This is a genomic window from Paenibacillus sp. TSA_86.1 (assembly GCF_052691815.1).
Genome location: NZ_JBQZGE010000013.1, coordinates 1 through 115,343, shown reverse-complemented (window position 1 = coordinate 115,343; position 115,343 = coordinate 1). Strand labels below are relative to the sequence as shown.

At 46.9% G+C, this 115,343-nt stretch carries 90 protein-coding genes and 1 other RNA gene (1 of these 91 running past the window's edge); 64 read left to right on the top strand and 27 right to left on the bottom strand.

The genetic code is table 11. The features are described 5' to 3' along the window. From eno to ACUTVW_RS20975, 17 genes are all read left to right on the top strand, one after another. A protein-coding gene (eno, locus tag ACUTVW_RS21055; RefSeq protein ID WP_434748508.1) for a phosphopyruvate hydratase crosses the window boundary here: on the top strand, window positions 1-61 show its end. 1,226 nt of this gene lie to the left of the window's left edge; only the last 61 of its 1,287 coding nucleotides appear in the window; its start codon lies beyond the left edge, outside the window; it ends in the stop codon at window positions 59-61. A 231-nt stretch (window positions 62-292) separates the two neighbouring features. Next, on the top strand, window positions 293-526 hold the full coding sequence (gene secG / locus ACUTVW_RS21050; protein ID WP_434748505.1) for a preprotein translocase subunit SecG: 234 nt from the start codon (window positions 293-295) through the stop codon (window positions 524-526). A 578-nt stretch (window positions 527-1,104) separates the two neighbouring features. Beyond that, on the top strand, window positions 1,105-3,903 hold the full coding sequence (gene rnr, locus ACUTVW_RS21045; RefSeq protein ID WP_445647574.1) for a ribonuclease R: 2,799 nt from the start codon (window positions 1,105-1,107) through the stop codon (window positions 3,901-3,903). A gap of 155 nt (window positions 3,904-4,058) precedes the next feature. Continuing rightward, window positions 4,059-4,541, top strand: a complete 483-nt coding sequence (gene smpB, locus ACUTVW_RS21040; RefSeq protein WP_434748503.1) for an SsrA-binding protein SmpB — start codon at window positions 4,059-4,061, stop codon at window positions 4,539-4,541. A gap of 656 nt (window positions 4,542-5,197) precedes the next feature. Then, window positions 5,198-5,562: a transfer-messenger RNA gene (ssrA, locus tag ACUTVW_RS21035) on the top strand. Between the two features lie 91 nt (window positions 5,563-5,653). Further along, window positions 5,654-5,851, top strand: a complete 198-nt coding sequence (locus ACUTVW_RS21030) for a hypothetical protein (protein WP_445647573.1) — start codon at window positions 5,654-5,656, stop codon at window positions 5,849-5,851. After that, complete coding sequence (locus tag ACUTVW_RS21025) at window positions 5,844-6,416, top strand: zeta toxin family protein (RefSeq protein WP_445647572.1); 573 nt, start codon at window positions 5,844-5,846, stop codon at window positions 6,414-6,416. Before ACUTVW_RS21030 ends, ACUTVW_RS21025 begins: the two co-directional genes overlap by 8 nt. A gap of 680 nt (window positions 6,417-7,096) precedes the next feature. Next, window positions 7,097-7,459, top strand: a complete 363-nt coding sequence (locus ACUTVW_RS21020; protein ID WP_445647571.1) for a hypothetical protein — start codon at window positions 7,097-7,099, stop codon at window positions 7,457-7,459. A 273-nt stretch (window positions 7,460-7,732) separates the two neighbouring features. Then, window positions 7,733-9,883 carry a cache domain-containing sensor histidine kinase gene (locus tag ACUTVW_RS21015; RefSeq protein WP_445647570.1) on the top strand — a complete coding sequence of 717 codons (2,151 nt, stop codon included), beginning with the start codon at window positions 7,733-7,735 and terminating at the stop codon, window positions 9,881-9,883. Beyond that, window positions 9,871-11,490 (top strand): response regulator, encoded by a 1,620-nt coding sequence (locus tag ACUTVW_RS21010; RefSeq protein ID WP_445647569.1) that lies wholly within the window; start codon window positions 9,871-9,873, stop codon window positions 11,488-11,490. Before ACUTVW_RS21015 ends, ACUTVW_RS21010 begins: the two co-directional genes overlap by 13 nt. A gap of 138 nt (window positions 11,491-11,628) precedes the next feature. Then, window positions 11,629-12,948: an extracellular solute-binding protein gene (locus ACUTVW_RS21005; RefSeq protein ID WP_445647568.1), complete on the top strand. Its 1,320-nt coding sequence runs from the start codon at window positions 11,629-11,631 to the stop codon at window positions 12,946-12,948. 277 nt (window positions 12,949-13,225) lie between these two features. Continuing rightward, window positions 13,226-14,095, top strand: coding sequence for a carbohydrate ABC transporter permease (locus tag ACUTVW_RS21000; protein WP_445647567.1), 870 nt, complete (start codon window positions 13,226-13,228; stop codon window positions 14,093-14,095). A 15-nt stretch (window positions 14,096-14,110) separates the two neighbouring features. After that, window positions 14,111-14,992: a carbohydrate ABC transporter permease gene (locus ACUTVW_RS20995; RefSeq protein WP_445647566.1), complete on the top strand. Its 882-nt coding sequence runs from the start codon at window positions 14,111-14,113 to the stop codon at window positions 14,990-14,992. Window positions 14,993-15,152: 160 nt separating this feature from the next. Further along, window positions 15,153-15,773, top strand: coding sequence for a polysaccharide deacetylase family protein (locus ACUTVW_RS20990; RefSeq protein ID WP_445647565.1), 621 nt, complete (start codon window positions 15,153-15,155; stop codon window positions 15,771-15,773). Between the two features lie 170 nt (window positions 15,774-15,943). Further along, a complete protein-coding gene (locus tag ACUTVW_RS20985; RefSeq protein ID WP_445647564.1) occupies window positions 15,944-17,197 on the top strand; it encodes a mechanosensitive ion channel family protein in 1,254 nt (417 codons plus the stop codon). Between the two features lie 329 nt (window positions 17,198-17,526). Beyond that, window positions 17,527-19,476 (top strand): AraC family transcriptional regulator, encoded by a 1,950-nt coding sequence (locus ACUTVW_RS20980; RefSeq protein WP_445647563.1) that lies wholly within the window; start codon window positions 17,527-17,529, stop codon window positions 19,474-19,476. Window positions 19,477-19,598: 122 nt separating this feature from the next. Beyond that, window positions 19,599-20,450, top strand: a complete 852-nt coding sequence (locus ACUTVW_RS20975; protein WP_445647562.1) for an aldo/keto reductase — start codon at window positions 19,599-19,601, stop codon at window positions 20,448-20,450. A gap of 191 nt (window positions 20,451-20,641) precedes the next feature. Here the strand turns inward: ACUTVW_RS20975 and ACUTVW_RS20970 are convergent, their stop codons facing one another. Next, window positions 20,642-23,815 (bottom strand): alpha-mannosidase, encoded by a 3,174-nt coding sequence (locus ACUTVW_RS20970; protein ID WP_445647561.1) that lies wholly within the window; start codon window positions 23,813-23,815, stop codon window positions 20,642-20,644. A gap of 211 nt (window positions 23,816-24,026) precedes the next feature. Here ACUTVW_RS20970 and ACUTVW_RS20965 point away from each other — a divergent pair, with 211 nt between their 5' ends. Beyond that, a complete protein-coding gene (locus ACUTVW_RS20965) occupies window positions 24,027-24,959 on the top strand; it encodes a helix-turn-helix domain-containing protein (RefSeq protein WP_445647560.1) in 933 nt (310 codons plus the stop codon). A gap of 260 nt (window positions 24,960-25,219) precedes the next feature. After that, window positions 25,220-26,257 carry a hypothetical protein gene (locus ACUTVW_RS20960; RefSeq protein ID WP_445647559.1) on the top strand — a complete coding sequence of 346 codons (1,038 nt, stop codon included), beginning with the start codon at window positions 25,220-25,222 and terminating at the stop codon, window positions 26,255-26,257. A gap of 122 nt (window positions 26,258-26,379) precedes the next feature. Here the strand turns inward: ACUTVW_RS20960 and ACUTVW_RS20955 are convergent, their stop codons facing one another. The 4 genes from ACUTVW_RS20955 to ACUTVW_RS20940 form a co-directional block, all read right to left on the bottom strand. Then, window positions 26,380-27,066 (bottom strand): ABC transporter ATP-binding protein, encoded by a 687-nt coding sequence (locus ACUTVW_RS20955; RefSeq protein ID WP_445647558.1) that lies wholly within the window; start codon window positions 27,064-27,066, stop codon window positions 26,380-26,382. Then, a complete protein-coding gene (locus tag ACUTVW_RS20950; RefSeq protein ID WP_445647557.1) occupies window positions 27,066-28,187 on the bottom strand; it encodes an ABC transporter permease in 1,122 nt (373 codons plus the stop codon). The genes ACUTVW_RS20955 and ACUTVW_RS20950 overlap by 1 nt, the downstream gene beginning before the upstream one ends. 113 nt (window positions 28,188-28,300) lie before the next feature. After that, window positions 28,301-28,867: a TetR/AcrR family transcriptional regulator gene (locus ACUTVW_RS20945; RefSeq protein ID WP_445647556.1), complete on the bottom strand. Its 567-nt coding sequence runs from the start codon at window positions 28,865-28,867 to the stop codon at window positions 28,301-28,303. A gap of 187 nt (window positions 28,868-29,054) precedes the next feature. Beyond that, entirely contained in the window at window positions 29,055-29,390 is a 336-nt protein-coding gene (locus ACUTVW_RS20940; RefSeq protein WP_445647555.1) for a winged helix-turn-helix transcriptional regulator, read from the bottom strand. Between the two features lie 105 nt (window positions 29,391-29,495). Between ACUTVW_RS20940 and ACUTVW_RS20935 the strand changes: the two genes are divergently transcribed. The 3 genes from ACUTVW_RS20935 (at window position 29,496) to ACUTVW_RS20925 (ending at window position 30,666) form a co-directional block, all read left to right on the top strand. Next, entirely contained in the window at window positions 29,496-29,882 is a 387-nt protein-coding gene (locus ACUTVW_RS20935) for a RidA family protein (RefSeq protein WP_445647554.1), read from the top strand. A gap of 220 nt (window positions 29,883-30,102) precedes the next feature. Further along, window positions 30,103-30,342, top strand: coding sequence for an AbrB/MazE/SpoVT family DNA-binding domain-containing protein (locus ACUTVW_RS20930; protein ID WP_240037094.1), 240 nt, complete (start codon window positions 30,103-30,105; stop codon window positions 30,340-30,342). Next, window positions 30,343-30,666, top strand: a complete 324-nt coding sequence (locus tag ACUTVW_RS20925) for a type II toxin-antitoxin system PemK/MazF family toxin (RefSeq protein WP_445647553.1) — start codon at window positions 30,343-30,345, stop codon at window positions 30,664-30,666. A 112-nt stretch (window positions 30,667-30,778) separates the two neighbouring features. On the opposite strand, the gene pdxA is transcribed toward ACUTVW_RS20925, so the two are convergent. The 4 genes from pdxA to ACUTVW_RS20905 form a co-directional block, all read right to left on the bottom strand. Continuing rightward, a complete protein-coding gene (gene pdxA, locus ACUTVW_RS20920; protein WP_445647552.1) occupies window positions 30,779-31,780 on the bottom strand; it encodes a 4-hydroxythreonine-4-phosphate dehydrogenase PdxA in 1,002 nt (333 codons plus the stop codon). Beyond that, window positions 31,777-33,072, bottom strand: coding sequence for a four-carbon acid sugar kinase family protein (locus ACUTVW_RS20915; protein ID WP_445647551.1), 1,296 nt, complete (start codon window positions 33,070-33,072; stop codon window positions 31,777-31,779). Before ACUTVW_RS20915 ends, pdxA begins: the two co-directional genes overlap by 4 nt. A 95-nt stretch (window positions 33,073-33,167) precedes the next feature. Further along, window positions 33,168-34,154 carry a 2-keto-3-deoxygluconate permease gene (locus tag ACUTVW_RS20910; protein ID WP_445647550.1) on the bottom strand — a complete coding sequence of 329 codons (987 nt, stop codon included), beginning with the start codon at window positions 34,152-34,154 and terminating at the stop codon, window positions 33,168-33,170. A gap of 312 nt (window positions 34,155-34,466) precedes the next feature. Beyond that, window positions 34,467-36,155, bottom strand: coding sequence for a PrpR N-terminal domain-containing protein (locus tag ACUTVW_RS20905; protein WP_445647549.1), 1,689 nt, complete (start codon window positions 36,153-36,155; stop codon window positions 34,467-34,469). Between the two features lie 208 nt (window positions 36,156-36,363). Here ACUTVW_RS20905 and ACUTVW_RS20900 point away from each other — a divergent pair, with 208 nt between their 5' ends. Continuing rightward, window positions 36,364-36,615, top strand: a complete 252-nt coding sequence (locus ACUTVW_RS20900; RefSeq protein WP_445647548.1) for a hypothetical protein — start codon at window positions 36,364-36,366, stop codon at window positions 36,613-36,615. Window positions 36,616-36,746: 131 nt separating this feature from the next. On the opposite strand, the gene ACUTVW_RS20895 is transcribed toward ACUTVW_RS20900, so the two are convergent. The 3 genes from ACUTVW_RS20895 to ACUTVW_RS20885 form a co-directional block, all read right to left on the bottom strand. Next, on the bottom strand, window positions 36,747-37,604 hold the full coding sequence (locus ACUTVW_RS20895; RefSeq protein WP_445647547.1) for a M12 family metallopeptidase: 858 nt from the start codon (window positions 37,602-37,604) through the stop codon (window positions 36,747-36,749). A gap of 36 nt (window positions 37,605-37,640) precedes the next feature. After that, window positions 37,641-38,285: a hypothetical protein gene (locus ACUTVW_RS20890; RefSeq protein ID WP_445647546.1), complete on the bottom strand. Its 645-nt coding sequence runs from the start codon at window positions 38,283-38,285 to the stop codon at window positions 37,641-37,643. A gap of 61 nt (window positions 38,286-38,346) precedes the next feature. Continuing rightward, window positions 38,347-38,970: a hypothetical protein gene (locus tag ACUTVW_RS20885; RefSeq protein ID WP_445647545.1), complete on the bottom strand. Its 624-nt coding sequence runs from the start codon at window positions 38,968-38,970 to the stop codon at window positions 38,347-38,349. A 259-nt stretch (window positions 38,971-39,229) separates the two neighbouring features. Here ACUTVW_RS20885 and ACUTVW_RS20880 point away from each other — a divergent pair, with 259 nt between their 5' ends. The 10 genes from ACUTVW_RS20880 to ACUTVW_RS20835 all read left to right on the top strand — a co-directional run bounded on the left by ACUTVW_RS20880 (window position 39,230) and on the right by ACUTVW_RS20835 (window position 50,632). After that, window positions 39,230-39,886: a hypothetical protein gene (locus tag ACUTVW_RS20880; RefSeq protein WP_445647544.1), complete on the top strand. Its 657-nt coding sequence runs from the start codon at window positions 39,230-39,232 to the stop codon at window positions 39,884-39,886. Between the two features lie 43 nt (window positions 39,887-39,929). Next, the gene (locus tag ACUTVW_RS20875) at window positions 39,930-43,088 is read left to right on the top strand and encodes an ATP-binding protein (protein ID WP_445647543.1); all 3,159 of its coding nucleotides are present in this window, start codon (window positions 39,930-39,932) and stop codon (window positions 43,086-43,088) included. A 1-nt stretch (window position 43,089) separates the two neighbouring features. Beyond that, window positions 43,090-43,767 carry a response regulator gene (locus ACUTVW_RS20870; RefSeq protein ID WP_445647542.1) on the top strand — a complete coding sequence of 226 codons (678 nt, stop codon included), beginning with the start codon at window positions 43,090-43,092 and terminating at the stop codon, window positions 43,765-43,767. Window positions 43,768-44,018: 251 nt separating this feature from the next. After that, window positions 44,019-44,726 (top strand): PspA/IM30 family protein, encoded by a 708-nt coding sequence (locus ACUTVW_RS20865; protein ID WP_445647607.1) that lies wholly within the window; start codon window positions 44,019-44,021, stop codon window positions 44,724-44,726. Window positions 44,727-44,756: 30 nt separating this feature from the next. Next, window positions 44,757-45,788: a TFIIB-type zinc ribbon-containing protein gene (locus ACUTVW_RS20860; RefSeq protein ID WP_445647541.1), complete on the top strand. Its 1,032-nt coding sequence runs from the start codon at window positions 44,757-44,759 to the stop codon at window positions 45,786-45,788. Between the two features lie 23 nt (window positions 45,789-45,811). Beyond that, window positions 45,812-46,585, top strand: a complete 774-nt coding sequence (locus tag ACUTVW_RS20855; protein WP_445647606.1) for a TPM domain-containing protein — start codon at window positions 45,812-45,814, stop codon at window positions 46,583-46,585. 93 nt (window positions 46,586-46,678) lie between these two features. After that, entirely contained in the window at window positions 46,679-47,689 is a 1,011-nt protein-coding gene (locus ACUTVW_RS20850; protein ID WP_445647540.1) for an SPFH domain-containing protein, read from the top strand. Window positions 47,690-48,047: 358 nt separating this feature from the next. Beyond that, window positions 48,048-48,275, top strand: coding sequence for a DUF896 domain-containing protein (locus ACUTVW_RS20845; RefSeq protein ID WP_090924289.1), 228 nt, complete (start codon window positions 48,048-48,050; stop codon window positions 48,273-48,275). A gap of 185 nt (window positions 48,276-48,460) precedes the next feature. Next, window positions 48,461-49,414, top strand: coding sequence for a ring-cleaving dioxygenase (locus ACUTVW_RS20840; RefSeq protein ID WP_445647605.1), 954 nt, complete (start codon window positions 48,461-48,463; stop codon window positions 49,412-49,414). A 129-nt stretch (window positions 49,415-49,543) separates the two neighbouring features. After that, complete coding sequence (locus tag ACUTVW_RS20835; RefSeq protein WP_445647539.1) at window positions 49,544-50,632, top strand: low temperature requirement protein A; 1,089 nt, start codon at window positions 49,544-49,546, stop codon at window positions 50,630-50,632. A gap of 101 nt (window positions 50,633-50,733) precedes the next feature. On the opposite strand, the gene ACUTVW_RS20830 is transcribed toward ACUTVW_RS20835, so the two are convergent. Continuing rightward, a complete protein-coding gene (locus ACUTVW_RS20830; protein ID WP_445647538.1) occupies window positions 50,734-52,434 on the bottom strand; it encodes a DUF262 domain-containing protein in 1,701 nt (566 codons plus the stop codon). A 397-nt stretch (window positions 52,435-52,831) separates the two neighbouring features. Between ACUTVW_RS20830 and ACUTVW_RS20825 the strand changes: the two genes are divergently transcribed. Both ACUTVW_RS20825 and ACUTVW_RS20820 read left to right on the top strand, forming a co-directional pair. Further along, window positions 52,832-55,615, top strand: a complete 2,784-nt coding sequence (locus ACUTVW_RS20825) for a glycoside hydrolase family 3 C-terminal domain-containing protein (protein WP_445647537.1) — start codon at window positions 52,832-52,834, stop codon at window positions 55,613-55,615. Window positions 55,616-55,859: 244 nt separating this feature from the next. Beyond that, window positions 55,860-56,051, top strand: a complete 192-nt coding sequence (locus tag ACUTVW_RS20820; RefSeq protein WP_090924244.1) for a hypothetical protein — start codon at window positions 55,860-55,862, stop codon at window positions 56,049-56,051. Between the two features lie 327 nt (window positions 56,052-56,378). Here the strand turns inward: ACUTVW_RS20820 and ACUTVW_RS20815 are convergent, their stop codons facing one another. After that, a complete protein-coding gene (locus tag ACUTVW_RS20815; RefSeq protein ID WP_445647536.1) occupies window positions 56,379-56,579 on the bottom strand; it encodes a hypothetical protein in 201 nt (66 codons plus the stop codon). A 421-nt stretch (window positions 56,580-57,000) separates the two neighbouring features. Here ACUTVW_RS20815 and ACUTVW_RS20810 point away from each other — a divergent pair, with 421 nt between their 5' ends. The 17 genes from ACUTVW_RS20810 to ACUTVW_RS20730 all read left to right on the top strand — a co-directional run bounded on the left by ACUTVW_RS20810 (window position 57,001) and on the right by ACUTVW_RS20730 (window position 81,730). Beyond that, window positions 57,001-58,020 carry a sialidase family protein gene (locus ACUTVW_RS20810; RefSeq protein WP_445647535.1) on the top strand — a complete coding sequence of 340 codons (1,020 nt, stop codon included), beginning with the start codon at window positions 57,001-57,003 and terminating at the stop codon, window positions 58,018-58,020. A 76-nt stretch (window positions 58,021-58,096) separates the two neighbouring features. Beyond that, window positions 58,097-59,002 carry a copper homeostasis protein CutC gene (locus ACUTVW_RS20805; protein WP_445647534.1) on the top strand — a complete coding sequence of 302 codons (906 nt, stop codon included), beginning with the start codon at window positions 58,097-58,099 and terminating at the stop codon, window positions 59,000-59,002. A 159-nt stretch (window positions 59,003-59,161) separates the two neighbouring features. Further along, window positions 59,162-60,640 carry an alpha-L-fucosidase gene (locus ACUTVW_RS20800; RefSeq protein ID WP_445647533.1) on the top strand — a complete coding sequence of 493 codons (1,479 nt, stop codon included), beginning with the start codon at window positions 59,162-59,164 and terminating at the stop codon, window positions 60,638-60,640. A gap of 1 nt (window position 60,641) precedes the next feature. Then, entirely contained in the window at window positions 60,642-62,450 is a 1,809-nt protein-coding gene (locus ACUTVW_RS20795) for a glycoside hydrolase family 35 protein (protein WP_445647532.1), read from the top strand. A 109-nt stretch (window positions 62,451-62,559) separates the two neighbouring features. Further along, on the top strand, window positions 62,560-63,426 hold the full coding sequence (locus tag ACUTVW_RS20790) for a sugar phosphate isomerase/epimerase family protein (RefSeq protein WP_445647604.1): 867 nt from the start codon (window positions 62,560-62,562) through the stop codon (window positions 63,424-63,426). A gap of 290 nt (window positions 63,427-63,716) precedes the next feature. After that, a complete protein-coding gene (locus ACUTVW_RS20785) occupies window positions 63,717-64,775 on the top strand; it encodes a Gfo/Idh/MocA family protein (RefSeq protein WP_445647531.1) in 1,059 nt (352 codons plus the stop codon). Window positions 64,776-65,133: 358 nt separating this feature from the next. Next, window positions 65,134-66,546, top strand: a complete 1,413-nt coding sequence (locus tag ACUTVW_RS20780) for an alpha-L-fucosidase (protein WP_445647530.1) — start codon at window positions 65,134-65,136, stop codon at window positions 66,544-66,546. A gap of 314 nt (window positions 66,547-66,860) precedes the next feature. After that, window positions 66,861-67,838: an ABC transporter permease gene (locus ACUTVW_RS20775; protein WP_445647529.1), complete on the top strand. Its 978-nt coding sequence runs from the start codon at window positions 66,861-66,863 to the stop codon at window positions 67,836-67,838. A 15-nt stretch (window positions 67,839-67,853) separates the two neighbouring features. Further along, complete coding sequence (locus ACUTVW_RS20770; RefSeq protein ID WP_445647528.1) at window positions 67,854-68,762, top strand: carbohydrate ABC transporter permease; 909 nt, start codon at window positions 67,854-67,856, stop codon at window positions 68,760-68,762. Window positions 68,763-68,915: 153 nt separating this feature from the next. Continuing rightward, window positions 68,916-70,550 (top strand): ABC transporter substrate-binding protein, encoded by a 1,635-nt coding sequence (locus tag ACUTVW_RS20765; protein WP_445647527.1) that lies wholly within the window; start codon window positions 68,916-68,918, stop codon window positions 70,548-70,550. Window positions 70,551-70,720: 170 nt separating this feature from the next. After that, window positions 70,721-72,943: a helix-turn-helix domain-containing protein gene (locus ACUTVW_RS20760; RefSeq protein ID WP_445647526.1), complete on the top strand. Its 2,223-nt coding sequence runs from the start codon at window positions 70,721-70,723 to the stop codon at window positions 72,941-72,943. Window positions 72,944-72,998: 55 nt separating this feature from the next. After that, a complete protein-coding gene (locus ACUTVW_RS20755) occupies window positions 72,999-75,314 on the top strand; it encodes a glycoside hydrolase family 3 N-terminal domain-containing protein (protein ID WP_445647603.1) in 2,316 nt (771 codons plus the stop codon). Further along, entirely contained in the window at window positions 75,311-78,760 is a 3,450-nt protein-coding gene (locus tag ACUTVW_RS20750; RefSeq protein WP_445647525.1) for an alpha-mannosidase, read from the top strand. The genes ACUTVW_RS20755 and ACUTVW_RS20750 overlap by 4 nt, the downstream gene beginning before the upstream one ends. Next, a complete protein-coding gene (locus ACUTVW_RS20745) occupies window positions 78,757-79,632 on the top strand; it encodes a sugar phosphate isomerase/epimerase family protein (protein ID WP_445647524.1) in 876 nt (291 codons plus the stop codon). Before ACUTVW_RS20750 ends, ACUTVW_RS20745 begins: the two co-directional genes overlap by 4 nt. 11 nt (window positions 79,633-79,643) lie before the next feature. After that, a complete protein-coding gene (locus ACUTVW_RS20740) occupies window positions 79,644-80,516 on the top strand; it encodes a sugar phosphate isomerase/epimerase family protein (RefSeq protein ID WP_445647523.1) in 873 nt (290 codons plus the stop codon). A 276-nt stretch (window positions 80,517-80,792) separates the two neighbouring features. Next, a complete protein-coding gene (locus ACUTVW_RS20735) occupies window positions 80,793-81,020 on the top strand; it encodes a DNA-binding protein (protein ID WP_434748459.1) in 228 nt (75 codons plus the stop codon). Between the two features lie 281 nt (window positions 81,021-81,301). After that, a complete protein-coding gene (locus ACUTVW_RS20730; RefSeq protein ID WP_445647522.1) occupies window positions 81,302-81,730 on the top strand; it encodes a VOC family protein in 429 nt (142 codons plus the stop codon). Window positions 81,731-81,883: 153 nt separating this feature from the next. Here the strand turns inward: ACUTVW_RS20730 and ACUTVW_RS20725 are convergent, their stop codons facing one another. Continuing rightward, on the bottom strand, window positions 81,884-82,792 hold the full coding sequence (locus ACUTVW_RS20725; protein ID WP_445647521.1) for a hypothetical protein: 909 nt from the start codon (window positions 82,790-82,792) through the stop codon (window positions 81,884-81,886). Window positions 82,793-83,016: 224 nt separating this feature from the next. On the opposite strand from ACUTVW_RS20725, the gene ytxJ reads away from it, so the two are divergent. Next, window positions 83,017-83,556, top strand: a complete 540-nt coding sequence (gene ytxJ / locus ACUTVW_RS20720) for a bacillithiol system redox-active protein YtxJ (protein WP_445647520.1) — start codon at window positions 83,017-83,019, stop codon at window positions 83,554-83,556. A gap of 161 nt (window positions 83,557-83,717) precedes the next feature. Here the strand turns inward: ytxJ and ACUTVW_RS20715 are convergent, their stop codons facing one another. Next, window positions 83,718-85,016 carry an alpha-glucosidase/alpha-galactosidase gene (locus ACUTVW_RS20715; protein ID WP_445647519.1) on the bottom strand — a complete coding sequence of 433 codons (1,299 nt, stop codon included), beginning with the start codon at window positions 85,014-85,016 and terminating at the stop codon, window positions 83,718-83,720. 228 nt (window positions 85,017-85,244) lie between these two features. Here ACUTVW_RS20715 and ACUTVW_RS20710 point away from each other — a divergent pair, with 228 nt between their 5' ends. Beyond that, window positions 85,245-86,075, top strand: coding sequence for an AraC family transcriptional regulator (locus ACUTVW_RS20710; protein WP_445647518.1), 831 nt, complete (start codon window positions 85,245-85,247; stop codon window positions 86,073-86,075). A 281-nt stretch (window positions 86,076-86,356) separates the two neighbouring features. On the opposite strand, the gene ACUTVW_RS20705 is transcribed toward ACUTVW_RS20710, so the two are convergent. From ACUTVW_RS20705 to ACUTVW_RS20670, 8 genes are all read right to left on the bottom strand, one after another. Beyond that, window positions 86,357-89,227: a DUF5704 domain-containing protein gene (locus tag ACUTVW_RS20705; protein ID WP_445647517.1), complete on the bottom strand. Its 2,871-nt coding sequence runs from the start codon at window positions 89,225-89,227 to the stop codon at window positions 86,357-86,359. A 534-nt stretch (window positions 89,228-89,761) separates the two neighbouring features. Next, on the bottom strand, window positions 89,762-91,042 hold the full coding sequence (locus ACUTVW_RS20700; RefSeq protein WP_445647516.1) for an S-layer homology domain-containing protein: 1,281 nt from the start codon (window positions 91,040-91,042) through the stop codon (window positions 89,762-89,764). A gap of 344 nt (window positions 91,043-91,386) precedes the next feature. Further along, a complete protein-coding gene (gene csaA, locus ACUTVW_RS20695; protein ID WP_445647515.1) occupies window positions 91,387-91,716 on the bottom strand; it encodes a chaperone CsaA in 330 nt (109 codons plus the stop codon). Between the two features lie 218 nt (window positions 91,717-91,934). Then, window positions 91,935-92,567 carry a uridine kinase gene (gene udk / locus ACUTVW_RS20690; RefSeq protein WP_154959850.1) on the bottom strand — a complete coding sequence of 211 codons (633 nt, stop codon included), beginning with the start codon at window positions 92,565-92,567 and terminating at the stop codon, window positions 91,935-91,937. A gap of 202 nt (window positions 92,568-92,769) precedes the next feature. Beyond that, complete coding sequence (locus ACUTVW_RS20685) at window positions 92,770-93,348, bottom strand: VanZ family protein (RefSeq protein WP_445647514.1); 579 nt, start codon at window positions 93,346-93,348, stop codon at window positions 92,770-92,772. 33 nt (window positions 93,349-93,381) lie between these two features. Beyond that, on the bottom strand, window positions 93,382-94,509 hold the full coding sequence (locus ACUTVW_RS20680) for a DUF4179 domain-containing protein (protein ID WP_445647513.1): 1,128 nt from the start codon (window positions 94,507-94,509) through the stop codon (window positions 93,382-93,384). After that, the gene (locus tag ACUTVW_RS20675; RefSeq protein WP_445647512.1) at window positions 94,493-95,029 is read right to left on the bottom strand and encodes an RNA polymerase sigma factor; all 537 of its coding nucleotides are present in this window, start codon (window positions 95,027-95,029) and stop codon (window positions 94,493-94,495) included. The genes ACUTVW_RS20680 and ACUTVW_RS20675 overlap by 17 nt, the downstream gene beginning before the upstream one ends. Before the next feature lie 434 nt (window positions 95,030-95,463). Further along, a complete protein-coding gene (locus ACUTVW_RS20670) occupies window positions 95,464-96,147 on the bottom strand; it encodes a type 1 glutamine amidotransferase domain-containing protein (protein ID WP_445647511.1) in 684 nt (227 codons plus the stop codon). A 205-nt stretch (window positions 96,148-96,352) separates the two neighbouring features. Between ACUTVW_RS20670 and ACUTVW_RS20665 the strand changes: the two genes are divergently transcribed. After that, window positions 96,353-96,622: a hypothetical protein gene (locus ACUTVW_RS20665; RefSeq protein ID WP_445647510.1), complete on the top strand. Its 270-nt coding sequence runs from the start codon at window positions 96,353-96,355 to the stop codon at window positions 96,620-96,622. Window positions 96,623-96,798: 176 nt separating this feature from the next. Beyond that, window positions 96,799-97,266, top strand: a complete 468-nt coding sequence (locus ACUTVW_RS20660) for a hypothetical protein (RefSeq protein ID WP_445647509.1) — start codon at window positions 96,799-96,801, stop codon at window positions 97,264-97,266. Window positions 97,267-97,392: 126 nt separating this feature from the next. On the opposite strand, the gene ACUTVW_RS20655 is transcribed toward ACUTVW_RS20660, so the two are convergent. Further along, on the bottom strand, window positions 97,393-100,431 hold the full coding sequence (locus ACUTVW_RS20655; RefSeq protein ID WP_445647508.1) for a DEAD/DEAH box helicase: 3,039 nt from the start codon (window positions 100,429-100,431) through the stop codon (window positions 97,393-97,395). Further along, the gene (locus ACUTVW_RS20650; protein ID WP_445647507.1) at window positions 100,428-102,293 is read right to left on the bottom strand and encodes an SWIM zinc finger family protein; all 1,866 of its coding nucleotides are present in this window, start codon (window positions 102,291-102,293) and stop codon (window positions 100,428-100,430) included. The genes ACUTVW_RS20655 and ACUTVW_RS20650 overlap by 4 nt, the downstream gene beginning before the upstream one ends. Window positions 102,294-102,585: 292 nt before the next feature. On the opposite strand from ACUTVW_RS20650, the gene ACUTVW_RS20645 reads away from it, so the two are divergent. Next, window positions 102,586-103,410 carry an endonuclease/exonuclease/phosphatase family protein gene (locus tag ACUTVW_RS20645; RefSeq protein ID WP_445647506.1) on the top strand — a complete coding sequence of 275 codons (825 nt, stop codon included), beginning with the start codon at window positions 102,586-102,588 and terminating at the stop codon, window positions 103,408-103,410. Between the two features lie 152 nt (window positions 103,411-103,562). Here the strand turns inward: ACUTVW_RS20645 and ACUTVW_RS20640 are convergent, their stop codons facing one another. Further along, a complete protein-coding gene (locus tag ACUTVW_RS20640; RefSeq protein WP_445647505.1) occupies window positions 103,563-104,390 on the bottom strand; it encodes a methyl-accepting chemotaxis protein in 828 nt (275 codons plus the stop codon). Window positions 104,391-104,772: 382 nt separating this feature from the next. Between ACUTVW_RS20640 and ACUTVW_RS20635 the strand changes: the two genes are divergently transcribed. From ACUTVW_RS20635 to ACUTVW_RS20605, 7 genes are all read left to right on the top strand, one after another. Continuing rightward, window positions 104,773-107,070 (top strand): glycoside hydrolase family 88/105 protein, encoded by a 2,298-nt coding sequence (locus ACUTVW_RS20635; RefSeq protein ID WP_445647504.1) that lies wholly within the window; start codon window positions 104,773-104,775, stop codon window positions 107,068-107,070. Between the two features lie 224 nt (window positions 107,071-107,294). Then, window positions 107,295-108,626 (top strand): ABC transporter substrate-binding protein, encoded by a 1,332-nt coding sequence (locus tag ACUTVW_RS20630; protein WP_445647503.1) that lies wholly within the window; start codon window positions 107,295-107,297, stop codon window positions 108,624-108,626. Between the two features lie 135 nt (window positions 108,627-108,761). After that, window positions 108,762-109,712: a carbohydrate ABC transporter permease gene (locus ACUTVW_RS20625; RefSeq protein WP_445647502.1), complete on the top strand. Its 951-nt coding sequence runs from the start codon at window positions 108,762-108,764 to the stop codon at window positions 109,710-109,712. Continuing rightward, on the top strand, window positions 109,709-110,557 hold the full coding sequence (locus tag ACUTVW_RS20620; RefSeq protein ID WP_445647501.1) for a carbohydrate ABC transporter permease: 849 nt from the start codon (window positions 109,709-109,711) through the stop codon (window positions 110,555-110,557). The genes ACUTVW_RS20625 and ACUTVW_RS20620 overlap by 4 nt, the downstream gene beginning before the upstream one ends. Window positions 110,558-110,584: 27 nt before the next feature. Further along, on the top strand, window positions 110,585-112,477 hold the full coding sequence (locus ACUTVW_RS20615; protein ID WP_445647500.1) for a cache domain-containing sensor histidine kinase: 1,893 nt from the start codon (window positions 110,585-110,587) through the stop codon (window positions 112,475-112,477). Beyond that, window positions 112,474-114,081: a response regulator gene (locus ACUTVW_RS20610; RefSeq protein WP_445647499.1), complete on the top strand. Its 1,608-nt coding sequence runs from the start codon at window positions 112,474-112,476 to the stop codon at window positions 114,079-114,081. The genes ACUTVW_RS20615 and ACUTVW_RS20610 overlap by 4 nt, the downstream gene beginning before the upstream one ends. Before the next feature lie 184 nt (window positions 114,082-114,265). Further along, on the top strand, window positions 114,266-114,832 hold the full coding sequence (locus tag ACUTVW_RS20605) for a GNAT family N-acetyltransferase (RefSeq protein WP_445647498.1): 567 nt from the start codon (window positions 114,266-114,268) through the stop codon (window positions 114,830-114,832). Window positions 114,833-115,343 lie beyond the last annotated feature (511 nt).

The window sequence follows — 115,343 nt, the reverse complement described above, 5'->3', positions numbered from 1 at the left end:
TCAATTGGATGAGCTTGCTCAATACAATGGTCTTAAAGGATTCTACAACCTCAAAAAATAAGCTGTGTACGCAGCTTTTCAGGCAAGCCGGCTAACCGGCTTGTCTTTTTTATGATTATGATGGCTGTGAAATTGAGATGTAGTAGAAGTATGAATACTTGGCGATGAATTTTGAAATTTAAGGGAAATAGTCTACTGTGTACTACTTGTATCACACCTGTAGCTATGCTACAATTAAAGTAACTGTTTTTATGGTCAGATGTTATGCCCACATGGGTAGGAGGTGGAAAGAATGGATATTGCTTTGAAATTGCTGCTCGTTGTTTTCTCGATCGGTCTAATCACTGTAGTATTGCTGCAGCACGGGAAAAGCGCTGGTTTGGCGGGTGCCATCTCCGGTGGTGCGGAACATCTTTTCGGTAAAACGAAAGCGCGCGGATTGGATCTTTTCTTGCAACGTGCAACGGTGGTTCTGGGTGCAGGATTTATGATTTTGTCTGTTATAGTTACGATTGTTTCGAAGTAACTTGCAGTCAGGTCACAAGAAAGAAACCGAATAGCTGAAGCCAATGGCTTAACGGATAAACCTTCGTTTCGTGCAGAAACGGAGGTTTTTTAATAGAATTTTATTCATCCAAAGTTTACCAGCGTTTATTAAGCCACTCAGTTGTCTAGATTTTTCGTTTAATATATAAACCTTTGATTTGCTTTCTACTTCTGTTCGATTCCCCCTTTCTTTGATCCATATATCCCAAATAAAGCAGGTATTCCTGGTTGGTCCAGTATATTACTAATGTTATATACTGGTGTTGTGCGTTTTTTTTATAAAGGTGATTCGTGTCAGATCGGGCATATCACTCACTGCATAAACTGTCTGAAGGAGTAAATTCGAGTGTCAGGCTGGCAGCAGCACAGACTAAGGTGCTTTTTTGGCGAGCTACGGATGGGCTGGATTGAATTCGTGTATACTAGGGTATGAAGATAGTAAGGCCGCGGTATTCAACAGTATTTACCGCACGGTACCTGTATGAATACAGCACGGATTCCGATACATAAAGAGAAGAGATCAGACTATACTCTTACGTTTCCCGAGGTGAAAAACTAATGATAACCGAACAACAATTGCTTGACTTCATGCGGGAGACCGCTTATAAACCGATGACCTATCAGGAGTTGGAACAGCACTTTAAGATTGAGGATGCTGCTGATTTCAGAGCCTTTCTGATTATGCTGAACACGCTGGAGGAATCCGGCAAAATTCTACTGACGAGTAACAATCGTTATGGTATGCCAGAACGCATGAATCTGGTGCGAGGCCGCCTGCAGGCGCATGCAAAAGGTTTTGCCTTTTTGATTCCTGAGGATCGCGAGCACCCGGATGTGTATATCCATGCGAATGATATGAAGAGTGCAATGAATGGTGATATCGTACTCGTTAAAGTAACGTCCCAAGGGCCTTCTGGAGGCCGCCTGGAGGGTGAAATTGTACGGATTGTGACGCGTGCGATCACACAGATTGTAGGTGTTTTTCAGAGTCATGAAGTGTATGGATTTGTTATGCCGGATGATAAACGGATTAATCGTGATATTTTCATTCCGCGTACGAATTTTGCAGGTGCAGTGGATGGACAGAAGGTGGTTGCCAAGATCGTCAGTTACCCTGAGGGCCGTGCAGCAGCTGAGGGTGAAATTATTGAGATTCTGGGTCACAAGGATGAGCCTGGTATTGATATTTTATCGGTCATTCGCAAGCATCAGTTGCCTGAAGCCTTCCCGGATGAAGTGATGCAAGAAGCAGAAAAAGCACCGGATTCCATCACAGATGAAGAGATTATTCAACAGGGACGCCGCGATCTGCGTGGCCTGAACATCGTTACGATTGATGGTGAGGATGCGAAAGATCTGGATGATGCGGTTAACGTGGAAAAACTGCCGAACGGCAACTACCGTCTGGGTGTTCATATTGCCGATGTGGGCTACTACGTGCGTGAGAACTCTAAACTGGATCAAGAGGCGTATAACCGTGGATGCAGTGTATATCTTGTTGACCGGGTTATTCCGATGCTGCCGCAGCGTCTATCGAACGGAATCTGTAGTTTGCACCCACAGGTGGATCGTCTGACGTTGTCTTGTGAGATGGAGTTTAACGACCAGATGAAGGTTGTGAAACACGACATTTTCACAAGTGTGATTAAAACGAAGGAACGTATGACTTATACGAACGTACGCAAAATCCTTGAAGGCGAAGAGCCGGAGCTACTGGAGCGTTACAAAGATTTGGTGGATGACTTCCACCTGATGCAGGAAATTGCTCTCAAACTGCGTGCGATGCGGATGCGCCGCGGGGCGGTAGACTTTGATTTTGAAGAATCCAAAATCATTGTCGATGAGAACTGCAAACCGGTTGATATTGTAAAACGGGAGCGCTCCATCGCAGAGCAAATCATTGAGGAGTTCATGCTTGCTGCCAATGAGACGGTGGCGGAGCATTTCCACTGGCTCAAAGTGCCGTTCATCTATCGTGTGCATGAAGACCCGGATCAGGAAAAACTGCAAAATTTCCTCGCCTTTGCGGCGAATTTCGGACACCAAGTCAAAGGACGTGGCAACGCGATCCATCCAAGAGCGCTCCAATCGCTGCTGGAGGATATCAATGGTACGAAGGAACAAACGGTCATCAGCACGATGATGCTGCGTTCCATGAAACAGGCAAAATATGATTCGGAAATGTCTGGTCACTTTGGTCTGGCTGCTGAATTCTACAGTCACTTTACATCCCCGATTCGTCGTTATCCCGATCTGGTCATTCACCGGGTCATTCGTGAAGTGATTGAGAACAAAGGAGCATTACCGGAGAATCGTCAGGAGTACTTGGCAAGCCGGATGTCGGATATTGCACAGCAGTCCTCGGAACGTGAGCGTGTAGCGGTGGAAGCTGAACGGGATACGGAGAAAATGAAAAAAGCCGAGTACATGCTCGACAAGGTCGGCGAAGAGTTCGAAGGCATGATCAGCAGTGTAACCAGCTTTGGTATGTTCATTGAGCTGGAAAACACAGTGGAAGGATTGATTCGTCTCAGTGCGTTGACAGACGACTATTACCATTTTGATGACCAGCACATGGCATTGATTGGGGAGCGTACATCCAAAGTATTCCGCATCGGTGACGAAGTGAAGATCCGCGTAGCACGTGTGAGCATGGAAGAGTATACGATTGATTTTGAAATGGTCGATATGAAACCTCGCAAAGAACGTGATGGCGGATTCGACCGTGGTAGTCGCGGCGGTAAAGGTGGTCGTCCTGCAAGCGGCAGCGGACGAGGCGGAGCCAAAGGTGGCTTCGGTGGAGGCCGTGGCGGCAAAGGCGGCAGCGCTGGTGCAGGCGGTAAACGTGATCGCGGTGGCCGATCTGCTACGCAAGAGAGCAACAAGGGTGCTCAAGCTGGTCGCGGCGGAGCAGGAAACGCCGGAGCAGGCTCATCGACAGGAGGATTTGCCGGTAGAGGCAGCGGTAAGCCGAAAGGTGAACGTCGTGCGGTTGAAGCCGGTGGTTCAAGCAACCGTGGCAAAGGCGCGGTAAGCTTTGGTTTTGGCTCAGGTAAAGGCGGTTATAGTTCAGGATCGTCCGGGCAAGACACGACTTCTTCTGCAGGCGGTCAGGGCGGCAGCTTAAACGGCAGCGGCCGTGGAGAAGGAAGCTTCAAGTCCGGTAAGGGCGGTAGCTTTAAAGGTGGCAAAGGCGGAGGTAAGCGTAATAATACATCGCCTAGTGGTATTTTCATCGGAGAAAATGCTACACCAGGCGGCGTGCAAGAAGGCGGAGCGCCACGTCGCAAGCGCAAGAAAAACAAAGGCGGAGCAGGAAGTGAAACGGCAGCTTTTGTACGCAAGAAAAAGAAGTGAGTAAGAAGTAAGAAGGGGCAGCGGAGGCTGCCTCTTTCTTGATTTTAACAGCCGTCCTTGCTACAATTAAGGTCTGGCACGGGTATTTTGGTGTAACATGGAACCATGCTGATACAGCAGGGTACGGGTTTATTTTACGAAGAAGGAGTGAGGACATGGGTAAGAATGATGGGCAGAGTAAAGTGCTTGCACAGAATAAAAAGGCTTCCCATGACTACTTCATTGAAGATACGTATGAAGCGGGCATGGTGTTGACGGGTACGGAAATCAAGTCGATTCGTAACGGTCGTGCGAACATTGGAGACTCATTTGCAACGATACGTAACGGTGAGATTCATATTCACAATATGCATATTAGTCCTTTTGAACAAGGCAATCGGCATAATCCACTTGATCCTACACGCACACGTAAATTGTTAATGCATAAAGTGCAAATTCATAAGCTGCTCGGGCTGTCCAAGCAGGATGGATACAGCATTGTGCCGTTGAAGATCTATATCCGTAATGGCTATGCGAAGCTGTTACTGGGCCTTGGTAAAGGTAAGAAGCAGTATGATAAACGTGACACCGCCGCGAAGCGGGATGCTCAACGTGATATCCAACGTGCACTGCGCGAGAAGCAGAAGGTTGCTCGTTAAAAGAGAACGACGTTTCACCAATGTTCATTCGCGTCGATTCGCAGTGTGGTTTAGGGATGTTAGCATGCGGGCGTAGATTGTCTTGGGTTATTGAATTCAAGAATTGATGATTTGAAGGAGTCCTCACGGCTGCCCTTGTCACGGGTGAGTGTGGGGCTTTTTTTATGAGGGATGCTGCGTAAGTTTTCTTAAGGATGGGTAAGTTAATAAAACCAACGGTTGTAGACTGGATTCAATGCAGGCATGTGTGTTTGTGAGTGTATACCATGGGTTATAGGCTTATGTACATCATTAACATCTCCATTTTGCTCTGTGCACCTCTTTATGATAACAATGTTCCAGTCAATGAAGTCCCATTTATAAGATGTGATGGGCAGCCTGAGTAAACTTTACTTCCGATGAGTGAAGTTGTATAATATGTAGACGATTGAGCCTGATGGCATGGTTAGTTTGGATAACCTTTCATCAGTGCTCAGTATACTGGATTGCCTTCCAGCAATCTGCACTATATCGGTGCCTTGGGCTGTGATATGATTACTCATGTAGCAGACAGGAGTGCCGAGTATGTAAGAAGCATCTTTTCACCTTGGAGGGATTAGATGTGTAGCACCTTTGCTCCGTATTCACGGATTAATCCTGGAGCCCTTCTTCATTGAGGGGGCGTTTATGGATTCGACGGGGATAGTTCGAGCATGGGTAGCGGGTAGTGGGGACGCGTCCGCTTTATCAACGCTAAAGCCTATTAAACGGCAAACAACAAACAAACTACGCTTTCGCAGCCTAAGAAACTGTGTGCGTGCTTCTACCCTGCATCGCCCATGTGACAGGACTAGGGGCTAACAAGTAGTGGGATACGCTGTCACATCTCCGCCTGGGGTGTGCTGAAGAAGACAATCAGGCTGACCCAACGTATAGCCGGTTACGGGGCGATACTCGGGTGACATCAAAACTGTGACTACACCCGTAGAAGCTTATGTGTCGTTATCTTCGGACAGGGGTTCGACTCCCCTCGCCTCCATTAGAGTCAAGTCAAAAGCCATCAACCAGTGTTCTGGTTGGTGGTTTTTCTGTTTATGATATAATAAGCATAAATTTAGATTGGGGGACTCCAGATGTTTACAAATCGAAAACAACTCCATGAAATTTTAAAAAAAGCAAATCAACATGCACGGAAACAAGCTAAAGAATCAGGTGCCTCTATTTATTATATAAAAAACAACAAACGCGTTCGTGAGGATGCTGCGGGTAATAAATTTGAAATTATATTTGATGCTACTGGGAAACGCCAGGAGTTTGAATATCATGAGTGAAACCAGACCAGTCATGACTGTGTTTGCTGGAACCAATGGAGCAGGGAAAAGTACACTTAGCATGCAAATGAGAGAGTGGCTTGGTGAACTGGTTGATCCGGATCAAATTGCAAGAGAGTTGAAGCCAGAGAATCCGCGCAGTGCTGACCTATCTGCTGGTAGGGAAGCTGTAAAAAGGATTAGATCTCTCATTAAAAATGGTGTAAACTTCGCTATTGAAACGACATTGTCCGGATCATTTGTTTTAAAACATATGGAAATTGCAAAAGAAAACAGTTACGAAATTGTTGTTTACTATATCGGCCTTGAGGATGTTCAAATGCATATAGATCGAGTTGCATCTCGTGTTGAACAAGGTGGACATTGGATTGCAGAAGAAGACATTCGTTATCGATATGGTCAGTCATTGAAGAACCTTACACCGGCTCTGGCCATTGCAAATCAGGTAATCATTATTGATAATACATACGAGCCTTTAATTGTTGCGGAAATCAGACGGGGTAATTTGATCTATTGTGTGGAGTCCATACCTGGATGGGCTAATCCTGTTCTTAAGGATTACTGATACTTGGGTGACACCAAAATTGTGACTACACCCGTAGAATTTTATGTGTCGTTGTCTTCACGCAGGAGTTTGATTCCCCTGGCTCTATGCCTCCATTAGAGTCAAAAAACCATCAATCAGTGTCTGATTGGTGGTTTTTCTGTAAATTAACCAAGTACATTAAAATACAAAGAAAGGAGCCCTAATTGATGCTTATACGATATTTTAAAGGTGCAGGCGGTTCATTATTCATAAGTATTCTGATTTATTTATTAACCGTCCCTATCTACAAAGAGTATCTCACATTTCAACTGGGAATGATCGCTTTATATGTTTATGTTAGTTGCATATTGGGGGTCATCTTATACTCAATCCTTGTTATGTATAGAAAAGAGGCAAATTATATATTTTGTTTCTTGTTATATATCCTATTAGGAGGTTTGGCATCTATAGCTTACTGGCCGCTATTTTTCATTTTTATAGCAGGTTCCGTGGTGTTTTATTTAGTTCAAGTAGTACAAAAAAATAAGTTCCCTATAGTGTTGTCCACATCGGGGCCCATATTCTTAATTATAATCCTTATCCTGAACTAATGAAAAAGGTGTGAAATAGCCTTTTACAGTCCAAGAGGCCAATCCATTCTATCCCGAATTCAATAAAACTGGTGAACAAGCAATACTATATAAAGGAGTTAACCCCAAATGACTGAAAAACACTGGCTTGTCGTGCAATATCCGCTAAAGAGTGCTAACGGTAGCAAACGTGATCAGTGGTTGAGGGACAAGGTCATGGAGTATCTTGAAACTGCTCTAACCCAGCATGAACTGGGGGAAGTGGATGGATGCGACATAGGAAGTAGCGTGGCTGATCCGAAGAAACATGTGATGAACATCTTCTGTGTGGTGACGGATGAAGAGCGGGGCATTGCATTGGTCAAAAAAGTGCTTCGAGAGAGTCGGCTGGATTACACCCGCATCTTCATTGCAACCATGCCTTACGGCACAGAAGGCAGCTACACGCTGAAATTTGCCTCCAAAAAGGGTGTCACTGAGTTCTCACTATAATCTCAACTACGTATTCAATATGAGCGATCTTCACATCTTACGGTGGAGGTCTTTTTTTATGCCGAATAAGGCACATCCATATCGAGTTCAGCTTTTTTCCACCTAACGCCCAACCTCTCTACCAATACAAACCGGCACAAAGCGATAAAAGGTGTTGAGCCTCTTCCAGATCCAGGCATATAATATACAATTGTATGCAGTCCGAGGGAGCGTAAATCTCTCGGGAATCTGAGAAGAATGGAGGGTCCTGTATTGAGCAGGAAGTTAAATCTGATGTTACGTATAAGAGAGTTTATGCAGCGTAAACCCAAAACACTTGCCTTTAAAATTCCCTTTGCGTACTTTGTTATTATTCTGCTAACGGTGGCGTTTAGTGCGCTGGTGTTGAACCGTATTTCAGAAAATGACGCGCAGCAAAAGATCAACGAATCGTCTCTGCAGACGATTACGTCGATCCAGACGAATGTGAATCTCATGATTGAGAACGTGAACAATTATTCGAAAATGATTTTCTCCGATCCGAACTTGCAGAACTTGCTTCGGCAGGGCAACGTGTATTCTAATTTGCAGATACAATCCAAGGTTAGTTCGTATTTAACCAATCTTATGCAAGCGGTTCCAATTATTGATTCAGTCTACATTTATGATAACTCGGGACACCGTTTTTCGGTGGGCACACAGCAGTGGCCGGCTTTTCTCGAAGCGAATGTGAAGGATGCACCGTGGTATGAGCAAGCTCTGAAGTATAAAGGGCGATATTTACTCAGACTAAATGGCGGTAACAGCAACGAAAAGGAAGCCGGAGTCGGAGTATTGGCAGAAAACATAAACAACACAGTATACACACGGACAGATGTAAAAGAAAATAAACTTCGAAATTCTCCTCATCATGAAAGCAACGGCAACATGGATAGCAAAAATTCGGAGAAGGGACAAGAAAAAGTGGTCTCTTTTATTCGTTTGATGCGCGACCTGGATGATACATCTCCGCTGGGCTTTCTGGTCATGAACATCAAGGAGAAATCGATTGCGCAGGCTTACGCTAATCTGCCGGCTTCCGAATCATTTCAAGTGGCTATTCTGGACGAGCATCAGCAAATTATTGCAACTAACTCCACTACACATACAACAACTCTAGTATCTACAGAAACCGAAGAGGGTACTGCACCTGATGCACCCTCCTCTACAGCTCAGAAGCAGGTGGGTATGCAAGAGATTTTGGAGTCCAATCAAGCGGAGTTAACACAGGCATTCCAGAAACAGCCGTCAGGCGTCCTGACTCTACATTCAGGTGGGCAGGATTACGCGGTGACCTACCGCTCAGCTGGTGAGGATCAGTGGAAGTACATCAGCATGAGTCCATATCGTGCAACAGACATCCGCAGTACATCTCTGGTTCTGCTTGCTTTTATACTGTTGGCGGTGAATGGGACTGTCTTTTTTGTCAGTTCTTTTATTATCTCTCGCAGTGTCATCAAGCCGATTCATAAGTTACTCCGATCCATGCAAAAAGCACCCAGTGGCAACTTCCGTAAAATCAAAGTGGAGCTAAACAGTTACGAATTTGAACAGCTGTATAGCGGATACAACCAGATGATCGAGCAGATTGAACAGATGCTCACGCGCATTATCCAGGAACAGCAGACGATCCGCCGAGCCGAGTTGAACACGCTCCAAGCACAGATCAAACCGCATTTTCTGTATAACACGCTCGACTCAATCACCTCTCTGGCAATGTCCGGTATGAATGATAAGGTGTGCGAAATGTTGGAGGCACTCGGAAGTTATTATCGGCTGAGTGTGAGCAAAGGCAATGAGGTCATCACACTACGCGAAGAGGTTGAGATTGTACGTCATTATTTGACCATCCAGCAGGTGCGTTATCCGGATGTATTTGAGGTGCAATACGATATCGATCCGGACTGTGAGCAGGTGGTGATTCCAAAACTCGTACTCCAGCCTCTGGTCGAAAATTCACTGTATCATGGGATTCGCGCCAAAGGTAGTCCAGGTATTATACGTATTCAAGCCCTGCAAACGTCAGATGCCGTTACAATACTACTCACTGACGATGGAGTAGGCATGTCTGAGGAACAAGTGCAGCAAATCCAGCGTACAGAAAAGCAAAAATTCATTCGAGCTGCGTCTAATCAGTCAATGTCCGGGTCCTTCAGCGCCCGTGATCTAACTAATATAACTAATCAAGCCAATCCCTCGGACTCCTTCAAAATCGATTCCACTTCAAGGCTTGACTCAGACTCGACTTCCAATGTGAATACAAGCTTTGGCCTGTGGGGAACGATGGAGCGGCTGCGTATATTTTATGATCGTGCAGATGTGTTGAAGCTTGAGAGTGTGCCTGGAAAAGGAACCACCATAACCATTACGATCCCGAAGGGAGACGTTGGATCATGGAACCATTAAAAGTATTGCTTGTGGATGACGAATATCTCATCCGAAATCTTCTGCGTATGCGTATTGATTGGCAACAACAAGGCATGCAAATTGTTGGCGAAGCCTCCAATGCTGCGGAAGCTTTGGAGCAGATGGAGTTGCTACATCCGGACATCGTATTCACAGATATTTATATGCCCAAAATGGATGGCATTGAGCTGAGCGGTCTCATCTTGAAGCGTTATCCGAACATCAAAATTGTAGTGGTGACCGGACATGATGAATTTGAATATGCACGTCAGAGTGTGAAGCTGGGCATATCCGATTTTATTTTGAAACCGATTCGAGCTACTGAATTATTACAGGTTACCACGAAGCTGCGAGCAGATATCGAGCAGGAGAGAGGAAGGGAATTTGAGCTGATCAAGTTGCGAGAGGAGATGAAGCGCAGTCTGCCGTATCTGAAGGAACGTTTTGTGAATCAGTGGCTGCAAGGGGTGTTGCATGAGGAAGAGGTGCGGGAACAGTTGCATTTCTACCGCATTCCGATCTCTGAGGACAACCCGAAGTCTCGAGTAGCCATCATCGAGGTACAGGCCGCGTTACCTTCACAAGCGGAAACTTCTACAGAGGAAGTTCAGATCCTGATGCGTATGAATGGTTTGAAGCACGTACAGGCCTATTACCAGCAGGATATATACAAAATCATTGTTATGGACACACACAATCGTATTGTCATCCTTGCGACCCACCCTGATGCCAAGCTAACCGAGCAGGCCGAGCGACTTCTGGAAGAACTGCGATGTCTACTTAAAGTTGAAGGTTCCGAGGCAGACGTAGCAATCGGGATTGGACAGCTATACTCTGGGTGGGAGGGCGTCTGTATGGCTTACCGTGAAGCTTGTCGCGCTCTGGAGTATCAGGCGTTTGCAGGGAAAAATCAGGTGATCTACTTCGAGGATCTTGTGATTGACGGTCAGCACACTAGCCAGCTTTATCGCTCGGGTGCAGGCCTGCTTCAGCAGCTACAATTCTGCGTTAGTGTTGGGGCGGAAGAAGAGGCGGTGTCCAAACTTGAGCATATCCTGTCTGCGCCTTTCTCCAACGTATCACAGTTCCGCATGGCGGCTATGGATGTGATCACCGAATGCCAGCGTGCCGCAATGGAACAGCAGCTTGAGGGCGAGCAGGCGTTTAACAAGGAAGCTGTCGCTATGATGCTGATGGCAGAGCATTTACCAGAGTTGAAAATAATGTTGGAGCAGCATGTCCGCACAATTACTGGTGTGATTCAGGCGAAGCGACAGGCCAAAGAGGGCAATCTGATTGACCAGATCAAGGCGTACATTGAGGAGCAGATGGGGAATGCGGAGGTGGGACTGTCGAGTACGGCCGCGGCTTTTTACGTAAGTCCGGGTCACTTGGGGCGTTTGATGAAAAAAGAAACCGGGCAGACGTTTGTCGAATATTTAACGCAGCTTCGTATGAAAAAGGCCGAATCCTTGCTGAAGCAGACGGATTTGAAAGGGTATGAGATCGGGGAGCAGGTAGGTATCCCGGACCCGCACTATTTTAGTGTGTTATTCAAAAAACAGTTCGGCCGTTCCATGAACGAATATCGGAATGTCAAAAGTTAGCCCTGCACATTTCAATATTTGGTCGCGCTTTCATATATGTTCGAATATTACAAGTCGATGCCTGTTTTCTAAATGGAGAACGCCAAGCGTAATTACTAAAATATGTATATAACCAAAAAAACAGATCAGGGAGGTCATATGATGAAAGCGCTACTAAAGAAATCTTTAAGTCTATTTCTGGCTTTGGGACTTGCGGGTAGTCTGGCGGCATGCTCGTCTGGATCAAACGGAGGGGCACAGGGAGAAAGCAATGGAAAAATCAAGCTGACGCTATGGGATCAATCGGTTGGTACGACAGATCCATCGGCCAAATTGCTGCCCGAGATTGTGGAGAAATGGAACAGCGAGCATCCCGACATCCAGGTTGAACGCACAGGCACAACAGGAGAGCAGTACAAAACCAAAGTAAAAACATCCATCGCGGCTGGCGAATCACCAGACCTGTTCTACGGCATGGGCGGAGGCAGCTTCATGCAGCCATACATCAAATCCGGTAACGTGCTGGAGATCACAAGTTACCTGACGGACGATATCAAGGAACGCATGGGCCCAGGGATGGCTGAGGCCATCAATATGGACGGTAAAATATTCACACTGCCTGTGTACACACACATTGCCAACCTTTATGTGAATACGGAACTGTTTGAACAGGCGGGTGCCAAAATCCCGACTACATATAACGAGCTGCTGGATGCTGTCACCAAATTAAAAGCGGCTGGAATTACCCCGGCTGTCATTGGGGAGAAAGACCGCTGGCCGGGCATGTACTGGTATGACATGATTGCGATGCGTCAAGCCGGGAATGCGGCGGTAATTGAAGCGTTTAAAGATCCGTCCAAGTGGGATTCACCGGACTTTGTGGCGGCGGCAACCAAGATGCAGCAGCTGGCACAAGCCGGAGCGTTCAACAGCAGTATGTTCAGTATGAGTTATGACGAGATGCTTGGGGCATTTAATGCAGGCAAAGGGGCAATGATGTTCCAAGCCAACTGGGTGAATGCAGGTATTGAAGACCCGTCTGCCTCGGCAGTTAAAGGCAAAGTAAAGGTGATTCCGTTCCCGGTATTTGAGGACGGTAAAGGCACCAGCACTGAAATCTTCGGCGGAGCCGTCGACGGTTTTTACATCAGCCAGACGACCAAGCATCCGAAGGAAGCTACGGAATTTCTCATGTATCTGAGCGAGCAACTCGGCACACAAGGTTTCCTGGCGGGAGCGGGACTGCCAAGCTGGAAAACCGATTCTCTCGACACCTCCAGCCTGTCTTCTCTCGATCTGTCTGCGGCAGATATTATGAAAACGGCGACCTCGTTCATCGCTTGGTGGGATAACATCCTGCCTGCCGAGTCTGCGGAAGCACACAAAAATCTGATCGCCCAGCTACTGGCTGGTGACGTGACGCCAGAGGAGTTCTGCAAACAGATGGCGCAGCTGAAACCAACGGAGCTAAGTCTATAGGTTAAACAGGCAAGCAAGTATAGGCTTATGCTACGTGCGCGTTCATATACACTTGTAAACTAGCCCTCTCTGCCACCTTCTATATAAATTGAACTATTCATTTACACTTGAACGGAGAGGACAGAAAAAATCTGGGGATAACAGCGATTGTAAGGTTATTCTGTCATCGGAGTGGATTGTGTAAAATCATTGGTTCAACTTATATAACCATCAAAATAATGCCCAAACGAGGCGTGATCCGGGATCTTCCGGTCACGCCTTTGAGAGGAGAAGAGCAATGAACTCTGTATTTTCCAATAAAGGTACGATTGCCGTCTTTGTGCTGCCTACATTGATTTTGTTCTGCGGCATCGTGCTGATTCCGATTTTTGTCTCCAGTTATTACAGTCTGCTCGATTGGAATGGCGTAGGGAAGGGCGCGTTTATCGGTCTGGACAACTATGTGGAGATGTTCAAGGATACCCGAGTCATCAACTCAATTAAAAACTCCCTGCTGTTTGCAGGCGCTTCCGTATTCATTCAATTGCCGATCTCCTTGGTGCTTGCGCTGATTTTAGCGTCCAACGTCAAGGGAGAGGGCTTCTACCGAACCGTATATTTCATACCCGTTCTAATCTCTACGGTAGTGATTGCCCAGTTATGGTCGAAAATTTACAACGCCGATTATGGTCTGTTAAACGTGCTGCTGCAAAACATCGGTCTATCCAGCTGGGCGCAGGACTGGTTGGGTCAGAAACAGACTGCCCTGACGGCTTCCTTTATTCCAACGCTGTGGCAGTACATGGGATACCACATGCTGCTGATGTATGCGGGCGCGAAATCGGTCTCCCAAGATGTATTGGAGGCAGCTCGAATTGATGGTGCTTCCCGTATGCGTGTGGCTTGGTCCATTATGATCCCGTTAATGAAGCCGATTCTGAAGGTGTGTCTTGTGTTTTCCGTAATCGGGGCGTTCAAGGTGTTTGACCTAATCTATGTACTGACGGGCGGTGGGCCTTTTTACAGCACAGAGGTGCCAAGCACGCTGATGTACGCCACGATTTTTGACACATTCCGGTACGGATACGGCAGTGCGATTTCGGTTTTTATCATTGTGGAATGTCTGGTGTGTACCGTTCTTATTAATTCGTTGTTCAAGACAGAGTAGAGGGAGGGAAAACGTATGAGTACGGTTAACAATATCATGTTGCAAAAAAAGGCCCAGCCTCAGCGCTCCCTCACCGGAGCCATCGGCAAAGTGCTATTGCAAGCGTTTTTGATTCTTATCGCTGTCATTCAGATCTATCCGCTGATCTGGCTGGCGCTGTTCTCCCTGAAGGATAACAGTGAAATCTTCAGCGGGGACGTGGCAGGGCTGCCCAAAGCCTTTCTGTGGAGCAACTATACCAAGGCGCTGTCTGACGGGCATGTACTGAACTATTTTATGAATAGTGTGCTGGTCACGGTGGTCTCGATCGTACTGGTGTTAATCCTGTCCTCCATGACGGGATACGCGATCACAAGAATGAACTGGAAACTTAGCGGGCTAACGATGACGATGATACTCATGGGCATGATGGTGCCGATTCATGCAGCGCTATTGCCATTGTTTATTATTTTGAAAAACCTGGGTCTGCTCAACAGCTACTGGGCACTGATCATCCCGTATGTAGCCTTTGGTATTCCGATGGCGGTTTTCATTCTGGGTAGTTTTTTCAAAGGTATTCCAAGAGAGATGGAGGAGTCGGCAGTCATTGACGGCTGCGGCATATACCGGACGTTTTTCTCCATTATTCTACCTCTCGTAACCCCGGCGATATCTACGGTGGCGATCTTTACGTTTTTGTCGTGCTGGAATGAGCTGATGTTTGCAGTCACGTTTATTAACAATACGGCGTACCAAACGCTGACGGTGGGCATGATGTCGATGGTTGGGACGTACATCACGCAGTGGGGCATCATTGGTGCGGGTCTGATGATTACAACCGTACCAACGGTTGTGATCTACCTGTTGTTGAACAAACAGGTGCAGAAGAGTATGATTGCGGGTGCAATCAAAGGTTGATTCGTAGGATGAAGTTTGCTTCGTGGGAAAGAGATAGCGGATTCAATGAATTTTAGATAACGATTCCATAGGTTGTGACGACTACACTAGACCCGGGCTTGCAGCCGTGGAATAATAAGGGGGAGTTGATCCGAGCAGTCAGAGAGGGGAATGTGGTTATATGGTGGAACAGTCGTTAGTTGAGCAGGTATCTGTACAGGAAAAGATTTTGGCTTTTACGTTTGATGATGGCCCACATCCGGTATACACCCATCAAGTGCTGGAAATCTTCCGCCGCGCAGGCGGGCATGCGACATTTTTCATGATTGGCAAAGAGATGGAGGCATACCCGGACATTGCGGCAGAGGTGCACCGTGAGGGGCATGAGATCGCCAATCATACATACACCCATCCGAACCTAACCGAGCTTACGCTGGAAGAGGCCGGAGAGGAACTGCGGCAAGCGGAACGTCTTGTTCAAGAAGTCACGGGCAACGCTGCCCGCAGCTTCCGGCCGCCTTATTTTGGCGTAAATGATGACATTCTGGCTCTGGCTGCGGAGCGTGGTTACCGAACGATCGGTGCGGTGAACGGCGGTGCACAGGATTGGGACAATCCTGGGGTTGAGCACATTTTGGAGCACACTCGTTCCGTGGTAAAACCCGGCAGTGTGTTGATCTTCCATGACGGGTACGGGGATCGTTCCCAGACGGTAGAGGCGGTGCGTGTGCTGGTGGAAGAATTAACGGCGGAAGGGTATCGCATGGTTACAGTAAGTGAATTGTTGAGAATGGCCGAGTAGCATGCATTAAGCTGTAAAATGTAGTGTCATAAAATAGAGAGGGCCCGTCATTCTATAGAATGAGAGGGTCTTTTTGTTGCAACGAAGCCGAATTTCTCTCATGAATTTTACTTCATGCTCCAATCTACTTTATAATAGTAGGCTAAACTAGACTGCGTCAGGAGGAAACTATGGATTTTATCAAAAACCAGCTAGCGGAACTGGGTATGACTGAGCCCTCCCTTGGATACTTTTCCAGTGTAATCATGATTATTTTTATTGCACTGATCTCGATGATTGCCAATTATATTGCCAAACGGCTTGTACTTAAGACCGTGCATCGGATTGTGAGCCATAACCGGTTCAAATGGGGGCACATCGTCGTTCAGAAAATGCTGTTTCAGCGGCTGTCACACCTCGTACCGGCTATTATTATCTACTACACGGCGTATATTTTCCCGGGTTATCAGGCTTTGATTGAAAAAGCGGCCATGACCTACATGATTGTCATCATGATTACGGTGCTGAATGCATTGCTCAATGTATTTGATGATATCTATCGCACCTATGAAGTGTCCAAAATTCGCCCGATCAAGAGTTATATTCAGGTGGCTAAAATTGTCCTGTTTATCATCGGCGGTATTATCGTCATCTCCAGTCTGGTCGGACAGAATCCGTTAATCATCCTCAGTGGACTCGGGGCTTTATCGGCAGTATTGATGCTCATCTTCAAAGATTCGATCTTGGGTCTGGTCGCCGGTGTGCAGCTGTCGTCCAATGATATGGTGCGTGTAGGGGACTGGATTGAGATGCCGAAATACAATGCAGACGGTGATGTGATCGACATTACCTTGAATACGGTGAAAGTCATGAACTTTGATAAGACGATTACGATGATCCCGAGTTATGCGTTGATTTCGGACTCCTTCCGCAACTGGAGGGGCATGCAAGTGTCCGGAGGTAGAAGAATTAAGCGAAGTATTTTTATCGATATTAGCAGTATTCGTTTTTGTGATGAAGAGATGGTGGCCGAGTTCGAGAAAATCCACTATTTGACCGAGTATGTGACGTCGAAATTAAAGGAAATTGAAGCATATAACGTAGAGCATCAAGTGAATCGGGAAAGTAATGTTAATGGCAGACAACTCACTAATATTGGTGTGTTCCGTGAGTATGTTCATCAGTATTTGCGACATCATCCGAAGATCAATAAGGATATGACGATGATTGTGAGACAGCTTGCTCCGGAGGATCGTGGACTGCCTCTCGAAATTTATGCTTTCAGCAATGACACCAACTGGGCTGTATATGAGAATGTGCAGGCAGATATTTTTGACCATATCTTTGCGGTGGCCTCAACGTTTGGACTGCGTGCCTTCCAGAATCCAACGGGTCATGACATTGTGCAGCTTAAGGAAAATAAAGAATATGTGCGTGAATATTGATAGGCTGGATAGCTTAACTTATCAAGTTACCTTTTGAGTGATGTTCAAGTATTCCATACAACTTTTTTCAATAAAAAGCTCTAATATAACACCAGTATGTAGTTTCCATTCTCCTCATAATACGAAAGGGCCATTAACCTCTCCGGTTGATGGCTTTTTGTCTGTGATATAATAGGGCATATTTTAAGGACAGAGAATGAGGCGAGCGAAGAAGGTAATGCGGTGAGACGGTGTTTCCGCTGAAAATAGCGATTGTTTCACTATAAAGATAGGGTATCGCTCACTTAGTAGAGTTCGGGATACAGTAGAGGTCAGGCAGGGGGATGTTGATGGAGAGCATAACGGATTGGAATGCTTATATTGAGCAGTGGAGCCGAACCGCTGTACGTTTGCAGTCTATTCGGTCCTATCGCGGAGAGGATGAGAAGATTCCAAATTTGTCCGAGAGCAGGCTTAAAACACATACCGGTTTTTTCTTCATTCTTACGCGCGGAGAGATCCGGATCAGGATGTCGGATAAAATGTATCATTGTCACTCACCTTACATTTTCCATGGAGGAGCGGACAAGATCACGAGTTTTGAAGTATCCGATCACCACAAGGAATGGACAGGTTATCTGATCGAATATACAGCGTCGTCTGCGTCATTGGAGGATCGGGGGAGTCTAGCTCTGTCTCATGGGTTTACACCAAACGTTATGCTGCCGATTCAGGAGAAATGTGAAGTGATGGGACGTCTATGGAAGGGTAATGAACCGCTGGATCAACTACAAGCCCAATCCATTTTTTTGCCTTTGGTATACGAGGTTTTGAGCCAAGAGCTCCAGACGCTTGCGCATACAGAGAGTGCTAAACCCAACATCGTTACCGAGGCGATCAAATATATTAAAGCGAACTATAGGGAGTCCATTACAGCGGAGAAACTGGCAGGTAGATATAATTGCAGCACAAGTTATTTATCGCGTTTATTCCGCAATCAGATTGGATTGGGGCCAATCGAATATCTGATTCATGAGCGTGTTCACCATGCCAAACAGCTGCTTCTGAAGTCGGATGCACGCATTCAGGACGTTGCCTGCAAGGTGGGTTATGCAGATGTATATTATTTCAGTCGATTATTCAAAAAGCACACGGGTCATTCCCCCCTTCAGTTTCGCGCAGAGCAGCAGAAAGCTGCTCAGGTTCAGAATAATCCATTACACAGGTTGGAATCGTCTATTGTCTCCCCTCCTTTCCATTCCCATAATGAGAATGAGTCTTATTATCAACGAGATAAGGAAGGGGACACATCCATGTTTCAATTTTCAAGACCTGCCTTTGGAGCCATGATGGTATTATGTACATCGTTGATTCTTAGTGCATGTCAGGCAAGTAATACAACAGGAGGAGTTGCGGCTCAAGAGCCTGCGAGCCAAACCACTTCAACGAACGCATCAGACAGCACGGCTACAGAAACACGGATCTACAAACACCTGAAAGGTGAGACCAACATCCCTGTGCATCCCCAGCGTGTCGTCAGTTTCTTTCATCTGGGCGAGCTGATCGCACTTGGCGTGAAACCGGTGGGCACAACGACATATGTTCTGGACAACCCTCATATTAGCGACAAGACAGGGATTACCGATATCGGCATTCCGCCAGATGCGGAAAAGATTCTGTCCCTGCAACCAGATTTGATTGTAACAACACCTGCATTAGCCGAGATTGTGGAGGGTGGGTATGATGCATTGAGCAAGATTGCTCCAACCATTGTGATCGAGCAGAATAATGAACCCATCAAAGATATAGAGATGTTTGGGGATATTCTCGGTAAACAGGAAGAAGCAAAGCAGTGGAATGAGAAGTTTACAGCCAAAATTGCAGCGTACAAAGCGAAAATCAGCCCTTATGTTCGTGCGGACGAAACGTTCTCCATATTAAACGTACGTCCAGATGCCCTTTTTGTATACGGAGATACCAATATGGGGGGCAATATTATTTATAAGTATCTTGGGCTGAAGCCGGCAGCCAAGGTAGAGTCGGATGTCATTCATGGCGAAACATGGGAGGTATCCACCGAGGTGATTCCCGAATTTATCGGTAACCGTCTGTTCCTGGCGGTGAATAAGGGTGCGGAGGACAAGCTCAAGGATGTACAGAAGCTGATCAATGCTTCACCAGCGGGGAAATCGGGCCATGTGTACTCTATTGATTTTGATCAGTTCCTTCCAAGTGATCCTATTGCGGTAGAGAAACAGCTGGACATCATCACAGATTTAATTATAGGAGATGCTAAATAGAACGGGAGCTGCCTGAATTGATTCAAGCCGGCGTGAAGGGGTAGAATAACGAGAGAACGATGCATATTTTCCAGTCTTGCTCAGGAAAGATCATACTACCTTTTACAAAGGAGAGTTCTCGAATGAATCATATCCCGGAATACACGTTGAATGATGGCTTGAAGGTGCCTGCGATTGGATTTGGTACGTACAGTTTGAAAGGGGAAGCAGGGGTTCAGTCCATTGCGTCTGCGTTCGATGCAGGGTATCGTTTGATTGATACAGCGTACAACTATGAAAATGAAGCTACCGTGGGTAGAGCGATCAAACAAAGCTCCATCGCGCGCGAGGAACTGCTCATTACCTCCAAGCTGCCGGGCAGATATCATGCCTATGACAAAGCGTTGGTCGCGATTCAGGAATCGCTGTACAGAGCCGATCTGGACTATTATGACCTATATTTGATCCACTGGCCTAATCCCAAGAGGGATATGTACGTGGAGGCATGGCAAGCCCTGATTGAAGCGAAAAAACGCGGATACATCCGCTCCATCGGTGTCAGCAACTTCCTGCCGGAGCACAATGCACGGCTGATTCAGGAGACGGGCGTTGCACCCAGCCTGAACCAGATTGAGCTGCATCCGTTCTTCGACCAAGCGAAGCAGCGGGAGCAAGATGCGAAGCATGGCATTGTGAACGAGTCCTGGAGTCCTATCGGACGTGGGAATGATGCTTTGCAGGATATTTTGAAGGACGAAAACATTCTTCGTATTGCAGAAACGCATGGTAAAACGCCAACACAGATCATCTTGCGCTGGCATATCCAGCTTGGCTCGATTCCGATTCCGAAGGCAGGTTCTATGCAGCATCAGCAGGAGAACATTCATATTTTTGATTTCGAGCTGAACGCAGAGGAGATGCAGGTTATTGCCTCGTTTAATCGTGCAGATGGACGATTGTGGAATCAAGACCCGAGTGAGTACGAGGAATTTTAAGAGATTACTGAGCATTTAAAATAGAACGCATAGAAAAAGAGTGCCCTCGTCCGTAAGGACAAGCGGCACTCTTTTTACAAATGGAACGATGTATTGGCTAGCATCTAACCAGATTCCCGATCTCGTCTATACTATGCTTGGACAGCTTCTGGGCTGTGCCGCTTTATGACAAGCCTGCTCAGCCAGATGCCTTATACGCGCGGAATACGGAACGTCAGAATCTCATATGGCTTGATATCAAAAGCAATACGCGCGTTTTCCACAAGGCAATCTGCTTCGATGTTCTCCAGCAAATCACATGCGTACGCTGTGACGCCTGTTCCCTCAGGCAATTGCAGGGAGGCGCGGCTACGGCGGCCATAGGCTTCATAGACACGTATGATCATGTCATCATTGTCCTCGGCCTTTTTAATAACCTCTAGCACGACATTCTCCTGATCCACAGAAGCGAGTGACCATGTACCCGGCAATGTTCCAGTTTGTGAACCTACTTCCAGACCAACCAATGGACGGTTGAGATCATAAGCTGCCTGAATGACACGTCCCTCACGGAAATCACCCTGATGCGGATACAGGGAGTAGGTGAACACATGCTGCTCTTTGTCGGCATTTTCGTTCGGGTAGGTCGCGCTCTTGATCAGGGACAGGCGCATTACCGAATTGTGAATGTCATATCCGTATTTGCAGTCATTCAGCAAGGCAGCGCCGTAGCCGCTCTCGGCAAGATCGGCCCACTTCTGTCCACATACCTCAAACCTCGCCTGATCCCAGCTCGTATTACGGTGTGTTGCGCGTTCCACGTTACCATATTGGATCTCATAGACGGCTTTCTCACTCCAAATATCGAGTGGGAAGGCTGCTTTCAGCAGCAAATGTTCTTGTTTCCAGTCTACGAAGGTACGGAAGTCGATCCGCCGTGTATGTGCATAGAAAATGATGGTCTGTTCAACGACAGAGTCAAGGAACTGCCTTTTCACTTGAAGAACGGAACGTACGGGGCCGCTCTCTACCCATTCCATCGACTGAAGGTCGTTAATCTCCCACATATGTTGTTCATAATAATCGTCAATATTCCATGCCTCGTACTCTGCAGGGCGATCCTCGAATACTTGCAACACATTGCCGCGTTCGCCAGATTGCAGCAGTTCACGGCCCTCCAGCTTGTCCCACACGGATACAAATTCAGCACTTTCATTCAGGCGAATATCATACCAAGGAGTCTCAATAGATTGCTGTTCGGACTGCCACTGGGCAACCGATACACTTGCACTGCCAAGATCAGCGGCGGCATCCGGCGTGATGCGGAACGTTTTGTATCCTGATGCAGGCACGTTTTCGGCAAGGAACACAAGGCTGCCTTCTGGTGTGTACTGGCTTGGTATAGGACGATCTCCATCATGTACGGTTACTTTTTTCGCAAAAGCAGGCAGTTCCACCACGTCTGTCCGTGCAAAGCCGGTGCTGTTAAAGACAACGATGGCTTCGCCGTCCGACGTAATCTGGCTTACAGTGCCGTTCAAGGCGCTGCTCTTCAGTTCGTCCGTGACACGCAGCACCTCTTCATATTGCTCCTGCGAATCGATGTATACCTGCTCAATCGAGCTGCCTGGCAGAATATCATGGAACTGGTTCAGCATCGTCAGCTTCCATGCATGCTCCAATGCGTCTGTCGGATATACGGCTTGGGCATCCGCCTGACGTTGAATCATAGAGAACAGCTCGGCATCTGCCAGCGCAAATTCGCTGTGACGGTTATACTTTTTATTACGAGCCATGGACGTGTACGTACCGCGATGATATTCCAGATACAACTCGCCTGACCAGCGCGGAACGGAGCGTACACCGTCCAGGTTCTGTTCCAGCTTTTCAAAAAATTCACGTACAAATGTACGCTTCACTGTTGGTACGCCGGGGAGTCCTTTTTCAAGTCGTCTGCCATGTTCCAGCATTTCTTCCGTTGGTCCACCACCGCCGTCTCCGAATCCGAAACATTGCAGTACATCGGTGTTGATGTCTTTGTTCTGATATCGCTGCCATGTACCTTTCACTTGTGAAGCATTAAAACGTCCGTTGTACGTGGTTTCGAAACGATGCTTTCCGAATTCCGGGTGTGGAATATAGTCTTTGGCCGTAATGAAATGCGTCAGAACCTCAGAACCGTCAATGCCTCTCCAATACATGGTATCGTTTGGAATCTGGTTGGTATCATTCCAGGCAATTTTGGTCGTCATAAAATAGTCGATTCCGCTCTTGCGCATAATCTGCGGCATCGCTGCACTATAACCGAATACATCGGGCAGCCAGAGCACCCGGTTCTCTACGCCGAATTCTTCCTTGAAGAAACGTTTGCCGTAGATAATCTGACGGATCATGGATTCACCCGAGATCAGGTTACAATCCGCTTCCAGCCACATCGAACCTTCGGCTTCCCAGCGGCCTTCGGCAACCTTTTCTTTAATTTTCTCATATAAAGACGGGAAGTCTGCCTTAAGGTATGCATATAGTTGAGGCTGAGAAGACATGAACGTGTACTCCGGGAACTTATCCATCAGATAGAGCACGCTGGCGAAGCTACGGATAACCTTCTCCCGTGTCTGATCCAGTGTCCACAGCCATGCCACGTCAATATGAGTGTGACCAATACAGTGAACGGTCGGGATATGATCATTTTCGGGACGAGTTTCTCCGTAGATATGGTTTTGCAGATACTGGCGTGCTTCCAGCACCGATGTATGAAAAGCCTCGCTATTTTCTTGGCGTAAATCAAGCAGATTGACAGCTTCGTTCAGTTGTTCAATCAGCTTCAGACGCTCCAGATCGTCCTCGCGCAGCAGATCTGCCGCATCCAGTGCAGCCTTCAGGTCATAATACAAATTCGAAACGGGCTCATGATGCTCAGCAATATATACGTTCAGGAAAACGTCAGCGGCAGATGTACTGCAATAGGCGTACAGTGCCAGCTCAAACTCTTCTCCTTTGACAGCAGCGGGAGTCAGGTCGATCTCGGTATGATTCACATCTAGCCCGCAGATCAGCTCTCCATTCAGGAAGGCTAAAAATTGCGGGTTATCATAATTCCATATATCTGTGGCACCGGTCACGATGGAGCAGACGACCTTCTTTCCCTCCAGGTGGTCGGGAATGCGAATGCGGGTTTTGAAGCAGCTGTGTACATCTTTGCCGCCCCAGCCGTCACCTTTGCGGAACACATTCCATGAAGAAGGGTCTTCATGCACGAGATCCCAGGTATGGTATCCGCTTTCCTTATGATAAAGCTCGGGTATATATGTCTTAGACGTTAATCGCGCACTTTCCAAGTGTTTCACAATCGTTTGGATTCGAGTAGACAAGGAATTCAATTTCATATGTGTTTCCCACCTTGGTATTTAGTAAGTACAGGCTGTATAGGTTACTTCAACAACAATAGAAGCTTCAACATTGAAAACGCTGACATTTTAACTTTATCATATCAAACGAAAAATGCTAGAAACTACGTAATGTATGCTGAAAACACCGTATTATTATTGCATTTCATGCTAAAATGTAGGTATGAATGATCAGGGAAGGAGCATGTCCATGACATCATCGGTTTTGGCATATGAAAAGGGATATGCGATCCATGTGAACCAGCCGGGGGATTCGCTTTATTATTACCTGGATTATGACGAGCGTTCGCATGATCTCAATATGGAATTTCAGCATTTTCACGATTTTTATGAAATTTGCATTCTGCTGGATCGGACCGCTGCACATATTATTGAAGGCAGTTTATACGAGATGCAGCCCTATGATATTGTGTTGCTTCGGCCTGCTTTGCTTCATAAAACCCAATATCCAAAGGGTGTGCCACCCAAAAGGTTAATGATTAATTTTGCTATGCCTCGCAGTTTACCTGGACTTGAGAACGGTTACAGCGAGCTGTTTACGATATTTAATGCGCAGGTTCCCATTTTCCGCTTCTCGGAAGAACGGCGTAAGGAAGTTCTTGCGCCCCTTAACGACATTTTTGCGATATCACAGCAGTTATCTCCTATTCAATCGGTAGCTATTCATCATAAGTTTGTCGAGTTTCTATGTGGTCTTCATCGTTATGCGGCGGAGAATAGTTATGTCCGTGAGGAAAAAGGATCATCCATGACCCAGCGAATGTATGCTATTGCATCCTATATTCATAGTCACTATCAGCAGGAGATGTCGCTGGATGAGGTGTCCAGACGCTTTTATGTCAGCGCACATCATTTATCGCGCCAGTTCAACAAAGTCACAGGCTTCACGTTTACGGAATATGTGCAGATGACCCGAATTCGAAATGCCCAACAAATGCTACTACATTCGAGTGAGAAAATTACGGATATTGCCGCCCAATGCGGCTTCACCAGCTTTTCGCAGTTCAATCGCATTTTTAATAAGCAGAATGGAATGTCGCCAAGTGCGTATCGGCGTAGCAGACCCGCACAGGACGAGCGTGAGATGGTACTTGTAGGAGGAGGGAAAAACGTAATAACCTAAGCGAGATGAAGAGAGGAATTGAATACAGAGTATCGTCTGAATTATGTGGAAGAGTCGAATGAGGGGAAATTGATTAGCGTAAAAAAGGAAGAGTCAGCAAAGAGGTTATGATGCTGGCTCTTTGTTATGGAATGAAAAAGTTATACATAATCTTAATTTTATTTCACACATCAAAATTTACAATATATTCCATCTTATGTTTGGACAAAGGAGAACATGAAGGATAGTATGATGTTTATAAAAAAATTGGAGGTTTCGTAATGTTAAAGAAATTAAAAGGTCTCATTGGTCTAACTGCGTTCATCCTGTTAGTCTCATCTTTTTTTGGATCGAGTGTAATGGCTGCAACAGTGGGTGAACCGTTATTAGCTGCTGAGCAAGGGTGGCACAGAATAGATGATAAGGATAGTAGAATTGTCTATAGTGGTAACCAGTGGACAACAACGACAGGACCTCAATTCTATGGGAATTCGTTGCATTATCTGCCGAGTAATCCAACGAACTCTTCTCAAACTGTAAAATTCTCTTTTTATGGTACACAGTTAAGAATAATTAGTACCCTTTATCAAGACTACACATCAAATCTAGTAATCACCATCGACGGTGTTGATTATGCTCCCGTTTCTGTAACTGGACCATCAGTTCAAATCAATCAAGCTCTTGTGTTTGAAGTAGCTGACCTCGTTTCAAAAGAACATACTGTACAAATAAAATCTACGGATACTAAAAGATGGGTTCTAGACGCCATTGATATTGATGACACCGGTTATTTAATCAATCCTAATCTTGCTTCTCCGATCTTAAAAGCAGAACCGGTTGTTTCTAAGATTGATCTCAGCTGGAATACTGTTAATGGGGCAACTTCATATAATGTTAAAAGATCCCTTTCGGCTGATGGGCCCTACGAAAAAATTGCTACAGTAAATTCAACTAACTATTCAGATTCTAACGTTACAGAGGGAACTACATATTATTATAAAATCACGGCCGTAAATAGTGTTGGAGAAGGGGCATCTTCCAATGAGGTTTCTGCCTCCCTTTTAATCATTCGAGAAAGAGCACTATTAACAATCACGTTGAACACGGGATTAGAGAAGGAATTTGATCTATCTATGCCCCAAGTAAATGCTTTTATTAATTGGTATGAAACAAAAGCTTCGGGTAATGGCCCCGTAATGTTTGCAGTCGATAAAGGCAAAAATAATATCGGGCCGTTTAAGAGTAGAAAAGACTATATCATTTTCGATAGAATCCTTACGTTTGAGGTTAATGAATATGTACCGACTACCACAGAATAAATAACAATAATAAAGAGCAGCAGAACTGAAAATAGTTTCTGCTGCTTTTTATCTTGAAAATGCTAGATAGCTAAATGAAGCAGTTATCCTACTAAAATAGTAGTCATCGATTAAAGTTCGTTCTAAGACGTTGCAGCGAGCGTTAAAATTCCGTCATTCATTCGGTATACCTTATCGCAGTAGGCAAGCATACGCTCATCATGCGTGACCATAATGGCCGCTTTTTGGCGTGATTTGACCTCTTGTGCCATGAGACTGACGACTTCATGGGCTCGCTTGGTATCCAAACTTGCGGTGGGCTCGTCTGCCAGAATCAGGTTAGGATCATTCATTAAAGCACGAGCAATGGCTGTCCGCTGTTTTTCGCCGCCTGACAATTCCTCTGGGAATTTCCGCAACTTCTGTCCGAGTCCTAGTTCTTCCAATAGCTTCATGGCAAATTGTTGATCCTCCTTACTGACGGTTCCGGACATTCGTTTTACGACAAGGAGCTGATCAAGAACATGCAGATAAGGAACTAGATTAGATGATTGCATGATAAAACCGATTTCCTTGAGCCGTATCGTGGACAACTGTTTCTCCGTAAGCGTCGAGATCAGATTTCCATTTAGTCTGACTTCTCCCTCAGATGCTTTAAGCATCGCCCCAGCGATCGACAAAAATGTACTTTTACCAGAACCGGATGGTCCAACGACAGCAGCAAATTCTCCTGGCTCTACGGATAAGGACACATGGTCAAGAGCCTTCATCTGATTACTTCCTTCCCCGTAAATCATCGTGACTTCATTCATCTGCAGACCTTTAGTCATTATTCAACCCTCCCGAGCGCTTTGAGCGGATCAATCTTGGTAATTTTGCGAACAGATACCAACGAGCTTAACATTGAAATTACGAGCAGGATGATGGAATAGGTCACGACAAGACTAGTCTCCAGCTTGAATGGCATACCTTTAGGCATAATGGCAGCAGTTCCATAAGTCAGCAAAATACCGACCAGAATACTTGTTACCGACAGCACAAATACTTGCGATACGATCGTTTTACTCAGAAATTTATTGCTGGCACCTATGGCTTTCATAATGCCGAATTGATTGGTCTTTTGCATCGTGATGACATAAAAGAATACACCCAGTACAAAGGCAGATATAGCGAGCAAAAAGGCCAGCATCATCAGAATTGTACCATTCTCTTCTTTGTATCCGGGCATGCCTTGTACCGCTTCGCCCCGAGTAACGGTATCCGTACCAGACAATTTGTTATTCATTTCAGCTGAATCTATATTTTCGCCTTGAAGCATGATGGCATTAACAGGGTCAGCCAACCCTTTATCGGAACCCGGAGCAGCGAAGGCGATCTGCCGCCATTGATTAATGGGTGTAAATACGGATGCAACGTGGTTATACGTCTCATTCTCCACAAAACCGATAATGGTTAGGGATTCGGTCGTACCATCTAATTGAAACGTATCCCCGATTTTGAAGCCCTCATCTTTAAGGGAAGTATTCACCACTACACTAGTAGGGTTATCCGAAGATAGAGGTTTACCTTCGACTACCTTCGGTTCTAGAAAACTTCCTGGAAGAATGCCTATAATCGCAATATCGACCTTATCTTCGTTCTTTGAATTTTCACCCTTCATTGCTGTCGCCATCGTGCTACCCATGGGTGCGGCAGCTTCAACATTAGGCAGCTTTTCAGCCTCCGGCACCCGTTGACCAGACAATAAAGACTTGCTCATGGAAGACTGGGAGCCTTCTTCAAAAATGACATAGTCCGCTTTCATATTCTTAAAGGTAGATGCAGCTAGCGTGGATAACCCATTGCCTAGACCAGATAAAATAAATACCAGCCAAGCGATCAATACAAAAATGATGATAATCATTAGAAATTTCAATTTACTGTGCATTAATTCTTTTACAGCTAAAAACACTCTCTCAACCCCTTTTATGACACTTGTGTCAAATTTGAAGTGTCGCGACACACGTTCTCATTTATTAAACAATATAATTGACACTTGTGTCAAATTAGTCCCAAGAAGAAAACTCATCTCTTGGCTCCTCCAATCCACGTTTGAAAAAGTAGTCTACCCCAATCAGCTGTAGGCAAATTCATCATGTTAGGTGTATTAAACAAGTTAAAAAAGACACCAATAAGTACAGGTAGAGGGATATCTTGGCGGAGAGATTTATCCTGTTGAGCGCGTTCAAACAAACTTGATAATTGAAGTTTGAGTGTCTGATGCGCTTCTTCAATAAATTCAAGATCTCTTGCTGCTGCAGGAGAGTTGGAGGTGTTAATTTTATTCGCATCCCCTAGAAGCTGATGGAGCGCAGCTTCTTCAACGTAAATAAGTAGCAGTTCTTCAAGCGCTTCTAATGGGTCGGACTCATCAACGGCTGATGCATGTTCCAATACATTAGCGATGACTCTTTTCATGCAAGCAGCCACAATCTCCTCTTTATTGGCGTAATACTGATAGATGGTACTCCGAGCTCCGGAGAGATGCTGCGAAAGCAGCTTGAGGTGGAAACCGTCGTACCCATGCTCAAGCACCAACTTTTTGGTCATATCCAGCAGCTCTGTTTCCGTAAACGATTGCTTTCTTCCCATGAACAATCTCTTCTTTCGTCTGATTTAAAACTAAAACGTGTCTTGTGATCGTAAAATTGGTGCAGCGACTGCAACACAATCTACTGATTATATTCAGTTTAGCATAAGATACCCGAATGCCGAATATAGACTATTGAAAAGGACAGGGGATCCATCTTTATTAGTTGTCTCTAAAAGTATTACTGCGTTAACGATTCTTTTCGCCCCACTCGCACAGCTGTTCCAGCACAGGTAAGAGGGTCTGCGCTTTGGGTGTCAACGAATATTCCACTTTGGGCGGGATTTGCGGGAATTCCTTACGCGTAACTAATCCATCGGTCTCAAGCTCCTTGAGCTGTGCACTTAAAACTTTGTACGTAATCGCTCCAATCTGCCGCTGCATTTCATTGAAACGAACCGGTTGCTTGGCAGCGAGTAGATATAAAATAATCATCTTCCACTTTCCACCGATGACTGACATGGTGTAGCCAAAAGGTGTATCTTGAATAGCCATGTTCTCGCCGTCAAAGTCGGATATGCCCATGTTTACACTATCCTTTCAGATAGTACCTATCTTTATTGTGCGTACTATCCTAATCTTTTTGCCCAGTCTATACTAGCCTTAATTTAAAGTAAAGGGGCTAATTATATGACGACAATTCAAACGTACAATCATAATCTCTGGGATCATGGCATCTCTCAAGGCTACTGCGTCAACAATACGCTGTACATCTCTGGACAATTTTCTCACAACGCAGAAGGCAGCTTTGTTGGTGAGGGGGATATTCAGGCACAAGTATTACAGACATTAGAGAACTTGGATACCGTATTAGCACAGTTTGATGTAACCAGGTCTAATCTTGCATATGTTGAAATTTACTTGACTCAGGCGCAGAAGCACGGGGAGACTGCTATTGAAATGTTTAAAGAATATATTGGTGAGCATCGACCGGCAGGCAGTCTGATTGGGGTAAATGATCTGGCATTCCCTGAACAATGGGTGGAGATTCGAGGCGTTGCCCATGTTGGTTCATAAAAATGGGAAACTAAGGAATCGTAGCTGTTCTTTTCATTAGAGGTGTATGGATATAAAAAATAACAAGGCAAACCTTCGAATGAAGTAGGTTTGCCTTATTTTATCTATATGATGTTTCATCTGTATCATTGCCGCTTCAGGTGTATATACTATGTGTATACGGAAGGGCGGGGGGCGTGATATAATGAATCCAAAATCTCTGAATCAAGGAGGGTTTTCGATGTCGACTACTGTGCAGAAATGGGGAAATAGTTTAGGGATTCGAATTCCAAGCCATATTGCCGAAAAAATCGAGGTTTACCAAGGAACGGAAGTTGATTTAATTGTAAGTGATGATAACACACTTATCGTGGTACCTCAGAAGAAAAAGCCGACCTTGGAAGAATTGCTGGCACAGTGCAAACCAGAAAATCGCCATGATGAAATTGATTTTGGCAGAGAAGGGAAAGAATTAATCTAAATGAGTGCTGAACGAGGAGATCTGGTCTGGATCAATTTTAATCCACAAACCGGGCATGAACAGGCAGGCAGAAGGCCTGCTATTGTGCTGTCACCAGCAGCATTTAATGAAGCAACAGGATTTGTCTCGGTTTGTCCTATAACGCATACGGTAAGAGGCTGGGGGTTTGAAGTATTGCTGCCAGAAGGGTCATACTTTGATGGGGTTATTTTAACAGATCAAATTAAGAATCTGGACTGGAAAGCTCGTCAAATCGATATCGTTGCTAAGGCCTCCGATGAAGTCGTCAGAGAATGTCTGGATAAAATTCGCACGTTTTTGTAGTCATTTGAGTTATACATAGATTATATTCAGAAAAAGCAAACCCGCTAATCAACGGGTTTGTTTTTTCTAACTTACTTTGACTGTATAGGTGTACATGAAAATAGTACTCTCTTTACACCAAGTCTTTCGGTGCAAGCTCAATGGCGGAACGGATGGCAGCCAGCATGCTTTTATCATCAGCGATGTTTTTGCCAGCGATATCAAAGGCTGTGCCGTGGTCAACGGATGTACGGATGATGCCGCCTTTCAGTCCAACCGTGATATTCACGCCTTCCTCAATGCCCATCACCTTGATTGGGGCATGACCCTGGTCGTGATAGCAGGCTACAACGATGTCGAAGTCGCCGCGGCCTGCGCGGAAGAAGAGTGTGTCCGCTGGCAGTGGACCAACGACGTTAATGCCTTCCTGCTGCGCACGCTCAATGCCGGGCTGCAACTTCTCTTCTTCTTCCCCGTTGCCGAATAGGCCGTTCTCTCCGGCATGAGGGTTAATCCCGCATACCGCGACGCGTGGATTGTCAAAGCCTGCTTTTTTCAACGTATCATGAGCCAGCTTCACAACCGTGTAGGTTCTTTCCGGGTTAATGCTCGCAATAGCATCAATCAGACCCATATGAGTGGTCAAGTGAATGACGCGCAAGTTCGGCGTAGTGAGCATCATGGAGAAGTCCTCGGTGTCCGTCAGGTCTGCCAAAATCTCCGTATGGCCTGGATACAGATGGCCTCCCAGATGCAGTGCTTCTTTGTTAAGCGGTGCTGTGCAGATCGAGTGAATCTGTTTGTTTTTCGCCAAATCAATGGCTTTCGCAAGAAACTGGAATGCTGCATCTCCTGCTATAGCGGATACTTTTCCGTACTCCAGATCAGCAGGCACCAGATTCAGGTCGATAACGTCGACGGTGCCGAATTCGTATTTTGCTTCCGCTGGCTCTTGAATCGCATTTACTTTCAACGTGGAACCGATCACGGGCAGTACACGCTCCAAAATCTTTGCATCACCGATCACAAGCGGGTTGCACTGATCATACACCTCTTGATGTCCCAGTGCTTTCATAATAATCTCGGGTCCAATGCCTGCAGCATCGCCCATCGTAATACCTACTGTGGGTTTCATACGAGAATGCCCCCTTTTAATTTTTGAATCGCTCGGATAAAGACGTCCGGTTTGCCGAATCCGCCTGCTTTGGTAATCACATATAAATCTTCAATACCCATAAATCTGGAGATCGGCACGCCGATTTCAAGCTCGTCCAGCAGTTCGAAGCCGCTGATATTCCATTTCAGACAAATCTGTTTGGCGGTATCGCCGCCAGTCATGGATACCCCTTTGAAGAGGCCCTCTTCGAGAAGTCTGGCACAAATTTCGCCTATTGCACGTACGATTTCATTGCTGACTTGGGTGTGATTCAATCCCCGATTCTCACCTGTTGCCCGCGCCAGCTCAATATCGATGGATTCTGCGGTAGAGTAGAGAACAACGTCTTCTCCCTCCAGCGCTTTAGTTCTGACTTCATTGTAGACACGTTCCATCTCCGCTGCCCGATCAGCCTCTGCCGACACCGCTTTGAACGAATGAAAGGACACGGATGCAATCCGAGACTGACGAAGTAAACGATACAATTGCTCACGAGAGTTTTTGTTCACGCTGCCGACGACGGTCAGAATTGGACCATTACTCTCCGGGATCGTAAGTGCTGCGGATTTAGATTTTAGTTCATAGTGAGCCGGGAGATAGTTTGCAATTCCTGCTGAACCCGCCCATGCAAAGGTATACGGTATGTTCTGCGTCATCTGCAAAATCTGCTCCAAATGTGCCTCCTCAGTAGAGTCGACCAGCACATAGGGGATGTTGTTTTGTTTGAACTGCTCCAGTTTGGCATGTACTTGCTGTTGTCCGGCTTCCAGATCACCCACGGTAATCTCGCCCACGTTATATTTCGTCTGCTGCTTGAGCAGATCCGGCAGGTAGGAGATCGTCACGGGTGTCTTCGGATCAAGGGCAATTTCCGTTTCTGCAAGTGGCACACCGCTCAGGTAATGAATGCCCTCCCGAATGGTGCGGTTATTTTTCGGATAACCCGGGGCGATCATCATAAAATCAGGTTGTACAACGTCATATACTGCATCAATTTCGATGGCGATATTGCCTCGCATGGTGGAATCCATCTTTTTAAAAAGGGTATCGAACCCGTTCTCGGTCAACAGCTTGGCTGCACGATACACACGATCGTAAGCTTCCTCCGCTTCAACAGAGCGGCTGTCTGTATCAAAAACAACGGTATCATAAGAGGCCAGAGAAGCCTCATCCATATTAAATAGAACGCTCGTCTTCAAGCCATGCCGTGCTAGCTGCACCCCGCTGTCATTGGCTCCGGTCAGATCATCTGCAATAATGGCCAGTTTCATGCAGTCATCCCTCCTTTAGTTTTCGTTTGTTACATTAACCATATAAATTGAACCAAAGGTGTTTACACGGATCACTCCGTCTTAATTATCTGGGTTTATGTGGTCGGTCGTTCATTATATTTGGCGATGCCGCCTGATTTCTCTAGCCGTTTGGAGAGGAAACCGATAAAGATCGGCAACAAAATTGCCGTGGTCACAACACTTGCTGCAATCTGCACCGTAGCAATCTCCGCAATAGGGCCAAATGAAGCATTGGCAGCTACGATAGCAGCAGGTGTACCTACCGCATTACCCGCTGTGGAACCTTCGGATGCTCCAACAATGGGATTCCAGCCGATGGCTTTGAAGAGCAAGTATCCAACCCCGCCTGTAAGAAGCACGGTCAGCACGCCAAGCAGGATTCCACCAAGTCCACCTTGGATAATAGAGGAGAAGTTGATGCCCATACCGAGCGCAAAGGCAAAAAACGGAACGAGCTTGTCACTGCCCTTGTGCAGCCATTCAGCCATATTACGATCCAGATTACCAATAATGACACCGACAATCAGTGGAAGCAATACCGCAACAAAGGACATTGGGGAAAACATGCCGTTTGCAAATCCCATCGCACCAAAGATCGAGAGCGCCACCATCGTTAGAAACGGTCCGTCGCTAAGTGCGAGGAACGGGTAGGCTGCTTTGTCGTCTTCTTTGCCGTATTGACCCGCAAGTGCGATGTAGAGGCCGCCGTTGGAGTTGGTCATGGCTGCGATAATGGCAAGCGGAGCAAGTCCTAGAAATAAGCCATTTGAGTCAGCGAGCAGAATAGCGATAAAACCAAGACCAGCACCGATTACCCACTTGAACGTAAGCAGGGTCAAACCTTTGCCCACAGAGGAACCAGCTGTTTTAAACGTAATCTGTGTACCTGCAATTAACAGGAATAACGCAATGAGTGTACTGGCACTGTTCACAAAGAGTGCTTCTGTAAATCCGCCGATGCGTAGAGCATTCGGGAAAAATGTATTGATCGTTGCACCTAGCAACAGGGGAACAACCATCATACCGCCAGGGATGCGATCGAGCGTAGCTTTAATGTTCATAGTCGTAGCTCCTTATGAAGTAATCGTTTTCTTGAAGCGCTTGCAGGGACTATGTTATCCCATTATGTTTAAATTAGCAACAATAAATTATTGATAATTTAAAATAATTGTATGTGTGTTTAAATATGCAACACATTTCTGTGTACAATCACTCATTCTTGGAGAACAAGTAAAAGGATTCCTGATTTACTTCTAAATGGATTAAATGAGCTGGAAATAAGCAGGTGAAATCAAGTTAAGAACAGCGGAAAACGAATAAGAAGCAAATAAAAAACTCCCCAAAAAAACCATAAAAAAAGCGTAAACTTAAAGTTAATCTTTAAGTTTACGCCATAATGTGGCTCGGTTAATCCCGAGGCGCTCAGCGGCTTTGGATTGATTGTTATTTTCTTCCTGCAGCACTAATTGGATAACTTCTTTCTCTATCTCCTTCAATGTGCCGTTTAGCTTCATCGCACTTGCACTCGCTGCAGACGGTTGATGTAGCAGACGGGATAAAGTTTCGCTTGTAATGACATAATCCGGTTCATTTAGCGCGGCTTGTTTGATCAGATGTTTCAGTTGATTGACGTTCATATGTGTGGCTTGCTCCCGGATCACCTGGAGCGCATCCTCTTTAATTCGTACAGCCGTCGTGCCGTATTTGTGATAATAACCCGTCAGGAAATGTTGCATCAACGGTTCAAGATCCTCGGTACGATCAGCAAGGCTTGGCATGATCAGTGTGTTCAACTTCAGCTTGAGTGTCCAATTCGGATCGGGCATATGCTCGCTCAGAATAAACAGGCCGATGTTGCTTTGGAGACAGGCCTCGATAAAGATGAGCAATTCGGGATCATGCAGGCGTGATTCAATTTGATTTAACTCCACTGTCTTAACCTTAGTCAGCGGAATTTTGTGCAAATGACCTGAAGGAACCTGAGAGAGATCAATCTGTAACAGAAGTCCGCCGCCAGCGTGCATCTGATGCATATGTTTCACCAGAAAAGATTTCCCTGAGTCGGCTTCACCCAACAAGTATATGGGTTCATGATGCGCATAAAGTGCGCGGATGTTCTTTAATACAGCCTGCATGGCAGGTGATTCGGCAACGATGGGTTCCATCGAGGAATCGGTGAACGTAGTGATGCCGAATTGTGCAAAGGCATAAGGTTCTCCCTTTTCCAGCAGATACACCTTGTAGGTCTTGTTATCCAGCTTGGTTTCATAAGCCTGAACTGTCAATTGATAATCCTCTACCATGAACACGTTCTGAATTTTGGATTGATGGAACTCCAGACTTGTATTCATCAGATATAGATGATTTTCAGTGAGTGGATTATGGCCGAAATCGGCCCAGTTTTCAAACACCACTTCATCCTGTTCGCCCAAAATCAGCAGATTCGGATGCTCTTGGGTCACCAGATCATTGAGTATGACGGACACGGTCTGATTTTTGCTCAAATACCGGTAGACCAGCTGTGCATCTTCCATGGCTCTAAGAATGGATTCAATGCCAGACTGAATCAATAAACCTTCCAGACCGTAGGCCTTTGCGGTATTAACGGTAATCACGTCACCTACAATCTGCTGGTAGCCAGACGCTTTCAACTCCAGCAGCAGCCTCGCGACATCTTCTGAACTATGTATCGTATACACTTTGAGCGGCAGATCCATCAGGTCGATAATGGACTGTGCACCTGAGGTGATGTTGGAGAAACCAACGATGGCCGTATGTCCGTTGAACTGGCTTGCCAGTGTGAGGGAACGAATCATATCGTAGCCGGATAGCTGCACATCGATGACCGGTACGGTCACCGCCTGTTTAATGAGTTGCGCGGTTCCCCCGCGGCTAATAATAATTTCTGCACCGTTTTTTTCGGCCTGAATCGCCTGCTCGACACCTTTTGCCAAGTCACCCACATCGGTCTGGATGGATAGCTCAGGGTAGCGAGGGATGCATTCTTCTATAATAGGAATCATCGATTCATAAGGAGCGATGAAATGAACTCGTGTACGCATAGTTTTCCTGCCTTTTATATAATCATTGATCCTTTTATTATAGCTAACTTGCACAGGAAAGACATCTTTGGAGCGATGTGACGTACTGCACTGAATCGAATGATCATCTATTTCAAAATTAAAGCATCAGGAAGGGATTTACCTGAGTATACAGTTAGAGCGCGTTTGCCGACCATCAAAGCTAATTCATAAAAAGGAGCTGAGACATATGCCCAATATACATAAAGCTGCCGATCCGGATCACATTATCCAGTGTGTAGTGGAGCGATTCCCTTGCAGAGTACTGTGGAGCGAAGGCCGTCCGTGCCTAGAGTATCAGCGGGAAGAGGATATAGCAGTAATTACCGAATATGTACGAACTGCGTATGGAGTGGAGCTGCTGGATGTCTTTTTTACAGCGGTGGAGAGCCTGCCCGAGGAGTTGTATCCAGAGCGCAGTCCTAAAGACTTGAAGGCATAGAACATCTGTAACTGAGGCATGAATAAATGGGTAAATGTAACGTGGTGTTGAGCAACAAAATCAAACCCGGGTAACCGAAGTAAAGACTTCAGTTGTCCGGGTTTTCTGAACTATTGAACTGAATCTGTAGCTCATGGAGATTTCTGCATCAGACTTTTGCTTGTGTAGAGCGAATTGATGCCGGCGATATCCAGAGAGGACAGGGCTTTACGCTGTCCGATCGTGACTCCGGGTTGCGTAGGGGTTAGCGTATCCTTTTTAGGGTCCAGGGCGAATGCCGACTTGCTGTAGTGCATGATAGACCCATAGTCATAATCCATGGATTTGAACAGATCAGGGTGTTTCACGATATCAAAATTGTGCTGTGAACCTGGGATCAGATTATCTGAATGTAAGGTAACATAATCATCACGGTTCGGCTTGGTGTGCTCATGCAGCAGACCGAGGGCATGGCCGATCTCGTGGATAATATTACCGATATGGTACCACCCCTTTGCCAGCATAATCCGTTGCTTGCCACCTTGCATTCCCACGTAGGAACTACACCCGTTGCCCATAACAAAGGAAATATAGTTTGGATGGTGAGTCTGTGCAGTCCGTTCAGTAAAGGATATGCCGTGGCAGTGATCACTGATGTGTTTCATAGCCTGAAGAATGTCGGTTTGATTTTGCTTCGTCACCGTGGAGTCAAACGCATAATATACCTGTCCTTGAGGCCACAGTCTTCGAATGTCGATAATGACATCGGGATGAGGAGTCACTTCTTTTCCGGCCGCCAGTAACCCTTCCACATGAGCCGTTAATGCCTTCATCTTAGGGGCTTCTGTTACGATGATATCTCCATCAAAGATCGCCAAATGATCATACTCTATATAATTCACTTTCACCGGGGTCTCGCTGTCTGCCAGAAATACATAACCTTCCTCCAAATTTCCCTTCTTCAGCAAGTCGGGAGCATATAATTCCATCGATTGATCCTGATTTAACATATACATACCTCCATTCGATCGGGTGAATCGCCAGAATCAACTCTTGGACACCGCGTTACTGGATACGTAGAACTGATTCTTCTCCGACAGTGTCACATGCAGCTGTGGATGAATCTGAAAGTCCAGCAACACGCTATACTCCATATGCTGCTGGGGGTCAATCAGCTCACCAGTGTTCATAAATCCATACGTCATGTAGATTCGGGCTTGTTTTTGAAAAGAAACCCGTGTATTCGGGTGTGCCTCAACCGAGGTCACTGGATATCCGTTCTGCGCCAGTCCAACCAGGACCGGATTTTCGCCTTCCGTCCTGATGGAACTATCCATCAGGATAGTGTAGCTTTCGGGTACCTTCCCCGGATAAGGATTCGAAAACAGATAACCTCCGCTGGTCTCTCTGGACAGAATAATTTCGCTCCGTTGTGGCAGCATGGCCTCACTCATCTGGATATTGCGGATCGACATGCGTTTATCGGCGAAATCAATCGGATGGCTTGACCGCCAAAATGCCAAATGAGTGTCCCAGCTGAATTCTACGGTCCCTGCCAATGGCACGGAAGGCACGGATAACCAAATATAAGTAAGCTGACGGGGGTTCCTGAGTTGATCGTATACCTGGTACAAACAGATGTTGGCACTGTAGGAAGCCTGGTTTGTCACAGACACAGTCAAAGTTGGCACGATTACAAGTCTCCTTGCATGGAAGAGGAAGGTAACCCCGTCACCTCCCCCGGATTGTAGTTTATGATTTCAGATGAAATTGATTCTGCTCACTCAGCGTTACGGCATGGGAAGTAACCCCGTCGAATGTCAGTTTCAAGGCCACATCAGCGTACTCACTGATATCAATGATTTCGCCCGGCTGAATCCGACCATAGACCAGATAGTAGGTTGGATGCGGTGTGAATTCCGTTTTGGTATTGGGTTGAGCTTTCACAGCAACCACCGGTTTGTTGTCCATTTGAATGCCGATATAGGCATTGTCTTGGGCGATAATGGAGCTGTCCTGGTGAATGTAGAGAATGTTGGATCTAGGCCCGGATGTAGCTTCTGAGAATTGGTATGTGCCACCATCCGCATGGCTGAATTCGACCGAATTGTTGGAAGAAAGATCAGCTTCTCTGATTGCCGTGGAAGTGATAGTTGTTCCCGGTTTCGGAACATCGACCTCTGTCCAGTAGAAATCATAATCGACTTCCCAAGTGAATCCGGTCGTTGAACCGGAAGTAGATGGTTTCACCAGCCAAGCTAGTGTAAGTACACTTGGATCATTCAGATCCGGGTCCACCTGGTAGATGGCGAGACTGGCATTGTACGTGGCATGGTTCTCGATGCTTACGGAATACGTGGTTGCTAATGTAGGCATTGTATTTCCTCCTCAAAAGTTTTTGTTTGCTACACCTCTAATGTAACCGGCTTTCGCTAACGTTTTTAGTATCCAAAGTCATCACATGGAGTGCCTCCTGAAGAAAAGGAAAATGACTTGGCAATGACCAAAGTCATCGGAAATGATTATAAAATGTGACCAATCTCATAAATTCTCTTTACGGCATATACTCGCAATTCATATAATGAATTCAGACATTTAGTTCCATTAAATGTCATAAAAAGGAGGTTTTTTGATCATGGGAAAAACGGTGAAATACGCTGAAATTGAGCCTCGATTGAAGACTGGCGATATGCTTCTCTGTCACAGCGTTATACACGAAAGCATCATGATTGAATTTATTGAAGGCTCCGCATGGTCTCACATCGGTATGGTTGTGAGGCTGCCTCAATATGACTACCCCTTGTTGTGGGAATCCACAGCGTTTGAAAACTTGAATGACGTACTGCTTGGAGAAAAAAAGACGGGCCCGATGCTTGTGCCGCTCCACGAGCGGATTCAAACCGATGTGGATCAACTGTGGGACCCCATGTTTGCGTTCAGACTGTTGAATGGGCCCTGTACGCCAGAGATGGAAGAGGAACTGAATAACCTGATCCAGGAGGTTCATGAGGGCCAATTTCCTAAGGAACGCGAAATGCTGGAGAGCGTGGCCGAAGGCAAACTGGGCATAAGTTCTCACAGTCCCAATCTGTTTTGCAGCCAGCTGTTTGCAGAGACATATATGCGTATGGGACTCCTGTCTACCGAACGGGTGCCCAACAGTTACTGGCCCGTGGATTTCTCCAGCCAGGGACATGTAAACTTGCTCGGACAGGCTACCTTATCTGAGGAGTTCTACCTGTTAGCTGATGGAATACAGACACAGTCGGCGGAAGAGAATGAGGCTCGCTAGAGCTGCGCTGCGGATAGGGTTCCTTTGTTTAGGTATGATCTGTATGTGGGGTGAAACTCTTCATGCGACAGCTGTTAGTCAAGCCGAACAGGGTTATATGGATCTGACGCATTGGGATACGGAACAAGAGGGAATCATCCGTCTGGATGGAGAGTGGGCATTTCGATGGGGATCGTTCGAAAAGCCGAATTCGGATGGAACCAACCCTAATGGAGGCTCGGAGAATCAGACCACGACCGAATGTGTAGGTTGTAACGCTGGCTTTATATCTGTTCCTGGTCTATGGAATGCGCATTCAGGCCAGTTACAAGACTTCTCTTCTGAAGGTTACGCTACGTATCGCTTGTCCATTCAAACGGCTGACTTGGATGGGATTTACGGCCTTTATATCAAAAGTATTCACTCATCGTATCGTTTATATATTAACGGTGAACTCCTATCTACGGTGGGCACTCCCGGCGTTTCAGCGGATACAACCGTTGCGCGGTACGGGAATCCGCTCCTGCTATTTCACTATGAGGGGACCACGCTTGAGGTTGTGATTCAAGTGGCTAACTATGCCTTCCAGACAGGAGGTATAGATAAGAGTATCTTATTTGGGACGGAGAAGCAGATGGTTGCACTCTGGCAGCAGGGTCTGGCAAGAAATCTGTTCCTGTTTGGTTCCATATTCACCATTGCGATCTATCATCTGGTTCTGTACGCTCTGCGTCGTGATAACAAGTCTCCACTGTATTTCTCGTTGTTCTGTTTTATGATGGCCATCCGGACACTGTTCGTGAATGAGCGCTTTATCCTGATCCTGTATCCTGAGATGAGTTATGAATGGTTTGCCAAGGTATCCTATCTTACGGCCTATCTGAGTCTTCCCTTCTTGGTACAATATTTCTACAGCCTGTATCCCGCCTACTTTGCAGGCCGAATCATCCGTTTAGTCAATCGAACATGCCTTTTACTGTCATCCCTCATCTTCCTTACACCTGTAAAAATATACCATCATACATTACTCTTCTTTCAGACGTTTATCCTGTTGGTTCTGATCTATGTTCTGATAAGTCTGGTTGTAGCAACCATTAGACGTGAACAGGGCACCGTATTGTTGTTAATCGCGTTTGTGAATCTCTTTGTCTTCGCGGCGAATGATATCTTATACAACCAGAATCTGAGTGAACTGGGGACCCTTTTACCGTACGGCATGTTTGTCTTTATTCTGTTGCAGTCATTCCTGTTATCCATTAATTTCTCCAATGCCTTTACCCGAATCAGACAGTTATCTGATCGACTGATGGTACTGGACCGCTCTAAGGATGAATTTCTGCACAATACCTCTCATGAGTTAAAAACACCACTACAGGGCATCATCGGGCTGACGGAGTCATTGGCCGAAGGTTCGGCGGGTCCACTTCCTCCAGCTGCCATACAACAGCTGAGACTCATTCAAACCAGCGGACAGCGACTGTCCCATCTGGTTCACGATCTGCTTGATTTTACAAGCCTGAAAAACAAAGATATTGTGCTTCAACCAAAAGCATTGAATATTCGTGAGGCGGGGGCTCTTGTCATCAAACTGCTTAATCCCCTTGCTGAAGGTAAGACTATCCGTTTCATCAATGAGATATCTCCCCACTATTACGTTCATGCTGATGAGAACCGTGTCATACAGATGTTAAGCAATCTGATCGGCAATGCATTGAAATTTACGGAGTCAGGTTCCATCAAGCTGGACGCCGGCATGAAGGGTAATCGATTATGTGTTAGCGTCAGCGATACCGGAATCGGAATTCAGGCGGGGTGGAAAGAATCCATATTTGAGGCCTTCGAACAGGGAGATGGGTCCATTACCCGGAAGTATGGCGGGACAGGCATTGGCCTCAGTATTACGAAACATCTGGTGGAACTCCATGGGGGCCAAATTTGGGTGGAATCAACAGAAGGGGAAGGGTCAACATTCTGCTTTACCCTCCCGATTCATAGGCAAGCTTACATTCCAAAGACACAGTCATCCAGAGAAGTATTCGCATCCAAAGAGCCTTCCATGGCACATCGTGAACCGTTCTCTGTCCTTGCCGAACACAAGGAAATAGCAGGAAGTCATTCTGTTATGCCAAGGTTGGACACTTCACAGAACGTCCATTCCACTGGAACACGGATTCTGGTGGTGGATGATGAACCCGTGATCTTGCAGATCTTGCATCATCATCTCTCAGCAGCGGGGCATGAGGTCATTCAGGCTGAGAATGGTCAGCAAGCTTTGGATCTGCTGGTTGATGGTTGTGAACCTGATCTGATCATCACCGACCTGATGATGCCATATATGTCAGGGTACGAACTATGCAGAATGATTCGTCGGCATGTGGACGAGCATCTCCCCCTTCTGATCCTGACTGCCCGGAATCAACCGTCCGACATTGAACGGGGGTTCGATGCCGGAGCAACGGATTATCTGATCAAACCGGTGACCCGTACCGAATTGTTATCCCGTGTTACCTTTCATCTGAAGTTGGCCTCGTGGAATGAAAATATTGAGCAGGAGGTTATTCGGCGTACCACACATATCCGGCAGACGATGAGGGAGACCGCCGTTTCCATGGCGGAGATCAGTGCAGAGGAAGAGCGAAATCGGATCACGAAGGAAATACATGATGCGATGGGTTATTCACTAACGACTACACTGATGCAGCTGGAGGCCGGGAAAAGTCTGATTTCGGACAAGCCTGACGAAGCTCTGAGATATATGAACCATTCACAGGAACTGGTTCGAAGAGGACTTCAGGATATCCGCAGGTCCCTCAAGCAATTAAAGGAGGAAGGCCAGAAGCTGTCGATGGGAGACAGAATCAGACAGTTGATCCGGGAGACGCAAATTAATACAGAGATCAGTATAGAGGAGGAGGTTTTGCAGGATTGGTCTACCCTGCGAGTAGAAGAGCAAGAAATTCTGTTTTTTGCCATTCAGGAAGGGTTGACCAACGGTATCCGGCACGGTGACAGCAGGCAATTTCAATTATATTTATCCGAAGAAGATGATTATATTGTGTTCCGATTGAACAATATCGGGAAACCTTACGCTCCGGAACAGCCGGGCATCGGTGTCCATTACATGCAAAGCACAGTTCATGCCGCAGGAGGGACTTTCTTCATTGATGATGATCATGGAAGAGGATGCCAGATCACGATATTATTCCGAAAGAGGGGGAAATAACTTGAACCCAATCCGTCTTATTATTGCAGACGATCAGCGACTTCTCAGAGAAAGCTTGCGTACCGTTCTGGATTTGGAGGCAGACTTGGATGTGGTAGGCCTTGCCGAGAATGGACAGCAAGCGTGCGAACTCACGGAGCAATTCAAGCCAAATCTGGTTTTAATGGATGTTCAGATGCCTGTAATGGATGGCATTCAAGCCATTCGGGAGATTCATGCCCGGATGCCAGAGACTCAAGTACTGATCCTGACTACCTTTGCCGAAGATAAGTACATTATTGAGGGTTTAGCGGCTGGAGCCATAGGTTATCTGTTAAAGGATATGGATAAACATACCCTATTACAGGCGATCCGGGATGCTGCGGCAGGACGACACATGCTTACGCCGGAGATTGCATCCAAGCTGGCTGTACGTCTGTCTGCCATGACGAAAAGTCATCAGGTTCATTTCAATGCCGAGAAGCTGAGGCATGCAAGGGTAGAATTTACCGAGCGAGAGAAGCAAATTATTGCGCTTATGATTCAGCCAATGACCAATACTCAGATCGCTGAGGCGTTGTACATGAGTGTAGGCACAATCAAGAACTATATCAGTGTCATTTACAGTAAGCTGGGCACCAGTGATCGGATGCAGGCTGTAGCGTATCTCCATGATTTTATGGTGGCGGAAAATAGGTAATTATGGTTTTGTGGCATAGCATAGCAGGGCAGGAGGCCCGTTCCCTTAATCGATTTAGAAGAAGAGACTATTTCCGCTATCAGAGGAAATAGTTTTTTTCTTATTTGAGTTTGCATTAAGCTGCGTCAGGCAGACAATAGTGCGGTAATCGCATTCTGCATTCTTTGAGACCCGTATTCATTTTAATGAAACGTATGTCGTGTTATTCATGTATTATAGTCATATGAACATACCCGAAGGAGGAACGAATGATGGGAATCTTATCGAGGTTTAGAGACGTGATGAAGGCCAATGTGAATCATATGCTGAACCGGGCGGATGACCCGGACAGAACTGTGAATGAGTATATGCGCAGTTTGAACAGTGATTTGGGACAGGTGAAGGCCGAGACAGCTGCGGTGCTGGCGGATGAAAATCGGGCCAAGCGAGCGCTGGATGAGTGCCAGGCTGAGGTGAACAAGTTACAGCGTTATGCGGAGAAATCGGCAGAGTCGGGTGATGTGGATAAGGCACGCAGCTTTTTGGAGAAAAAAGTGAAACTGACGGGCAAACGCAATGAATTACAAGCGGCGTATGACCGGACTTCCGCCAAAGCTCAGATGATGAAACACATGAACGACAAGCTCGTTGCAGATTTGGGGATATTGGAAGCCAGACACACAGACCTGAAAGGCCGAATGGCTGATGCAAAGGCACAGCAGCAGTTGAATGACCAGAATGCCTCTGCGAGCCGTGCTGAATCCGCATTTAAAGCGATGGAAGATCAAGCGAATCAGGCACTGAACGAAGCGGAAGCACTTGCAGAACTTCGTGCAGGCACACAGGAAGATGATCTGGATGAACTGATTGCGCAGTTAGAGCGGGATATGAACGCAGATGCGGGTAATAGGGAGAAGGAGAATCCAAGTCCAAGTGCGGACGAGGAGCTGGCAGCGATCCAGGAGAAAATGCAGAAATAAGACATCCAATATAGACACGGAGGTGAACAGATGCCGGTATTAGAGTATAAATGTCCGAACTGCGGCAGCGGCATGATTTTTGATAGTGTATCCGGTGCATTATCCTGTCCGAGCTGCGGACGTCAGGACAACATTGAACAGCTTCCCGATCCCTTGAAGAAACAGGTGTTTACCGAGGGAGAAGTGAAGGAATATCACTGCAACAGCTGCGGAGCAGATATCGTAACCGAGCCGGAGACAAGTGCAACGACATGCAGTTTCTGCGGTGCGGCGGTGGTGCTGAGTGATCGGCTGACGGGCCATCTGGCCCCGGCGATGGTGATTCCTTTTTCCATCAACAAAGAGCAAGCGAAACAGGCGTTCAAAAAATGGTGCAGAAACGGTCTGCTCACGCCCGGTGGCTTCATGACCGCCGATCGCATCCAGAGTGTTACCGGCATATACGTGCCGTTTTGGCTTTATGATTTACATAACCGAATTGAGGTCCACGCCCAAGGTACCAAGGTACGATCCTATACGCAAGGTGACTACCATTATACGGAGACGCAGCATTTTGATATTTATCGCAAAATTCGGTTGGAATATGTGAATCTGCCCATCGACGCATCGGAAAAAATGAACGACGAGCTGATGGATAAGCTGGAGCCTTTTCCCTACAATGAACTGAAATTGTTCAAAACCCCGTATCTGGCGGGATATATTGCGGAAAAATATAGTTATACCGAAGATGAGCTTTTTCCACGGGCCAAGGATAAAACGAGATCCTACATTGATTCGTACATCGCCTCTACCGTATCGGGATATACAAGCGTGAGCTACACCAATAAAGAGATCGATACCAAGCTCAAAAATGCAGACTATGTGCTGTTACCCGTATGGATGGTCAACTATGATTACAACCGCAAACAGTACACCTTTGCCATGAACGGACAGACGGGTAAAGTGGTCGGCAAACCGCCGATTAGTAAAGCTAAAGTGGCCGGATGGTTCACAGGCGTTGCTGCTGTTTCGATGTTGTCGCTGAAGCTGGTGTCGTGGATGATGGGTGGTGGATTCCTGTGAGCAAAAAAAGACCTGCAGCGGTGATGGCTGCGCTAATCGTACTCCTAGTCATGATACTGGCTCCGATCTTCCCTATATCGTCGGCATCCGCAGCGGAGAACAAAAACCTCATCTACGATGAGGCCAGTCTGCTAAGTGAGCAGGATCGAAATGAATTAAATGCACTGGCAAATCAGTATTCAGCAGAGCGGCAGACGGACTTGATCATTTACACGACTAACAACGAGGAACAGAAAAGTGACAAGTTGCTAACTCAGGAATTCTACGATAACCGGGCACCAGGGTATGATAAACCTCACGGGAACACTGTTATGCTGACATTGGATATGTACAATCGGGATGTATATGCAGCGGGTTTTTATAAGGGTGAAGAATACGTTGATAACAGCAGGGTAGATAAAATTACAGAAAAAATTGCTCCAGACCTGTCGGATGGCAATTATCGGATGGCTTTTGAAAAGTTCTTGAACCTGTCTTATGAATATCTGGATCTTAAGCCTGGGGTAAACCCGGACAATATTTTATTCAAAACATGGTTTCAACTTGCTGCATCCGTAGCCATTGGTGGCATTGTGGTTGGCGTTATGACGTACCGTTCGGGTGGGCGTGTCACGGTAAATCGTGCAACCTATGAGGATTCGGAGAACTCGCATGTGATTGATCGTCAGGATCGATATATCCGCACAACGGTCACCAAGCGTAAGATTGAGAAAAATAATAACAACGGTGGAGGCGGCGGAGGTGGAGGTAAAACCGCGGGTGGACATTCGCATAGCGGTAGCAGCCGGTCGTTCTAAGTGTAATCACGAGACATATCGCCATCATTGTTGGTTCATGGCACAACGTAGATAAGGCCTGACAGGTTTATTATAGAAGGGATGGGATTGAGCATGGGATTTTTTAAAAATCAGTTCTCTAACGTGGTGGAATGGGAAGAATTCAGAGATGATATGATCTTCTGGAAGTGGAGTAATCGTGAGATTAAGAAAGGCAGTAAGCTGATTATTCGTGCGGGGCAAGATGCGATCTTCCTGAATAACGGCAAGGTGGAAGGTATTTTTGAGGACGAAGGTTCGTTTAATATCGACTCGGAGATCATTCCGTTTCTGTCCACGCTAAAAGGGTTCAAGTTCGGATTCAACAGCGGTATGCGGGTTGAGGTTTTGTTTGTAAATACTAAGGAGTTCACCGTCCGCTGGGGTACGCAAAGTCCGGTACTGATTCCGACACCGCAGCTTCCCGGCGGTATGCCAATCCGGGCCAATGGAACGTTTAACTTCAAAGTGAGTGACTATGTGACTCTAATTGATAGAATTGCGGGCATCAAACAGAGCTATCTGGTCGATGATGTCAAAATCCGCATCACATCTGTGCTGGATCAGTTGCTGATGAAGTGGATCAGCCGTGAAGGCAAGGACATGTTCAATCTACAAGCGAATGCTTCGGATATTGCACGCGGTATTCAAGAGGATCTGGATATGCAGATGATGGATATCGGGATTGGTATTACCGGTTTCCAGGTGATGAGTTTCAACTATCCGCAGGAAATTCAGGATATGATCACCAAAACGGCTTCTCACGAGATGATTGGCAATCTGCAAAAATACCAGCAGGTGAGTATGACGGACGGTATCTCGTCTGGTAAAGTACAGGGCGGCGGTGCTGCCTCGGATATGGCAGGTATGATGATGGGGATGAACATGGCAAATGAGATGATGAAAAACATGAACCAGAATAGCCAGAATTCAAATAATCAGAACCAAGGTCAACAGCAGAACAGTCATGCTGGTGCATCTCCGTCTTCAAGTGGTGAGGGTAAAAAGCCGAACTTCTGCCCGAACTGTGGTGCGAAAAATGAAGGAGCCAACTTCTGTCCGAACTGTGGACAAAAATTGGCATGAAGTTAGGCTAATCTGCATTCAGCTGGTATCTGATTGTTCGTGTAAGTAAGTTAAGCTTATCTTATATATTCTAGGCTGAACTTCGAATAAAAGGTTAGTTCTACAGGAGATTATATCCGTAGGGCTAACCATTTTTGATTTTGTTTAAGTAGGAAGCGATAGGATCAATGCGAAGTACATCTACATATTCAAAAGTTCACCCCGTTTTATTTTTCATAAAAAAAAAGTGTTGACAATCGATTCGAAATAATTTATCTTTATATTAAGATATTTAATTTGAGTGCAATTGAAATCAACACTTTAGGATATAATCAAATAAATATCTTCAACTGATTGAATAGGAGGAGAGATCCAGATGATGATTCCAACATTGACAAGAATTAATGAACTCGCGAGAAAAGCCAAAGCGGGTGGATTGACGGAGATGGAGCAGGCTGAACAGACTCGCCTTCGCCAGGAATATTTGCAGACTTTCCGTGGTTCGGTCAACGACATTTTGCTGAATGCCACCATCTATGATCCTAACGGCGATGACGTGACTCCAGATAAATTGAAACAAGAGCAGGCGTCCAGACAGAATCCATAGAGTATTGCTGCAGAAGACTGATCCAACATTCCCTGATCGGGATGGCTAATACGACTACTGTACCACTAGTGCAGGTTTGAATTCCGATTCTGCATGAGTGGTACAGATTATATATCTTAATTTAAAGATAATTGAAAATAAAACATAAAAAATAAATGAGCTTACAACCCACGGAGGAAATAATGATGAACATTCAAACGACAGGCATCCACCACATTACTGCTTTTGCTGGAGATCCGCAGGCCAACGTTGATTTTTACGCCGGAGTTCTGGGACTTCGCCTGGTGAAAAAAACAGTGAACTTTGACGCACCGGATGTATATCACTTGTACTTTGGTGATGGACACGGCAGCCCGGGAACGATCATTACCTTCTTCCCGGCAGCAGGTTCACCACGAGGCCAGATTGGCGGTGGTCAGGTCGGCATCACCTCGTATGTCATTCCACCAGGCTCTATGAACTTCTGGCAGAATCGACTGGAAAGTTTTAATATCGAAGTGACCCGCACGAACCGTTTTGATGAAGAGTTGCTGCAATTCGAAGACAGCGAAGGTTTGCGTCTGGAATTGGTTGAGCGGGAAGAGGGCGCTGCGAATACATGGGTGCAGGAAGGTATTCCAGCTGAACATACAATTAAAGGGTTTGGCGGAGCAGTACTATTCAGTGTGAACCCACAACGTACAATGGATGCGCTTGAGCGTATTCTCGGATTTGTGAAAGTGGGCGAAAATGAAGAATATGCCCGTTTCCGTTCCATTGGTGATATCGGCAACATCGTAGATGTGCCTGTTACCCGCGTACCGCTGGGTATGGGCGGTGCAGGAACGGTGCATCATATCGCATGGCGCGCAGTCGATGATGCACAGCATGTACAGTGGAGTGAAGCCGTGCGCGAGTACGGGTACCAGCCGACACCGGTGCGGGATCGTCAGTATTTCAACGCCATTTACTTCAGAGAAGCCGGCGGTATCCTGTTCGAAATTGCGACTGATCCTCCAGGTTTTGCGAGAGACGAACCAGCCGAATCGCTTGGACAGAAACTGATGCTGCCGGAGTGGTTCGAGCAATACCGGACTCGGATCGAGGATAATCTGCAACCAATCCAGGTAAGAACCCTTATCACTGCTGTGACGGAGTGAGGTGGACAGAAGAGGAAAATCGAAAAATCTGGGGATAACCGCTACTCTCCAGGTTATTCTGTCCTCGAAGTGTACGTGTAAACACCTATGTTTCAACTAATATGAGACTAACCAAAGGAGCATTGCGGGATGATGGAGAAAAAGGTCACCTGGCTGGAGCTGTTCTATGATTTGCTTTTTGTTGCGGCAGTCTCCAAAGCAGGCCATGTCTTGTTACATGCCGAGCACGGCGTCATTACAATTGAATATCTATTGAAGTTCGTGTTAATTTTCATCCCGGTATGGTGGGCATGGGTTGGTCAGACCTTGTTTATCAACCGTTATGGTCAGGATATTCTGAGCCATCGGATTTTCCTCATCCTTCAACTGCTGTCCGTTCTCATCATGACGGCGAGTCTGTCCACTCATTTTGATGAACACTATCTATCCTTCTTCCTAGGTTACATCGGTTCCAGAGCGTTTACCGCAATTCAGTACCTGACGATCCACAAGTCGAAAAGCAAGCATCAACAGCAGGCTGCCCGTTTCCTGGGCTTCTCATTTATTCTTGGTATCGTGATCTCATCGGGTTCCCTGTTCTTTGATTCGTGGGTGCGTTATGTGATTCTGTATGCCGGGATTGCCATCGATATTATTTTGCCACTACTGGGCCGTAAAAACCTGGTGAGAGTGCCTGTGCAGACACACCATCTGCTGGAACGTTTTGCTCTCTTTACACTCATCCTACTCGGTGAATCTGTCGTCAGTATTATCGCGGTGTTGTCAGCCGATCACTGGGATCTGGAATCCATTCTGTTCGCTGTCTTCACGTCCTTGTTTGTCATCGCCATGTGGTGGCAGTACTTCGATAACGTGGAGAAAAAAGTGAGCAAAGAGATGCAGACCGCCGGGCAGGCTATCATCTACGGGCATCTATTTATCTACATCTCCCTGAGTATGATCGCTGCTTCGATTCAACTGCTGTACCAGAACCTACTGAACTATGAGTTTATGCTTGCGTTTGTATTTGGCTCGGTGTTGCTGTATTTCCTATCGACAACCCTTGTGTTTCATCGCTACAGACATCCGCATCTTCGCCTTGGGCCGCGCCATCTGGTAATCATGGTAAGCCTGTTAGTTGCTTTTGTAGTGGTGGATCTGATCTATCATGTACCCGGATATGTGATTATGGGTGAGAATATGTTGTTCTTTCTGGTGTATGCGAAGCTGACGACCTGACCTGTCTGTATATAAAAGAAGTGAGAGCCACGGACAACTTATGTTCGTGGCTTTAAGATCTCAAATAATTTATTCAGATTTGTATACAAACGGAGATGTTTTTATATTGGTTCTGAGAGAAGTTCTATAAGATAAGACTGTCGTTTTTTTAATACTTCCGTTGTCCATTCTGAACTTTGTTCTATAAAAACTTTATTTGCACTAAAGGCGTCGATCCTCTTCTTTAAGTATATTTGTTTTTTGTCTACAAAATCATGATTACTCAGTGCACTATTTTTCTTTTGACTGATCAAAACGAGGTTAGCTATACGGTCAATCCAATAATCTCTACTATCTTTTGAGAAGTTTTTGTCCCATTGACTATTTTTTCGAGGGTTTCGAGGCAGAATATGTTCTACAGTAATATACTGATAGTTTGATAAGTGTACGGTATTGTCACCAGATAAATATTCAATTTTTAAAAGTAAGTGCCTTGCAAATTGTTTTTTATAAATGCTTCCTTCGATATTCTCTCTTAATTGTTTTGAGTCCACATGAAATAACTTTTTGTGATTTAATAAATCATTTAAGTTTTGTTTGCTAGTCTTATCTATTTCCTTAAGTATAGTATTCATTGCATCTAGCCGTATTGTAGGCGAGATGCCGCATACCCAGTCCCCTGTGAATTTGAATTCTAATTTTTTAAGGAATAACTCTAACTTTTCAATTCCAAACTTAGCATAGTAGTGCATTAGTGGCGGTATCCAATCTTCAGATCTTAGCCCTATTTTCATTACGGTAAGTAAATTTTTTATACTATTACTTAAGTTTTCATCTTGTAGTTCAATAATCTTTTCATATATTTCATTATATTTGTTAACGAATTTCAAAGTATCTTCCCCTAAGCGAAGAAGTGGCGTTTTGGAGGCCTTAATCTGATAAATTTTATCGTTAAACTCTTCAAGTAGGTTGGCCCTAGCCTTTTCTTGTATTAGTATCGTTCTTAAGAATTGTAAAAAACGATCAAAATCATCTCCGTGCTTGCTTTCAATTTCCTCCCAAATTTTAGCGTATTTATTTTTCTCTTTTTCATTGGACAAAGCTCCAATATTCTGTGATTTGAGTATATCTGCGTTGGTTAAAGGGATGCCTCGATTGTTCAGGATGGTGAAGAGACGAAAAGCATCCTCAGTATTCTCTGTTGATACATATATGAATATCGCTTTATTAAAAATAAATTTTATAAATTCTTCAAGATCACAGATCTTTTCCATATTAGAAAACTGTTTATGTAACTGTATTATGGTATTAGACATATTAGATATAGACACATTGTCATTTCCAATTTTAGATTGTAATTCATTATAGTAAGTAGTGCCATGTAGTTTCACAATGTAATTTTGGATAAAGTCTTCAACGTTATCCCTGATTTTATATGTGATTCTAGTTCGAGATGGTATGCTCTCTAATGCGTTCTCTTCTTGATAAATTTTTTTATGCAATGTGTCTTTATATTTTGAATCAGCAACTTTATCTCTTAGAACAGCCATCATGATAAAAAAAGTTGTCAATCTTTGCTGGCCATCTAATACTTCGTATTCAGGAAAAGATGTATCTTTAAATTTTTTTAGGACCAGTGAACCGAGAAAGTATTCACTTTCAGATTTGTTGTTAAACGCAAAATATAAATCATCTAATAATTCCGTAATGTTATCAGTCTGCCACACATATGAACGCTGATATTCAGGTACTAAGAACCAGAAATCTTCAGAGAAAATTTTTGAGAGAATCTTTTTATTTGCATCAATCGTTCCTGTTGACATCTAATTCACACTCCTAATAGAACTAACAATAAAGTATGTAAAAACATGGACATTATAACATATATTTTTCTCGCAAGTATTTATAGTGCAGAAATTTAAAAATTAATATCCCTAACTAAACCATAATAAGAAGTAAGTTATGTTTTGTGGCTTTCATTTTTGCTATAAGAACATGAATATTTCTCATATATTTTCATGTAGGCAATCTGTTAAGATGGGACTAGGTACAAGTAAATCTGCCATATCCATGAAGTTCGTTCTATTTTTAAATGAGCTTAGTCGGGGAAAGAGCGATATTTAGGTTATTTTGCCATCGTAGTAATTGGGGTACGATCTAATCTTGTTTTATAAATAGCCAGTTCACAGATATGGAGATGACATTCAGGAGGGAAATCACTTGAGTACAAATCAAATTGGAGTTCCATTAGAAGGGTTTGCAGAGTTCAGCCGAACGGTAGCTGCAGAAGGTGCTGTTCTACTCAAAAATGAAGGACAGGTGCTTCCACTTCGTGATTCCGAAAACGTTTCAGTTTTTGGCCGGATCCAAGTGAATTATTATCGCAGCGGTACAGGTTCAGGCGGTAGTGTACATGTGGCGTATACAACGAACCTGCTGGACGGACTACGCAGCAAAAAGAACATTACGGTCAACGAGGAATTAGCAGCCGTTTATGAGAAATGGATCGAGGAAAATCCGTTTGACGATGGCGGTAAAGTATGGGCAGCCGAGCCGTGGAATCAGAAGGAAATGCCGCTTACAGACGAGCTGGTTGCGCAGGCTAGAAGTAAATCCAGCAAAGCCATTGTGGTCATTGGGCGTACCGCAGGGGAAGATCAGGATAATGCAGATGCACCTGGAAGTTATCGTCTGACAGATGATGAGAAGGCGATGCTGAAGCATGTGACGAACCATTTTGAACATACGATTGTGGTACTTAACGTCTCTAATATTATGGATATGAGCTGGCTGAACGAAACGGTTCTGCATCCGATTCAAGGTGTAATTTACTCCTGGCACGGCGGCATGGAAGGCGGTAACGCGATCGCGGACGTATTGGCTGGAGACGTGACACCAAGCGGTAAATTGACGGATACGATTGCATATTCCATCGAAGATTATCCGTCCACAAGCAACTACGGAAACGAATTCAAGAACCTGTATCAGGAAGATATTTATGTGGGTTATCGTTTTTTCGAAACGTTTCGACCTGAAAAAGTACAATATGAGTTCGGTTATGGCTTGTCGTACACCACTTTTGCCACACAAATCGAGGAAGCTCGCACAGTGACCAACAACGGTGAAACATCGATCGAGGTTCGCGTGAACGTGACCAACTCCGGAACAACCTATGCGGGTAAAGAAGTGGTTCAGGTGTATTACGAAGCACCGCAAGGAGAGCTGGGGCAACCGGTGAAGGCGTTAGCCGCTTTTGGCAAAACAGGACTGCTGCAGCCTGGCGATTCCGAGCTGTTAACGATTCGTTTCCCGGTAGATCGCATGGCTTCGTATGATGATGCGGGTGTAACGGGATATGCTTCCGCATACGTGCTTGAAGCTGGAACGTACCGTCTGCATGTAGGTACGAGTGTGAAGCAGGTAGAGCATGTTGGCGTGGATGGGCAAGACGGCTACGTTGTAGACACGGTTCAACTGGTGGAGCAATTGCAGGAAGCGATGGCGCCAACGGAAGATTTTACACGCATGAAACCGGGTATTCGCAAGGCGGATGGATCGTATGAGCTGATTTACGTGGACGTGCCGAAACGCAAGGGGTCCATCGCAGAACGCATTACGCAAAACTTGCCGCAAACGCTGGAGCAAACAGGCAATCAGGGTTATAAACTTAGTGACGTGAAAGCGGGTAAAGTCAGTCTGGAAGCCTTTGTAGCTCAACTGAGTGATCAGGATCTGGCAGCAATTGTGCGCGGGGAAGGCATGAGCAGTCCGCTGGTCACTTCGGGAACCGCATCGGCTTTTGGTGGCGTGAGTGACAGCCTGTTTAACTATGGCATTCCCGTGGCGTGTACGGCAGACGGTCCGTCCGGTATCCGTATGGATAGTGGGGAAAAGGCAACACAAGTCTCCATTGGTACGTTATTGGCGGCAACGTGGAACTCAGATTTGGTGGAAGAACTGTATGTGATGGAAGGACAAGAGTTGCTGCGCAATCAAGTGGATACCCTGCTCGGGCCTGGACTCAATATCCGCCGCAGTCCGCTGAACGGCCGTAACTTCGAGTACTTCTCGGAAGATCCGCTGATCTCGGGTGTATTTGCCGCAGCATGTACGAAAGGTATTATGAAAGGTGGCTCTAACGCCACACTGAAACACTTTGCCTGCAATAACCAGGAGAAACACCGTAGCAAAGTTGATGCTGTTGTATCCGAACGTGCACTGCGTGAGATTTATCTGAAAGGGTTCGAGATCGCAGTGAAAGAGGGTGGAGCGAACTCCATCATGACCTCCTACAATCCGATTAACGGACACTGGGCCGCGTCCAACTACGATCTGAACACCACAATTCTGCGCGGAGAGTGGAACTTCGACGGTATTGTGATGACCGACTGGTGGGCCATTATGAACGATGTGGTAGAAGGCGGAGAAGCCGATCGCAAGTTCACGAACTGGATGGTTCGCGCTCAGAATGACCTTTACATGGTGGTGCCAAACTATGGCGCAGAGATCAACGGCTGGGACGACAACACGATGGAATCGCTTGAAAATGGAACCTTGACCCGCGGCGAGCTGCAACGCTCCGCGATCAATATCTGCAAATTCATCATGAACGCGCCGGTATCCTCACGCAAACATGAGATTGTAGAGAACGTGGCTTCATTCCAGGCGAACGCGTCCCTGTCAGCGGCAGACGCTCAGTCGCTGGCTGAGAATGCACAGGTAAAACCTGCGGTAACTGAGCCTGTATATATGAAAGTGGATGAAGCAGGCCAATACCGGATTATCGTGCAGATCATGTCACCTGAGCCTGAACTGGCGCAAAGTGCATGTAATGTGCTGCTGAATGATCAGCTGGCTACGACGATTCAAACGAATGGTACAGAGGGCAAATGGATCAGACAAAAGCTGGTGAAAGTGCAGCTGGAAGCTGGCTTGTATGAACTCAAGCTGGACTTTACCAAACCAGGACTGCAGATCGATTGGATCGAATTCAAGCAGGTGTAGGTTGGTTAGGTTTTAACGGTATGCGTGCGATATAAAAGGTGACATGTAATAGATTGGCACATGCATGCATTCGGGTCTCTTTCTAAGTAGAAGTGTAATAGTGTGGTGCTAAAACCATTACTGGGATGATAACAAAGGACACTGCGTGCAGTGTCCTTTTGTTGTCACCGGAGGAGCAGACTGTTATGATCGAGTTACGGGATCGTGGTCAAACAGAATAATGAGGTCAGGGGTGTGGCAAACGATGAAAAGATACAATTACTTAAGTCCGATTCTGCTGATTGTCGTTGCATTGATCGTGCGGGGGCTGGTAACCAACGTGTGTATGCTGTTTGGACTTTCGCAAGAGGTGTCCAGCAATATAGCGATGCTTGCCATGATTATTGTGGCTTTGATTATGTTTAACCGAATGACAAAAGCCCGGCGTAACAAGTAGATAGGCACGATATGCGATGAGTGAAGTAGATATAAATGAGCAATTTTGAAAGCCCTTTATTATATTTAAGGGTGAGTAACATGGAAGACTGGAACAGGTCACCAATATGCTAGGATATGATACAAAGACGATGCAGAAATTCCTCTGCCTCGTTTTTTTTGCGTCATGTATGAGAATCTTTTTGTACACAAAAGAAACGGCACAGGATAATTCCTATACCGTTTCAAAATCCAGTTTCATTTTTATGTTAGTTCTGCGTGTGAGCTAAACTTATTAACATTACTCTTGAAAACTATTTGTCTTGGATGGAGAAGTAGTGTGAATATATTAATTTCTTTTTTCATGATCTAATCGCCGGCGAAATACCAAAGCCGAGACAGCAAATATAATAAAAGATAATGTTGAAGCAGCAGTAACCATCTTCAACACATTTCCTATTGGTGGATTAAACCATAGAGCAACAGAGAAGATTAAAACGGCACCAGTCAAACTCGTTCCCAAAATCGAAAATGCTAAAATTTTGTTCATCAAATCACCTCACATATATAGACGCAAAAATGGGGGAAACAGTTTTCCTATTTATTTTGTCTACCAAGTACGAGAACCTAACTATAAATGTATACCTAGTGCTAGTCACCTGCCCGTTTGTCATAGCTCTAGTTCTCCAGCATGGCTAAGAAGGGGATTCGACTAGCATTACGCTGGTATGTTACAGGGATTGGGGAGACTCATACCCGAGTATTGACGTTCGCTACCTAACGTTTTAGACTAAAGGTATAGTTAAATAACAAAAATAATAACAAAAATAACGAAATGAGATGAGAATCACAAAAATCAATTAAAACCAATAAAGCATGAAGTTCATGGAAGCCGTGGAAACCTAGACTCGTTTAACTGGATTAACGATCGTTTACCGTCTTTATTATTCCATTTTACAGGAGGCTCACTCATGACTATGATGGCTGAGAAACAGTATGCTTTTCAGGAAGGGCAGCATTTCCAGAGCAGTCATGCATCTACGCTTGCTGTTTTGCCAACTGGTTTAGTTAGTGCGGCTTGGTTCGCGGGTTCATATGAAAAATCCAGCGATACCGCTATCTGGATGGCTGTTCAGGAGCGAGATGGCACGTGGTCAACGCCGCGTAAAGTAGCGGATGAAGAAGGTATTGCCCATTGGAACCCGGTGCTGTATGCACATGGGGGTTCACTTGTACTCTTTTACAAGGTGGGACACGAAATTACAGACTGGCATACGTGTATCATGCGCTCGGAGGATGGCGGGCAAACGTGGACGGAGGCTCGTGAGTTGGTTCCCGGTGATGTGGGTGGTCGTGGTCCGGTGCGCAATAAACCTGTACGGCTAACGGATGGAACCATTTTGGCTCCAGCTTCTATTGAGCGAATGGACATGGAGAATCCGGGTAAACAGGTGTGGGAAGCTTTTGTTGATATTTCAACCGATGAAGGCATGACATGGACGAAAAGTAAACCTGTGCCGATGAACCTGTCTGCTTATGTGGGGGCGGATCATTGGATTGCGAAAGGGCTGATTCAGCCTACTCTATGGACTTCAAGTGCTAATGATGTACATATGTTGCTTCGCAGTACGGAGGGGAAGATTTTCCGCAGTGACTCGGTGGATGGCGGCAGGACATGGTGTGAAGCTTACCCGACAGAACTGCCAAACAACAATAGCGGAATCGATGTCACACGCTTGGAGAGTGGTTTGCTTGCACTTGTCTACAACCCCGTGAGCGGATATGCGACAGAGAGTCCCCGGACACCACTAGTGGTTGCTTTTTCGAATGACAATGGTGCGAGCTGGGGAGATGAATGGGTGCTCGAAGATGAGCCGGGCGAGTATTCTTATCCTGCCATCGTATCTCAGGGACAGAACCTTTATATCTCATATACGTGGAAAAGAGACCGGGTTGCGTTCTGGAAACTGAACGTTCACACATCGGAATAAAGCAAGGACCGCAGAAACGCTGATCAGGCGTTTATTCGGTCCTTTCTGTCGTGGTTACTTGTGAGGAGGTGTTCTTGTGAATAGGCGAGTCAATAACATAAAGCCAATATTGGAAGTCATTGCGGTAGACGCAGTAGATGCCCAAGCGGCTGAGCAGGGGGGAGCCGATCGGATTGAGCTGGTATCGGCTATGAGCGAAGGTGGTCTTACGCCCAGTTATGGGCAGATTGAACAGGTTGTATCCAAGGTGTCGATTCCAGTGTATGTCATGATAAGACCCCATAGCCGCTCGTTCTGCTATAGCGCTGATGATCTTCAGGCGATGATCCAAGACATACGTGTGGCGAGGGAGCTTGGTGCCGCAGGAATCGTGATTGGAGCTCTCACCGATGAGGGAGAAGTAGATCGCTCCTTTTTACAAACTTGTCTGTTAAGCGCTCAGGGGATGAGAGTTACGTTTCATCGCGCCATCGATTCGAGTGCACATGTGGTGAGAGCACTGGAGAGCATTGGTAGCGTCAATGGAGGGAACGAGGGTGAGGGCAGGTTCGAGTATGAGAGGGAGATGAGAACCAAGAGTGAGAGTGTTAGTGAAAGTAAGAACAGGAGCAGTAGCGAGAATAACAGCAAGGACAAGAGTGAGTGTGAGAGCAACAGCAAGAGCAAGAGTGCAAGCGTTAGTAAGAGCGAGGAGAGTGTCGTTGAGCGTGTACTTACATCGGGAGGCAAGCCTACTGCCCCTGAGGGTTTGCTCGAACTACAGCAGTTGCAGGAGATAGGACAGACCTTGAATATATCGATTATGGCAGGTTCGGGTGTCACGATTGAAGGGATTTCAACCATCGTGAGCCGAACGGGGATTACCGAGATTCATATGGGATCGGGCGTGCGACATGGATGGAGTTTTGATCATTCTGTAGATACGCAGCTTGTCGCTCAGGCCAAAGCAGCGTTGATTCGTGTAGTACAAGAGTTGCGGTAATAGTGTCCATTGTGTGGGTGCTGTTAGAAGTAGCCGAAATAGCGGCAGTTAAAGAAGCGGATGAATAGCTATATAAGTTGAACTAAAAATTTTATACATTCCAATAGAGCAAAAGCAATGAATGCAAAATGCATCTTTCATATAAGGGAGTGTGGAGCCATGAACTCAAAGCTTTCACCAGCACCAGCAGATTGGATTAAAAAGGCGGCACAAATCAGTCCATCCGAGCGCCAAATGCGATGGCAGGAGATGGAGTTTTATGTTTTTATCCATTTTACCGTGAACACATTTACGGATCGGGAATGGGGGACGGGTGAGGAAGAGCCGTCAATATTTAACCCTACTGAACTACATGCAGGGCAATGGGTTGAGGCATGTAAGGATGCTGGCATGAAAGGATTAATTTTGACGTGCAAACACCATGACGGATTCTGTCTGTGGCCCAGCCGTTATACAGATCATACGGTTGCAGCGAGTCCATGGCGAAATGGCTCTGGTGATCTGGTTCGAGAAGTTGCCGATGCCTGCCGTGATGCTGGGTTGAAATTTGGGGTGTATCTCTCTCCGTGGGATCGTCATGAAGCATGTTATGGGGATTCGGAGCGGTATAATGCCTTTTTTCTTCATCAACTGCGCGAACTGCTGACGAACTACGGTGATATTTTCTGTGTCTGGTTTGATGGCGCATGTGGCGAAGGGCCAAATGGGAAAAGGCAGGTCTATGATTGGGACGCATACTATGCTCTCATTCGTGAGCTCCAGCCGGAAGCGGTCATTTCGGTCTGTGGCCCGGACGTGCGCTGGTGTGGCAATGAGGCAGGACATACGCGCGAATCGGAATGGAGCGTTGTACCGGCGCATATGCAGGATAATGAGAAGATTCAGGAGCAGTCGCAACAGGTGGATGATGGAACGTTTGCGAGGAAAATCAACACACAGGATAGTGATCTGGGGAGCCGTGACGTCATTCGTGATTATGCTGACCAGCTGGTGTGGTATCCTGCCGAGGTGAATACTTCGATACGTCCGGGCTGGTTCTATCATGCGAGTGAAGATGATCAGGTCAAAACGCTGGAAGAACTGCTCTCCGTTTATTACGGTGCCGTGGGTGGCAATGCTTGCTTTTTGCTGAATCTGCCTCCAGACAAGCGTGGTCTGGTTCATGAAAATGATGTTCAGCGACTGCACGATCTAGGTTCGGTGCTGCGTAAAACGTTCAGTGAAGACTTGGCGTATGGTGCCCAGGCGGAGGCTTCGGAGACGATGGATAAAGCACATGGAGCTTCACAAGTTTTGAATTTGGGTGGGGAGTTGGAACCAGAAGCTTATTGGTGCCCAAGCGAAGGAACAGAGCAAGCATGGATTGAATTGATTTTGCCCGAAGAAAAGATATTTGACCGTGTGCTGCTGATGGAACACATCCAATCGGGGCAACGGATTGAACGGTTTACACTGGAAGTATGCTGTGAGGATGGTCGGTGGCAGGACATCTATGCCGGAACGGTGGTTGGATATAAGCGGATCTGCTGTTTTCCAAAAGTGACTGCACGCCGGGTTCGGCTAACCATTCAGGAGTCCAGATGGTGTCCGACGTTATCGAAATTCAGCTTATTTTACAGTGAACGGGAGGGCATGTGAGATGGCAGTACTGACGGTTCAGGGATCACAATTCATGCTAGATGGGGAACCGATTCAGATTCTATCAGGAGCCATTCATTATTTCCGAGTGGTGCCCGAGTATTGGGAAGATCGGCTGCTGAAGCTGAAGGCCTGCGGGTTCAACACGGTGGAAACCTATGTGCCATGGAATATGCATGAGCCTCAGCCTGGAGAGTATTGTTTTGAAGGTATGGCGGATGTGGAGAAATTTATTCGACTTGCGGGGAGCTTGGGACTGCATGTGATCGTTCGTCCAAGTCCTTACATCTGTGCGGAGTGGGAATTTGGCGGATTGCCTTCCTGGCTGCTTGCGGATGACCATCTGCGGCTTCGTTGCAGTGATTCGGCGTTTCTAGCGCATGTGGATCGGTATTACGATGTACTTTTGCCCAAATTAAAACCTCTTCTGAGCACCTCTGGCGGCCCCGTTATTGCGATGCAGATCGAAAATGAATACGGCAGCTTCGGGAACGATGCGAGTTATCTGCAATATTTGCGAGATGGCATGGTGAGGCGGGGCATGGATGTGCTTCTGTTTACCTCGGATGGGCCAACCGATCATATGTTGCAGGCCGGTTCCGTGCCAGGACACTTGGCAACAGTTAATTTTGGTTCGGGGACAGAGTGGGCGTTTGCCAAGCTGCGTGAATATCAAGCAGAGGAACCGCTCATGTGTATGGAGTTTTGGAATGGCTGGTTCGATCACTGGGGCGAGTCTCATCATACCCGGGAAGCAGAAGATGTAGCTAAAGTGCTGGAGGAAATGCTGGAGACGGGCGCATCGGTGAACTTCTACATGTTCCATGGAGGAACGAATTTTGCATTTTATAATGGAGCGAATTGTCAGCAAAAGGATCAATACGAACCAACCATTACAAGTTACGACTATGACGCTCTGCTTAGCGAATCAGGTGAACCAACAGCGAAATTTCAGGCGGTAAGAGAGGTCCTATCACGGTATAGCGGTTCTAAAAAAGAGAATCATGGCTCTGAACCGGGAGATTTGGTTTTACCGGAACCTATGGGAACGGCCGCTTACGGCAGAGTCGAGATGGCGCAGCACGCTAGTTTGCTTCAGCAACTGAATGCACTGGCTATTCCAATGCACCGTACAAATCCGGAGCCAATGGAGAAGCTGGGGCAGGATTACGGATTTATTAGCTATAAGACCCGGATTTCCGGGCCAAGAGAGCGCCAGGAGTTGGTCGTTCAGGAGGTACGTGATCGGGCACTGGTGTTTGTAGATGGCCTTTTACAGGGAGTACTGGAACGTGGAAATCCCGCGGCGACGATATCCTTTGAAGTACCCGCGGAAGGGGCAGAGTTACTCATTCTCGTTGAGAATATGGGGCGGATCAATTACGGGCCGTACCTGAGAGATCCGAAGGGAATTACACAGGGTGTGCGGCATGGATTCCAGTTTTTGTATGATTGGACGATTCATTGTTTGCCGATGACCGATCTTTCGGGATTATCCTTTGCTGTGCTGTCTGAGCTTGAGAGCAGCGTAAGAACAGTAAAAGAGGAGCCATTTTTTTATAGAGGAAGTCTTCATATGGAGGATGTGATGGATATAAAGGATACCTTTCTTCGTCTGGACGGCTGGACAAAAGGGGTTGCATGTGTAAACGGATTCAATCTGGGTCGGTATTGGAATAAAGGCCCGCAACAGACGTTGTATGTCCCTGCTCCGCTCCTCGGCCAAGGAGAGAATGAGATCATTATATTTGAGCTTCATGGAACGGCAGATGCTGCCGTCATGTTCGTAGATCAGCCGGATTTGGGCTAGAAAAGGAAAATCGGTGAGCCATGCGATTATTGGCAATTGCCCTATGGACTGGAACAAGGTATACGTTGGGTATGGACACCCATCACAGGAGAGGGAGAGGATGAGGAAGATGAAAGTTGGACTCAGTACGTACAGTTTGCAGCAAGCGTTGGATCGTAAGGAGCTGACTGTGCCGGATGCCATTCGCTGGATTGCCGGGCAGGGCGGGCAGCATGTGGAGATTGTACCGATGGGCTTCAGTCTGATCGACAATGCGGTTTTAATTGAGGAAATCAAAGCTGCGGCTCAGGACGTTGGTATCAACATCTCGAATTATGCCATTGGAGCGAACTTTGCGGATCAGGAGGATACCGAGGCTGTAGAGCAGGAGATTCAGAATGTTATGCGGCACGTTGATGTTGCCGCTGCTCTGGGTGTGAAGCTGATGCGCCACGATGTGGCTTTCCGGCCTGCACCGGAAGGGACTGTAGCGCAGTTTGAAGCCGACCTGCCCGTGCTGGTCAAAGCCTGTCAGCGAATTGCCGACTATGCCGCAGGCTTAGGGATTACGACAAGTGTGGAGAACCATGGATATTATGTACAATCGAGCGAGCGTATCCAGCGGCTATTGCATGAGACAGGACGGGAAAATTTCAAAACGACACTGGACATCGGGAATTTCCTTTGTGTGGATGAAGATCCGGTGAGTGCGGTGAAAAATAACATTGCTCACGCATCTATCGTTCACGCCAAAGACTTCTACTGGCGTCCTTCCACCCGGAATCCCGGCGAGGGCTGGTTTCAGACCTCTCACGGCAATTATCTGCGCGGAGCCATTGTGGGTCATGGTGATATCGACATACCTGAGGTGTTCCGTGTGCTGAAGCAGTCGGGGTATGACGGATATATCTCGGTTGAATTCGAAGGCATGGAGGATTGCCGAACCGCCTCGCGCATTGCAATGGATAACGTGCGCCGTTTGTGGGATGAGGCGTGAAACCGTGTCGGTATGTGCCTTGCTATGATCTGGGATCGCTATGCAATCCCGTGTCGATTGGTTTAGTGCTGTGAGGTGCTGTGTAGTGTAGTGAGTCTTCTATACAGGAGGATCTAGTAAGAAAGTAGGCGGTATGAAAGAAGACGCCGTTATCCGTTCTCTCTGAGATGAAATACATCGAAATGTGATCAGTTTGAATGATTCAGGTCGTGCGATTTTTTTATAAAAAGCTGGCTCTGCCGAGCTGAACGGTATTCATTTTCATTTTTAACACTGGAGGGGGTAGTAAAATGTCCAAATTAAAAGTCGCTGTCATCGGTGCCGGTTCGATATCCGATTGCCACCTGCAAGCGTATGCCAGCAATCCGGAAGTGGAGATTTATGCGATCTGTGATCTGAACGAAGCGCGTGCCGCCGATGTGGCGAAGCAGTATGGAGCAACGCATGTGTTTACGGACTATAGAGACTTGCTCGCTCTGCCGGAAATTCATTCGGTTAGCATCTGCACATGGAATGATTCGCACGCCGAGATTAGTATTGCGGCGCTGGATGCAGGCAAAAACGTGCTGTGCGAGAAGCCTTTATGCCAGACCGTAGAGGATGCATTAGAGGTGGAAAAAGCCGTTCATCGCAGTGGAAAGCTGCTGCAAGTGGGCTTTGTTCGCCGCTATAGTGACAATGCTCAGATTCTGAAAAAGTTCATCGACGAAGGTGAACTGGGCGAAATCTATTATGCCAAAGCTTCCAGTCTGCGCCGTCTTGGCAATCCGGGTGGCTGGTTTGCCGATAAAAGTCGCTCTGGCGGCGGCCCGTTGATTGATATCGGCGTACATGTCATCGACATTTGCTGGTACCTGATGGGCAGACCGAAGGTGAAATCCGTTTCCGCCAATGTCTCCAATCGGCTTGGTAACCGGGCGAACATTCGAAATCTTTCATTCTATAAAGCTGCCGATTACGATGCGGAACAGAACACGGTGGAAGATATGGCGAATGCATTGATCCGTTTTGAAAATGGAGCAAGCCTGCTGGTCGACGTTAGTTTCACCCTGCATGCAAAGGCCGATGAAACAGCGGTCAAGCTGTACGGCGACAAAGGCGGAGCCGAGCTTGAGCCAGAAATTTCGATTATAAGCGAGAAGTTCGATACCATTCTGAACATGACACCACAGGTTGATTTTAAATCCTTTGACTTCATGGGCTCGTTCCGCAATGAAATCAACCACTTTATCGACAGTACGCAGGGCCGAAAAGAAACCCTTAGCCCCGTCGAGGACGGCGTGGAAGTCATGAAAATGCTATGCGCCATCTACGAATCCGCACGCGAGGGCAAAGAGATCACGTTGTAATAACCTCCATTTACACGTGAACGGAGTGGCCTAGTGTAAATTCACCAGTGATCTTCAGTCATTTGTTCTACCCAAACGGAGGAAAGAGGTAACCCGACGTATCCAAGTTATCCAATCGACGAGGTGAAACCATCTTTGGACGTTGTATCAGCATTTATTTACACGAAAACGGAGAGGTCAGAAATAATCCGAAGAAGCGAAGCGTGCGCCTTTATCCCCGGATTTCCCCATCAGGGAAATAATTCGAAGAAATCCGGGGGTAACAGCGCTCGGAGGATTGTTCTGACCGCGGAGTGGCCCAGTGTAAATCCTATCTTTTTACAACGCGAGAAATTTCAACTAAAGGAGATGCTTTATTTTGACTCAAACCAATCCCCCCCTGCCAGAGCAGGAAGAGTACATCGTTGAAGCAGGCATACACAACTTTAGCAAAGAAGACGAATGGGTAAAGCCGGAAGATCCACTGCTGCTGGAGCGGCTGGAGTGGTTCAAAGATCAGAAGCTTGGTTTGATGATGCACTGGGGGCCGTACTCGCAGCTCGGCTTGGTAGAATCATGGGCGCTGAGTGATGAGGATGGCGACTGGTCGCGGGATGATGTGGACTGGACGGAAGATATGGAAGACTTTAAACGTGAATATTTTGACCTGAACAAAACCTTCAATCCGATTCGGTTCCAGCCCGAAGAATGGGCACAAATGGCCGCTGATAACGGCTTCAAATACTTCCTGTTTACGACCAAGCACCATGATGGTTTCTGCATGTGGGATACCAAAACGACTGATTACCGGATTACGGGCAAGGATACGCCGTTCCACACGCACAAATATGCCGATATCTGCCGTGCGCTGTTTGATGCCTTTCGAGCGAAAGGGATCGGTATCTCGGCATATTTCTCCAAAGCGGACTGGCATACCCCGTATTACTGGGCACCGGGCATGGAACGTGGACGCCATATGTGGCGCGGGCCTTCCTATGATCCACACAAGTATCCCTGGATGTGGGAAAAGTTCGTGGAGTTCACCCATGAGCAGATCATGGAGCTGCTGACGAACTACGGACGAATCGAGTGCCTGTGGCTTGATGCAGGCTGGGTACGTGAAGGCCGCCACGGTCAGGATATCCGGCTTGGTGAAGTGGTCGAGCGGGCGAGAAAGAGCACGCAGCCGTGGCTTCTGTCGGCAGATCGCACTGTAGGCGGGCCGTATGAGAACATCGTCACCCCGGAGCAGACGATCCCGGAGTATCCGATGAATATCCCGTGGGAGAGCTGTATTACCGTTGGGCATTCATTTGCTTTTGGCTTCGATGATCAGTATAAATCGGGCCGGCAGCTTGCACATATTTTGCTCGAAGTGGTATCCAAAGGCGGTAACTTGGCACTGAATGTCGGGCCGCAGCCGGACGGACGTCTACCCAAAGGAGCAGTTCGAGGTATTCAGGGATTGGGCGAATGGCTGAACACACACGGTGAAGGAATCTATGGCACCCGCATTTGCGCACCGTATTACACGAAGGAGTGGGCATTTACACAGAAAGAAAACATCAACACCGTATATGCCTTCCGCATATATCGCAACGAGAGCGAGACCCCGGAAGAGCGACTGATCATTCCTTATGTGGAAAAGGTAGAGCGTATTGAACTCATCGGCACGAATGACGTACTTTCGTTTCAGCAGACCGAAGAAGGGCTGCTCGTAGAGATGCCACGATCTGCTACAAGTGCTGAAGCACCGATCACTCATACATTTAGATTAATCACCAAATCATAAAAATGCATGTTAATTCCGGGGGAGATATCAGCGCCTCCGGAATTTTATTTTTTATACATAGAACATACATATACCTACAGCACATGGCTTTAAACACTTGACCCACAAGGGTTTTTAGAATAAAGAGATGTCGGAGAAAATTGCAAATTGATCAAAAAGCCTACATCAAGGTACTATCAAGTTAAGAAAGCGCTACCTGATATGATTGTTAACATTGATTGGATTCAAGGCATTGAAGGGACGTCGAAAACTAACGTTTAAGGAATCTGAATGTAATGTATTATTACACTTGAGGCTGAGAAGGAGTGACGCAAATGAGTCGAGGTACAGAAAGCATACCTGCGAACATAGAGCTGCAACAATTACGTCAGACGGCGCCCAAGAAGCAGCATCCGTTTATCAAAAGCTTCAAAAAGCACTGGGAGCTGTACCTGCTTGTGCTGCCTCCGGTGTTGTATCTATTGATCTTCAAATACATTCCGATGGTGGGCGTGCAGATTGCCTTTAAAGATTTCAGCGTAGTCAAAGGCATCTGGGGTAGCCCATGGGTGGGGCTCAAACATTTTGAAGCCTTCTTCGATTCCCCGAACTTCTGGCTGCTGATCAAGAACACCATTGGTATCAGTTTCTATTCCCTCATTGCGGGTTTCCCTATACCGATCTTGCTGGCCTTGGCGCTGAACGAGATTCGAACGGGTTACTTCAAAAAGACCGTACAGATGGTCACGTATGCACCGCATTTTATCTCCACCGTTGTCATGGTATCCATCATCATTCTAATGCTCTCGCCGCATGTAGGCGTCGTAGACAAGTTATTTACCTGGTTGGGTTTCCCGATGACTAACTTTATGGGGATTCCCGAATATTTCAAATCAATCTATGTCTGGTCCGGGGTATGGCAGGGCATGGGGTATTCCTCGATTATTTACATCGCTGCCCTGGCGGGAGTTGATCCGTCCCTGTATGAAGCGGCCAAGATGGATGGTGCCTCAAGGTTGCGGAAAATCTGGCACATCGACCTTCCGACACTTGTTCCGGTCACCGTAATTATGTTGATTCTAAGTCTGGGCAGCATTATGGGCGTTGGCTTCGAAAAAATATACCTGATGCAGAATCCGCTGAATACAAGTGCTTCGGAGGTCATCTCCACGTACGTGTACAAGGTTGGTCTGATCGGAGCAAATTTCAGCTTCTCTGCGGCTGTCGGATTCTTTAATTCCATCATCAATCTGATTTTACTGGTCATCGTTAACAGCATTTCCCGCAAAGTATCCGAGAACAGCTTGTGGTAGAGGAGGAGCATGTCCATGTTTAATCTGATCAATCGGAACCGAATCAAAGACCCCATTGGCGACCGAATTTTCATGACCATTAACTATATCTTTCTGATTGCCATTCTGTTAACGGTGTTCTACCCGCTCTTGTACATCGTCAGCTCATCGTTCAGCTCATCACGTGCCGTGACATCCGGCCAGGTGTGGCTGTTCCCGGTTGATTTCAACATCAAGGCGTACATCTCCATTTTCAAAAGTGAGCAGCTCATGCTCGGATTCTATAACACAATTATCTACACGGTAGTTGGTACGTTCATCAACGTCGCTCTGACCGTTATGCTGGCTTACCCGCTCTCCCGTAAGTCGTTCTATGGACGGGGAGCGATCATTATTTTCATGATGATTACGATGTTTTTTGACGGGGGTCTGATTCCCACCTACCTGCTGATGAAAGACCTGCACCTGCTGGATACCCGCTGGGCGATGTGGCTGCCCGGAGCGCTTGCCGTGTTCCAGGTCATCGTTGCTCGCACCTTCTTCCAGTCGTCGATCCCCGAGGAGCTTGGTGAAGCTGCCGAGATGGATGGGTGCCGGGATATTCGCTACCTGATCAGCGTGGTGTTGCCACTCTCCAAACCGATTCTGGCGGTCATGACGCTGATGTACGCTGTAGGTCACTGGAATGCCTACTTTGATGCACTCATCTACCTGCGTTCCGAGAAACTGTTCCCGCTGCAATATGTACTTCGTAACTTGTTAATTCTGAATGCGGCTGACCCGGCCATGCTTGCGAATACAAGCCAGCAGATGAGGGATCAAGGGTTCGAGCAGGTGCTGAAATATGCGCTGATTGTCGTCGCCAGTATTCCGATTCTGATCATGTATCCTTTTGTGCAAAAACACTTCGTCAAAGGGGTTATGGTCGGTTCACTTAAAGGATAGCTTGCTTGCTTCATCCGTAGGAAAAAAGAAAGATCACTTTTCACGTATCCGATGGTAGTCGGTTTATGAAAGGAGGTGGGGGCACACGCCGGCTATATCAACCCGATAACTTAACCAGAGGTTTGCCGTTATGAACAAAAAGGAGGAGTCAGTTTGAGAAAATCCTGGATTTCAATTTTGTGTCTGGTCTTAGCTTCGATAACGATATTATCTGCATGCAGTTCATCTGAAAAAGCGGGTACAGGTAGCGAGGGGAGCGGCGAGAGCGGCGGCCCGGTGACGATGACTTTTTTTGCTCCACAAGGTAAAGCGCCGATGGAAGACAATGAATTCACCAAGTTTATCGAAAAAAAGTTCAACGTGACCTTGAAATGGGATCTGGCCCCGACAGACGCTTTGCAGGATCGCAGACAACTGCTGCTAGCCAGTGGGGATTATCCTGAAGTGTTCCTGCACGGCAAGTTCACCACCTCGGATCTTCAAACCTATGGTAAACAAGGCGTGTTCCTTCCGCTTCAAGACCTGATTAAGCAATATGGCCCGAACCTCACCAAAGTGATGGAAGAGAAGCCTTATTTTAAGGATGCCATAACGGCACCGGACGGTAACATCTATGCATTGCCTATTTTCAATGAATGTTACCACTGTACGTATGCACAGAAGTATTGGATTAACCAAGAATGGCTGGATAAGGTGGGGCTGAAAATGCCAACGACGACGGATGAGCTGTATACCGTTCTAAAGGCGTTCAAAACCCAAGACCCGAACGGCAACGGCAAAGCGGACGAGATTCCGCTCACAGGAGCACCGAACAAATATGTGTGGAACGGCAACATCGATGCCTATCTGATGAACAGCTTTATATACAATGATAACGACAAATACCTGATTGTGAACGATGGCAAGGTCAGCTTTGCCGCCAACCAGGAAGGATGGAAGAACGGGCTGGAGTACATGCACAAGCTGTACGCGGATGGCCTGATCGACCCGGCTTCCTTCACGCAGAATGACCAGGCGATTGGTCAACTGGGGAACAAGGAAGGCGACGAAGTGGTGGGTTCCATTACAACAGCACTGGTGAGCTATCTGGTGAATACGTATGACAAAAAAATTACCCGTCACCAGCACTGGGAGATCGTACCCCCACTCAAAGGGCCGGATGGTGTGCAGACGACGGGAGCAACGCAAAGTGTAGGTGAATTTGAATTTGCCATCACGAACAAAGCGACCGAAGCACAACAGATTGCTGCCATCAAAATTGTAGATTACATGTTCAGTGAAGAGGGTGCACTCTACGCAGAGTATGGCCCAACAGAGGGTAAGGGCTGGAAAAAAGCAGGCCCGGATGAGAAAAACATCAACGGCGAACCTGCCAAATACAGCTATTACAACCTGCCTGAACGTGATCCGAACGTGGTTGTGAACGAAAGCTGGTCACAGATCGGTGCGCATGATTTGTCCAACACGTTCCGTAATCTGTTTGCAGAGGGTCAAGATCCGCTGTCTGCTGAAGGATACGGTACAAGGCTTGCTCAAGCGACAAAGGTATATGCACCATACGCTCCCAAAGAAGTATATCCTGCGAACGTGTTTATCCGTCCGGAGGATACCGAGTCAGCAGCTCAATTGACCACTGCGATCAAAGATTATGTGCAGACCAACATGGCTCAGTTCATCATCGGCAGCAAGAGCATTGATAAGGATTGGGAATCGTACGTGAAAGGTTTCGACGGACTTGGATTAAGCAATTATCTGGATATTTATCAGCGTGCAATTGAGAAAAAGTAGTATATACGGACTGTCCCGCCTGTCACCCGTGACCGGGGCAGTCTTCTCCTATGACAACCCCACGTCATTCGATATAATGAACGCATAATTATGAAAACTCTGTGAACAGAGGCAAGGTGCAAGTGGTTTGTCGTCATGCAACATGAAATGGATTGGTGGGGGGCGCGGAGATGAACAACAATTGGTTCAGACGTTTGCTGTTATCGTATTTGCCTATTTTTTTTATTGTGACGACGATTCTATTTTTCATTTTCTTTCAGGTATTCAATGAGCAGAACCGAAGGGAAGCGCTCAAGGCCAATGAATTTTTGGCTTCACAGGTGACACAGTATCTGGATAATTCCTTGCGTTCTATCGATTTCAAGGTACTGCGCGAGATTTTGACCAACTCTAATCTGAAAAATTATTTCTCGGGTTCTGGCAGCGAGGATGTCTATGCCGGCATTCAGGCCGTTAAGGTCATCGATGAATTGAAGATAGAATATCCGCTGATCGACTCGGTGTATCTGGTCAGATACAGCGATAACACCGTTTTTAGTAATGGCAAGGCCGTTCCCGTGAGTGAATTCCCGGACGCGGCATTTATTGCAGACTGCCGGACGAGGGATGAGCAGAAGTGGGTCGGTGCAAGGTCATTCAAGGCGTTTCCTTCCCAATCGGCAGAGCAGGTCATTACGATTGTGCGGAATGTCGGGAACGGTAGGGGTCTTGTAGTGACCAATGTTGAGTTAAACACGCTGCAAAAATCCATTATGCAGATGTACGACCCTGAATTCACGTTTGTGAACATCTATAACCGATCCGGGGGAAGTCTCTGGCATGGCAGTCCACCAGATGAAGAGGTGCTTGCCTCCAAGCCAGCATCTTCGGGAGAGGTGTTCTCTGAATTCACATCCAGTTATAGTGGCTGGAAGGTGCAGACCGGGCTAAATAACGGGAAAATCATCAAGTTTACGCTGCAATTTTATAATATCTGGTTTATTTTCGCTGCTGCTGTTGTGCTGATCGGGGTTGTGTGGGTTGTCTATGTAACTCGCAGAAACTATAAACCGATCCAACAGATTGTCACGTTAATTCAGACCGTATCTTCACAGAAGCCGACGGCACTGAACTATGGCAAGGAGAATGAATTCCGCTTCATTCATACGACACTGGAGCGCATGATCAACCAGACGAAGCAATATCAGGAGGAGCATGAAGAGAATCTGATTTTGCAGAAGAAGGTTTTCTTTCAGGAACTGCTTGAAGGTACAAGGGATTACACAGGTCATGAGTTATCTGCTGAGATGAGCAAGTTCAAGCTACCAGCATTAGAGCATCGCTGGGCTGTGATGGTGGTGGAGATGGATCGATACGATGTGTTTGTGGATGAGTATCATCAGCAGGATCAAGCCCTTCTGAAATTTGTGTTATCGAGTATTTTGCAGGAAAGTGCGCGGCATGAAGGAACCGATGTATGGGCGGAGTGGGTATCTAGTCAGCGATTGTATGCTATCCTCTGGCTGCCCGAGACCGAGCAGTCTGAAGAGACGGAGCAGCGATTGCTCAGCGGTTATCTGGATCGGGTCGGTCAGTATCTGAACTTTACCGTCACGATTGGTGTGGGCCGGGTTGCTGTGGATATTCGCGGGCTTCGGGCTTCGCTCAAAGAGGCTGTGCACGCCCTGGAGTACAAGGCGGTTCTAGGCACCAATCGGATCATACCATGCGGAGATGTACCGAGTTCGACGAATGATGTGTATGAGTTTTTAAAGACCATCTCCTTGCTAGTGCAGGCGATGCGGCTGTCAGACGATGTTTGGGAACAGCATTTTGAACGGCTGTTTAAGCAGATTCGCGAGTCTGTTCTGTCTCGTCAGGAGATTATGAACACGGTTCAACAGTTGTTCCAGCATTATAATCGTGAATTTGCCGAACTTCCGCGCGAATATCAGGAGTCATGGGCGGCGATATTTACGCCATTGTTGCCACGGCTGGAAGGTTGGGAGACACTGGATGACCTGCGCGAGCTGTGCCTGGAAGGGTTCCGTGACCTGGCGCAGCAGATGGAGACACTGCAATGCTCTCGTAAACATCGGTCACATATTCTGGAGATTCGCAAATATATCGAGGAGCATTACAACAATCCCGATCTGTCGCTGAATTACCTTAGTGATCTGTTCGATATCAATCCGAAGTATCTGAGCAAGCTTTTCAAAGATGAGATCGGGGAGAAGTTCGTGGATCTGCTCATCAGTCACCGGATCGAAAAAGCGAAACAGCTCATGCAGCAGACCGACAAAGCCATTCAGGAGATTAGTGAGGAAGTGGGATATACCAACTACAATTCCTTCAACCGTGCTTTTAAAAATGTCGTGGGGATGGCTCCAAGTGATTATCGCAAGGCCGTGTAAGGTCCACGTATGACCAACTCACAGGCAGGAGGAGAATGTGCATATGCAAACGCAAATGGGCTACAAAGATGCATCACTTCCCATTCAGGAGCGGGTACAGGATCTGCTCGAACGAATGACTACCTCAGAGAAGATCGGACAGTTAATCCAGCCTATGGGGTGGAAAACGTACAAGAAAGCCGCAGACGGTACGGTACAGGTAACCGAAGAGTTCGAGGCGGACATGGCGATGGGTGGTTTCGGCTCGTTGTATGGGGTGCTCAGGGCTGATCCATGGACAGAAGTTACTTTGGATACAGGGCTGACACCCCGGCAAGGAGCGGTAGCCACGAATGTGATTCAGCAATATGCGATAGAGCATTCCCGGTTAGGGATTCCGGTTCTGTTCGGAGAGGAATGTTCCCACGGGCATATGGCCATTGGTGCAACGGTCTTTCCTGTGCCTTTAACGGTAGGTAGTACATGGAATACAGAGCTCTATCGCAGGATGTGCGAGGCGATCGCTGTGGAGACCCGGAGTCAGGGCGGCGCAGCTACGTATTCTCCAGTGCTGGATGTCGTGCGTGACCCGAGATGGGGACGAACGGAGGAATGTTTTGCCGAAGACCCTTTTCTGATCGGGCAGTTTGCTGTAGAAGCAATTAACGGACTACAAGGAGAGCGGCTAGATTCCGACCGGACGGTGGTGGCAACACTCAAACATTTTGCAGCGTACGGCAGTTCGGAAGGCGGGCGCAATGCAGCGCCAGTGCATATGGGGATGCGTGAATTGCATGAAATCGACCTGCTGCCGTTCAAACAAGCGGTGGAAGCCGGAGCCTGCTCGGTCATGACGGCCTATAACGAGATCGATGGTATGCCGTGTACATCCAGTACGTATCTGCTGCATGATCTTTTGCGGGAAGAGTGGGGTTTTGACGGATTTGTCATTACCGATTTTGGGGCGATCCAGATGCTAGTGAACGGACACAACACGGCAGAGAATGGAGAGCAGGCTGTGGCCCAGTCCCTTCGGTCAGGAGTAGATATGGAGATGTCCGGCTTCATGTACCGCAAACATCTGGCACAGGCGCTTGAACAGGGTTTACTGGAAGATGCAGAACTGAATTTGGCGGTACGACGCGTGTTGGAGATGAAATTCAGGCTCGGTTTGTTTGAGCAGCCGTATGTTGATCCTGATTTTGCAGAGAAGGTTATCGGGTGTGAGGAACATGTTCGGCTCGCACGGGAAGTGGCACAAGAGGGGATTGTCCTGCTGAAAAATGAAGATCATGTGCTTCCGCTTGCTACCCAGGGAACCAAACTGGCTGTGATTGGCCCGAACGCCAACCATATCTATAACCAGCTCGGAGATTATACCTCGCCGCAGCCACGGGAGCAGATTGTGACGGTGCTGGATGGTATCACGCGCAAACTCGGTGGGACGGATACTGCTCAGGTGCTGTATGCACCCGGATGCCGAATCAAGGGGGATTCGAGAGAAGGTTTTGCGCAGGCGCTGGCATGTGCGGAGCAGGCCGATGTTATCGTTATGGTGATGGGCGGATCGAGTGCGCGTGATTTTGGCGAAGGTACGATTGATCTGCGAACAGGAGCATCCGTGGTAACAGATGATCCGTGGAATGACATGGAGTGCGGGGAAGGCATTGACCGTTCTTCGTTGAACCTGATGGGTGTGCAGCTGGAACTCGTACAGGAAATACATAAACTGGGGAAACCGGTCGTTGTGGTGTATATTAACGGGCGCCCTATTGCCGAACCTTGGATCGACGAGCATATTTCGGCCATTATTGAAGCGTGGTATCCCGGGCAGGAAGGGGGCAATGCCATTGCAGATGTACTGTTCGGGGATGTGAATCCATCGGGGCGACTGACCGTTTCTATTCCCAAACATGAAGGTCAGCTTCCCGTGTACTATCATGCGAAACGGACGCGTGGCAAACGATATTTGGAGATGGATCTAACGCCGCAATATGCTTTCGGACATGGGCTTAGTTACACGGATTTCAAGTATGACAATGTACGAGTGACACCGGAAGTGATTGGGCCGGACGAGGAGGCACAGGTTCAGGTCGAGGTGACGAATGTGGGTGCAGTAGCAGGCAAAGAAGTTGTGCAGCTGTACATTACCGATGTGTCGGCTTCGGTTACCCGGGCCGAAATCGCCTTGAAAGGTTTTAGCAAAATCCATCTGGAGCCAGGTGAGACCCGAACCGTAACGTTTCCTGTGCAAAAAGAACATCTATCACTGATCGACTCCCGTCTCCAGTCTGTGGTGGAACCGGGCGAGTTCAAGCTGATGGTCGGACGTAGCTCTGTGGACTGGACGGCTTGCAGTCTGCATGTACAACAGGTGGAGGTGAAAGTATGATCCGAATTCGGCGGTTTATTGAAGATTTGAAGCAGCGACAGTGGCTGGAAGTTGTGGAGCTTCCCGAGTGGCAGATGCAGCGTGCCCGATATATTCGGCCGGGAGAATACGAGTATGAGCAAGGATATGCGTCCGAGCAGGATCGTGCATCTGAACAGGGACATGAGCATTTAGATGAACAGCAGCCTGACTATCAGCATGAAGTTGGAACCGGGCGATTGGATCAAGAAGCAGTCCCGGCGATACAACAGTCCCTGAATCCCTTAAACAGCACACACGGAACGACTTATTTTCTGAGCAAAAGAGTGCAGATTCCTGAGACGTGGCAGGGTGAGGCTATCGGATTCATTTTTGAAGCGGGTGGGGAAGGGTTGATGAAGGTCAACGGTGTTCCTTATCATGGGCTGGATCGCAATCATACCTTCGTACCTCTTCCAAAAGAACGTGTGGGAATCTCGCCACAGCTGGAGATCGAGCTGTATGATCCCATCCCTGAACCGCATGATCCCCTGAATCGGCAAGCGGTAATTCAGCCCCCGATTCAGGGGATACGAGCGGCGCTGGTGCATGTGAACCAACCGTTGCAGAGCCTGACGTACAGCATAATGGTACTTTCCGAATCGCTACAGGCTTTACCGGAGAAGGACCTAAAACGCATAACATTGGTTCGGGCTGTTCATCAGGTGATGGATGAGATGTACCATGATCCGGGACGCTGGCAGGATGGTGTGTGGCTGCATGAGCTGGAGCAGAGAATCGCCCAGACCGTGGAGCGGGAAGACCCGGAGCAGCATCGAAGCGGGTTTATGCATCTGGTTGGACAGTCTCATATTGATGTGGCTTGGCTCTGGCCTGTGCGGGAAACCGTGCGTAAATCGAGCCGAACGTTCTCTACGATGTGTACGCTTATGGACACATATCCGGATTTTGTGTACTCCCAGAGCCAGCCTCAACTATATGCTTTTGTTAAGGAGCATTATCCCGAGCTGTATGAAAGGGTGAAGGCACGAATTGCCGAAGGACGTTGGGAACTTGTTGGCGGCATGTGGGTGGAGCCAGACCTGAATATCCCAAGTGGCGAGTCCTTGGTGCGCCAGATTCTGTATGGACAACAGTTCTATCAGTCGGAGTTTGGCAAACGTTCGAACATTGAATGGTTACCGGATACGTTTGGATATTGCGCTTCACTGCCTCAGATTCTGAGACTTGCGGACATTCCTTATTTTATGACGACCAAACTAAACTGGAATGATACGAATGTGTTTCCGTATGATCTGTTCGACTGGGTTGGGATTGACGGTACCTCGGTGCTGTCTTACCTGAATCATGGTGTAAATGAACATACGCGTCCCAAAGATGTGGATGAACACTGGCAGTCCTACAAGAAAAAAGACGTTCATGCAGAGCAGATGTTGCTTTATGGGCATGGCGATGGTGGCGGCGGTGTGACGAACGAAATGGTGGAGTTTGCGGAGCGTTCTCACCTGATGGCAGGGCAGCCGATCAGTCAATTCAGCACGGCGGGAGCCTTTTTTGAAGGGATTGCAGCGAGTAAGCCAACACTGCCGAAGTGGCATGGTGATCTGTATCTGGAGCTGCATCGCGGCACATATACAACCCATGCGCGGAATAAACGTAGCAACCGCAAGGCCGAGGTGCTCTATCGCGAAGCAGAAATCTGGAGCCAGTGGGATCAGAATCACGGCCGAATGTTGGATCGCAAGGAAGTGCTTGATGAAGGCTGGAAGCTGATCATGTTGAACCAGTTCCATGATATTATTCCGGGTACGTCGATTCCCGAAGTGTATGTTACATCTGCTGAGGAGTATACGAAGGTGTTTGCACTTGGGGATGAAGTGTTGCAGAGGTCACTCGATGCGATTACGGATAACATTGCAACGAATGAAGTATCAGGTATACCGTACGTCATATTTAACAGTCTTGGCTGGGAACGTAATGAAGTAATTTGTATCACAGGGGATGTAGAATGGGCTGGATTGGCAGCGTATGATCGCTATGGGAATCGTTTGATTAGCGAGGTAGAGTGGCATAAGCATGAAAATAGGGTTAGCCTGCATGTGCTTGTTCCTTCGATTCCTGCGTTTGGGTATATCACTATATGGCTGCGTGAGGCAGAAGAAGAAATGCTGCGGATAGAAGCAGGGGAAGCGGAGCTGGAAGCCGAAGCAAAAGTAAAAGCAAAACGATATGCAAAAGAAGAAATAGCGGTAACCGTAGAACAGGGAGCGGATAGCGCATTAGGAGCAACAGGTGAGGGCGACATTCCAGTAGGGAAAAGAACAACAGATGCAGTTCTAGAAGTGGGTTCAGCGATCCAAAAGACAGCTAAGTTTGAGCAAATACCTGCATGTTGGGAAACCGAGTTCTATTTGCTTGAATTCAACGACTTGGGTGAGATCACGAGATGGTATGACAAGACCGTAGAGCGTGAATGGTTAAGGCCGGGAGACCGGGCGAATGAGTGGCAGTTTTTCCATGATAAACCGACATACTGGGATGCATGGGATATCGATCCTCGGTTTGAAGCTCAACGGGCGGGTGCTGTACAGCTAATCTCCAGAGAGGTTGTGCAGTGTAGCTCTGTACAGGATGTACTGCGGTTCCGCTGGAAGCTGAATGATTCCGAGATTAGTCAGGATGTGATTCTATATCATCATCAGCGGCGCGTTGATTTTAAAACTCGGGTAGACTGGAATGAAAGCCACAAGCTGCTCAAGGTAGCATTCCCTTCCGATTTGGTGGCGGCCAAAGCTACCTATGAGATTCCGTTTGGCGCTTTAGAGCGGGCAACGCATAACAATACGAGTTGGGAACGGGCGCAGTTTGAGGTGTGCGGGCATCGCTGGGCTGATCTCTCGGAGGGAAACAGTGGTGTCAGTTTGCTGAACGACTGTAAGTACGGCTATGACATTAAGGATCGCACGATCCGTCTGTCCTTGCTACGAGCGCCAAAATGGCCGGATATACATGCCGATCAAGGGCAGCATGAGTTCACATATTCGGTACTACCGCATGCGGGTGACTGGCGTCAGGCTGATGTGGTACAACGTGCGATGGAACTGAATCACCCGGTACAGGTGGTTGCATCCACATCACATGGGGGCGATAAATCCTCAGAACATAGCTGGCTTCAGTTCCACAGTGAACATGTTATTTTGGATACGATTAAGGCATCGGAAGATGGAACGGGAACGGTACTGCGTTTCTACGAATCAAGCGGAGGCCGGGAAACGGTACAGGTGCAGTGGAATGAGCAAAATGTGAGTGCATCAATGATTAATTTGCTGGAAGATGAGCTTGCGCCACTCACTTGCGAGGGTGGAGCTTTTGAACTGACTTTTAAACCCTATGAAATCAAGTCGGTAAAACTTGTGCCATCAAAGAAGCAGCATAACTCATTTAATATCATGGGAGGTACGACATGAAATTAACCAATAAGATCGGTGTAATCGTGGACAGTTTTGGCGTAGGTGTAAGGGAAGGGCTGTTGAAAGCCAAAGATGCAGGGGCAGAAGGGGTACAGATCTACGCGGTGAAGGGGGAGATGGACCCGGCAAATCTGTCGCTGGCGGCTCGTAAAGAGCTTCGCGGCTATATAGATGGTTTGGGTCTGGAGATCTCGGCATTGGTTGGTGATCTGGGCGGTCACGGATTTCAGGTCAAGGAAGACAATGCATGGAAAGTAGAAAAGTCGAAACGAATTGTTGATCTTGCTCTCGATCTGGGCACAAATATTGTGACCACACATATCGGTATTGTTCCACATGATCCGTCTTCCGAAGTATACGAAACACTGCACGTGGCCTGTGAGGAACTGGGACAGTACGCCAAAAGCGTCGGTGCCTACTTTGCCATCGAGACGGGGCCGGAAACGGCTGCGGATCTAAAAAGGTTCCTAGATACTCTCTCTACAAACGGGGTGTCGGTCAATTTTGACCCGGCGAACATGGTAATGGTGACGGGTGATGACCCGGTGCAGGGAGTGAAGCTGCTGAAGGAATATATTGTGCATACCCATGTGAAGGACGGCCTGCGTCTGAAAGAAGTTGATCCGCGGGACGTGTACGGTGCGGTAGGTTATGCTCCGATGGATCATGAGAAAATTGCCGAAATGGTGGCTTCCGGGTCCTTTTTTCGCGAAGTACCGCTAGGCGAGGGAGGCGTTGATTTTGATGCCTATTTTGCCGCGCTGCAGGAGATTGGTTATACGGGGTATTTGACCATTGAGCGCGAAGTGGGAGACCAACCGGAGAAAGACATTCGGAAGGCCGTGCAATTCATCAAACAATATCGATAGGAGTGGAGCAGATGAAGGTAGGTCTGAGCACGTACAGTTTGTTGAATGATCTGAATTCGGGAGCCATGACGGTGCTGGATGTGATTGACTGGATTGCAGCAAACGGCGGCAAGCATATGGAGATGGTTCCCTACGGATACACGGTGGAGGATAATCATGGACTGGCGGATGCGATTCGGGAGCGCACCGAAGCAGCTGGGATTGAACTGTCGAACTATTCGATGCCAGCCAACTTTGTGCAGGAGACGGAAGAGGCTTTTGAAGAAGAGATGGCTCGGGTCAAAAGACATGTGGATGTCGCACACCGGATGGGTGTCAGGCATCTGCGCCACGACGTTACCGCATTCAGGCTGCCCAAGGAAAGCACGACCATTGCCTGGTTTGAACAGCATCTGCCGTTGATGGTTAGGGGAAGCAGGATCATTGCGGATTATGCTGCGCAGTATGGTATGACTACAACGATTGAGAATCATGGGTTCAGCGTGCAGGCTAGTGATCGGGTTCAGCGAGTATTGCATGCCGTAGATCGGCCGAATTTCAAAACAACGCTGGATATTGGCAACTTCATGTGTGTAGACGAAAATCCGATTATCGGTGTGATGAAAAATCTGCCGTACGCTTCGCTCATTCATTTCAAAGACTTCTACTTCCGTCCGTATGACGAGCATCCGGGGGAAGGGCAGTGGTTTACCACAACTTATGGTAACTTCCTGCGCGGTGCGATCGTGGGTCAAGGTGATATCCCCATTCGTAAAATCGTCAAGCTGATCAAAGATTCCGGTTACGATGGCAATATCACGGTGGAGTTCGAAGGCATGGAGGAATGCAAAGCCGCTTCCAAAATCGCCATGGACAATCTGCGTCGTTTCTGGGATGAAGCATAGAGGGGACGTCAAAAGTGTAGGGGAAACGGGTTACTAAAAATTCTAAACGATCAGGATATGAATAATGTTATTTAAAATTTAAGATATAAATTAAACCCAATTTATTGTCTTTAGGGCCGCGTTTTTCCGGCTCTTTTTGTCATACGCAGCATACAAAGCAAGAGATGAACAACGTAGAGTCATTGGAAGGCATAAGTTACGATGATCACAAGTATGCTATACTGAACATACGCAGCCTGAAAATAACTGGCTATGGATAGGAGAGATCGTGAATCTATGCAGGTATTTGAGGACTGGAACCAAAAGGTGAAGAAGACGTTCAACGCAACGAATCCCGAAGTGGTACTGACGGTAACTGAGGCTGGAAGCCTGTTAGGACTGAGTAAAGACCAGATGAAGTTATACGTGGATAAAAACAAACTAACCAAGGTACCCATTATGAGAAGTGTGCATCGATACCTTTTGTTAAAAAGTGAAATTGATCGCATTTTGCAGGCACAATAGATATAGGGAAGCGGCACGCAGTCTTACACGACAAGGGTAGTAACTGAATATAACGTTTATAGCCATTTGACCGGACAGTACTCGGGAGAGTGGCTTTTTTCTTGTGCAGAGAGGGACATAAAACAGGGAATGGAAGAAGAATATGTTGGGAAATATAGCTCTGTAACGGTCAACGAACAGAGTGGGAATTTGTGCTTGTCAAAGGACAATCCATTCCTATATACTCATTTCGCAAGTGGCCTGATCTATGACTACATGAACTCAGGGGAGATGAACAATCCATGGCAATTAACTTGAATGTGTACCTTGTTACCAATGGTAACGGGCGTGAAGCTGTTGAGTTCTACAAAGAGGCATTTAGTGCGGAATTGCTCGCGATGCAGACTTTTGGGGAAGGCCCCTCCAGTCCGGATCATCCGATCCCGCCAGAGGCCAAGGACTGGATTATGCACGCTTCTCTGCAAATTGGCAGTTCGGTACTGATGTTATCCGACACATTGCCAGGTATGCCGCACACCATTGGAGATAATATCACGGTGACGGTTAATACGGATACGGCTGAGCAAGCGAAGGACATTTTCGGTAAACTTGAAGTAGGCGGTAAAGTGAATATGCCGATTCAAGAAACCTTCTGGAGCCCGGCTTACGGTAACGTAACCGACAAGTTTGGCGTGCAATTCCAGATCAGTGCTACGCCTGAACAAGCTTAGAGATAGATTTGGGAACTGCCGGTCAAGCATAGAACGTGAAGTATTAAACGATCAATACGTGATCTACTGTATAGTCATTGCAAAAAAAACCTCCATTCGCTACTTGCTGTAGCATGGAGGTTTTTCAGGGTACACTTTTTCACAAAAAATAGACTATTCTTCCTTCTGAATCTTGGACGGGTTGTTGATTTTGTAAGGCACCGGATTGCGGGTCAGCTTTTTCTTAATGATTTTGGCTTCAAAGGTAAGCACGTCACCGACCTCCAGCTCATGCTTTTTCATCGTTGCACTGTGGCTTGACCAGGCTTCACCAACTTCAATCACTTCGGGCTCGGTGATCGTTAACGCTTCATAGATGATGACCTCGTCGTCATTGTCTGAGAAATGATTCGGTACGGTCGTGAATTCTTTGACCACCGCACTCATCTTCACTTTGCCATCAGGCAAATCAATTTTGACGGCTTTCGCTTTCGGTGCAGCTTTGGTTTTCGGTTTGGCTTCCGAAGTTGCGTCCGCACGGGCCCTTGATTGGGGCCCCATGTATTCTTCCACCAATCCGTCAGGGTCTCCTTTGAGGTCGGAGAAGGAATCTGGCCCATCCATATCATCCTCTGGATCATACTGCCCTGCCGGGGAGTCGTCCTTAACGGACGTATTGGAGAGATCAGAAGTCTGTGCATCCGTAGATTTACTGCTTACAGAAGCAACTGTTTCATCATCAAGGGTCTCCATACTTTGCTCCGCGGCATCCTGTTCCGTGCCTGGCTCTGCTCCAGCCCCGCTTAATTCTCTAGTGCTGTATCCAGAAGCCTGCATCTCTTTCAGATAGGAAGGATGGATGCAGTGTTTTTTTCCGTTATCCAGCTCAATTACAGCCGTCATGTGATCGACAAAGCCTAAAATCGTGCAGGGCAGGTTCAGTCCGTTTCCTTTATAATAGAACGTTTTGAGTTTGGTTGCTTTGGCCGAAATGAGGCCCCATTCCTGACACTTGGCAATTAACTCGTCCTCGTTGTCCAGTACATAATAATCCGGTGGTTCAATCGTAAAAGCGTATGTCATATTGAATTTCCGCCTTTCAGCTGCTCTTATGTTCATCGTTTCCAAATTACCATCAGTGTATCACAATTATGTACCCGAAAGATGCAGATTCTGAAAGGTCGGGTGCAAGGCTATGTTATAATTTGAACCAAATATATAGATGGGAACTCTTTTATCATAATGTTTGTGTCCATTAAATCTAACTTATATAGATCAAATACATATGTAGAGAAAGGATGATTTTAGTGGAGAAAAAAGTAAATCATCAGGCACTTTGGCTCGGTGTGGGTGTGGCACTTGGTGCAAGCTTTGGTACAGCTACGGGGCAGATCGGACTGGGTATCGCTTTTGGCGCTGCTCTTGGTGTTGTGATCGGTTCCGTAGTCAGTCAACGTGCAGGTGCTGATTCACATGACATGTTAAGTGAGCATGTTCTGGAACTGCATAGACTGGAGGATTGGCAAGAAGCACTTCACCGTTCGCAGGAACATCCGGTACTGCTGCTGAAACACAGCACAACATGTCCCGTCAGTGCGCGAGCGTATAGAGAGTTTATGGCTTTTGTCGGTACGAATGCATCCGATCCGAAACAAACGATGGAATATCGGATCGTCAAAGTCATCGAGAACCGCCTGTTATCTCGCCACATCGCGGAAGAAACTGAGGTGCGCCATGAATCTCCGCAGGTACTTCTGCTCGATGAGGGGCGAGTTAACAAACACGCCTCACATGGTCAGATCACTAAAAAACGACTGACACAGTGGGCGCAGAATTTGTTTGGGTAAGTTGTAAGTTTGTCATCCTTGATTGAAATGCTTCTACGATAAACCCGTTCTTTTCAGCTGATTGCTGAGAAGAGCGGGCCTTTTTACGCACATTAAAAGAGCACCGTCTCCTTTGATTTCCAAAGGAACGGTGCTCGGTTTACATGATCTCGTTTTGTATATTATGAGAATTTTGGCAACCAGTCGCCGTGGGCTTCAATCAAATCGTCGCACATCGCCACGATATCGTCCATGGACAACTCGGCAGCAGTATGCGGATCAAGCATAGCTGCATGATAGATATGCTCTTTTTTGCCTGTGATCGCCGCTTCAATAGTGAGCAACTGGGTGTTAATGTTGGTGCGGTTCAGCGCTGCCAGTTGGGGTGGTAGGTCACCGATATAGGTTGGGTGAATGCCAGAACCATCGACCATACAAGGAACCTCAACACAAGCTTCGCGTGGCAGGTTGGTGATGAGTCCGTTGTTTATAACGTTACCGCCAATTTTATATGGGCGATCCGTCTCCATGGCTTCCATAATATGCGAAGCATATTCATGGCTGCGTGTATGCTGAATATTTTCGCTAGCAAACAGTTTTTCACGCATTTCTTTCCAATCGGCGATTTGTTCCAAGCAGCGGCGTGGATACTCATCCAGTGGAATGTTGAAGCGTTCGATCAGTTCCGGGTAGTTGCGTTTGATGAAATACGGATGATACTCTGCACTATGCTCAGAGGATTCTGTAACATAATAACCGAAGCGATGCATCAGTTCATAACGTACCATGTCGTCATGTTTCTCTTGCTGTTTCTGTCTCGCAAGACGTTTGATCTCAGGATACAGATCGATGCCATCTTTTGTCACTTCCAGCAACCATGCCATATGGTTAATCCCGGCGATTTTGGCAACAACGCCAGTCTGGTCAATCCCCAGCGAATCAAACAGATGTGGTACGCAGACTTGTACACTGTGACACAGACCGATCGTTTTGATCCCGCCATGCACATTCATGACGTTGGTGAGAACGGCCATCGGGTTCGTGTAGTTCAGGAACCAGGCATCCGGGCATACTTCCTGCATATCCTTGGCGAAGTCGAGCATTACCGGGATGGTACGCAGGTTACGGAAAATACCGCCAATGCCGAGGGTATCCGCAATCGTTTGACGCAGACCGTATTTCTTCGGAATTTCAAAATCCGTGATGGTACACGGGTCATACCCGCCCACCTGGATGGCATTGATGACATATTTGGCTCCGCGCAGCGCTTCCTTGCGATCATGATATGTCTTAATGGAACAGCGGCTTCCCAGTGATTTGGCCAAGCTGTTTAACAAGCGCTCCGAGTCGCTTAAACGCTCTGCATCGATATCAAACAAGGCCAGTTCAAAGTCTTGCAAAGCCTCCGTCATCATGACATCACCCAATACATTTTTAACAAAAACGGTGCTGCCTGCACCGAGAAACGTAATTTTTTTCATCTCAAGTTCTTCCTTCCCGAAAAAATGTTGTACCCCAACTATAGGCCGAACAGGCTCATATCACTATGGTTCAACCCCTCTCAAATATGGCATAATCCCATTTATGTTTTCGTTTTCAATAACAAATTGCATAATACACCTGTTATAATTTAATGTAACCGTACGTGAGAGAATATGTGAGATGGGTTTGAAGATGCCTTTAACCTCATTGTCGAAAGGAGGGGGAACATGAGTCGGAAGGTTGAAATGAATGTGGTTTCTGCGGGTTGGACGCAGATGGAGCTGGTCTTGTTATTTTATGGATGGGAGGCATGTGATCCTGCCCACTATTGGGGGCCGGGGGTACGTGATTCCTATATCGTGCATTACATTCATGAAGGACGTGGCACGGTGTATATGGGGGATCGGGAATATCGTCTCAGCGAGGGTCAGGGATTTGTTATTTTACCAGACACGGTCATTCATTATGAAGCAGATGCCGAGGAGCCTTGGACGTATTCATGGTTTGGTTTCAGAGGGGTACAGGCCAAAGCTTTTATGCAGCGCGCGCAGCTAAGCCTGGAGCACCCTGTGTTCACTGCTTATGATATGGAAATCATGGCACATTTATATGATGAGATGCTCCAAGCTGGAGCAAACTCACTTCTGGGAGGAGATGTGCTGCAACAAAGTCTGTTATACCGGCTTATGGCAGCATTAATTGCTTCTTCGCCGATCAAAGAAGAAGAAAATCCGCTCCTTTCGGCGAAAGAGACATATATTCGGCAGGCTGTGCAGTTTATGGAAAATCGGTACAGCCAGCGTACCTCCATTCTGGATATCGCACAGGCTGTCGGGCTGGATCGGACGTATTTATCGGGGTTGTTCAAAGAGCGGTATGGCAAGTCGTTGCAAGCCTTTTTTCTGGAGTATCGCATGAATCGTGCTGCAGAGCTGCTTCGTAACCCTATGCTGTCTGTGAGTGAAGTAGCCCACTCGGTTGGGTACACCGATCCGTTACTCTTTTCCAAAATGTTCAAACGTGTGACAGGAGTGTCACCCAAGGCTTCGAGAGTGTGAGATTAGGCATATTATGATATGAAATTTTGGTAGAAAAGTTTGAACATTATTCCGTATGCCGCTGTACTGGTACAGAAGTGTAACAGCAAAAGTTATAAAGACAGGGTGATCTGGAATGAGTTCGTTTGATGAATTCATTCCAGATCACCCTTTTAATGTTTCCTACCTTATGAGACGAGGATGGTCTGGTTGTTTATTTTTAAATAGAGGTTTGAATTTGATTTTGATTTGGATAGTTCCTAATCTTATGTTCCATAATTTTGAATTTTTAATTCCAATCCTTAATGTGGCACCTGAGACTGAAAGTCGTTTCGGCTGGACTGGTCTGCATCATAAAAAAGAATATCGCCATCCTTCAATGGCCATCTGGTACTGTTGGTAGTGCTGTTATTGAATGCAGGTGGGCGGTTGAAGCCCTCTAATTGCCACTGATTCATAAGTGGAGCATGCATATATTGCAGATGCGGTGCCTGTGTATTGCCATTGCGCAGACTCTCTATATTAAAGTTGACGACGATGTATCCGTTTTTCAAAAAGATATCAGATGATTCATCCAGCTTATTCTGTCTGGCAAGTGGTTCGAGATTCATGCCTTTGGGAACGGCGTACACATCGGCCGGAAGACTATATTCCCCGTACCAACGCTGGATTGCGGCATTCGCTCTGTCCACGTTGACGCTGGATGGGATGTTCGTTTTGGGTCCAATTAGTGTACGAATCGGCGACGTCAGGATCATCCAGTCATAACGACCTGTCCATGTTTTTTGGCGTGAAATCTGGTTGACGACCTTGACCATATGTTCTGCTAATGTGAGACGGTTGCGTTCGTCTGATGAGAATTCATACGTGTATTGGTAGTGTGCCGAATCGCTCAGCTCTGTGCCAGGTACATTACGCAGGCGTGAGTTCAGAACAACAAACCGTTTCTCCCTATCCTGAACCGAACCAATACGAATAAGACGTTCCTGCCCTCGATGGTAATACAGATCAACATCCTGACGGGAGCCGTCCTTGCTTATAAAAGAAAACGTGGGGGTTATTCGAATACCGTCCTGTTTTCCAAACATATTGCCCTTTGTCTTTAGATCAAACTTAAAGTGATAACCTGTTTTTACAGCGGCATTTCGAAAGCCTTGTACCGGATGACTGCCAGGTCTAATCGGCAATACAAATGGAGCAAGGTTCCCTCGGGGATCCCCGTCAATGCTTTGTAGTCCGGTCCAGTAGCTATAGCCTGTAGGTTTCAGGCTACCTGGTTGGTTGCGAAATACATTTTCCCAGTTATAGTCGGATACATCAGTCACATGAAAATCGTACAGTCTGCCAATCACATCGACAGGTATTTTGTCGCTAGCCACGTGGTGCATTAGATGGGTGTTGGCATCAGGTTGCTCTGTAAAGTTTGCAGGTGCATTCTCGGCTATGTTGCGAAAATCAATGTTATATTCCCCCTCGTCTACCCATACCGGTAGATAAAACGTAGTATCCAACTGGTTAACAGGAACGTTTACCCAGGTGTTGCTTGGGATGAATTGTGTTCGATCTGCTGTATAGACATCAAACGGGAATAACACCTGTTTCACTCGAAAATATTTGGCGTAGTCCCGATTACCGTAACCGGGATAACCTGATCCATCCAAGTGCTGCCCGTATGTTGGGATACGCACAATGAATGGACGCTCCAGAATGAGTGCAGCACGCATGGGGTCAGGTATCGTTTTCTGATTATGCGGCTGATCGTCCGATATCCATGCGTAGTTTACGACAGGGGTATGCACCGTAACGGTGTTGATACCCTGGATCGGCAGTACTTTGTCGGCTCCGCCGTTCACTTTACCTGGTAGCAGCTCATAATAGATTTGCCCGGAACTTTCCGTGTTGGCTTTGTTTAACAGGGAGTTGCTAATTCTATGATTGGATGTGTACAGGACATCCCGTCCAATCGTTGTTGGTGACGGGATGTTGGTTGGCGCTGGGCCATCCTTGATTGATTCGGTATCATTCATGATTACTGCATTGTTAAACTTCACCAGATCGTTTTTTACGGTGCTTTGTGGTGTATTTGCTTCCGCCATTCCCTTTAACAAGGCTGTATCATCTGGTACATCCGGGGGCGAGTTCAAACCACCGGTTAGTTTAGATGGAGTGTACGAGATGGAGGATGTTTGTCCTGGTCTCACATGACGTTCAACGGCAGAATCATTTCTGGATTCCAGTGTAGGTGGAACATAACCGACAGGGTTCATAGTAATCGATTCGCCAGGCAATGCATAATTTTTCATCGTAGCTTTGACGATCTTGTACACTTCAAGATTGCTGATGATCCAGTAAGAGTAGTCCCGCGTAATTTGGAAGCTGTAAGGTCTGGGCACGGTATCGTTCCTAGGAACAGGTGTGCCATCCCTGCATCCTTTGGCATTACAGACCTGCGGTCCAGGTACGGTCCATTCTCTGTCATAGGAGATGGTAAGGTTACAATCATAACTAACTTTGCCACTCATTTTCGTCCAGATTTGTTTGAATAAATAATTATTCGCAAATGCATTGGTGTAGAGTGACTCGGAAGTAGGAATTCCCTTTAATACATTAAATGTCTCATTCCCTCTGTTATCTGACCTTATTGCACCTGTAGCGTTGGGATCAAGGTCGCTCATATTCTGGGTGGTACCTCCAGATGGTAATCCGATCGTTGGGGTACAGCCTCCACCACCGCCGTGATCTCCGCCACCATCGTCACCACCTCCGGTTTCCTGTTCGACACCGATGGTAGTCCTGGTCGTTAATTGAAATCCATCTTTCTTCCACAAAACGGTAATATTTGTACTCCCCCGGCTAACCGCTTGTACCAGCCCTGATTGAGATACGGTGGCAACCGAAGGATTGGAGGACTCCCAGGTGGTCGTTCCTCCGCTGCCAGTGTTTACATTGGTTTCTGCACCAAAGCTGCCATCTCCCGTTTTGGTTTTAACCGTAGCATTAAGCTGTTTGGTTTGATTTAAACGAATTTGTCCCCCGGGGGAGAGGTTAATTTCTTTAGTGGTTTCGGCATTTCCGTACCAGTATAGGTCTGTAAAAAATATATAATCAGCAGAGTATTTTGGTGGATTATAGGGTCTGTGAGCGGTTGGTTCTATGTTTCCACCAATCTGCATATTAAATTTAGCTCTTCTTTCAGTAAATGAATCGACATTTAACAATATTGGTTTTCCGACTTCGTAATAAGCTGTATTATCCATATATTTTGGAGAAAGTGAAGCTGAGGTGATGTCACTTCTACGATATGCTTCGTCACTTTTATCCATATAGACCTGAGCTTGATAGCTAGGTGCTTCTAATGATAAATCGATACAGACAACTGATGAATCAGGTTTGTTAGTGGAGGGATTATTGCTTAAAGTTTGACCATTGCATTCCCCATCCACTCTCCATCGCATATTATCTAATTGATAGATATATACTCCAATATTTGTAGATCCTTTTCCTTCTACAGGTACTATTTTCTTTTGAGTTTTCGCAGGTGAAGAAGGTTCAAAACGTGTAGGCTCTAGTATTGGTTTGTTTCCTGGGCCTCCTCCTGCAAAAACATCAAAGGAGGAGAAAGGAAGCAATATTAAAATAATTGTCACTATAAAAGTTTTTTTAAATTCAGAAGATAGAAACATAATGTATCATCCTTAAAATTCAAATTAGTAATTAGGCGCTACTCTATAAATAGTTCCATCTTTTAGAGTAATGAAGATCCCAGGTCTAAGTTCCTTATCAAAATGTAATAAACCAGTCCCCCAATAGCTCGGGTTTTTAACAGTAAATACTCCTTTTGGGCCAAGGAAATCATTAATGTGCTGGGCTCCATAATCTCTAAAAGCCGAGTTGCTTGGTGAAGTTAAAGTGTTAATTGTGGGAGAGTTAATCAGACTTCCACCTTGCAATTGAGTCATAGATTTCTTGATGTTGATATCGAACTCGGAAAAGGAGTAATAAGCTCCTCGCAAAGGTTTGTTTTTTTCTTCAACAAAAATATCAAAGTAAATGCTTCGAGCATTTCCCTCCACATATGGATTAACAACAATCCAATTTTTTATCTTCACATCTGCATAATTTGTTACAGTCACAAATTCTTGATTTCGGATTCTTGAGAAATCACCTGTTATCTTGTTGTAATCATACGATTCAGAGAATTTCTCAGGCCCTGGTTTCTGATACCTCGGCGCAACCACACTCAAATTTGTGCCCGTCAATCCCACCTGACGCAGTTCTTTCAGCCCTTGAAGGTCGGCAGGTTTTATTTTCGCAACGGACGCGTAACGGGCGATCAACACGGCAACTTCTGCCCGGGTTGTGGTGCGGTTCACGCCAAATGTTTTATCATTCGCAACGCTCATGAGCCCTGTTCCAAGGGCAACAGCGACAGCATTTTTTTGCGAGTCTGCCAGCTTGCCTGTAAAATATTCCTTCGCAGGAATGACGGTGTTGGTCACATCCGAAAGAGCTTGTCCGTAGTCTGAATCCACTACACTTAATCCTTGTGTCAGCCAGTCCGCCATCTCGCCCCGCTCAAGTGCAACTTGAGCATTGAATTTGCCCTTGTAGTTGGAAGGGTGGATAAATCCTTTGGCGATCGCTGTAGAGACACCACTTTTTGCCCATTCGGGCACATCTGTGAAATGATTCGGTTCAGCGTCCTTTAACTCCGGTTGGTCCGCCACACGCGCCAAAATACTAGCCATCTCAGCTTTGGTCACCGGTGAACCTGGTTTGAACGTTCCGTCTGCATAACCCTTGAAATAACCTTGCTCTACTGCCGAATGAATTGCTGAGGATGCCCAGTGGGATGCAGGTACATCTTTGAATGTATTAGCAGCTTGCGCTGCTTCTACTGAACTAGATCCTCCCATTCCTGCAAAGCCTGCAATGCTTCCCGTTAATAAAGCTAATGTTGCTAAGGCGGAGATCATCTGTTTTCTCATAAATCTAACTCCTCTCGTGTGAAATAGGTTTTTGCTGGTATGTACTTACTAGGATTCTGGATGCTAAATTTGTAATAATAATCAATATTCTACCATGTATATCTAGGCTTTTGGTATGAATTATCAACGATCTCCCTCCACATCAAGCTATTCAACTAATGCTCCAGACCTATGTTTTCCTCCAAAAAAGACAAAAAAAGGCTACGAATCCGTAGATTCATAGCCTTATGCTTTAAGGTCTCTCAAACATATTCGGTTCATTTCAGCTTGATTTCTCAATACTTAGAGGATACTTCATTTTCCAACATTTGAAAACCCCATATGCAATAAATTCTAAAAATAAGTCAGGCGATCGGCGCTCCATTCGGCAACGGATGATCTGGAGAGAGCAGGACCACGTCGCCATCACCGGGCACACCGCCCAGCACAAGGACTTCAGAGATGAAACCAGCAATTCGCCGAGGCGGGAAATTAACGACTGCAACGACTTGTTTGCCGATCATCACGTCAGGTGTGTAACGTCGGGTGATCTGAGCACTTGAACTCTTTACACCGAGCGGGCCAAAATCAATTTTCATTTTAATGGCAGGTACACGAGCTTTCAGGAAGGGTTCGGCCTCCACCACGGTACCCACGCGGATGTCATGTTGCATAAAATCTTCAAAAGTAGACATAAGCTTAACTCCCTTCAACCAACTATGGTATCTATATATTTTAACTATTCTTTTACACGTAATGTAATTTAACTTATATCATAAAGGAACATTCCATCAGAACAAATAAAAATCCAGATTACGCTGTATCGTAACCTGGATTTCCTTTAGTATGCCCTAGTGGAGTTCTCCATAGAAATGTTCAGAAAAATACCCTAAAAGCCATTATGCAGTTTTGATTATGATCTGTTCCAGTTTTCTCCCGTGAGATACTTCTCGGTAAGAATGGACAGCATCTGAATACCAACTTCATTATGCCCGCCCTCAGGGATAATGATGTCCGCATACTTCTTGGATGGTTCGATAAACGCATCATGCATCGGTTTTACCGTTTCGAGATACTGTTTGTATACGGATTGGATCGAGCGCCCACGCTCTTCCATGTCCCGCAGTACTCTGCGCAGAATGCGTACATCGGAATCGGTATCTACAAATACCTTGATATCCAGCAGTGTGCGAAGGTGCTCATCAATCAGCACATGTAACCCTTCGACAATAATGATATGGTTCGGCGCAAGCTCAATCGTTTCGCCTGCAGCACGGTTATCTATGGTGAAGTCATACACGGGAGCAAACGCTGGCTGGCCCTTTTTCAACAGGGTAAGATGCTCAATCAACAGATCATTATCAAAAGCAAACGGGTGATCGTAATTTGTCAGTCTGCGTTGCTCTGGTGTGAGGTCTGACTGGTCTTTGTAATAGTTGTCTTGGGATATAAAAGTAACTTTAGCTGATCCCAGACGTTCAATAACGGAGCGGGCTACCGTTGTTTTGCCGGAGCCGGTTCCTCCGGCGATACCAATAATGAGCATGGTTGTTCCATAAACCTCCCTAAAGTGGCAGCATGATCAATCGATGAACAGTGCCCAAAATGTTTGATTTTGGAGCGCGATCTGCATGTCTGTCTGCGAATACACAATTCCTTTATTGTATCACAGCTGGCTAACTTTTTCATCTTAAGGAACAGACCATGTTTTGCCTTTCAGGAGGATGCTCGTTTCCAGATATATGATTCTAACGCATCCGAGAATTCGACTTGTGTCCTGGCATCTTCCAGTGAAGAACCAGGTTCTGACCGAGCAGGCGTGTAAGCAGTCCAAGAATAATAAACCCAAGCACACTTCCTGTGGTATTGGCTATCAGATCATTAATATCGGTCGAGCGGCCGTTACCTAACGTAATTCGAATCACCAGCTGCAATAGTTCAATAACTAAACTTAACGTTAGGCCTACCTTTGCAGCTTTACCTATCAAATCAACCGAAGGTTTAAGAAGGGGAAGCAGGAACCCCAGCGGCATAAACAGCACGATATTTAAAAGAAAGCTTGGCGCATCCGCAGTCAGCAGCGGAACCCATTGAATGTTCGCATACCAGGGTGTCTGGTTAGCATAGATTCCGATGTTCACATCGATGGGGAAAAATACAAAATGCATCATGCCCAGCATGTATATAGCAAATGTCAGCATCAACATATACTGTCTGCCTGTATATCTGACCCTGCTCACTCTGGCATGGATCGCCAGAGTAAGCAGGGTCAGAATAAAAAGCGGCACAAGAATAACAAAGGATGGAATGGTAAACTGAATGGACATGCGATAACCCCTCTGCAAAGAAATGAAATTGAGCTATGGCAGCTGGACTTTCATTTCCATCCCCTTAATGAATTGATCGTCTTTGACCTCTTCGGCAAAATCACCATTCACCTTAAAAGGTTTTACAACCAGGTATTTTAAATCCTTAGCTGTGGTTGCATAGATGCTTTCCCAGTTCAACTGGTTTGCTTCATACATACCTTCACCGCTCAGTGCGGTCAATTGTAGGCCTTGATCATCATAGACAGCAAATCTGATATCACGCAGCTGTTTCTCTTCTTTTTTACTTAACGTTTCGCTCCCTTTTAACGCGATCGAAGTAATTAGACGAGTCGTAATGGGTGTGACCTCGGCTTTGTTCAAAGTGACCGTGTACAGATCATTTTCTATCGTACTATTCGGCTGAATGTTGTGAGTGTCCGTTGTAGATTTGGTGAACGGAACGGTCAATTCGAACTCATGATCAATACCTTGCAACGTCAACTTCACCTTAGCCTCGAACTGATCCGGGATGGCGCCCGTGTGATCTGCAGGAATGACCTGTTCAAAAAGCAGCGTATCAGGCTCGTTCGCCCCAGCTGAACTATAGAACAGACCGCTATCTGGACGAGAACCGTTCACATCGAAAAATACATTTTCAACGCCACTGCTCAGCTTCACGATATCCTTGCCATTGTCGTACATGCCCTGATTGAGATTAGGTGCAGTAACATGAACGAGAAACGCCGCACGTGTGCCGTCATAGACGGTTTCTAATACTTTGAATTTTACATCCTGATAAGTGAAAGAGCTGTTCACTGGTGTAGTCAAACCTTCGTTGCCTGCCGTTCTCAGACCGATATCGGCTTCAATCGAGCTGAAGAGACTGCCAACGAGCGGAATGCTGCGCAACGAGTCAGCCATCGCTGGAGAGACAAAACCGGATGCAAATACCGTTAAGCCCAGCACACCTGCTGCGACAGCGACTCCCGCGGTGCGGCGTAGTCCTTTATGAACACGTCGTGACGGATGAGCCTGAAACGACTCCATATTCATTTGGCTAGCTGATTCAGGAAGGGAATCCAGTGTGGCATCAATGCGATTGCGTACGATTTCAGACATGGCAGGACGCTCCTTTGCTTGTTCTTTTAATTTCTGATCGAGATTAAATGGGTTCGACATGTAATTTTACCTCCCGAAAGTTTTTAAATTTCTGATATAGATCTTTCCTTGCCCGGATCAGTCTCATTTTCACAGCACTTTCGGACAGGCCCAGAGTATCCGCAATTTGACGCAGACTCATATCTTCAAAGTAGTGCAGTACAATCACAATGCGTTTGGCTTCATCCAACTGATCGACCGCTTCTCGCATATCCACCTCATCGTATGGACTGGATTGTGCTTGATGTTCTGCGGGCACTTCTGCGTAAGAAGTGGAGAGAGAGCGGCGGGATAACAAGGTATTGCACTCATTGATGAGAATGCGGAACATCCAAGTTTTGAAATACTGCGGTTCTCGAAGGGTATGCAGGGATTTGTAGGCTTTCAAGATCGTTTCCTGAATCGCGTCCGCGGCATCCTCCTCTTTGCGCAGCATGGATATGGCGGTATTGTATAGGGAATTTTCGATCTCTCGGATCAGCCGGATAAAGGCTTCACGATCTCCCTGAATAGCCTGTGTGACGAGATCGGGTGAATCCATGGTTGACAGCTCCTTTCGTAACGGGTGTATATCGTGTTTTAAGAACGTCTCTTGGCCGGTTTTACATAGATTAGACTGCCGGGTAGGGCAGATGGTCACATTAATTTTGGGGTTTGGGAAAATTCGAGGATGCTTAGCGTGTTAGACACTCGGTAAGTTAGACGCTCCGGAGCAACGGATTCCCTTCATGCGAAGTAATAATCAGAACGTGATCCGTACGAACGGGGCAGAGCTGTAATTCCTTGGGACATTAAAAAAACAGCACGTATCGTCAGAACATGACGGATACGTGCTGTTTGTGGTGTTTATATAATTCGGGTGTTCATTTATATAGAAGCTCATGGGGGAGCTGGGTTGATTCAAGTAATGCGGTTGATCATTGAACAATACTCATGCAGAGCTGGCTCTGATCAACTCGGACCAATATGGAAACTTTACAGACCGAGCAGTTCTTTGACACTTTCAGCTACCGCTTTGCTGGATTGCGGGTTTTGTCCTGTAACGACACGGCCGTCTGTTGTAACGTAAGAGCTGAATGGAGATGCTTTAACGTACTCAGAGGCACGTTCACGCAAGGCATCCTCCAGCAAGAAAGGAACATACTTCGTTTGTTGAGCCAGTTCTTCTTCCTCGTTGGTGAAGCCGGACACTTTCTTATCGTTAATCAGAAGCAAGCCATTGGACAGCTTCACATTCAGCAGGGCGGTAACCCCGTGGCACACGCCGGATACCACGCCACCTTTTTCATAAATATCACGGGATAGCGCTTGAAGTTCGGCATTGTCCGGGAAATCCCACATTGTACCGTGGCCGCCCGTGAAGTAGATCGCATCGTAGTCATTTGCGCTAACTTCGCTCGGTTTTAACGTATTTTTCAGTTTGTTCATGAAAGCTTCGTTCTCGAAATACGCTTTAGTGCTTTCATCCAGAGAGTCGCCCAGACTTTTCGGATCAAGTGGCACGTTGCCGCCGTTCGGGCTGACCAGATCAATCTGTACATTCTCGTTGTGGTCGAATTCTTCAATGAAGTGAGTAGCTTCACTCAGCCACAGACCTGTAGGTTCATCCTTGGTTGCATATTTATCGACATTGGTCAAAACAACTAAAACTTTTTTCATGGTAAAACCTCCTGTATGTTGCTGTAATTTAGATTGTGTAAAATATAATCGCTAACAACTTCATGCAGACAATATATCACACTCATTTGCCAAAGTAAACTCATGTGCTGTATCTGCCCGAGTTCTTTTGGAGCGAGGTGAAGAAGCTTTATCCGGCATTATACGAAGGAATTGCTTCTGCTCTGCGGCATCATAGTGAACAGTTATGTTTTTTTTTGAGATGGGCATGACACAAGGCATCTTTAATCGAATTAGTCCGGTGCTCTATATGATTCAGGATGAAGCGGTGATTCGCAGGATCGCTGAGTCGTCGTTCTCCATTACGCATGATATGACGATACGGCAGGCCTTGTTTGACTTCTATATCATGAAGAAACATCAGTTGTTACACCCGTCATGTATGGAGAGTCTGGATGACCAGCCGGTAAAAGCATACATTAACAAGTTGATTCAACAGCTGTCACGGACGATGTAACGAGCAGATTTGAGAGGGATATAGGATGGTCATCCCTGGGGATAACAACGCACATTTTATATCGTATTTAAAATTTAAAATAAATAGATTTAAAGACCTAGGTCTTCTGATATAATCATGTCGAAAGATGTCGGTTATGACTAGATGTCTTCTACATATTTTGGGAGGTCTACTCTATGAAAAAGTCAACAAAGCTTCTCTCTTCAACGGCTATCGCCGCGATCGCAGCGGTATCGGTCGTTACTTCTGCTTCGGCAGCAAGTGCTACTGTGGCAAAGCCCGTTTCTTCTTTGTCCAGCGTGAACCTCTCCTCCATGGATATTGAAACGGCATTGATGATGGTTCAGCAGGAACGTACCAAATTGCTGGATGCCCAGTTGCAAGCGCAAATCCAAGAGGTACAGAACCGCAATCAGCAGATCACTGATCTCAATGCAGAATTGCAAGTGGCTCAGCAAAACGGGGATCAAGCTGCCGTGCAAACACTGAAAGGCCGGATTGATGCCCTCAGCAATTCGCAACAAATGGATATGCTTCGTTTGCAGTCCATGTCTAACAAACGGAATGAAGCTTTTGATCTCATGACCAATTTCATTAAAAAGATGCAGGAATCCAGATCCTCCATCATCGGTAATATGCGTTAGAACCAGAAACAGATCGGATCATATAAGATCAGATTGGATGATCTTATCTCATATTGAAAAAGCAAAAAGAGCGAAGCCGGAATCAACATTCTAAAGCTTCGCTCTTTTTTATTTTACCCGGCCAGTTTAACCAGACCAGTCGCGGCGCCGAGTAAATAGATCCTTCAGTTCATCGGTAGAAAGTTCGGTAATCCAGTTCTCGGAGCTGGTGATGATGTTGTCGCTAAGTTGCTGTTTGCTCTCCAACATCTCGTCAATGCGTTCCTCGAGTGTACCGAGGGAGATGAATTTGTGCACCTGCACGTCCTTGGTCTGCCCCATCCGATACGCCCGGTCCGTTGCCTGATTTTCAACAGCGGGGTTCCACCAGCGGTCGAAGTGGAAGACGTGATTGGCCGCCGTCAGATTCAGCCCCACGCCGCCAGCTTTAATGGACAGAATGAAGACCGAAGGCTGCTTGTCCGCGGGCAGTGTGCGGGACTGAAATTCCTCAATCATGCGATCTCGTGCCGTCTTCGACGTGCCACCATGCAGGTACAGCACCGGCTCTTGTAATTCCTGCCGCAGTACTTGTTGCAACATCTGCCCCATACCGATATATTGCGTAAAAATAAGGCAGCGTTCGCCCTCATCACGTAGCTCGCGAACAAGTTCCATCAGCCGTTCCAGCTTGGCCGAGCGGCTGATGAGCATCGTCATATCCTGCGGGCTGTAAACATCATAGGCTGATGTTGCGGGACCATCTGCAGGTAATTCCTCCGGCAACGTTTCCTTTGTCAGCAGCAGTGGATGATCACATAGCTGCTTCAATTGCGTTAATGCGGAGAGAATTGCACCTTTGCGCTTGATGCCCTCCAGCTCTTTCATTTTGTCCATCAGCGCTTGCACCGATTGGTCATATAATGCGCTCTGTTCACCCGTGAGGTGAATATAGGTTTTCATCTCATTTTTATCCGGCAGATCGAGCTGGATATTCGGATCTTTTTTCTTGCGGCGTAGCATAAAAGGTTTCACCAGCTGCTGCAGATCCTGCATGCGCTGCTCATCCTTATCCTTCTCAATTGCACTGATGAAGCGGGTTTGGAATGCACGAGCGCTGCCCAGATATCCCGGGTTAATGAAATCATAGATCGACCATAGCTCAGCTAAGCGATTCTCGATCGGTGTACCTGTGAGTGCAATACGGTGTTTGGCCGGGAAGCTGCGCACAGCCATAGACTGTTTGGTCTGGGCGTTCTTGATGTTCTGCGCTTCATCCAGACAGATGGCGGCCCAAGTATAGGTTTCCAGCAGTTCCTGATCCAATGTTGCCGTAGCATAGGAGGTAAGGATAATATCCGATTGCTCGGCCTGTTCCCGGAATTCATCTCCGCTTAACCGCCTTGGCCCGTAATGCAAGCTCACACGGATGGAAGGAGCAAAACGGCTGATTTCCTTCTGCCAGTTACCCAGTACGGATGTCGGACAGATCAGCAGGGAAGGAGCCTGTCCGGGCAACCTTGGCTCATGATCCTTGATGTGCAGCAGATAGGTAATGAATTGGATCGTTTTCCCGAGACCCATATCATCTGCAAGACAGGCTCCAAGTCCGAACCTGCGCAGGAAACCAAGCCAAGCGAAGCCTTCCTTCTGATAGGATCGCAATTCGGCATGGAGTCCATCCGGAATGGGCAGGGAAGGAGCCCCGCCTTGTCCGCCTCCGAGCTGAGCAATGACCCGATTCAGATGTTCATTCAACTCCACCTCCAGCCGCATACTCTCGCTGGACTGAGATGGCTCGGCTTCCTCCCCGGTTTCGGCCTGTTGGCCTTCCTTCCATTTCTGCTTGGCATATTCTCGTTGTTCATTGTGAAGCAGATGCAGGTGTAGAATATCCTGAAACGACAGTCCCTGTTCCCGATCTACACCGCCCATGGCCCTGCGAATCTGCTCCAGCAGATCGGGATCGAGCGGCACCCATTCGCCGCGGAAGCGAACCAGTCGTTCGTTACGGGCAACGAGATCCGCAAACTCCTCTTCACTAAGATCGGTATCACCGATGGCAATACGCCAGTCAAAATGAATGATCGAGTCTAATCCAAAGAAGGATTGACCTCGCTCGCTACCTTCTTCCGGTTTCACCTTGGCTCGCAGCTTCGGTTTTTTCTTGCGGGCTGCTTCCCACCAGCCTGGCAAAAGGACTTGCCAACCCGCAGCTAGCAAGCGACCGCTGTCTTGGGTCAGGAACTGCCAAGCTTGCCGATCATCCAGCGGATCGCTCAGAATATCTCGTCTGCCGCTGATGGAGCTGCCGAGACGTGGCAGTTGTGCCCGTAGCTGATCCAGCCAGCCAGCCGAGCGATCCAGAATGAATGGCGTCCAGCCTTCGGGCCATTCGCCCTCCAGCCTTCCGCGTGAATCCAGCATGACCGGCACGAGAACAGCAGCGTCCAGCTTGTTCTGCAATACCAACCGCAGACGCCATGAGGAGTCGTCCTCATCCGGCTCCTGCAATTGCAGCATTGGCCGGAAGGGTGCTGCATCGGCTTTCCAGCCGATGGACACCAGCCACGACCGAGCATCAAGGCCGCCTGTTCGCGGAAGTACTCCGCGCTCGGGGAAGAGTTGCGGGAACTCCCGCCGCAGGTCGGTCGCAGCCTCTTCTGTGCTGTAGCATTGCTGGAACACAGAAGCAGAATAGGCTGCGCCGAGCCCTTCGGCATAACTCTCATCTGTCTGCTGAATCGCTTGGTTAAGCGAAGCCAGCTCCTGCTTTTTCATGTTGTCCGGGTCCCATGTCCATTGTAACTGTCCAGCGCGATACGCCTCAAAGCTGGGGACATACTTTCGTTTCTCGATGGATGATGCAAGTATCGGAGCAAGTCGGATGAGGTGATCTGCCTGTTCGTCCCACTTCCATTCGATGTGGATCAGGGTGTGCATCTCCGCGAAGAACGGAATGACTTCCTCCGCAGGCAGCACCACAAGTTCAACCTCTTCAATCTGCCGGATTTCCAGCTCCGTACCATAGAAGGAAGGAGCATGCCAGGCGAAGAGGCGCTGCTTCAGCGACTGGCCTGATACAAAATGGTGTGTATTTAGAGCACCGTAGAATAGCGCATCGCCATATCCGGTCAAAGCAACGTGTACCTCAATTGTTTCTGTGTACGGGTGGATTAGACTCATGGAATCAGTTTACCTTTCCGAAGCTCCTCCTGCAGGGCACGCAACCGACTGTTCCGAACAGCCAGTGTAGTGATGAATTGCTCCCATTGCACCTCTTGCTTCATTTTTCTATATATTTTGGACAGTCGTTTCAGCAGCTTTACAGCAGCCTTATAACCATCTCTGTTTTTATGTCCGATATAACGCTCCACCGCCTGATGATAGAACGGCAAGAGCAATTCAGGGGCATCCTTCTCGATGGGTTGCAACACGGCCACGCGGAATTCGAGAGGTTCTGTGCCTGTACTCAGTTGAAAATCAATCCATCTGCGCCATTGCCCCCGAGAATGCATGGCATCCTCATAAGCAGGCTTCGAGTGGGGAAGCATGCTGACCAGCGTGTCCCACATTTGTTGTTCTGCCTTCGGGACATGCTGGATTGCGATATCCCATAATTGCATATAGTCCTGCAACGGGGTATTGCGGCGATTTGCCAACAGTGGCCCGAGTTGTACCAACCATTCGCCCAGACGTGTCCAGTCAGCTGCATCGGCTAATGTATGGAGAAAATACAACAGATGTTCCGGAGGAATACCGTATGATGAGCTGCCATGGACAAGCTTTTGCCAGGCAGCTGTGTCCTGCTCCAAATGGTAGTACATCCAGCTTTGTGCCAGAACAAGTGGCAGCGGAACAGAGACCTTTCTGACCATCCCGCTCGTATTGGGTATTGCTCTGGCAGCATGGTTTTTATCACCTTCATAACTCTGATTGCCACCGCTTCCGTTTGGGGATGCTGTCGAAACAACTGAACCAACTGTACGGGTTGAATCTTTGGCCCCCGTTGGTCCCGCTGAGGAGACAATATTTTCTTCTAATTCATTTAAAGCCGTTAGTTCCGACTCCAACATCGCCTGTTTTCCTTGAAGCCGGGGCACAATCCAGTTCAGCCACAGTTTCGGGTAAATTGGCGTGAAGAACATCATGTTAGCCGTCTCCGATAACATCTCTGTCCGTAAATAAGCTGCAGTTTCGTCCAGTCTCGCCCAGACTTGTTCGAGCGCAGTACCTTGCAATCCGGATAAATCCAGCGGTTGAAGCAGGAGGGATTCGAGTCCTTTTTGGAGGGCATCAACCGCCAGTTGGGCAGGATAACTTAAATACACAGGTGTATGTGTAATGGAGTTGCGCGCGGGCGGTATGCAGTACCTCATAAGGTAGAGCTGAACATGTAGCTCGAACAGCTGATCCATCGCAGTGCACATTTTGGGTTTGATCGCGTACAGCTCATCAGCGGCTTCCTGAATGTAAGCTGTGGTTGCTGTCCCTGTACCCAGCCGTTTAAGACTTGCCCGAAACAGTTCATGCCATTCCGGGATGGTCATTCCGGACAACTCGGTTGCCCGTTCTTTGATCTCGCTGTATTGTTGGTTCTCTAAAGAGTTGTTATTTTCGAATGTATCCTCTCGTTCCGTAGCATTGCCGAAACTGTATGCTCTCCCTGCAGAAGTGCCTGCTGGTTTGCTGGTTTGCTTCAAGGCCGTGCTTGCATGTGCGTTCACCAGTGCTGGAACCGGACGCCCTTGCTGCTCAGCGTAACTCATCAGTACCGCAGCCATATGTTTGCATGGAGAGTTGACCGGACAGGCACAATAACTCGTGGATAAGTCCTGCATACGGAGCACAACTTCGTAGGAATCGGTTCCTTGTACCTCGGCCATAACAATCTGAGACTCATTGAATTTTAAAGCTCCAACATGTTTCTGTTTATAATACTGGAACCCACGCATGATCGTCAGGTTGTTAAACAGCTCTGCAACCTCACGAATTAACGCTTGCCACTGCGCGTCATCCATTATGGACTCATTGGGTATGTTCATCATTCCATCTCCTGGGGTAAACATGGTTAACTATTCATGACGTCCTGGACGTCATGAGCTACAGTTTCAATGATTCTATCATATCAGTTATGGAGTCGCTCGTGCAGGCGTTATCTGAATCTACATGATCCTCAATTCTGCGAAGCAAAGGATGTAACTGTCCTGATGCTTTCCGGTAGACATGCAGGAACACTTCATATTGTGTATGCTTATCGTATGTATTCCTTTCAGAAGCAATACAGGCTGTACGATGACAGAGCTAAGACTATATTCAACAACAGGAGCGAGCATATATATGAAAATCCTTACGTTAAACGTCCACGCCTGGGCGGAAGAAGAACAACAGAAGAAGATCAGTCAGCTGGCTGATTTCATCAATACACATCAATTTGATATCATTTCCATGCAAGAGGTGAACCAGTCGATTCAAGAGACGGCGTTGTCTCAGGAGGAATTAGAGACGTATACAGCGACCGAAGCCGATGTGACGATCAAAAAAGATAACTACGCCCACGTCCTGCTACAGCAGCTGACCGATACCTATTATTGGACCTGGATTCCAACCCACATCGGGTTTCGTACATACGATGAAGGACTGGCGATCTTGAGCCGGACGCCAATTACGCGTTCGTTTGGAGAATATGTGTCCCACATGCGGGATTACAATAACTATCGAACGCGCAAAATCGTCGGGATTGAGACCACCCTGCAAGGGGAGTCCATATCCACATGGTTTGTAAATGGACATTTTAACTGGTGGGATGATGTACAGGAACCTTTTAAGGGGCAGTGGGATTTGACCGAGAGCAAACTTGCACCATATATGGATCAGCCGCTGTATCTGATGGGTGACTTCAACAACGTCGCTGAGATTCGCGGCGAAGGTTACGATTACATGATGGAACATGGATGGAATGACCTATATACGACAGCCAAGCAAAAAGACGATGGAGCTACTGTAGTCAAAGCAATTGCCGGGTGGGCCAACAACGAGCGGCCGCTCCGGATTGATTATATTTTTTGTAACCGTCCTGTGCAGGCGGAGTCCTCTAATGTTGTGCTGAATGGTACAAATGGGCCGGTCGTATCCGATCATTTTGGTGTTGCGGTGAAGATCTGACAAAGAGATCACAATTCGTATAAAGCCTCCGCACGCGTTCCCTTACGGGAAAGACAGCGGAGGCTTCTTGTTCTAGGATTCTGTTATTTCTTATGTAAATCATGATGCCTAAATTATATTTCTACTAAGATTCATTGTTGATCAATACATGTTTATTCAAGCGCCAGCATTTGCTGTACAAACTTTTTCAGATTTGCACTGGTCTCGGTCAGTTGTTCAATACTCTGCATAAACTCAGTCACAAGTTTGGCTTGATCCCCCGTTGCTGTCGTAATCTGGCCGATCTCTTGCTCCATATGTTTCATTGAATTCTGCACACTGCCCAGAGAGGTCTCAATATCCGATGCAGCTTGTTTCGTATGATCGGAGAGTTTGCGGACTTCACTAGCTACGATGCCGAATCCGGCTCCTTGCTCGCCGACCCGAGCGGCCTCAATCATCGCGTTTAAGCCCAGCAGATTTGTTTGCTCCGAGACTTCGCGGATCACGTTAGTGACTTTAGTGACGTTAATCGAGTTTTCGGAAGCCTTTTGGGAATTTCGCAAAATTTCCTCAGAGGTTGCTGACAACTGCTCCGAATGGGACGCGATTTGTTGGATGCCACCAACAAGGACATTAATGGTTGTTTCATTTTCCCTGATCAACGTTTCCAGTGTTAGATGATTATTGAGTGCATAGTTGACTCCAAGGATACCGACGACTTGTCCGTTTTCCTTCACGGGAATTAGAATGGAATCAAACGGTCTCCCCTGAAGATCTCCAGGCATACGTACGATCGTGCGGGAGTCTTTATTCGTCAGCATTTTGAAATGCTTGTAATCCTCATGTAGTTCATCCCCGACTTTTACGCCGATCTCCAGACTTTGGGCTTCGGAGAAATATAGGACTTTCTCATGATCATTGATGGATATAGAGATATCATCACGGAACATTTGACGGACAAACGGCATTGCGTTAACCAGTGATTCCAGAGTATTCAATATAAATCTATCCTTTCCAAAATAGTATGGGTTGTTATTAAACTACGAAGTATATATCGGTTATGTTGTGTATTTGTTTAAACCATGACTAGCTTGAGTTCGATATCTCCTCTTATTATTCGGAAGGTTAAGTAATAAATTCAGACCGTAGTGTAAGCGTAAACAAAAATCTGTAGCCACCATGGGCCATGTCAGTTATACTAGGATTATTAATCGGTGTGAAGGATAAAAGAAGAGTTGTTTTCCTTCCTGCAAAGGGGCATCCTCACTGAGGTTAAGCGCTATATCTGGGATTTTGAAAATGAGGAGAATAACGCCATTTATATAGAATGGACTTTTATTAGAATAAATGTACTCCAACATGAGAGGAATGTGGCACTCGATGACAACGTATTTCAGTGAACCGCAGAGCATGTATTATCGATTCGGAGAAGATCAGGAGCAGGTATTGAAGGTGCTCGCTGAGAGATATATTGGTGCCAATGCACAGGCCGATTTTGTATACCGTGCGTTTCAGCAATCCGGCATTTTGCAAAATGATAAAGGGCTCTATGATCTGAATCTTGGTAAACGCTTTCCAGACGCGCCTAAAGATTATATCTCCTACGCTGCAGCACTGGTCTGGGGGGACGAGAACCGCAATTTGGACGTGCTTGTACGTTGTTATGGACCGGTACGTTTTTATTTTAACAACGAGCTGATCTACCGCTCTACTGTCATCGATGAAATTACGCCAGATGCCACAGTGAAGCTTGGAATCGACATCCAACCTGGCTGGAATACCGTGTGGCTGGAGATGAAAAACACGCCTGCCGGATTCGGATGCCAGTTCGGTTCGGATGAAGGAAAAGTGCGTATTCTGAACGTACTCGCTCCGTTTCAGGAGCGTTTGGGACAAGCAGGCTGGGTTTTCTCTGAACCTGTATCCTCCTCAAACGGTCAAGCACAGCCGAACTTGCTCGCAAGTCAAGGGGAGAGCGTCTTGAAGTGGCTACCCGATGTTCACTGGTCTGCTTCCGAACAGAATAAATCGGCTCTGGAACGAATCTATGGCTTGCTTCCCGGCAGACATGCTTATGCGTGGACTCACCTGAACAACCGTGATGCATCTGGACGTCCGGTTCATCTGTCAGGACATTCCTCCGGTCCGCTGCAGATATGGCTTGGCGGCAAATCGGTTGCAGAAGTGAAACAAGCAGGGGCGTTTGAAGTAGAGGTAGCGGCTTCTTTTGGCCGGAATGATCTTTTAGTTCGAAGTGAATGTCAGACTGACGCTGGCTCTTGGGGGTTCGACCTGAAAGCATCTATCGGCACGGATCCACAACCATTGGAGCTTCCAGTGCGAGTACAGGGAGCATTGAATGAATGTTGGTTCTATGTAGGGCCTTTCGAGTCCGGGGCTCAGCCAGAACTGGCAGACTTGATGCGTACGGATCGTGTATACCAGACAAGCGGCGGGCAGCGGGGCACGGAGCCCGGCAGCACTTTAGCGGAAGCGGGGCGGACATACTGGAGACTGGATCGTCCGGATACGTTCATCCGACCTTATTATGAAAATGCGATGCTGAGCAATAAATGGACCGTGGGCAGTGTAACCAACTATGGACGCTGGGATTATCCGCTTGGGGTTACTGTATACGGATTGCTGCAAGCTGGACGGTATATGCAACGACCAGATATTACGCGATATGCCGCTGAACATGTGCAGGCCTGTACCCAGATGTATGAGTATTCTCTATGGGATCGTGAACAATATGGGTTCCCGGCGATCAACCAGCAATTAATTATGTTGAAAATGTTGGACAACTGCGGTTCCTTTGGCTCAGCGATGCTGGAGTCTTATACCGAATGTAAGGAACCAACCTTCCTGCCGATTGCTGAACGAATCGCAGACTTCATGCTTTCCCGCTTGGAACGCCGGGCGGATGGAGCATTTTATCGCACATGTGCAGGTGAATATGCGGAGAATACGATGTGGGCAGATGATCTATATATGAGTACGCCGTTCCTTGTGCGGTATGCGCGCGTGACAGGGAAGTCCGAGGCGCTTGATGAAGCGGCCAAACAGTTTTCACTGTATCGCAAATATTTGTTTATACCTGAGTACAAGATCATGTCTCATGTGTATGATTTCAAATATGAGCAGGCAACACAGATTCCTTGGGGCCGTGGCAATGGTTGGACGCTGTTCTCCTTGACTGAAGTGCTGGAGGCATTGCCGGAAGAGCATCCGGAGCGCCCGGCGTTGATTACCTTTTTCAACGAGCTGTGTGAAGGTTATGCGGCACTGCAAAGTGAGAGCGGGCTCTGGCATCAGGTGTTGAATCATTCGGAAACGTATCTGGAAGCTTCCTGCACAGCGATGTTTGCCTATGGTTTTGCTCGTGGTGTACGGTTTGGCTGGTTCAAAGACCCTGCTGCATATATTACAGCGGCTCAGCGAGCATGGAAGGGACTGGTCAGCAAGGCCATTGATCGTCAAGGGAATGTGCATGGCGTATGTAGCGGTTCGAGATATGCATTCACGGCGGAATACTACGACCAGGATTTACGTACCGTTACGAATGATAATCACGGGATTGGTATCATGATGTTGGCGGGAACAGAGGTAGCCAAAATGGAAAGACATTTGTCGGAGCGCCCGGCGAAGTCTACAGCTTCTGCTGTGCATTCTGGATAGAAGCAGTTCGTACCAGCCCCGTACCAGCTTCATTATGTAGCTTTGTTCATGTTTGAAGGAATAAGTGCCACCGGGAATGTGGTTTCCGGTGGTTTTTCTTTCCTGTGAACCCCTTACTTTTTTGACAGGATAGCTTACTTTTGTTTATGTCATGTGAAGTGGCAGGCGATTACAATAGTTTTGTAAGCGATTTCATTTAAGCAATAAGGGGAGGAAATTCATTCATGATCATCACCAAAAAGTGGGTAACCCTGTTCTGCCTGTCCCTGTTATTATTTGCTACAGCCTGTTCTGGAGGAACCTCGAGCACACCGGCATCTCCGGGTGAGTCAGGCCAAGGTGGTGCTTCCGACAAAATTGAACTGCGCATGACTTGGTGGGGATCACAGACTAGACATGATCTCACAACCAAAGTGATTAAACTATTTGAAGAGAAACATCCAGGCATTACGATTAAAGCTGAATATTCGGGCTGGGATGGATATTTTGACAAACTTACGACACAGGTCGCTGGCTCGAACGCTCCGGATATCATCCAGATGGATTATGCGTTTCTGACGGACTTTGCACGGCGTGGTGCTTTGCTTGATTTGACGCCATACGCTGATAAAGAACTGCGTATCAAAGATCACGACAAGAGCATGATTACAGCCGGATCGATCGACGACAAATTATATGCCATCACCCTTGGGGTGAATGCACCAGGTGTCATTTACGATGCGACATTATTCCAGCAGCTCGGCATTGAAGAGCCGAAGGAAAGCTGGACATGGGACGACTTCTCAGCGATCGCAGCTAAGATTGCTGCCGCTAAGGGAGACGGATTCTACGGCTCGGCCGACATTTCCGGTGCTACGAATATGTTTGAGGTATTTGTACGCCAGTCCGGCAAAGGTTTGTTTGAGGATGGCACCATGACTGCCACAAATGAGCAATTGAAAGAGTGGTTTGAGATGTGGGCTGCGCTGCGTGAGAACAGAGGAGCTACGTCTGCGGAAGTCGCAGCTTCGACAACAAATGCTTTGGAAACCAGACCTATTTCATTAGGTATAGCAGCTATGGATTTTGCGTGGTCCAACCAACTGCTTACGTTCCAACAAGTGAACAAAAACCAGGATCATAAGCTTGGCATTCAAGTGTTGCCACATGGCGTGAACGAAAAAAGAATCGGTGAGTATTTGAAGCCAGGCCAATTCCTGTCCGGTTATTCCAAATCCAAACATCCGAAAGAAGTGGCTATGTTCATTGATTTCATGGTGAATGACCCTGAAGCGACAGCGATTCTGGGATCGGAGCGCGGTGTGCCTGTCAATGCAAGCATTCGTGAGCAAATGCAGCCGAAGCTGTCCGATGCAGAGAAAGTTATTTTCCAATTCATTGATACGGTATCGAAACATTCCAGTGAGATTAGCCCGCCATACCCGCAAGGATTTTCTGAAGTGGATACGAGTTTCAAAAGTACAAGCGAGCAGATCGCTTTTGGTCAAGGCAGCATGACAGACATCATTGCCCAGTTTATTGAGGGCGCCAAAGCAACGCTTGGATCAAGCCAGTAAAGAGAATAGAACTTGTAGCAATAGACGAGTTTTACCTGTATCTGTATTTGTAGATATGTCATGTAGACATATCTACAAATACAACTGGCACTTTCGTTCCGATGAACTTCAAATTACTGCGGGGAGGTTGCGAAAATGACGATATCACAGGTCAGTCAAGCCAGAATCGAGAAAGTAGCCGCCCGGCGCATAAAACGTCGATACGCCCATAACGGAGCCGCTCTGCTCTTTCTCGCCCCTTGGCTTGTCGGATTAGTATTTCTGACCCTGGGTCCCATGCTGGCTTCGTTATACATTTCCTTTACCGACTATAGTATCCTGGCCGCCCCAAACTGGGTTGGTCTGAATAACTACGTCACCATGTTTACGTCTGACAAGCTGTTCACCAAGTCGCTTCAGGTGACATTTACCTATGTTGCTGTGTCCGTTCCGCTCAAACTGATTTTTGCCCTGTTTGTCGCGATGTTACTCAACAAAGGTATTCGCGGACTAGGCATATACCGCACCGTGTATTACATCCCGACATTGCTGGGAGGCAGCGTAGCTATCGCGATGTTGTGGCGCAAAATGCTCGGTGGTGACGGACTGCTTAATAGCGTACTGGCGATGGTAGGTATTAAAGCACCGGACTGGGTAGCTAATCCCAAGTACGCATTATATTCCATTGTCCTCTTGTCCGTATGGCAGTTCGGCTCATCCATGATCATATTCCTGGCAGGACTCAAACAGATTCCGCCAGAATATGATGAAGCTTCTGCTGTAGATGGTGCAGGGCCGATGCGGAGATTTTTCTATATCACGTTGCCGATCCTGTCACCTGTCATCTTCTTTAACTTAGTGATGCAGCTGATTACGTCCTTTCAATCGTTTACACAGGCCTTCATTATCAGTAACGGCAGCGGGGGACCCGTGAATTCAACATTGATGTACTCTCTATATCTGTACAAAAAAGGATTCTCCTTCTTCCAGATGGGTTATGCTTCTGCCATGGCGTGGGTGCTGGTAATCCTGATCGGCGTATTTACATTGCTCGTATTCCGCAGCAGCAAGTTGTGGGTACACTATGAGGATGGTGGAAAATCATGATTGGACAACGTAACTCCGTAGCATGGATTGTCACCAAGCATGTACTGATTTCAGGCATCGCCCTTCTTATGCTCTATCCTGTTCTATGGATGCTGGGCAGCTCGTTCAAGCCAGGACATATGATTTTTACGGAGACCTGGTTCTGGCCGAAGGAATGGAATTGGCAAAATTACATGACGGGCTGGTCCGGCGCTCAGGGAAATGCCTTTTCCAAATTTCTGACCAACTCCATCGTTCTTTCGCTAGGAGCCGTGCTGGGCAATGTGATCTCCTGTTCAATGGCGGCCTATGCCTTCGCCCGGTTGAACTTCCGCTTTAAGGCCATCTGCTTCGGGCTGATGTTGATGACGATTATGCTGCCACACCACGTTACGTTAATTCCGCAGTATATTCTCTTTAATCAATTGGAGTGGGTGAATACGTACTTGCCGCTGGTTGTACCAAAATGGCTCGCGACCGATGCATTCTTCATCTTCCTGATGGTACAGTTTTTCCGGGGCTTGCCTCGAGAACTGGATGAAGCAGCGACCATTGACGGATGTGGTCCGGTGAGAATCTATACCAAAATCATTATCCCGCTCGCTTTTCCGGCACTTGTAACGACAATGATCTTTACGTTCTTGTGGACATGGGATGATTTCTTCAGTCAGCTGATCTACCTGAGTGATGTGAGCAAGTATACCGTTCCGCTGGGACTACGCCTGTTCCTGGATTCCAGCTCACAGTCCGATTGGGGTCCGATGTTTGCCATGTCTGTTTTATCCCTTGTGCCATGTTTTATCGTATTTATCGTGTGTCAGAAGTACTTCGTGGAAGGAATCGCGACCTCTGGGCTCAAAGGGTAATTCCAAGACGAAACGAGTTGATTCCGTATGCGAAAAACAAGATGGTCTGCCTATATTCATCAAAAGCTGCAACAAAGCAAGCTCTCCACGTTGATGGTGACTTGCTTTATTGTGTTTAATCTGTTGCTAGTCTCGGTCATTGTTTGGCTTGCCTATCAATCATTCTCAGCAGTCACATTTACCGAAATTAGCAAAGCGCGTCTTGCTCTCTTGAATGAGAGCACCAGGCGGGGGTTTGATTTTATTACAGGAGTAACCGGCACGGCCTATGGACTCGCAAGCAACAGAGAGTTGTCCAACTTGTTGGAAACATCCAAAACAGGCAGGCTCGCACAGATTCATCAGCGGAGAGAGGTTTCACGAATTCTGGATCATACCATGGTTGTGAGTGAAGGGGTTACCTCGATTGAACTGTATACAGATGCTTTTAATGAAGTAACGGTGACGTCAGCTGACCGCATTTATCCGCTAGAGGCCATTGCGAATGATTCTTGGATTGCCTCGCTTGAGAAGGCGGATGCAGCCTGGGTTCCACTTCGTGAGAATGAGTCAGGCCAATCTTTGGTTGGATACGCGCAACGGATTTTTGATAGTAAGGGTGGGACCGTCGCTTACGTGTTTATTCGTCTAAGCAGAGCTGATATCGTACGCAGGTTCGCCGATGTACCGATGGTGCTGGATGGCAACGTGCTGCTGGTGGATACCGCTGGCAATGTGGTGATGCAGATGGGAAAAGTGGATCCGGCAGAGGGGAGCGTTGTCCAGTCTGATCATCCAGAAAATCAAGCGCTCCCTGGGGAACAGTTAAGTACAGCTCAAGGGGCAATGGACGGGGTTAACTCATCTTCTTCTATTATAGATAGCGCATGGATCCAAGAGCATGCACGACCTGGAGAAGACGGATTCGAAGTGGTATCGGGTCAACCGGGAGGGGCTCAACTGGTGCTGTACTCCAGACCTGCTATGCTTCAGTGGCGTCTTGTGCAGACGATTCCTGTATATACCTTGTTATCCCCGGTTCGCCAAGTAGGGTGGCAGATCCTTGGCATTGCTGTACTTGGCCTTTTATTCTCGGCTGTGCTTGCGTATCTGTTTGTGCGGCAGATTATCCGGCCTTTGCGGCAATTGATCAAACGAATGAGGCAGCTTGAAAAAGGAGACTTCGACACCCGTGTACAGCTGTCGTTTACGGAGGAATACGCCCATCTGGCGTATGGGTTCAATCATATGGCTTCACAACTTACGATGCTGATGGAGCAGGTCAAGGATGAGAGCCGAGCCAAGCGGGAAGCTCAGACCAGTTTGCTTGAAGCGCAGATCAAACCTCACTTCTTATACAATACGCTCGATATGATTCATTGGCGTGCCCTTGATTATGATGCCAAGGATATCAGTCGTATGATTGTACAGCTTAGCAAGCTGCTACGAATTGGGCTGAGCGGGGGAAGGTTGTTTATCCGTGTTCGGGACGAACTGGAGCATGCCCGGTGTTACGTCAGTATTCAGTCCGAACGTTTGCCATTCTCGATCCAATATCAGGAGCGCATCGATCCACGTATACGCGGCTGTCATATTCCCAAGATCATTCTGCAACCTTTTATTGAAAATGCGGTTATGCATGGGCATCCATCGGATGAGTCTCTACGTATTCAGGTATGTATCGACGAGGCGGATGATTCTGTTCCAGATATCATCATACGGATTACCGATAATGGACAAGGCTTACCAGAGAATTGGAACATGGATGATTCGAGAGGTATCGGTGTACGCAATGTGCATCAGCGCATACAACTGTATTGTGGACAAAGGTATGGCGTGCAGGTAAGCAACGGAAGTTCAGGCGGTGTGGAAGTGAAAATTAAGCTGCCGCGCATTGAGACCGAAGAGCAATTAAATCTGTGGCTGGACGGTGAAAAATGATGAAGACCATTATGCTTGTTGATGATGATCCGCATATTATCAAAGCGCTGACCGAGCATATCGACTGGTCCTCCTTGGGCCTGAGCATTGCAGGCACAGCGGCTAACGGTGTGGATGCGCTGGAGCTTTTCCGCCGCGTGCATCCAGATCTGGTTATGACTGACGTATATCTGCCGGGCATGACCGGACTTGAAGTGACGCAGGAGTTACGGCGTGACTATCCCCACCTGCCGATTATCATCCTTAGTGGATACGACGAGTTCGAGAACGCCAGAGCAGCTATGCGCTGGGGCGTGAATCATTTTTTGCTCAAGCCGGCGGAGGTGGAGGAGATTGAGTCTGTGCTGCGAGAGGTGCTGCTGGAACAAGATGTGCGAGAGCGGCATGAGCGGCTGGAGCGGACGTACAAACAAGAAGCAGGGCGGGTGCTCCCCTATCTGCGCCAACAGTTTCTCCATGAGCTGCTGACCACACGTTATCGTGCAGATGAATTACCTGAAGCTCGGATGGAATATATCGGATTTCATATGTACGCTCAGGTTCGTGTCGTCAGTTTGCAGCTGAATCGTCCGGGTTTTATGACACGCATGAAAGAGCGGGACTGGCAGCTGCTGCGCTACGGGGCGGCAGACATCATTCAGGAGACCGTGAAGGAACAGGCGGCTCGGATGACGGATTGCCAAGTGGAGGTTGTGGATTATTCGGATCAGGTATTTGTGCTGTTGATGCTGGGAGACAACGATTATTTTGAGGAAATGCAAGCTCTGGTCAGTCAGATGATGGATCAGATCTTCACGTATCTGAAAATTGAGGTGAGCGCTGGCATAGGCCGGGTGAAGCATCATGCCTGTGAGGTCATCGATTCTTATCTGGAGAGTAGGGAAGCGGTAGAGCGAGCGGAGTTTCAGGGCGGAAACCGCATATATTATGTTGAGACGCCGGAAGGGGCGGAGCGGAGTGCGACGGATTACTCTTTGCTGCTTCATCAGTGGGATGAGGCGTGGGCTGATCTGCGGATTAGTCTGGCGGAGGAGGTCTGGCTTCAACTTTTCCAAACGCTGCAAGAAGGGAATTGTGCAAGCATTCAGGATGCGCAGGTGGTTGCTGTCAGTTTGTTTGATACGATGATGCATAGCTGGAAAAAGCAACACCCTCTGCTAACGCCACCGCTCACGATGAGTGATTTCCTGCGTGAAATACAGTCGAAATATGCTTTGCATGATCTGATAAACTGGATAGATAGTGTCATTAAAGAATGGTTGGAGCAGATCCGTAAGGAGATGGGTGAGAAAAAGAGTAACAAACTCATCGCACAAGTAAAACAATACGTAGAGGAACATTATGCAGAGGAGATCAGTTTCGAGGCCATCGCAAAAGGTCTTTTTGTGCACCCTAAATACTTGAGCCAGCTATTCAAAAGGGTGACTGGTGAGAATTTTGTCAGCTACCTGAATGGATACCGTATCCAGCGGGCATTGGAGCTTTTGCAGTCAGGACATTATATGGTGTACGAAGTTAGTGAGATGACAGGGTTCCGTAATGCGACGTATTTTAGTCAGGTCTTTAAGATGTTAACCGGGAAAAGCCCATCTGAGGTCGGTTGAGGTGGGAGAATTGCCAGTTAAGTTAAGATGAAGATTCGGGATTCTAAGTCAGATCCGAGTTAGGTAAGCGAGCCGAATAGAGCATTATATAGTGGGGGATGAGTCAAGGCGGGTATGGAATGTAGCCTAAGCGGAGTAGGTGGTGTTGTTCGATATTAAGCATGGAAGGTGTGAGAGGGGCAAGATGATCATTGATAATCAGGAGTATCGAGTCAAAGGGATGCAATATACTATTCGTTCAGCCGTGGAAAAGGATGCTGTTACCTTATGTTCACTTCGTGTGCAGCTGGACGGGGAAACGGAAAACATGGATCGTGAAGCAGGAGAAGCATACATTGATGCTGCAAGTTTCAAAGAGCTCATTCGCATGGACACAGAAAAGCGTAATAAACTGTTTCTGGTTGCTGTGACATCAGGTAACATTATCGGGTACTGCAGGTGTGCCGGATCGGAGTTGAAGCGTTTCTCACACCAGGTAGAGTTCGGTGTATGTGTGGCCCAGTCTTACTGGGGATATGGCATAGGCAGAGAGTTGCTGGAATCGTCATTACATTGGGTAGATGAGAACGGGATCGAAAAGGTAACATTAAAGGTGCTTGCAACGAATGATAAGGCAGTACAATTATATGAAGCAAATGGTTTTGAAAGAGAAGGTGTACTAAAAAAGGATAGAAAGCATGCGGATGGGCGATATTACGATACGTTAATTATGGGAAGGTTTAACGATGGCTTGAAACGGATAGAGGCATAAGAGCGTCCGTTTTGAAGATTGGAATGTGAATCACGTATTAACGGAGATTGTGGTATCCATATCAATGGATAAGGGTGCACAGTGAATTTAAGCCAGTCGAGGACGACTAGACGTATAGGATGTATTCTCATATATATATCGGATACTTAGAGTGAATCTAAAACATGGGTTTATTTAAGGTGGCATCCTATCGTTTGAATGAGATACAAGTATGCGGAAGTTAAAACTGTATAAATAAATAGGGATATTTTACAAGTTGTAAACAAGTCCTACGTATGATATATTCTATTTCCGGCCAAGAAAACACAGTTTACACAGTGAGGCAAGCAAATGGAAACAAGCTTCGAAAGAAACTTGAAAAAAAGATCTTGCAAAGTTGGATCGGAAATGATACGATATAAAAGTTGTTGAAGAGAAATGAACTCAACTTCGAAACAAGTTTGATCTTTGAAAACTGAACAACGAGTGAGTAAACATTCTGCTTGCAGAATGAACGCGAAAGTATGAGACA

Coding starts and splice junctions, on each gene's coding strand:
- secG (WP_434748505.1), top strand. CDS start 293: ATGGATATTGCTTTGAAATTGCTGCTCGTTGTTTTCTCGATCGGTCTA.
- rnr (WP_445647574.1), top strand. CDS start 1,105: ATGATAACCGAACAACAATTGCTTGACTTCATGCGGGAGACCGCTTAT.
- smpB (WP_434748503.1), top strand. CDS start 4,059: ATGGGTAAGAATGATGGGCAGAGTAAAGTGCTTGCACAGAATAAAAAG.
- ACUTVW_RS21030 (WP_445647573.1), top strand. CDS start 5,654: ATGTTTACAAATCGAAAACAACTCCATGAAATTTTAAAAAAAGCAAAT.
- ACUTVW_RS21025 (WP_445647572.1), top strand. CDS start 5,844: ATGAGTGAAACCAGACCAGTCATGACTGTGTTTGCTGGAACCAATGGA.
- ACUTVW_RS21020 (WP_445647571.1), top strand. CDS start 7,097: ATGACTGAAAAACACTGGCTTGTCGTGCAATATCCGCTAAAGAGTGCT.
- ACUTVW_RS21015 (WP_445647570.1), top strand. CDS start 7,733: ATGTTACGTATAAGAGAGTTTATGCAGCGTAAACCCAAAACACTTGCC.
- ACUTVW_RS21010 (WP_445647569.1), top strand. CDS start 9,871: ATGGAACCATTAAAAGTATTGCTTGTGGATGACGAATATCTCATCCGA.
- ACUTVW_RS21005 (WP_445647568.1), top strand. CDS start 11,629: ATGATGAAAGCGCTACTAAAGAAATCTTTAAGTCTATTTCTGGCTTTG.
- ACUTVW_RS21000 (WP_445647567.1), top strand. CDS start 13,226: ATGAACTCTGTATTTTCCAATAAAGGTACGATTGCCGTCTTTGTGCTG.
- ACUTVW_RS20995 (WP_445647566.1), top strand. CDS start 14,111: ATGAGTACGGTTAACAATATCATGTTGCAAAAAAAGGCCCAGCCTCAG.
- ACUTVW_RS20990 (WP_445647565.1), top strand. CDS start 15,153: ATGGTGGAACAGTCGTTAGTTGAGCAGGTATCTGTACAGGAAAAGATT.
- ACUTVW_RS20985 (WP_445647564.1), top strand. CDS start 15,944: ATGGATTTTATCAAAAACCAGCTAGCGGAACTGGGTATGACTGAGCCC.
- ACUTVW_RS20980 (WP_445647563.1), top strand. CDS start 17,527: ATGGAGAGCATAACGGATTGGAATGCTTATATTGAGCAGTGGAGCCGA.
- ACUTVW_RS20975 (WP_445647562.1), top strand. CDS start 19,599: ATGAATCATATCCCGGAATACACGTTGAATGATGGCTTGAAGGTGCCT.
- ACUTVW_RS20970 (WP_445647561.1), bottom strand. CDS start 23,815: ATGAAATTGAATTCCTTGTCTACTCGAATCCAAACGATTGTGAAACAC.
- ACUTVW_RS20965 (WP_445647560.1), top strand. CDS start 24,027: ATGACATCATCGGTTTTGGCATATGAAAAGGGATATGCGATCCATGTG.
- ACUTVW_RS20960 (WP_445647559.1), top strand. CDS start 25,220: ATGTTAAAGAAATTAAAAGGTCTCATTGGTCTAACTGCGTTCATCCTG.
- ACUTVW_RS20955 (WP_445647558.1), bottom strand. CDS start 27,066: ATGACTAAAGGTCTGCAGATGAATGAAGTCACGATGATTTACGGGGAA.
- ACUTVW_RS20945 (WP_445647556.1), bottom strand. CDS start 28,867: ATGGGAAGAAAGCAATCGTTTACGGAAACAGAGCTGCTGGATATGACC.
- ACUTVW_RS20940 (WP_445647555.1), bottom strand. CDS start 29,390: ATGGGCATATCCGACTTTGACGGCGAGAACATGGCTATTCAAGATACA.
- ACUTVW_RS20935 (WP_445647554.1), top strand. CDS start 29,496: ATGACGACAATTCAAACGTACAATCATAATCTCTGGGATCATGGCATC.
- ACUTVW_RS20930 (WP_240037094.1), top strand. CDS start 30,103: ATGTCGACTACTGTGCAGAAATGGGGAAATAGTTTAGGGATTCGAATT.
- ACUTVW_RS20925 (WP_445647553.1), top strand. CDS start 30,343: ATGAGTGCTGAACGAGGAGATCTGGTCTGGATCAATTTTAATCCACAA.
- pdxA (WP_445647552.1), bottom strand. CDS start 31,780: ATGAAACCCACAGTAGGTATTACGATGGGCGATGCTGCAGGCATTGGA.
- ACUTVW_RS20915 (WP_445647551.1), bottom strand. CDS start 33,072: ATGAAACTGGCCATTATTGCAGATGATCTGACCGGAGCCAATGACAGC.
- ACUTVW_RS20910 (WP_445647550.1), bottom strand. CDS start 34,154: ATGAACATTAAAGCTACGCTCGATCGCATCCCTGGCGGTATGATGGTT.
- ACUTVW_RS20905 (WP_445647549.1), bottom strand. CDS start 36,155: ATGCGTACACGAGTTCATTTCATCGCTCCTTATGAATCGATGATTCCT.
- ACUTVW_RS20900 (WP_445647548.1), top strand. CDS start 36,364: ATGCCCAATATACATAAAGCTGCCGATCCGGATCACATTATCCAGTGT.
- ACUTVW_RS20895 (WP_445647547.1), bottom strand. CDS start 37,604: ATGTTAAATCAGGATCAATCGATGGAATTATATGCTCCCGACTTGCTG.
- ACUTVW_RS20885 (WP_445647545.1), bottom strand. CDS start 38,970: ATGCCTACATTAGCAACCACGTATTCCGTAAGCATCGAGAACCATGCC.
- ACUTVW_RS20880 (WP_445647544.1), top strand. CDS start 39,230: ATGGGAAAAACGGTGAAATACGCTGAAATTGAGCCTCGATTGAAGACT.
- ACUTVW_RS20875 (WP_445647543.1), top strand. CDS start 39,930: ATGTGGGGTGAAACTCTTCATGCGACAGCTGTTAGTCAAGCCGAACAG.
- ACUTVW_RS20865 (WP_445647607.1), top strand. CDS start 44,019: ATGGGAATCTTATCGAGGTTTAGAGACGTGATGAAGGCCAATGTGAAT.
- ACUTVW_RS20860 (WP_445647541.1), top strand. CDS start 44,757: ATGCCGGTATTAGAGTATAAATGTCCGAACTGCGGCAGCGGCATGATT.
- ACUTVW_RS20855 (WP_445647606.1), top strand. CDS start 45,812: ATGGCTGCGCTAATCGTACTCCTAGTCATGATACTGGCTCCGATCTTC.
- ACUTVW_RS20850 (WP_445647540.1), top strand. CDS start 46,679: ATGGGATTTTTTAAAAATCAGTTCTCTAACGTGGTGGAATGGGAAGAA.
- ACUTVW_RS20845 (WP_090924289.1), top strand. CDS start 48,048: ATGATTCCAACATTGACAAGAATTAATGAACTCGCGAGAAAAGCCAAA.
- ACUTVW_RS20840 (WP_445647605.1), top strand. CDS start 48,461: ATGAACATTCAAACGACAGGCATCCACCACATTACTGCTTTTGCTGGA.
- ACUTVW_RS20835 (WP_445647539.1), top strand. CDS start 49,544: ATGATGGAGAAAAAGGTCACCTGGCTGGAGCTGTTCTATGATTTGCTT.
- ACUTVW_RS20830 (WP_445647538.1), bottom strand. CDS start 52,434: ATGTCAACAGGAACGATTGATGCAAATAAAAAGATTCTCTCAAAAATT.
- ACUTVW_RS20820 (WP_090924244.1), top strand. CDS start 55,860: ATGAAAAGATACAATTACTTAAGTCCGATTCTGCTGATTGTCGTTGCA.
- ACUTVW_RS20815 (WP_445647536.1), bottom strand. CDS start 56,579: ATGAACAAAATTTTAGCATTTTCGATTTTGGGAACGAGTTTGACTGGT.
- ACUTVW_RS20810 (WP_445647535.1), top strand. CDS start 57,001: ATGACTATGATGGCTGAGAAACAGTATGCTTTTCAGGAAGGGCAGCAT.
- ACUTVW_RS20800 (WP_445647533.1), top strand. CDS start 59,162: ATGAACTCAAAGCTTTCACCAGCACCAGCAGATTGGATTAAAAAGGCG.
- ACUTVW_RS20795 (WP_445647532.1), top strand. CDS start 60,642: ATGGCAGTACTGACGGTTCAGGGATCACAATTCATGCTAGATGGGGAA.
- ACUTVW_RS20790 (WP_445647604.1), top strand. CDS start 62,560: ATGAAAGTTGGACTCAGTACGTACAGTTTGCAGCAAGCGTTGGATCGT.
- ACUTVW_RS20785 (WP_445647531.1), top strand. CDS start 63,717: ATGTCCAAATTAAAAGTCGCTGTCATCGGTGCCGGTTCGATATCCGAT.
- ACUTVW_RS20775 (WP_445647529.1), top strand. CDS start 66,861: ATGAGTCGAGGTACAGAAAGCATACCTGCGAACATAGAGCTGCAACAA.
- ACUTVW_RS20770 (WP_445647528.1), top strand. CDS start 67,854: ATGTTTAATCTGATCAATCGGAACCGAATCAAAGACCCCATTGGCGAC.
- ACUTVW_RS20760 (WP_445647526.1), top strand. CDS start 70,721: ATGAACAACAATTGGTTCAGACGTTTGCTGTTATCGTATTTGCCTATT.
- ACUTVW_RS20755 (WP_445647603.1), top strand. CDS start 72,999: ATGGGCTACAAAGATGCATCACTTCCCATTCAGGAGCGGGTACAGGAT.
- ACUTVW_RS20750 (WP_445647525.1), top strand. CDS start 75,311: ATGATCCGAATTCGGCGGTTTATTGAAGATTTGAAGCAGCGACAGTGG.
- ACUTVW_RS20745 (WP_445647524.1), top strand. CDS start 78,757: ATGAAATTAACCAATAAGATCGGTGTAATCGTGGACAGTTTTGGCGTA.
- ACUTVW_RS20740 (WP_445647523.1), top strand. CDS start 79,644: ATGAAGGTAGGTCTGAGCACGTACAGTTTGTTGAATGATCTGAATTCG.
- ACUTVW_RS20735 (WP_434748459.1), top strand. CDS start 80,793: ATGCAGGTATTTGAGGACTGGAACCAAAAGGTGAAGAAGACGTTCAAC.
- ACUTVW_RS20730 (WP_445647522.1), top strand. CDS start 81,302: ATGGCAATTAACTTGAATGTGTACCTTGTTACCAATGGTAACGGGCGT.
- ACUTVW_RS20725 (WP_445647521.1), bottom strand. CDS start 82,792: ATGACATACGCTTTTACGATTGAACCACCGGATTATTATGTACTGGAC.
- ACUTVW_RS20715 (WP_445647519.1), bottom strand. CDS start 85,016: ATGAAAAAAATTACGTTTCTCGGTGCAGGCAGCACCGTTTTTGTTAAA.
- ACUTVW_RS20710 (WP_445647518.1), top strand. CDS start 85,245: ATGAGTCGGAAGGTTGAAATGAATGTGGTTTCTGCGGGTTGGACGCAG.
- ACUTVW_RS20705 (WP_445647517.1), bottom strand. CDS start 89,227: ATGCAGATTGGTGGAAACATAGAACCAACCGCTCACAGACCCTATAAT.
- ACUTVW_RS20700 (WP_445647516.1), bottom strand. CDS start 91,042: ATGAGAAAACAGATGATCTCCGCCTTAGCAACATTAGCTTTATTAACG.
- csaA (WP_445647515.1), bottom strand. CDS start 91,716: ATGTCTACTTTTGAAGATTTTATGCAACATGACATCCGCGTGGGTACC.
- udk (WP_154959850.1), bottom strand. CDS start 92,567: ATGCTCATTATTGGTATCGCCGGAGGAACCGGCTCCGGCAAAACAACG.
- ACUTVW_RS20685 (WP_445647514.1), bottom strand. CDS start 93,348: ATGTCCATTCAGTTTACCATTCCATCCTTTGTTATTCTTGTGCCGCTT.
- ACUTVW_RS20680 (WP_445647513.1), bottom strand. CDS start 94,509: ATGTCGAACCCATTTAATCTCGATCAGAAATTAAAAGAACAAGCAAAG.
- ACUTVW_RS20675 (WP_445647512.1), bottom strand. CDS start 95,029: ATGGATTCACCCGATCTCGTCACACAGGCTATTCAGGGAGATCGTGAA.
- ACUTVW_RS20670 (WP_445647511.1), bottom strand. CDS start 96,147: ATGAAAAAAGTTTTAGTTGTTTTGACCAATGTCGATAAATATGCAACC.
- ACUTVW_RS20665 (WP_445647510.1), top strand. CDS start 96,353: ATGTTTTTTTTTGAGATGGGCATGACACAAGGCATCTTTAATCGAATT.
- ACUTVW_RS20660 (WP_445647509.1), top strand. CDS start 96,799: ATGAAAAAGTCAACAAAGCTTCTCTCTTCAACGGCTATCGCCGCGATC.
- ACUTVW_RS20655 (WP_445647508.1), bottom strand. CDS start 100,431: ATGAGTCTAATCCACCCGTACACAGAAACAATTGAGGTACACGTTGCT.
- ACUTVW_RS20650 (WP_445647507.1), bottom strand. CDS start 102,293: ATGATGAACATACCCAATGAGTCCATAATGGATGACGCGCAGTGGCAA.
- ACUTVW_RS20645 (WP_445647506.1), top strand. CDS start 102,586: ATGAAAATCCTTACGTTAAACGTCCACGCCTGGGCGGAAGAAGAACAA.
- ACUTVW_RS20635 (WP_445647504.1), top strand. CDS start 104,773: ATGACAACGTATTTCAGTGAACCGCAGAGCATGTATTATCGATTCGGA.
- ACUTVW_RS20630 (WP_445647503.1), top strand. CDS start 107,295: ATGATCATCACCAAAAAGTGGGTAACCCTGTTCTGCCTGTCCCTGTTA.
- ACUTVW_RS20625 (WP_445647502.1), top strand. CDS start 108,762: ATGACGATATCACAGGTCAGTCAAGCCAGAATCGAGAAAGTAGCCGCC.
- ACUTVW_RS20620 (WP_445647501.1), top strand. CDS start 109,709: ATGATTGGACAACGTAACTCCGTAGCATGGATTGTCACCAAGCATGTA.
- ACUTVW_RS20615 (WP_445647500.1), top strand. CDS start 110,585: ATGCGAAAAACAAGATGGTCTGCCTATATTCATCAAAAGCTGCAACAA.
- ACUTVW_RS20610 (WP_445647499.1), top strand. CDS start 112,474: ATGATGAAGACCATTATGCTTGTTGATGATGATCCGCATATTATCAAA.
- ACUTVW_RS20605 (WP_445647498.1), top strand. CDS start 114,266: ATGATCATTGATAATCAGGAGTATCGAGTCAAAGGGATGCAATATACT.